The organism is Achromobacter marplatensis, from assembly GCF_049060505.1.
Taxonomy (GTDB): domain Bacteria; phylum Pseudomonadota; class Gammaproteobacteria; order Burkholderiales; family Burkholderiaceae_B; genus Achromobacter; species Achromobacter marplatensis_A.
Genome location: NZ_JBMGRB010000003.1, coordinates 168,395 through 283,023 on the forward strand (window position 1 = coordinate 168,395; position 114,629 = coordinate 283,023).

The 114,629-nt window shown below is 65.0% G+C and carries 100 protein-coding genes and 4 tRNA genes (2 of these 104 running past the window's edge); 52 read left to right on the plus strand and 52 right to left on the minus strand.

The genetic code is table 11. The annotated features are described in order from the left end of the window. From ACI0FO_RS08970 to ACI0FO_RS09020, 11 genes are all read right to left on the minus strand, one after another. Positions 1-519, minus strand: partial view of a type II secretion system F family protein gene (locus ACI0FO_RS08970; protein WP_416025940.1) — the 5' portion only. The gene continues 480 nt to the left of window position 1, outside the view; 519 of the gene's 999 nt are visible here — the first part of the coding sequence; it begins with the start codon at positions 517-519; the stop codon falls past the left edge of the window. A gap of 13 nt (positions 520-532) precedes the next feature. Next, a complete protein-coding gene (locus ACI0FO_RS08975; RefSeq protein WP_416025942.1) occupies positions 533-1,459 on the minus strand; it encodes a type II secretion system F family protein in 927 nt (308 codons plus the stop codon). Then, positions 1,459-2,814, minus strand: coding sequence for a CpaF family protein (locus tag ACI0FO_RS08980; RefSeq protein ID WP_416025944.1), 1,356 nt, complete (start codon positions 2,812-2,814; stop codon positions 1,459-1,461). The genes ACI0FO_RS08975 and ACI0FO_RS08980 overlap by 1 nt, the downstream gene beginning before the upstream one ends. Positions 2,815-2,847: 33 nt before the next feature. Further along, positions 2,848-4,191: a pilus assembly protein CpaE gene (locus tag ACI0FO_RS08985; RefSeq protein ID WP_416025946.1), complete on the minus strand. Its 1,344-nt coding sequence runs from the start codon at positions 4,189-4,191 to the stop codon at positions 2,848-2,850. Continuing rightward, positions 4,188-5,555 (minus strand): type II and III secretion system protein family protein, encoded by a 1,368-nt coding sequence (locus tag ACI0FO_RS08990; RefSeq protein ID WP_416026595.1) that lies wholly within the window; start codon positions 5,553-5,555, stop codon positions 4,188-4,190. Before ACI0FO_RS08990 ends, ACI0FO_RS08985 begins: the two co-directional genes overlap by 4 nt. A gap of 64 nt (positions 5,556-5,619) precedes the next feature. Next, positions 5,620-6,588, minus strand: a complete 969-nt coding sequence (gene cpaB, locus ACI0FO_RS08995) for a Flp pilus assembly protein CpaB (RefSeq protein ID WP_416025948.1) — start codon at positions 6,586-6,588, stop codon at positions 5,620-5,622. Beyond that, positions 6,585-7,076 (minus strand): TadE/TadG family type IV pilus assembly protein, encoded by a 492-nt coding sequence (locus tag ACI0FO_RS09000; protein ID WP_416025950.1) that lies wholly within the window; start codon positions 7,074-7,076, stop codon positions 6,585-6,587. Before ACI0FO_RS09000 ends, cpaB begins: the two co-directional genes overlap by 4 nt. 1 nt (position 7,077) lies before the next feature. Further along, positions 7,078-7,539 carry a TadE/TadG family type IV pilus assembly protein gene (locus ACI0FO_RS09005; RefSeq protein ID WP_416025952.1) on the minus strand — a complete coding sequence of 154 codons (462 nt, stop codon included), beginning with the start codon at positions 7,537-7,539 and terminating at the stop codon, positions 7,078-7,080. Further along, positions 7,476-7,997, minus strand: a complete 522-nt coding sequence (locus ACI0FO_RS09010) for a prepilin peptidase (RefSeq protein ID WP_416025953.1) — start codon at positions 7,995-7,997, stop codon at positions 7,476-7,478. Before ACI0FO_RS09010 ends, ACI0FO_RS09005 begins: the two co-directional genes overlap by 64 nt. 131 nt (positions 7,998-8,128) lie before the next feature. Further along, positions 8,129-8,311, minus strand: a complete 183-nt coding sequence (locus ACI0FO_RS09015) for a Flp family type IVb pilin (protein ID WP_105556585.1) — start codon at positions 8,309-8,311, stop codon at positions 8,129-8,131. Positions 8,312-8,431: 120 nt separating this feature from the next. After that, positions 8,432-9,262 carry an MHYT domain-containing protein gene (locus ACI0FO_RS09020; protein ID WP_416025955.1) on the minus strand — a complete coding sequence of 277 codons (831 nt, stop codon included), beginning with the start codon at positions 9,260-9,262 and terminating at the stop codon, positions 8,432-8,434. 489 nt (positions 9,263-9,751) lie between these two features. On the opposite strand from ACI0FO_RS09020, the gene ACI0FO_RS09025 reads away from it, so the two are divergent. From ACI0FO_RS09025 to ACI0FO_RS09035, 3 genes are all read left to right on the plus strand, one after another. Then, positions 9,752-11,461: a ShlB/FhaC/HecB family hemolysin secretion/activation protein gene (locus tag ACI0FO_RS09025; RefSeq protein WP_416025957.1), complete on the plus strand. Its 1,710-nt coding sequence runs from the start codon at positions 9,752-9,754 to the stop codon at positions 11,459-11,461. A 341-nt stretch (positions 11,462-11,802) separates the two neighbouring features. After that, positions 11,803-13,500 (plus strand): collagen-like triple helix repeat-containing protein, encoded by a 1,698-nt coding sequence (locus ACI0FO_RS09030; RefSeq protein WP_416025959.1) that lies wholly within the window; start codon positions 11,803-11,805, stop codon positions 13,498-13,500. Between the two features lie 28 nt (positions 13,501-13,528). After that, positions 13,529-14,077 carry a MarR family winged helix-turn-helix transcriptional regulator gene (locus ACI0FO_RS09035; protein ID WP_416025961.1) on the plus strand — a complete coding sequence of 183 codons (549 nt, stop codon included), beginning with the start codon at positions 13,529-13,531 and terminating at the stop codon, positions 14,075-14,077. Positions 14,078-14,148: 71 nt separating this feature from the next. On the opposite strand, the gene ACI0FO_RS09040 is transcribed toward ACI0FO_RS09035, so the two are convergent. The 7 genes from ACI0FO_RS09040 to ACI0FO_RS09070 form a co-directional block, all read right to left on the minus strand. Then, complete coding sequence (locus ACI0FO_RS09040) at positions 14,149-15,849, minus strand: ABC transporter ATP-binding protein (protein WP_416025963.1); 1,701 nt, start codon at positions 15,847-15,849, stop codon at positions 14,149-14,151. Continuing rightward, positions 15,846-17,354, minus strand: coding sequence for an ABC transporter permease (locus ACI0FO_RS09045; protein ID WP_416025965.1), 1,509 nt, complete (start codon positions 17,352-17,354; stop codon positions 15,846-15,848). The genes ACI0FO_RS09040 and ACI0FO_RS09045 overlap by 4 nt, the downstream gene beginning before the upstream one ends. Positions 17,355-17,359: 5 nt before the next feature. Further along, the gene (locus tag ACI0FO_RS09050; protein WP_416025967.1) at positions 17,360-18,337 is read right to left on the minus strand and encodes an ABC transporter permease; all 978 of its coding nucleotides are present in this window, start codon (positions 18,335-18,337) and stop codon (positions 17,360-17,362) included. After that, positions 18,334-20,568, minus strand: a complete 2,235-nt coding sequence (locus ACI0FO_RS09055; RefSeq protein ID WP_416025969.1) for an ABC transporter substrate-binding protein — start codon at positions 20,566-20,568, stop codon at positions 18,334-18,336. Before ACI0FO_RS09055 ends, ACI0FO_RS09050 begins: the two co-directional genes overlap by 4 nt. Positions 20,569-20,685: 117 nt before the next feature. Then, positions 20,686-21,387 carry a thermonuclease family protein gene (locus tag ACI0FO_RS09060; protein ID WP_416025971.1) on the minus strand — a complete coding sequence of 234 codons (702 nt, stop codon included), beginning with the start codon at positions 21,385-21,387 and terminating at the stop codon, positions 20,686-20,688. Positions 21,388-21,510: 123 nt separating this feature from the next. Continuing rightward, positions 21,511-22,539, minus strand: a complete 1,029-nt coding sequence (locus ACI0FO_RS09065; protein ID WP_416025973.1) for a magnesium and cobalt transport protein CorA — start codon at positions 22,537-22,539, stop codon at positions 21,511-21,513. Between the two features lie 65 nt (positions 22,540-22,604). Then, positions 22,605-24,710, minus strand: coding sequence for an ATP-dependent helicase (locus ACI0FO_RS09070; RefSeq protein WP_416025975.1), 2,106 nt, complete (start codon positions 24,708-24,710; stop codon positions 22,605-22,607). Between the two features lie 119 nt (positions 24,711-24,829). On the opposite strand from ACI0FO_RS09070, the gene ACI0FO_RS09075 reads away from it, so the two are divergent. Continuing rightward, positions 24,830-25,726 carry a DUF72 domain-containing protein gene (locus tag ACI0FO_RS09075; protein ID WP_416025976.1) on the plus strand — a complete coding sequence of 299 codons (897 nt, stop codon included), beginning with the start codon at positions 24,830-24,832 and terminating at the stop codon, positions 25,724-25,726. 4 nt (positions 25,727-25,730) lie between these two features. Here ACI0FO_RS09075 and ACI0FO_RS09080 read toward each other — a convergent pair whose 3' ends face one another. Continuing rightward, positions 25,731-27,224 (minus strand): PLP-dependent aminotransferase family protein, encoded by a 1,494-nt coding sequence (locus tag ACI0FO_RS09080; protein ID WP_416025978.1) that lies wholly within the window; start codon positions 27,222-27,224, stop codon positions 25,731-25,733. A 96-nt stretch (positions 27,225-27,320) separates the two neighbouring features. Here ACI0FO_RS09080 and ACI0FO_RS09085 point away from each other — a divergent pair, with 96 nt between their 5' ends. The 3 genes from ACI0FO_RS09085 (at position 27,321) to ACI0FO_RS09095 (ending at position 31,203) form a co-directional block, all read left to right on the plus strand. Next, on the plus strand, positions 27,321-28,583 hold the full coding sequence (locus tag ACI0FO_RS09085) for a 4-aminobutyrate--2-oxoglutarate transaminase (protein WP_105556598.1): 1,263 nt from the start codon (positions 27,321-27,323) through the stop codon (positions 28,581-28,583). 127 nt (positions 28,584-28,710) lie between these two features. After that, positions 28,711-30,177, plus strand: coding sequence for an NAD-dependent succinate-semialdehyde dehydrogenase (locus tag ACI0FO_RS09090; protein WP_416025979.1), 1,467 nt, complete (start codon positions 28,711-28,713; stop codon positions 30,175-30,177). 171 nt (positions 30,178-30,348) lie between these two features. Continuing rightward, complete coding sequence (locus ACI0FO_RS09095; RefSeq protein WP_416025980.1) at positions 30,349-31,203, plus strand: inositol monophosphatase family protein; 855 nt, start codon at positions 30,349-30,351, stop codon at positions 31,201-31,203. A 137-nt stretch (positions 31,204-31,340) separates the two neighbouring features. Here the strand turns inward: ACI0FO_RS09095 and ACI0FO_RS09100 are convergent, their stop codons facing one another. From ACI0FO_RS09100 to ACI0FO_RS09130, 7 genes are all read right to left on the minus strand, one after another. Next, positions 31,341-32,159, minus strand: coding sequence for an NAD-dependent protein deacetylase (locus ACI0FO_RS09100; protein WP_416025982.1), 819 nt, complete (start codon positions 32,157-32,159; stop codon positions 31,341-31,343). A gap of 58 nt (positions 32,160-32,217) precedes the next feature. Then, entirely contained in the window at positions 32,218-33,165 is a 948-nt protein-coding gene (epsC, locus tag ACI0FO_RS09105; protein WP_169273693.1) for a serine O-acetyltransferase EpsC, read from the minus strand. Between the two features lie 183 nt (positions 33,166-33,348). Beyond that, positions 33,349-34,470: a UDP-glucose 4-epimerase GalE gene (galE, locus tag ACI0FO_RS09110; RefSeq protein ID WP_416025984.1), complete on the minus strand. Its 1,122-nt coding sequence runs from the start codon at positions 34,468-34,470 to the stop codon at positions 33,349-33,351. Positions 34,471-34,482: 12 nt separating this feature from the next. Beyond that, positions 34,483-36,150 carry a glucose-6-phosphate isomerase gene (pgi, locus tag ACI0FO_RS09115; protein ID WP_416025986.1) on the minus strand — a complete coding sequence of 556 codons (1,668 nt, stop codon included), beginning with the start codon at positions 36,148-36,150 and terminating at the stop codon, positions 34,483-34,485. Positions 36,151-36,163: 13 nt separating this feature from the next. After that, positions 36,164-37,567, minus strand: coding sequence for a phosphomannomutase/phosphoglucomutase (locus ACI0FO_RS09120; RefSeq protein WP_416025988.1), 1,404 nt, complete (start codon positions 37,565-37,567; stop codon positions 36,164-36,166). A 20-nt stretch (positions 37,568-37,587) separates the two neighbouring features. Further along, positions 37,588-39,849, minus strand: coding sequence for a GNVR domain-containing protein (locus ACI0FO_RS09125; protein ID WP_416025990.1), 2,262 nt, complete (start codon positions 39,847-39,849; stop codon positions 37,588-37,590). Positions 39,850-39,932: 83 nt separating this feature from the next. Beyond that, positions 39,933-41,069 (minus strand): polysaccharide biosynthesis/export family protein, encoded by a 1,137-nt coding sequence (locus ACI0FO_RS09130; protein WP_416025992.1) that lies wholly within the window; start codon positions 41,067-41,069, stop codon positions 39,933-39,935. Positions 41,070-41,314: 245 nt separating this feature from the next. Here ACI0FO_RS09130 and ACI0FO_RS09135 point away from each other — a divergent pair, with 245 nt between their 5' ends. Genes ACI0FO_RS09135 through ACI0FO_RS09195 form a run of 13 tightly spaced genes read left to right on the plus strand, consistent with a single transcriptional unit; the run spans position 41,315 to position 54,585 of the window. After that, entirely contained in the window at positions 41,315-42,724 is a 1,410-nt protein-coding gene (locus tag ACI0FO_RS09135; RefSeq protein ID WP_416025994.1) for an undecaprenyl-phosphate glucose phosphotransferase, read from the plus strand. Between the two features lie 52 nt (positions 42,725-42,776). Continuing rightward, positions 42,777-43,229, plus strand: coding sequence for a GDP-mannose mannosyl hydrolase (locus ACI0FO_RS09140; protein WP_416026597.1), 453 nt, complete (start codon positions 42,777-42,779; stop codon positions 43,227-43,229). Between the two features lie 5 nt (positions 43,230-43,234). Beyond that, a complete protein-coding gene (locus ACI0FO_RS09145; protein ID WP_416025996.1) occupies positions 43,235-44,665 on the plus strand; it encodes a mannose-1-phosphate guanylyltransferase/mannose-6-phosphate isomerase in 1,431 nt (476 codons plus the stop codon). Beyond that, positions 44,652-45,062, plus strand: a complete 411-nt coding sequence (locus ACI0FO_RS09150) for a VanZ family protein (RefSeq protein WP_416025998.1) — start codon at positions 44,652-44,654, stop codon at positions 45,060-45,062. The genes ACI0FO_RS09145 and ACI0FO_RS09150 overlap by 14 nt, the downstream gene beginning before the upstream one ends. A 10-nt stretch (positions 45,063-45,072) precedes the next feature. Next, the gene (gmd, locus tag ACI0FO_RS09155) at positions 45,073-46,182 is read left to right on the plus strand and encodes a GDP-mannose 4,6-dehydratase (protein WP_416026000.1); all 1,110 of its coding nucleotides are present in this window, start codon (positions 45,073-45,075) and stop codon (positions 46,180-46,182) included. 6 nt (positions 46,183-46,188) lie between these two features. Then, positions 46,189-47,151, plus strand: coding sequence for a GDP-L-fucose synthase family protein (locus tag ACI0FO_RS09160; protein ID WP_416026002.1), 963 nt, complete (start codon positions 46,189-46,191; stop codon positions 47,149-47,151). Positions 47,152-47,183: 32 nt separating this feature from the next. Continuing rightward, positions 47,184-48,500, plus strand: a complete 1,317-nt coding sequence (locus tag ACI0FO_RS09165; protein WP_416026004.1) for a lipopolysaccharide biosynthesis protein — start codon at positions 47,184-47,186, stop codon at positions 48,498-48,500. A 22-nt stretch (positions 48,501-48,522) separates the two neighbouring features. Next, the gene (locus tag ACI0FO_RS09170) at positions 48,523-49,425 is read left to right on the plus strand and encodes a glycosyltransferase family 2 protein (RefSeq protein WP_416026006.1); all 903 of its coding nucleotides are present in this window, start codon (positions 48,523-48,525) and stop codon (positions 49,423-49,425) included. Positions 49,426-49,434: 9 nt separating this feature from the next. Next, positions 49,435-50,739 (plus strand): O-antigen ligase family protein, encoded by a 1,305-nt coding sequence (locus ACI0FO_RS09175; protein WP_416026008.1) that lies wholly within the window; start codon positions 49,435-49,437, stop codon positions 50,737-50,739. After that, positions 50,732-51,859 (plus strand): glycosyltransferase, encoded by a 1,128-nt coding sequence (locus ACI0FO_RS09180; RefSeq protein ID WP_416026010.1) that lies wholly within the window; start codon positions 50,732-50,734, stop codon positions 51,857-51,859. The genes ACI0FO_RS09175 and ACI0FO_RS09180 overlap by 8 nt, the downstream gene beginning before the upstream one ends. A gap of 13 nt (positions 51,860-51,872) precedes the next feature. Next, positions 51,873-52,760, plus strand: coding sequence for a glycosyltransferase family 2 protein (locus ACI0FO_RS09185; RefSeq protein WP_416026012.1), 888 nt, complete (start codon positions 51,873-51,875; stop codon positions 52,758-52,760). Further along, a complete protein-coding gene (locus ACI0FO_RS09190; RefSeq protein WP_169273705.1) occupies positions 52,757-53,317 on the plus strand; it encodes a putative colanic acid biosynthesis acetyltransferase in 561 nt (186 codons plus the stop codon). Before ACI0FO_RS09185 ends, ACI0FO_RS09190 begins: the two co-directional genes overlap by 4 nt. Beyond that, the gene (locus ACI0FO_RS09195; protein WP_416026014.1) at positions 53,314-54,585 is read left to right on the plus strand and encodes a glycosyltransferase WbuB; all 1,272 of its coding nucleotides are present in this window, start codon (positions 53,314-53,316) and stop codon (positions 54,583-54,585) included. The genes ACI0FO_RS09190 and ACI0FO_RS09195 overlap by 4 nt, the downstream gene beginning before the upstream one ends. Positions 54,586-54,887: 302 nt before the next feature. Here ACI0FO_RS09195 and ACI0FO_RS09200 read toward each other — a convergent pair whose 3' ends face one another. From ACI0FO_RS09200 to ACI0FO_RS09210, 3 genes are all read right to left on the minus strand, one after another. Beyond that, complete coding sequence (locus tag ACI0FO_RS09200) at positions 54,888-55,550, minus strand: DNA-binding response regulator (RefSeq protein WP_416026016.1); 663 nt, start codon at positions 55,548-55,550, stop codon at positions 54,888-54,890. 357 nt (positions 55,551-55,907) lie between these two features. Beyond that, positions 55,908-56,657, minus strand: coding sequence for a response regulator transcription factor (locus tag ACI0FO_RS09205; RefSeq protein WP_416026017.1), 750 nt, complete (start codon positions 56,655-56,657; stop codon positions 55,908-55,910). A 562-nt stretch (positions 56,658-57,219) separates the two neighbouring features. Next, on the minus strand, positions 57,220-58,821 hold the full coding sequence (locus ACI0FO_RS09210) for a glucosamine inositolphosphorylceramide transferase family protein (protein ID WP_416026019.1): 1,602 nt from the start codon (positions 58,819-58,821) through the stop codon (positions 57,220-57,222). A 387-nt stretch (positions 58,822-59,208) separates the two neighbouring features. Here ACI0FO_RS09210 and ACI0FO_RS09215 point away from each other — a divergent pair, with 387 nt between their 5' ends. The 10 genes from ACI0FO_RS09215 (at position 59,209) to ACI0FO_RS09260 (ending at position 73,612) form a co-directional block, all read left to right on the plus strand. Further along, the gene (locus tag ACI0FO_RS09215; RefSeq protein ID WP_416026021.1) at positions 59,209-59,880 is read left to right on the plus strand and encodes a TetR/AcrR family transcriptional regulator; all 672 of its coding nucleotides are present in this window, start codon (positions 59,209-59,211) and stop codon (positions 59,878-59,880) included. Positions 59,881-59,933: 53 nt separating this feature from the next. Further along, positions 59,934-62,282, plus strand: coding sequence for an acyl-CoA dehydrogenase (locus tag ACI0FO_RS09220; RefSeq protein WP_416026022.1), 2,349 nt, complete (start codon positions 59,934-59,936; stop codon positions 62,280-62,282). Between the two features lie 13 nt (positions 62,283-62,295). Beyond that, positions 62,296-63,591, plus strand: coding sequence for an acetyl-CoA C-acetyltransferase (locus ACI0FO_RS09225; RefSeq protein WP_416026024.1), 1,296 nt, complete (start codon positions 62,296-62,298; stop codon positions 63,589-63,591). Beyond that, positions 63,588-65,552 (plus strand): 3-hydroxyacyl-CoA dehydrogenase NAD-binding domain-containing protein, encoded by a 1,965-nt coding sequence (locus tag ACI0FO_RS09230; protein ID WP_416026026.1) that lies wholly within the window; start codon positions 63,588-63,590, stop codon positions 65,550-65,552. Before ACI0FO_RS09225 ends, ACI0FO_RS09230 begins: the two co-directional genes overlap by 4 nt. A 64-nt stretch (positions 65,553-65,616) precedes the next feature. Beyond that, positions 65,617-66,939: an OmpP1/FadL family transporter gene (locus ACI0FO_RS09235; protein ID WP_416026028.1), complete on the plus strand. Its 1,323-nt coding sequence runs from the start codon at positions 65,617-65,619 to the stop codon at positions 66,937-66,939. Positions 66,940-66,994: 55 nt separating this feature from the next. After that, a complete protein-coding gene (locus tag ACI0FO_RS09240) occupies positions 66,995-69,385 on the plus strand; it encodes a 3-hydroxyacyl-CoA dehydrogenase NAD-binding domain-containing protein (protein ID WP_416026029.1) in 2,391 nt (796 codons plus the stop codon). 164 nt (positions 69,386-69,549) lie between these two features. After that, positions 69,550-70,749 carry an acetyl-CoA C-acyltransferase gene (locus ACI0FO_RS09245; RefSeq protein ID WP_416026031.1) on the plus strand — a complete coding sequence of 400 codons (1,200 nt, stop codon included), beginning with the start codon at positions 69,550-69,552 and terminating at the stop codon, positions 70,747-70,749. Between the two features lie 46 nt (positions 70,750-70,795). Further along, on the plus strand, positions 70,796-71,341 hold the full coding sequence (locus tag ACI0FO_RS09250; protein WP_416026032.1) for a DUF4442 domain-containing protein: 546 nt from the start codon (positions 70,796-70,798) through the stop codon (positions 71,339-71,341). After that, the gene (locus ACI0FO_RS09255; RefSeq protein WP_416026034.1) at positions 71,305-71,895 is read left to right on the plus strand and encodes a chalcone isomerase family protein; all 591 of its coding nucleotides are present in this window, start codon (positions 71,305-71,307) and stop codon (positions 71,893-71,895) included. Before ACI0FO_RS09250 ends, ACI0FO_RS09255 begins: the two co-directional genes overlap by 37 nt. A gap of 16 nt (positions 71,896-71,911) precedes the next feature. Then, positions 71,912-73,612, plus strand: a complete 1,701-nt coding sequence (locus tag ACI0FO_RS09260; RefSeq protein WP_416026036.1) for an AMP-binding protein — start codon at positions 71,912-71,914, stop codon at positions 73,610-73,612. A gap of 19 nt (positions 73,613-73,631) precedes the next feature. On the opposite strand, the gene ACI0FO_RS09265 is transcribed toward ACI0FO_RS09260, so the two are convergent. Further along, on the minus strand, positions 73,632-75,200 hold the full coding sequence (locus ACI0FO_RS09265; RefSeq protein ID WP_416026038.1) for a sulfatase-like hydrolase/transferase: 1,569 nt from the start codon (positions 75,198-75,200) through the stop codon (positions 73,632-73,634). 11 nt (positions 75,201-75,211) lie between these two features. After that, positions 75,212-76,186: a Bug family tripartite tricarboxylate transporter substrate binding protein gene (locus ACI0FO_RS09270; protein ID WP_416026040.1), complete on the minus strand. Its 975-nt coding sequence runs from the start codon at positions 76,184-76,186 to the stop codon at positions 75,212-75,214. Positions 76,187-76,314: 128 nt separating this feature from the next. Between ACI0FO_RS09270 and ACI0FO_RS09275 the strand changes: the two genes are divergently transcribed. The 6 genes from ACI0FO_RS09275 to ACI0FO_RS09300 all read left to right on the plus strand — a co-directional run bounded on the left by ACI0FO_RS09275 (position 76,315) and on the right by ACI0FO_RS09300 (position 83,572). Next, the gene (locus ACI0FO_RS09275; RefSeq protein WP_416026042.1) at positions 76,315-76,848 is read left to right on the plus strand and encodes a MarR family winged helix-turn-helix transcriptional regulator; all 534 of its coding nucleotides are present in this window, start codon (positions 76,315-76,317) and stop codon (positions 76,846-76,848) included. Between the two features lie 207 nt (positions 76,849-77,055). Then, positions 77,056-79,227 carry a TonB-dependent siderophore receptor gene (locus ACI0FO_RS09280; RefSeq protein WP_416026044.1) on the plus strand — a complete coding sequence of 724 codons (2,172 nt, stop codon included), beginning with the start codon at positions 77,056-77,058 and terminating at the stop codon, positions 79,225-79,227. 139 nt (positions 79,228-79,366) lie between these two features. Continuing rightward, entirely contained in the window at positions 79,367-80,395 is a 1,029-nt protein-coding gene (locus ACI0FO_RS09285) for a 2-keto-3-deoxygluconate permease (RefSeq protein ID WP_416026046.1), read from the plus strand. Beyond that, positions 80,392-81,609 carry a D-threonate kinase gene (dtnK, locus tag ACI0FO_RS09290; protein ID WP_416026048.1) on the plus strand — a complete coding sequence of 406 codons (1,218 nt, stop codon included), beginning with the start codon at positions 80,392-80,394 and terminating at the stop codon, positions 81,607-81,609. The genes ACI0FO_RS09285 and dtnK overlap by 4 nt, the downstream gene beginning before the upstream one ends. After that, the gene (gene pdxA / locus ACI0FO_RS09295) at positions 81,606-82,658 is read left to right on the plus strand and encodes a 4-hydroxythreonine-4-phosphate dehydrogenase PdxA (RefSeq protein WP_416026050.1); all 1,053 of its coding nucleotides are present in this window, start codon (positions 81,606-81,608) and stop codon (positions 82,656-82,658) included. The genes dtnK and pdxA overlap by 4 nt, the downstream gene beginning before the upstream one ends. Before the next feature lie 5 nt (positions 82,659-82,663). After that, on the plus strand, positions 82,664-83,572 hold the full coding sequence (locus ACI0FO_RS09300) for a GntR family transcriptional regulator (RefSeq protein ID WP_416026052.1): 909 nt from the start codon (positions 82,664-82,666) through the stop codon (positions 83,570-83,572). A gap of 3 nt (positions 83,573-83,575) precedes the next feature. Here ACI0FO_RS09300 and ACI0FO_RS09305 read toward each other — a convergent pair whose 3' ends face one another. The 5 genes from ACI0FO_RS09305 to ACI0FO_RS09325 are packed head-to-tail and all read right to left on the minus strand — an operon-like array spanning position 83,576 to position 88,564. Continuing rightward, positions 83,576-85,075, minus strand: a complete 1,500-nt coding sequence (locus ACI0FO_RS09305) for a class I adenylate-forming enzyme family protein (RefSeq protein ID WP_416026054.1) — start codon at positions 85,073-85,075, stop codon at positions 83,576-83,578. Between the two features lie 9 nt (positions 85,076-85,084). Continuing rightward, complete coding sequence (locus ACI0FO_RS09310; protein ID WP_416026055.1) at positions 85,085-85,819, minus strand: CoA-transferase subunit beta; 735 nt, start codon at positions 85,817-85,819, stop codon at positions 85,085-85,087. After that, on the minus strand, positions 85,812-86,645 hold the full coding sequence (locus ACI0FO_RS09315) for a CoA transferase subunit A (RefSeq protein WP_416026056.1): 834 nt from the start codon (positions 86,643-86,645) through the stop codon (positions 85,812-85,814). Before ACI0FO_RS09315 ends, ACI0FO_RS09310 begins: the two co-directional genes overlap by 8 nt. 30 nt (positions 86,646-86,675) lie before the next feature. Further along, positions 86,676-87,398, minus strand: coding sequence for an enoyl-CoA hydratase/isomerase family protein (locus ACI0FO_RS09320; protein WP_416026058.1), 723 nt, complete (start codon positions 87,396-87,398; stop codon positions 86,676-86,678). Next, on the minus strand, positions 87,395-88,564 hold the full coding sequence (locus ACI0FO_RS09325; RefSeq protein WP_416026060.1) for a CaiB/BaiF CoA transferase family protein: 1,170 nt from the start codon (positions 88,562-88,564) through the stop codon (positions 87,395-87,397). Before ACI0FO_RS09325 ends, ACI0FO_RS09320 begins: the two co-directional genes overlap by 4 nt. 296 nt (positions 88,565-88,860) lie before the next feature. Between ACI0FO_RS09325 and ACI0FO_RS09330 the strand changes: the two genes are divergently transcribed. Next, positions 88,861-89,826 carry a tripartite tricarboxylate transporter substrate binding protein gene (locus tag ACI0FO_RS09330; RefSeq protein ID WP_416026062.1) on the plus strand — a complete coding sequence of 322 codons (966 nt, stop codon included), beginning with the start codon at positions 88,861-88,863 and terminating at the stop codon, positions 89,824-89,826. Beyond that, on the plus strand, positions 89,823-91,541 hold the full coding sequence (locus tag ACI0FO_RS09335) for an FAD/NAD(P)-binding protein (RefSeq protein WP_416026063.1): 1,719 nt from the start codon (positions 89,823-89,825) through the stop codon (positions 91,539-91,541). The genes ACI0FO_RS09330 and ACI0FO_RS09335 overlap by 4 nt, the downstream gene beginning before the upstream one ends. Here ACI0FO_RS09335 and ACI0FO_RS09340 read toward each other — a convergent pair. Together ACI0FO_RS09340 and ACI0FO_RS09345 are read right to left on the minus strand one after the other, a co-directional pair. Next, positions 91,450-92,214, minus strand: coding sequence for an IclR family transcriptional regulator (locus tag ACI0FO_RS09340; protein WP_416026064.1), 765 nt, complete (start codon positions 92,212-92,214; stop codon positions 91,450-91,452). The genes ACI0FO_RS09335 and ACI0FO_RS09340 overlap by 92 nt on opposite strands. A gap of 79 nt (positions 92,215-92,293) precedes the next feature. Continuing rightward, entirely contained in the window at positions 92,294-92,920 is a 627-nt protein-coding gene (locus ACI0FO_RS09345; RefSeq protein ID WP_416026065.1) for a cysteine dioxygenase, read from the minus strand. Between the two features lie 168 nt (positions 92,921-93,088). Between ACI0FO_RS09345 and ACI0FO_RS09350 the strand changes: the two genes are divergently transcribed. The 3 genes from ACI0FO_RS09350 (at position 93,089) to ACI0FO_RS09360 (ending at position 95,010) form a co-directional block, all read left to right on the plus strand. Continuing rightward, positions 93,089-93,874 carry an SIR2 family NAD-dependent protein deacylase gene (locus tag ACI0FO_RS09350; RefSeq protein ID WP_416026067.1) on the plus strand — a complete coding sequence of 262 codons (786 nt, stop codon included), beginning with the start codon at positions 93,089-93,091 and terminating at the stop codon, positions 93,872-93,874. 193 nt (positions 93,875-94,067) lie between these two features. After that, positions 94,068-94,667 (plus strand): helix-turn-helix domain-containing protein, encoded by a 600-nt coding sequence (locus ACI0FO_RS09355; RefSeq protein WP_416026599.1) that lies wholly within the window; start codon positions 94,068-94,070, stop codon positions 94,665-94,667. Positions 94,668-94,761: 94 nt separating this feature from the next. After that, positions 94,762-95,010: a hypothetical protein gene (locus ACI0FO_RS09360; RefSeq protein WP_199196815.1), complete on the plus strand. Its 249-nt coding sequence runs from the start codon at positions 94,762-94,764 to the stop codon at positions 95,008-95,010. Between the two features lie 10 nt (positions 95,011-95,020). Here ACI0FO_RS09360 and ACI0FO_RS09365 read toward each other — a convergent pair whose 3' ends face one another. After that, positions 95,021-95,905: a LysR family transcriptional regulator gene (locus ACI0FO_RS09365; protein WP_416026069.1), complete on the minus strand. Its 885-nt coding sequence runs from the start codon at positions 95,903-95,905 to the stop codon at positions 95,021-95,023. A 143-nt stretch (positions 95,906-96,048) separates the two neighbouring features. Between ACI0FO_RS09365 and ACI0FO_RS09370 the strand changes: the two genes are divergently transcribed. Further along, positions 96,049-96,645, plus strand: a complete 597-nt coding sequence (locus tag ACI0FO_RS09370; RefSeq protein ID WP_416026071.1) for a short chain dehydrogenase — start codon at positions 96,049-96,051, stop codon at positions 96,643-96,645. A gap of 121 nt (positions 96,646-96,766) precedes the next feature. Here the strand turns inward: ACI0FO_RS09370 and ACI0FO_RS09375 are convergent. Further along, positions 96,767-96,843 (minus strand) — tRNA-Arg (locus ACI0FO_RS09375). 340 nt (positions 96,844-97,183) lie between these two features. Here ACI0FO_RS09375 and ACI0FO_RS09380 point away from each other — a divergent pair. Then, complete coding sequence (locus tag ACI0FO_RS09380) at positions 97,184-97,411, plus strand: DUF3079 domain-containing protein (protein WP_416026073.1); 228 nt, start codon at positions 97,184-97,186, stop codon at positions 97,409-97,411. Between the two features lie 195 nt (positions 97,412-97,606). Here ACI0FO_RS09380 and ACI0FO_RS09385 read toward each other — a convergent pair. The 4 genes from ACI0FO_RS09385 to ACI0FO_RS09400 all read right to left on the minus strand — a co-directional run bounded on the left by ACI0FO_RS09385 (position 97,607) and on the right by ACI0FO_RS09400 (position 98,986). Beyond that, positions 97,607-97,683: transfer RNA gene (locus tag ACI0FO_RS09385), tRNA-Arg, on the minus strand. A 154-nt stretch (positions 97,684-97,837) separates the two neighbouring features. After that, positions 97,838-97,914 (minus strand) — tRNA-Arg (locus ACI0FO_RS09390). 103 nt (positions 97,915-98,017) lie between these two features. Further along, the gene (locus ACI0FO_RS09395) at positions 98,018-98,821 is read right to left on the minus strand and encodes an ankyrin repeat domain-containing protein (RefSeq protein WP_416026075.1); all 804 of its coding nucleotides are present in this window, start codon (positions 98,819-98,821) and stop codon (positions 98,018-98,020) included. Positions 98,822-98,836: 15 nt separating this feature from the next. After that, positions 98,837-98,986: a hypothetical protein gene (locus ACI0FO_RS09400; RefSeq protein WP_416026076.1), complete on the minus strand. Its 150-nt coding sequence runs from the start codon at positions 98,984-98,986 to the stop codon at positions 98,837-98,839. Between the two features lie 139 nt (positions 98,987-99,125). On the opposite strand from ACI0FO_RS09400, the gene mnmH reads away from it, so the two are divergent. The 6 genes from mnmH (at position 99,126) to ACI0FO_RS09430 (ending at position 103,645) form a co-directional block, all read left to right on the plus strand. After that, positions 99,126-100,172: a tRNA 2-selenouridine(34) synthase MnmH gene (gene mnmH / locus ACI0FO_RS09405; protein ID WP_416026078.1), complete on the plus strand. Its 1,047-nt coding sequence runs from the start codon at positions 99,126-99,128 to the stop codon at positions 100,170-100,172. A 118-nt stretch (positions 100,173-100,290) separates the two neighbouring features. Next, positions 100,291-100,857 (plus strand): RNA polymerase sigma factor, encoded by a 567-nt coding sequence (locus ACI0FO_RS09410; protein WP_416026079.1) that lies wholly within the window; start codon positions 100,291-100,293, stop codon positions 100,855-100,857. Positions 100,858-100,975: 118 nt separating this feature from the next. Continuing rightward, entirely contained in the window at positions 100,976-101,323 is a 348-nt protein-coding gene (locus tag ACI0FO_RS09415; RefSeq protein ID WP_416026080.1) for a DUF2282 domain-containing protein, read from the plus strand. Positions 101,324-101,393: 70 nt separating this feature from the next. Then, entirely contained in the window at positions 101,394-102,305 is a 912-nt protein-coding gene (locus ACI0FO_RS09420) for a DUF692 domain-containing protein (protein WP_416026081.1), read from the plus strand. After that, a complete protein-coding gene (locus ACI0FO_RS09425; protein ID WP_416026082.1) occupies positions 102,289-103,077 on the plus strand; it encodes a DNA-binding domain-containing protein in 789 nt (262 codons plus the stop codon). Before ACI0FO_RS09420 ends, ACI0FO_RS09425 begins: the two co-directional genes overlap by 17 nt. 79 nt (positions 103,078-103,156) lie before the next feature. Then, positions 103,157-103,645 carry a DoxX family protein gene (locus tag ACI0FO_RS09430; RefSeq protein WP_416026083.1) on the plus strand — a complete coding sequence of 163 codons (489 nt, stop codon included), beginning with the start codon at positions 103,157-103,159 and terminating at the stop codon, positions 103,643-103,645. Positions 103,646-103,691: 46 nt separating this feature from the next. Here the strand turns inward: ACI0FO_RS09430 and ACI0FO_RS09435 are convergent. The 6 genes from ACI0FO_RS09435 to cysS all read right to left on the minus strand — a co-directional run bounded on the left by ACI0FO_RS09435 (position 103,692) and on the right by cysS (position 109,554). Next, positions 103,692-103,784, minus strand: a tRNA-Ser gene (locus ACI0FO_RS09435). Positions 103,785-103,873: 89 nt separating this feature from the next. After that, positions 103,874-105,139, minus strand: coding sequence for an aspartate kinase (locus tag ACI0FO_RS09440; protein WP_105557499.1), 1,266 nt, complete (start codon positions 105,137-105,139; stop codon positions 103,874-103,876). A 146-nt stretch (positions 105,140-105,285) separates the two neighbouring features. Continuing rightward, complete coding sequence (gene tilS, locus ACI0FO_RS09445) at positions 105,286-106,260, minus strand: tRNA lysidine(34) synthetase TilS (RefSeq protein WP_416026601.1); 975 nt, start codon at positions 106,258-106,260, stop codon at positions 105,286-105,288. A gap of 172 nt (positions 106,261-106,432) precedes the next feature. After that, the gene (locus tag ACI0FO_RS09450) at positions 106,433-107,398 is read right to left on the minus strand and encodes an acetyl-CoA carboxylase carboxyltransferase subunit alpha (RefSeq protein ID WP_416026084.1); all 966 of its coding nucleotides are present in this window, start codon (positions 107,396-107,398) and stop codon (positions 106,433-106,435) included. A gap of 36 nt (positions 107,399-107,434) precedes the next feature. After that, positions 107,435-108,079 carry a DNA-3-methyladenine glycosylase family protein gene (locus tag ACI0FO_RS09455; RefSeq protein WP_006225511.1) on the minus strand — a complete coding sequence of 215 codons (645 nt, stop codon included), beginning with the start codon at positions 108,077-108,079 and terminating at the stop codon, positions 107,435-107,437. Between the two features lie 20 nt (positions 108,080-108,099). Beyond that, entirely contained in the window at positions 108,100-109,554 is a 1,455-nt protein-coding gene (gene cysS, locus ACI0FO_RS09460; RefSeq protein WP_416026085.1) for a cysteine--tRNA ligase, read from the minus strand. Positions 109,555-109,932: 378 nt separating this feature from the next. Between cysS and ACI0FO_RS09465 the strand changes: the two genes are divergently transcribed. From ACI0FO_RS09465 to ACI0FO_RS09475, 3 genes are all read left to right on the plus strand, one after another. After that, entirely contained in the window at positions 109,933-110,616 is a 684-nt protein-coding gene (locus ACI0FO_RS09465; protein WP_416026086.1) for a tetratricopeptide repeat protein, read from the plus strand. A gap of 134 nt (positions 110,617-110,750) precedes the next feature. Next, positions 110,751-111,260, plus strand: coding sequence for a peptidylprolyl isomerase (locus ACI0FO_RS09470; protein WP_416026087.1), 510 nt, complete (start codon positions 110,751-110,753; stop codon positions 111,258-111,260). Beyond that, positions 111,253-112,020 carry a UDP-2,3-diacylglucosamine diphosphatase gene (locus tag ACI0FO_RS09475; RefSeq protein ID WP_416026089.1) on the plus strand — a complete coding sequence of 256 codons (768 nt, stop codon included), beginning with the start codon at positions 111,253-111,255 and terminating at the stop codon, positions 112,018-112,020. The genes ACI0FO_RS09470 and ACI0FO_RS09475 overlap by 8 nt, the downstream gene beginning before the upstream one ends. Before the next feature lie 238 nt (positions 112,021-112,258). Here the strand turns inward: ACI0FO_RS09475 and ACI0FO_RS09480 are convergent, their stop codons facing one another. Together ACI0FO_RS09480 and ACI0FO_RS09485 are read right to left on the minus strand one after the other, a co-directional pair. After that, positions 112,259-113,122 carry an undecaprenyl-diphosphate phosphatase gene (locus ACI0FO_RS09480; RefSeq protein ID WP_416026091.1) on the minus strand — a complete coding sequence of 288 codons (864 nt, stop codon included), beginning with the start codon at positions 113,120-113,122 and terminating at the stop codon, positions 112,259-112,261. Between the two features lie 18 nt (positions 113,123-113,140). Beyond that, positions 113,141-114,629, minus strand: the 3' portion of a protein-coding gene (locus tag ACI0FO_RS09485; RefSeq protein WP_416026092.1) for a TerC family protein. Its footprint extends 98 nt past the window's final position; the window shows 1,489 of its 1,587 coding nt (coding positions 99-1,587); its start codon lies beyond the right edge, outside the window — the gene reads right to left on this strand; its stop codon occupies positions 113,141-113,143.

Sequence of the window (114,629 nt, forward strand, 5' to 3'; positions counted from 1 at the left end):
GGCCACGCGCCGCCGCACGAACCACTTGGGCAGCATGTATCCGACCGCAAAACCCAGAAAAGCCGCGACCAGCATTCCCGACAAGGATTCGACGTAGTGGTAACGGAGACCCAGCATCACCGCGGCGATGGGCAGCAGGATCGCCAAGCCGAACCGGAACGCGACGAACCTCGACCGTGCCGTCGCCGCATCGGCGTAACCGGCAATATCCACGAGCTTGCGGTCCTCGGCGGCCAACAAGGCTTCCGCGAATCGGCCCTCGCTCAGGCGCTTGCCGAACGAATCGGCCGCCCGCGTGGCGGCCGCGAATCTGCCCTGCCCGTCTTGCGCGGGCAACGCCGACGCCGCCACCCCGCCCATCTGGCGCGATGCCAACGCATGGTCCACCACCTGGCGGGTTCTGCTTTGGCCGCGCAGCCGGCGCACAAGTCCCACGCCCAGCACCAACATGGCCAACGCGATCAGCAACAACCCCATCGCCAGGACGGACGAGACGCTCCACGAGTTCAGAATATCCATCTCGCCGCTCCCATCAAATGGACTTGGCCATGCGGTACAGCCAATAACTGCCGACGATCTGCAGGAGAACCGCGGTCACCAGCATCTTGAATCCGGCCGGATCACGCCACAGATTCATGAAAAGATCGTTGTTGGTCAGCATGATGAAGCCGCCAATGCCCACCGGCAGCAGCGCCAGCACCCAGGCAGACAAGCGGATCTCGGCGGAACTTGCCGACAGTTCATTGCGTGCCTGCGCCACGTCGCGCATGAAGGCGGCCATGCGCTCAAGCACCTGGTCGCTGCGGCCGCCGAACCGCATTGCCAGCGACACCACGGCGGCAACCATGTACAGCTCTTTCAACCCATACAGGCGGGACACATGCACCAGGGCCGCGTCCAATTCCTTGGCGGAACGGCTGAGGCTGGCCGCCATTTCCACGACCTCGCGCAACGGTTCATCGGTCGTGGCCGACGCCGTCTGGAACGCGGCGCCCATGCTGTTGCCGATCGTGATCAGGCGGACGATGTTGTCCAGGAACGCCGGCAGTTGCGAGATCATCCGGCGCTGGCGCTTGTCGGCGCGTAGCCACAACAGGAAGTATTCCAGGATGGCCACGAGCAGCAGCGTCACGATGCCGGACAAGACGCCCAATGTCAGCCACGCCAGCACTGCCAGGCCCACTAGCGGCACCGTCAGCCGCACATAAAGCCCCGCGCTTTGGCGCACGCCCGCCAGCAGCAGCAAGCGATCCCATCCCGGAAGGCCGCTGCGCACCGCCCGCGCGCTTTCGAAAATCGGCACGGGCCTGGACGATGGGTCGCGCCCCCGGTTCAGCTGGTTTTCCAGGAAGGAGGAACTTGCCGCCCGGCGGGCGCCGCTGTCGGCATGACGCCACAGCAGTACCGCGCCGATCGCCAGCACCAAGGCCAGGCCTCCTAGCACCAGGGCTTGCATCATCAGCGCCTCCGGCTCCAGAATCCGCCGCCGTCGGTGTCGCCCGGCGCGGTATCGTTGGCGCGCGCTTCGGTACGCATCTTGGCAAGCTTGGGGGTGTGGGGGTGGATACCCAGCCACTGCCACCGGTCCTTCTCTTCGCCCTCGGGGGTCGTGAAGGTTTCGTGGCGATAAAGTTCCTGCGTGGAGATCACGCTATCGCCCATGCCGGTGACCTCGGTCACGGACAGCACGCGGCGCTTACCGTTGGACAGCCGTCCGATCTGCACGATGAAGTCCAGCGCGCTGGCGATCTGCCTGCGCAAGCTGTCCTCGCTTCCCTGAAACCCCGCGAAGCCGGCCAGCATCTCGATCCGATACAGGCATTCGCGCGGGGAGTTCGCGTGAATGGTCGCCATGGATCCTTCGTGGCCCGTGTTCATCGCCTGCAGCATGTCCATGACTTCGGCGCCGCGCACTTCGCCCACCACGACGCGATCGGGCCGCATCCGAAGACTATTGCGGATCAGCTCGCGAATACTGACCGCGCCGCTGCCGTCGAAACCGCCCTGGCGCGATTCCAGCCGCACCACGTGCGGATGGTTCAGCGACAGTTCCGCGGTGTCTTCCACGGTGACCACGCGTTCCGTTTCCGGAATGAAGAACGCCAGCGCATTGAGCAGCGACGTCTTGCCGGAGCTGGTGCCGCCTGACACCAGCACATTGCAGCGATTCTTGACCGCTTCATGCAGCAACCGGTAGATCTCTTCGTCGAATGACCCCAGGGTCAGCAGATCCGCGGGCTTGAGCGGGTCTTGGCGAAACTTGCGGATCGACACCATCGGGCCATCGACGGCCAGCGGCTCGATCACCACGTTCAAACGGCCGCCGTCGGGCAGCCGGGCATCCACCATGGGGCTGGATTCGTCCAGTCGGCGGCCGATCGGCGCCAGGATACGCCGCACGATGCGCAGCACATGCTGATTGTCGGTGAAGCGCAACGTCTCGCGGGCCAGCACGCCGCGGCGCGACACGAACACGTTGTCGTAACCGTTGATCAGAATGTCTTCGACCGCAGGATCGGCCAACAAGTCCTCCAGCGGCCCCAAGCCGGCCAACTCCTTGGTCAGGGCCGCCGCGATCTGCCGCATTTCGCTTTCGTTGATCGGCACCCTGCGCAGGCGCACAAAACTTGCGACCTCTATATCGACGAATTCCTGGATCGCGGACCGCGCCCACCGGCCGAACTCCGCGCCCAATTCCTCGATACGCGAGAGCAGGTGCTCGTATGCCGCCGTCTTCACTTCCTGGAAGCGGTTCGACGCCGAGAACCCCTTATCACCATCACCGCCAAACTCTATCGTCGCTGTCATGATCATGTCGGCTTCCGTTGCAGTCCTTGCGTCGTTCCGTTAACCGACGACCATACGGCGATGCACGCCGGGCAGCCAGGTGGCCAACCAACTTGCCCGCCCACCGGGCGCGCGCTCTTCCGCCCCCAGCTTTTCCACCAGCGCCTGCACCGCGCGCACATAGATATCGCGCTCGGCGTCCTCGTGCAGCAAATGACCCTGGTTCGTGCACACCATCAAGGCCAGCGTGCGGTCCGGCAAGGTGCCCACCAGCTCAAGCTGGAAGCGCTCGGCGATCTGCTGCGCGGTCATGCCATAGCGTTCGTCGTACCGGTTGACGATCAAGCCCAGGCTGCGGCGGTCCACATGCAGTTGCTCAAGCTCTTGCAGCAAGCCGGCCAGCGAAACCAGGGCGCCGACGCTTTGATCGGTCACGATCCAGTTCTGCTCCGACGCGCGCGCCAGGCCGGCCACGAATTCCGGATTCGTGAAGCCGCCCGAATCGGCGATCACAATGCCAAAATGCTGGCGCATGCGTTCGAACACCAGCAGCGAATCGGCTTGCGAGACATCGCGCATCAGGCCTAGATCGCGCGGCAGCGACAAGACGCTGAGGCCGTTGGCCGTATGCGGCATGGCCGAAGCCAGCAACGTGGGATCCAGACGGCGCAGGTTGCGCGCCGCCTCCGAAAAATCGAACTCCCCGCCGATGTTCAGGTACAGCTGGCAATCGCCCACGGGCCAGCCCAAATCCATCAGCGCGACGCGGCTGGACAGAGGCAGCGAAGCGCCCGGCTCGGCCGCTGCGGCCTTGGCGCCTTTCCCGCCATTGGCCATGGCCCGCGCCCCGTGCGCCTGTTTCAGCCGGTCTTGGGCCATATGGGCCAGATGCACGGCCAAGGTGCTGGCGCCCACCCCGGGGCGCGCGCCAAGCAGCAAGACGCTGCGCCGCGACCCGTCCGCGCGTCCGCCGTCCGCTTGCGCGTCCATCAGCCGCAGCACGATATCCTTGATTTCCTGCGGCGCGACCGTGGGGTCGACAAAATCGCTGACGCCCGCGCGAAGCGCGGCAATAGCGCCTTCAGGCTGACTCAACAGGCCCACCGCGACGCGTGGCAGCGTGGGGGCAATGCGCGCCAGCAGACGCGCCAACTCAGCGGACTTGAACAGCTTTCCGGGTTCGTCTTCGCTAAGCGTGAAATCCAGGAACACCACCTGCGGCGAAATTTCCGCCAGGCGTCGTGCCAGTTCTTCGGTGCTCGGAGACTCCTGGGTCAGCATTCCCATGTCGCCCAGCGCGTGCCCCAGTTGCACCGCGACATCGGCCCCCTTTGAACAGAACAAAAACCGCTTGCTGTTTTGCAGGCCTACCCACTCGCTTGCATGTGTCTTCATATTATTCACCGCGAAAAGCCCGGCATTTGCTGGCCGCTCAGGGGGCCCGTCAGGTAGTAACCCCAAGCGTTGAAGCCGGTATCGGCACGCTCTTGCTTTTCCCCCGGCAATGGCAGATTCACCCCGCGTGCGATGGGGCGAACCAGGCGCGGCGTCACGATGATGACCAATTCGGTTTCATCTTGCGAGTAGTCGACGCCACGGAAGAAGGCGCCGATGATCGGCAGGTCGCCCAGCAAGGGCACCTTGCTGACCATCGCCTTGGTCTGACGCGACACCAAGCCGCTGATCACGAAGCTCTCGCCATCGCCCAATTCGACGGTCGTGTCGGCGCGGCGCGTGCGCAACGCCGGGATGAACGAAACAACATCCGCGCCGTTGCTCAGACGGATGCCGTTGTTGTAGTCCAGTTCGCTGGCCTCGGGGGCCACCTTCAGCGAAATGCGGTCGCGCGACAGCACCGTGGGCGTGACGGTCAACCCGATGCCGAAAGGCTTGAACGTGACCGACACCGTCCCCAGCCCGCCGGCTTCGGGAATCGGCAGTTCACCGCCTGCCAAAAAGCTGGCGCTTTGCCCGGTCATGGCCACCAGCGTAGGTTCGGCCAGCACCCGCGCCATGCCATTGGTCTGCAGCAGGCGCAGATTGGCCGAGAAATTCTTGGTGTCGTAGAACAACGAGAAGCCCGATGCCACCGTGTCGATGGCCGACGGAATCAGGTTGCTACTCGCGCCCCACGGACCACTGCCGCCGGCGCTCCAGTTGATGCCGATATCTTTCATCACCGAACGCGACACCTCGACGACCTTGACCTCGACCTGCACAATGCCGCCCGTGCCGGCGGAAGACACGTCGACGACGTTCTTTTCCCCCCCCACCGCGGACGCCGCGATGGCGGCCGAGGCCACCTGCCCCATCGGGGTCTCGGCATGGCCGGACACGACGGCCCGGTCCCCCGCGATGTCCACATTGGCGCCGCCAGCGATGCCGCGCGTGGCCAGCGCGCTCTGGACGCTGCCGCCCACGCGCAGGTTCCACACCTGCGGAGCCGTGTTGTTGCCGCTCCATATCTGCAACTGGGTCGTGCCCGCCTTCTTGCCATAGATGAGTATGGAGCCCGCGCGCTTGCCCGAAGCCGGCAGCACTTTCACGTCAGCCACGTCAGGATCGCCGATCGCGATGCGAGACGGAGCGGCGCCGTCCAGCAGCAATGTCTGCTGTCCTTTAACCGACAAAGCAAGATCGCGCGCTGGCGCTGGCGCATTTGAACTGTTCGCGGGCGCCGAAGTTTGTGCCACGGCGGGATTGCCGCAGGACATCGCCGCTGCCGCCGACAGCACGCAGATCAGGGTGGTGCGCTGGTGTTTCGTCATTGTGCTGAAACTAGTCATAAGAAAAAGTCCGGTCACGCGCGGCATGACGCGGCGCGTGACCACATCAATACCGCACACGCTCGGATTTATCGCCGCGCAAGATCTCCACTGTCCTGCCGCCGCCCCCACTGGAAATCGCCCCGCGCACGGGTGCGGTGGGGGCACGCGCGGCAGTCGTCGTTCCATCAAGCTGAACCAGGCTTTCGCCGGCGAACGCGCGGTTCGGTCCCTGCTTGAGCGCTTCGCGCTGTTCCGGCGTCAAGTCCGCGCGCGTTGGCAACACCGTGCCGCGCTGCGCGAACAACTGCGTATCGGGCACGCTGTCGTCGTTCAACGGACGCAGCGCCAATTGCAGGCGGCCCGAACGGCTGGCCAGGATCAGTTCATTCACGTGCGCTATCGGCACGGCCAGCACGGCGGTCTTGGCGGGCTGGCCCGGCTGGGCCGGCGCGCCCAGCTGCGCCACCGCGTTTTTCTCGGGTCCGTCCACGGAATCCTTGCCATACGCCAACACGCGTACTCGGGCTTGCAGTAGCCGCGACTGGCCGCCAGGCACTTCCTGGCCCTTATCGATCATGAAAAACACGTCCACCCAATCACCAGGCGCGACACGGTTGCCGCCGCCGATCACTTCGTCCACCGCGATCGCCACGGCGCGCTCGCCCACCTTCAACTGGCGCGCAAGCCCCTGCGCCAGCAAGCTGGGCAGGATCGGGTCGCCCGCGGCGATATCGACCTTCGTGACGGCGCCTTCCAATGCGGCGACGGCGTTGTATCCGCCGGACAGCGGCGCTTGCCATTCGTCCACCCGCAACATGCCTTCGCTATTGATGCTGGATCCGGCCGGAATCGCCGCTTTGGCCACGACGACCGGATAGCGCTTGACCGGCGCGTCGGCCACCGGCGCGGAGGGCGCGGGCGCGACGCTTGCCGCCGGACTCGCGGGCGCGGACGCCAGCCGCCAAGCGACGAAGGCCAGGACGAGGCCCGCCACCAACAACACGCCTGCAAGGATTTTGCTCAAACTGCTCATGGTGTCCCCTGCGATATCTGAACAACGGCTTGCGAATGCAATCGGGTAGGAATCCAGTTCGGCCCCATTCCCGGCAAAGTGGTGATCAGGCGCTGCAGGGTGGCCAGCAACGGCCAGGATTGGGTGTTGTAGGTCAACCCGACGGTGGCGCAATTGGCTTGCTGCCCCCCGGAGCCGCTCCAGGCGCACGGTGTGCTGGTCGTCACGCAGACGACCGCGGAGCCCGAAGAAAATGCGCTCATCGCGGCCGAGCACGCTGCCGCCGACACATTCGGCTGACCGTTGAAGCGGGCGAACACCGCCGCGCGGGCGCCATCTGTGGCGGCCGACGCCAATTGCTGTTGCATCCAGAACAGCACCGCGAAGCTGAGCACGCCGCAGATGAACATCAGCAGCATGATCAAGGTCAACGAAAATTCCAGCGCCGCGATGCCACGCTGGCGGCGGCGTCGGGAGCCGCCGTCACGGTGCCGAAAGGTGGCGTCCATATCAGCGTTCCCCATTCAGATGCACCGTGGCGCGGGCGCTCAATACGCCGGAGGCCGGCATCAGCACCGCCTGCAGCAGCGGCAGCGCCGGAATCAGCGGATGGGCGCCGTAGGCGTAAGACACCGTGACTTCCACCTGCCCTTCTGCAAGCGCGCGGCCGCTGCAGGCTCCGCCTGCCGAGCTGCTCAGCGCGCCCGTGCTGCCGCAGACCGCCACCTGGACGCCGGCAGCCGACATGGAACTGATCCATTGCGCCTGATACAGGGCGGCATCGCGTCCGGCATTGGCTCGCAGGATCAACGATGACGGCACGCCCTCTTGCCACTGCAAGACCTTGCGCGCGCCTTCTTGCGCGGCAAGCGTCACGGATTGTTGTGCGGCCGCCACCAGCGAGTACGTCAGGATGGCGTAGAACACCAGGAAGAACACCACGAATACCAGGCCGAATTCAACGGCATACACGCCACGCTGAGCGCGGCGGCTCCCAGGTATGCGGCATAGGGAATTTGGCGCAGGCGCGGGCTCAGCGCCCGGTAGCGTGAAGCGATCAGATACAGCAGGCCGTGCAAGCCGGCCAGCAGGCTCGCCAGCCCCAGCACCAGGATCAGCGGCGCGAGTCCCAGCAGCAGTCCGATGATGGCGATGGCCTTGACGTCGCCCGCGCCCATGAGGCGCCGGCTCCACAAGAGCAGGAATGGAATTGCCGCCAGAAATCCGGCAAGCGCCATGAATCCGCCAGTCCATCTGGGCGGGTAGACCCAACCAGGAATTAGCCATGCGGCCGACAGCCAAAGCAACTGCGCCACGAACCCCGCAACGATTAACGCGTTGGGAACACGGCGATAGCGCAGATCGTTGTAGATCAGCACCAGATTCCAGCTTGCGAATAGCAGCCACCACAACACTTCCCCTGGATACAAGGCGGGACCTTCCGATTTCTCAAGAACCAGATTTCAACGTTTCGGCGAACAGCCGATGATGAACAAGACGAGCAGCCTGCCTGTCGGGATGGCCCGAAGGGCCACCACGACATGGACCGGCTTGCCGGGCGTTAAACGGCCCCGCCCTGGGAGGTAAGCTTGGCGCCCAAGTCTGTAAACAGACTGGTCAGGCCGCCGGTAAAGAAGCCGATTGCAGCAATGATCGCCACTGCCATCAGCCCGGCGATCAGCCCATATTCCAGGGCAGTGATGCCATCTTCGTCATTCCAGAACTGCGCAAGTTTCGCTTTCATGTCGAGCTCCTAACACTCGATTGATAATTGAGCTGCGCCGTTATGCGACACCAGCCCTCTATGCCCGGAACTGCTTGCTTTGCGGGAGCAATACCCATCCGCGAACAAACCGGGGTGCTGCTAACCCGGCCCCAGCGTGGACCCTGGCACCTTGCCAGGGTCCGACACTGGCGCCGATTCGATAAACGAGTCGATCCGTTGCGCCATGCGGGCACGAAAACGGGTCGATGCCCGCTGCAACTGCCAACGCATGATCAGCAGCGTGACGGCAGACAGCACAAAAGCGATATACGGCAACATGAGCCCGCCAATTTGCAGGCTGGAATAGTCACGAGGGGTTGTGCAGATAACCGTGCCGGCGGCCGCGCCGGTGTAATGCATGCCACACACGGCCAACGCCATCAAAATGGCGGCTCCGCCGCGCTGAAACTCATTCTGCGTATTGAAAGCCAGCCACAGCGCGGCTGATGCGGCAATTACCGCGATAAGCACCGATAAAACAACCATCGGGAAATTCCACAGCAATACGGCGGGCATGCGCATGGCGCCCATGCCCAGATAATGCATCGCCGCGACGCCCAGGCCGGCGGCAAGCCCGCCCACCAGACAACGCCCAAAAGTGAAACGGTCGCGGCCGACATACCAGAATGCCCAGCCGGAAAAACCGGCGGCCACGATGAAACTGAGTATGGTGAGGCCAAGTTGGTAGCCCACTTCAAAAGGCAGGTTCTGCGCCTGCATGCCAATGAAGTGCATGCTCCAGATACCTACCCCGCCCATAGCGACCGCGCCGATGAGGATGTAACCGATACGTATTTCGCCATCCTGGGTTTCAGTTCGGATGCCCGCTGCGGCAAGCAACGCCACATACGAGCCCAATACCGCAGTCAGGAACGACAGCGCGACCAGCCCGGCATGGAACGAAAGGGGAACGACGTCACCCGGGTTCATGAACGGCCCCAATGAAATTGGCTACAACCGTGGCGCTGCCCTGGCAGGCATTTCCGAGAAGTACTGCTGTCGCACGCGCCCATCTTGTGGACTCCCGATAGCCTGAAAACCGATGTGTTTTGACACGTTTATATAGTCTTATCTATTAACATTTAATACACATCAGGGTTTACACCTATATTCGCAATACTCAGGTCATGGACATGTAACGGATATCCCAAAATTCATATCAATCTTATTAAAAACCGCTAGTTAACCCTGATATTTCGTTTACGCATCGATTCCCAAGCATTTCGCAATGTTGTTATCTCGCCGTGTCCGATCGGTCACAATGAAATAAATTGTCATTATCGAGAGCCGCTGGCACCATACCGCTACGGCGTCTGGAAGCACTTTTTACTAATGTTATGTCCCTAGATACATTCGATATTTAATGGATATTGGATACAGGACAGGGCAACGCCAGCAGAAACGAGAGATATAAAAGGCATGAGACGTACGTACCCGGCAAGCCCGTTTACCCTCGCCCTAGTCTGCGCCCTTGCTTTCAGCGCGAATGCGCGCGCGGACGGCCCGCTGCGAGGAAACCCCGTTGACTCGCTTCCGCGGCTGGAAACACCACCCGGCGCGAAGCAGCCGCCCCCCGTCGTGGAAACGGCCACCCCCGAACAGTTGGCGTTGCAAGCCAGGCTGGCGCAACGCATCGTGCCGCTGAACTTCGATGTCAGCGGCGTCCACGCCATTCCGTTTGACGAGGTCTCGAGCATCCTCGCGCCCTTGTCAGGAAAAGAAATCAGCCTGGGCGAACTGGTGCAGCAGGTCGACAAAATTACCCAGCTATACCGCGACAAAGGCTACCCGCTGTCGTTCGCGTTGGTGCAGAACCAGACGTTCGCCAATGGACTGGTGGTCGTGACGGTGGTCGAGGGCTATATCGGAAACGTGCGGATCGAAGGCGATATCGGCAACGCGCTGGACCGTCTGGAAACGCTGGCCGATCCTTTGAAAGAAGACCGGCCCTTGCAGCAGGCCACGCTGGAACGCCAGTTGAATCTGATGCGCACCGTGCCCGGCGTGAAGTTCACGCCAAGCCTGGACCTGCCGCGCCGCGCCGATGGGGCGACAGAACTGGTGCTGAGCGCCACTCGCCAACCCGTTAGCGTGACGGCCGGCATCGCCGATCTTGGCACCGGCATGCAGCCGCTGGTCAATATGGGCGCCAATAGCCTGACACCGCTGGGTGAACAGGTGAAACTGACCGCGTCCGTCCCGATCAACACCGACGACGTCAAATATGTCATGGGCGAAGTTCGCGTGCCCATCGGCCCGGATGGGTTGGCGATCAAAGTCGACGGTTATCACTACGACGCCAAACCCCAGGACGATGCCATCGAATATCTGGGATTCGAGCGGCGCGTGAAAAACGACCGCATCGGCGTCGGCGTCAGTTACCCGTTCCTGCTGAACAACACGCGGTCCTTGACGGGCACGCTGGGCGTCTACGCGGCCAACTCCAAGGACCGGTACGATTCCCGAACCTCGGATCTGTGGCTGCAACAGGACGCAAGGGTCCGCGCCGCGAACATGGAGCTGCGTTATATCCAGGTGTCGGAAAGCAAGACCACGGACGTTACCGCAAGCGTGTCCAAAGGGTTTGACGCGGCGGGCGCCAAAAAGGACATTTCGACCAACTATGGATATTCGGCCACGCCGATCCTGGACCTGGATTTCACCCGATACAACCTGAATGCGAAACAAACGTTTGCGCTGCCCGCGCAGTTCGGATTGACGTTTTCGGGAGCCGCCCAATACTCCAGCAATATCTTGCCCTCGTCTGAGCAAGTCTCTTTCGGCAGTTGGAGATATGCCATGGGTTACGCGCAAGGCGAACAAAGCGGCGACAAGGGCGTAGGCGTGTCAGCCGAAGTCAACCGCCGGTTCGGCACAGGCTGGGAATACCTGTCCAGCGTGCAACCTTATGCCCTGATCGACTACGCGCGCACTTGGTACAACAACAAGGGCTTGCAGGAACTTAATCAACGGCACTTGTCTTCCGTTGCCTTGGGTCTGCGGTTCACGGACGATAAATACTATTTATTCGATTTCAACGTGGCCAAGCCGATCGGCTCCGCACCCGTCAGCGACGATCGGAACGTGCGTTTCAACGCCAACTATTCCCTGTTCTACGACGCCTTCTGACCCCGGGCCGCAAGCCTGCCTACCTGGCGCCTGTTTTTACAGGCGCTTTTTTTCGCCTATTCCACACGCCACGTTACGTAACGTGGGCCGTAACGTAACGGGCAATAACCCGCCATTCGTAACATTCGCAGGGTTTTCGTCGTCGCAAAAATGAGGGTTTAGCAAGATTGGTGTAAACCCTTTAATCGACCTCTATTTCTTTGATATTTAAGGACTTTTCAAGCGTAAAAAGACGACGCTGATGGCGACAAAGGCCCCTGGGAAAAATATTGGCACGGTTTATGCATGTAGAGACGTATCGGGCGGTTTCATTGCCTGACCTTCCAACCCAGGAGCTCGCCATGTATACCAAAGTCGAAGCAAAGCGCATTCAACGTATTTTGACCTCCACCATCATGGCCGCGGCGCTGATGAGCGCGTTGGCCGCGTGCGGAGGCGGCGGAGGCGGCAAGAAGTCCGCCGGTCTGCCGGGCACCGATATTCCGACCAATCCTGGCGGCACCCTTCCTGGCGGCACCACTCCCGGCGGCACCAACCCTGGTGGCACGGACCCGACGAATCCTGGCGGCACCGATCCGAACACGCCCGTCAACCCCGTGACGGCCGGCCTGCTGCAAACCACGCTGGGCAATACCGGCGGCGCCGTGGACAACACCCTGCCCTTGAATCTGAGCACGACATTGGGCGGCGTGGGCAAGGCGCTGGATCCCACCTTGGCGCCTGTCGTCAATACGGTCGTCGGGCTGACCCAGGAAGTGGGCGCCACGACCGGTCTGGGCCAACCCGTGGACGGCGTCACCAAACAAGTGGGCGGCCTGGTCAGCGACCTGGGCACCACCGTCACGGGCACCGGCCTGCCGGGCGGACTGAGCACCGGCCTGGGCGGCCTGGTCGATGGGTTGGGAAAGACGGTCGCCAGCACCGGCGGCCTGCTTAACGCGGACCCCTCGAATCCGCAACCCCTGACAACCATCCTCGGTAACGCCACGGGTGCCGTGGGCGCGTTGACCGCCGGCCTTTCTGGTCAGGGCGGCCTGTTGAATCCGGTGACCCAAGCCGTGGGCGGCATCACGGACGGCGTCCTTGGCGGCCCTTCCACGCCGATCCTGGAACCGGCGTTGGGCAACGTAGGCAAGACCGTGGACAACGTACTGCCCCTGGGACTGCAACCGACGCTGGCGGGCCTTGGCGCCGCGCTTGACCCCACCGCCAGCCCGCTGGCTGGCACGGTCACCGGCCTGACGCAACAACTGGGCGCAACGACCAAGCTGGGCGCGCCGGTCGCCGGCCTGCTGTCGAACCTGGGTGGCACGCTGGCCTCGGCCGGCGGATCGCTGCCGGGCAATACGGCGGGGCTGAACGGTGTGCTGCAAGGTCTGGGCGGCGCGGTCGCCAGCGCGGGCGGCTTGCTGAACGCCTCGCCGGCCAATTCGAACCCGCTGGGCGCGACGCTGGCCAACGCCACCGGCGCCGTCGCTTCGTTGACCGGCGGCCTGGGTCTGGGCGGCGTGACCGCCGGCCTGACGGGTGGCGCGGGCGGCACGGGTGGTTTGTTGAGCCCGATCACCGGCATCCTCGGTGGCGTGGGCGGCGTGGGCGGCACGCCGGCCGCGGGTGGCGTGGCCGGCCTGCTGGCACCCGTGACGGGCTTGCTGGGCGGCGTGACCGGCGCGGTCGGCGGCACGGCCGGCGGCACGGCAAACGGGGGGCTTCTGGGTGGCCTGCTGGCGGGCGCGACCGGCGGCACGACGGGGGGCACGACCGGTGGCACGACGGGCGGCGCCAGCAACGGCGGGCTGCTGGGCGGTTTGCTGGGCGGCGTGGCCGGCGGTGTCTCGGTCGGGGCAACGACCGGCACGGGCGCCAGTGCTGGCGCCAGCGCCGGCGGCGCGGCCGGTGCGGGCACAACCAACGGCGGCTTGCTGGGGGGCTTGCTGGGTGGCGTGACGAGCGGCGTGACCGGATCGTCAACCACCGGCGGCACGACGAACGGCGGCCTGTTGGGTGGCCTGCTGGGCGGCCTGACGGCCAAGAAATAAACCCACCCATCCGCAAGGGAGCGACATCATGCTGCAACAAGAAACCATCGTTCACCACGAGCATGTGACCGTGATGCCTGAATCTCGCACCAGTGACCTGCGCCCGGGAATGCTTGACGATATCGCCCTGATGCTGGGTCGGCAGTTTTCGGTGTACAACGCCGCGTGCCAGTCGGCGTTGGCTGAAAAGCTGGGTATGCCGCTGGCGGATCTGAAAGCGCTGGAACTGGTGATGGAGTTCGATGCCCTGCCCACCGGGCAGCTCGCCCAGTTGATGGGCATCAGCTCGGGCGGCGCGACCGCCTTGATCAACCGGCTGGAGGCGGCAGGCTACGTGCAGCGCGGCCGCCACCCGCTGGATCGCCGGATGATCGTGATCCGGCCGGTCGAGGAGCAATGCCAGCACGTTTCCCAGGAACGGCAGTGGATCGCCGACGCGGTGATGCTGATGGCGCGCCGCTACGACACCACCGAACTGGAAACGGTTCATGCCTTCCTGGCGCAATGCGTTCGCACCTTGAGGCACGACACGCTGGTTTGGCTGGAAACGCGCAGCGCGCATCACGACGATCACTGACCCCGATCCTCGCGCGGCACGCAGACCCGCACGCCCTGATCCCTTCGGACCAGGGCGTTTTTTCATGGGATTCAGCCAGGCAGCGAGCCAAACTGCAAGCGGGGAACCGCCGCCAGCAGCCGCCGCGTCAGGTCCTGGCGCGGCGCATGCAGCACGGCGTCGGCCTGCCCCAGTTCGATGATGCGGCCACCGTCCATGACGGCGATCCGGTCGGCCAGGTATTCGACGACGCCGAAGTTGTGCGTGATGAACAGGTAGGCGATGCCGAGTTCGTCCTGAAGCTCGCGCAGCAAGTCCAGAATCTGAGCCTGGACGGAAACGTCGAGCGCCGACGTGGGTTCGTCGCAGATCAGCACTTTGGGTTCAACCGCCAACGCCCGCGCAATCGCAATGCGCTGGCGCTGGCCGCCTGAAAATTCGTGCGGATAGCGCGTCAGCGTGTCGACCGGCAGCCCCACCCGCTCGATCAATTGCGCGGCGTGCGCCGCACGCGCTTCCTTGCCCATGCCGCGGCGCAGCGAGGCCAGGCCTTCGTCCAGGATGTCGCCCACCCGCATGCGCGGATCCAGCGACGCGTAGGGATCCTGGAACACAATCTGGATGTCCTGGCGCAAGTTGCGTAGCGTGCGGCGGTCGGCCGACAGCGCATCCTTGCCCAGCAACATCGCCCGTCCTGAAATCCGCGCCCCCTCGATCAGGCGCAGCAGCGCCTTGCCTGTCGTCGTTTTACCGCAACCGGATTCGCCCAGCAGCGCCAGCGTTTCGCCCGCCCGCAGAGAGAAGGTCACGCCGTCGACCGCCTTGACCCAGGACACGATCCGGCGCAACGGGCCTTTGCGTACGGGGTAATGGACTTTCAGGTCTTGAACGTCCAGCACGACCTCGCCGGCCTGGCGCGCCGCGCGCGGGCCTGCCGAGACGCCGGCTTCGCGCGCGACCGCCTCCCGGCGCTGAGCGGTCAGCGGAACGCCGCGCTTTTCAAATGTCGGAATGGCCTCGAACAACTGGCGGGCATAGGGATGCTTGGGCGCTCGGAAGAACTCCTCGGCGCTGGCGCTTTCAACGATTTCTCCGCCACGCATCAGCGCGACGTGATGCGCCACGTTCTTCACCACCGCCAGATCGTGCGTGATGAGCAGCACGGCCATGCCCATTTCCCGCTGGATGTCCGCCAGCAGATCCAGGACTTGCGCCTGCACGGTGACGTCAAGCGCGGTGGTGGGTTCGTCCGCGATCAGCAGCAGCGGCTCGGCCGCCAACGCAATGGCGATCATCACGCGCTGCTTCTGTCCGCCGGAAAATTGGAACGGGTAGTCGTCCACCCGCCGCTCGGGTTCGGGAATGCCCACCCGCCGCAGCCAATCCACCGCGCGGGCTCGGGCGGCGGCACCGCGCAAGGGCGTGTGCGCCGTCAGTGTTTCGATAATCTGGTCGCCGACCCGCATGACCGGGTTCAGGCTGGTGGACGGTTCCTGGAAGATAATGCCGATCCGCCCGCCCCGCACGCCGCGCATGGCGCTTTCCGGCAGTCGGTTGAGGTCTTCGCCGTCCAGCGCGATCTGCCCGCCGACAATACGGCCAGCGTCGGGCAGCAGGCGCAGCAACGCCAGCGCCGTCATGCTCTTGCCGCATCCGGATTCACCGACCAGCGCAAAGGTCTGCCGTTGGGAGATGGCCAACTGCAAGCGCTTGACCGCATGCGTCATGCCGCTTTCGCCAGCGATGTCCACATCGAGACCATGCACGTCCAGCAACGGCGTGTCGCGGCTCATGGCGCTTCTCCCGATTTGGAGGGACGCGGGCCCGCGGCCACCGCCGAACGGGGGCCCAGCAGACCGCCCAGGCGCGCCAGGCGGCTGGGCTTGTAGCGGCGCGTGCGCGGATCGAACGCGTCGCGCACGGCATCGGCGAACAGGTTGGCCGCCAGCACTAGCGCCAGCATGAAAATGAAAGCAGTCATCAGGCTCCACCAGATCATGGGATCGCGCGACATTTCCAGCCGGGCGCCATTGATCATGGAGCCAAAGGAATTCATGCTGGGGTCGACACCGATACCCAGGTAGGACAGCACGGCTTCATAGAGCACCAGGCCTGAAAATTCCAGCACCACAGTGATCAGCACCAGATGCGCCACGTTGGGCAGCAGGTGGCGCGTCATGATGCGCCAGTGCGATACGCCGAATGCGCGCGCCGCCTGCACGTATTCCAGTTCGCGCAGCTTGAGCGTTTCCGCGCGCAGCAGGCGGCACAAACCGGCCCAGCCGGTCAGGCCGAGGATCATGCAAAGCAGGAATAGCCGTAGATCCGCGCGGGCCACCGACGTGTCGAACAGGTCGGAGTGATTGTCGATGTAGACCTGCATCATCAGTGCGCAGGCCGCCACCAGCAGCACGCCGGGAATCGAGGTGATGGTGGTGTACAGATATTGGATCGCGTCGTCGACCTTGCCCTTGAAGTAACCCGCCGCGATGCCGAAAACGATGGCGGGCGGCAGCATGGCGATGGTGGTCAGGCTGCCGATCACCAGCGCGGTGCGGATGCTTTTTAGCGCCTGCCACAGCACGTCGTTGCCGATGCGGTCGGTGCCCAGCGCGTGATAACCGCTGGACAGACCGGCCAGCGCGCCAGCTGCCAGACACAGCAAGGTGAATGTGACCGTCATTGCGCGCCAGGGGATATCCGACTGGCCGCGCAGCAATTGGCCGGCCGCCTCGGATGCCGACCCGGTCTGCCGCGCCAGGCACGCGTACAGCATGGCCGCCGCCAGCACCGCCACGCCAAGTCCGGCGGCCAAACCGATTCCCAGACGCCGAAGGACATCGCCCGCGTGCTCTTTTTCGACATCGGCCAGATGGGTGGCGGCGCCACGCAAACGCGGGTAGTCGCGCACCGGCTTGCCGTCCACCACCATGGTTTCTTTCAGGAACAGGTTCGCCGCCAGCGGCTGCGAATAATTCTTCTCGGGGCGGGTCAACACCGTATCCGACAGCAGGCCGTCCAACGCCGATTTGACGACGGGCGCGTAGACCGGCGGCGCGTCGGCCGCAGCGCCCGGCACGGGCGGAAGCAGCGGACGGTAATGCACGGAGTCCAACAGGCCCACCAAGGTAAACGCGACCAGCACCACGGCCGAACACATGGCTGGCGTATCGCGCGCCACGCGGCCCCAGGTCGCGCGCAAGTTCGGGCTGCGGCGCACGCGCCATACGTAGGCCAGCGCGCAAAGCACCATCAGCCACAGCGCGACATCGGTCCACAAGAAGACGATCTTTGGCATGGCGGCTACTCGAAACGAACGCGGGGATCAGCCAGCGTGTAGGAAATATCGGCCAGGATCAGCCCCACGATATAGAGCGCGGCGCCCAGGAACACCATGGCGCGTACAACGGAAAAGTCCTGCGCATTGATGGCATCGATGGTGTAGCTGCCCAGGCCCGGAATGCCGAAGAACGATTCCGCGATCAGACTGCCCATGAACAGCAGCGGCAAGGCGGCGACCGTGCTGGTCAGGATGGGCAGCATGGCGTTGCGCAGCACGTGCCGGAACAGCACCACGCGTTCGGCCAGCCCCTTGGCGCGTGCGGTGCGCACGTAGTCTTTGCCGATTTCTTCCAGGAACAAGGTGCGGTAGAAGCGCGCCTCGGGTCCCAGCCGCGAGACAATCGCGACCAGCACCGGCAGCGCCAGGAATTTGACGACGTCGAGCCCTCCCGCAAAGCCCGAGAACGGCACCAGGCGCATGAGCTTGGCGAAGACCCATTGGCCCGCGATGATATAGAACAGGCTGGAAATCGATAGCAGCAGGACGCACACCACCACGCCCCAGAAATCCAGCCGGGTCGCGCGGAAATACACCAGCGTCAACGAGAAGACGATGCTGACGAAAAGCCCCAGGATGAAGGTGGGCACCGCCAGCGCCAGGCTGGGTCCCATCCGGGTCTTGATCTCGCGGCCGATATCGCGGCCGCTGTCGGACGCGCCGAACTCCATCGCCAGCAAGGGCACGGAGCGCTGGTAGAAGACGGTATCGGTCAGTTGGGCCGCCCCTTGCGCCCGGGCGTTGAAGAACAGCGGCTTGTCGTAGCCGCGCTCCACCTTCCATTTTTCTACCGCATCCTGGCTGGCGCGTTGCCCGCCGATGGCCAGGCGCGCCATGTCGTCGGGCGTGTTGACCGCGAAGAACAGGATGAAGGTGAAGAGGTTCACGCCGATCAGAATCAGCACGCCATACAGCAGCCGGCGGATCACATAGCCGATCATGATTGATGCTCCTTGCGGACGCCTGGTCCGAAGGCCGTCTGGCGCTCGCGGCGCTTGAGCGCGACATAGGACGGCCAGATCGCCAACGCCAGCAGCAGCACGAACAAGCCGATGGGCCACCAGCGGGGGAAGTTCCATTCGTCGATCTTCTGCTGCCGCAGTGCGGGGTCAAGCTTCAGGTATTGAAGCGTGTTGCGGACCATCTGCGTGGGCTTGGCGTTGCCGACCCATTGCTGGTAGGCGCCGCCCGACATCGGGAAGAAGCCGAACATCCAGGGCGCGTCGCGCTGCACGATCTCCACCATCCTGGCGATCAACTTTTCTTTTTCCGGCCCGTCATCCAGGAATTTCATCTGCTCGAACAACTTATTGAATTCAGGGCTGTCGTAGTTGGCCGCGTTTTCGCCGCCGCCCTTGGCCTTGGCATTGGGGCCGTACAGCAGGAACAGGAAATTCTCGGCGTCGGGATAGTCGGCGTTCCAACCCCACAGGAAGATCTGCGCCGCGCCGCGCGTCATCTTGTCCTGGAAGCGGTTGTAATCGGTCGAACGCAGGTCCAGTTGCACGCCGATCTTGTTCATCTGGCGGCGCATCCAGTCGAACTGCGGATTCGATCCGCCGCCCTGCATGGCATCGTAGTACAGCACCAGCGGCGCCCCCGTCTTGGCGTTGCGGCCATCGGGGTAGCCGGCTTCGGCCAACAAGCGACGGGCGACATCGACGGACTTGCGCACGGGCTTACCGTCGACCAGGTCATACACGACGGGGTTCACGCCTTCGGGCGGTTCGCGGTAACCCAGCACGCCGGGCGGCACCGGTCCTTGCGCCACCGATGCCTGGCTGTTCTCGAACACCGCCACGTATTCTTCCCAATCGAAGACGATGCTGATGGCTTGGCGCAACTTGCGGTTCTTCTCGGCCTGCTCGGGCGTATCGCCCTTGCCGACCACCGGATCCATCCAGTTGAACCCCATGTACCAGTTGGCGGTTTCGACGGTGGTGGGCAGCCGGATGCCGCGCTCGCGGTACTGCCTGGCCTTGTCCTGGCTGTCTCCGGCCGCGACCAGCATCGCCACGCCGTACTCGCCGCGCTCGATCTGCGGGGCGTCGTAATAGCCTTGCATGAACTTGCCGATCAGCGGGATGGCTTCCTTTTCCAGGCTGAACACGGCCCGATCGATGAAGGGGGTAGGCTTGCCGCAGTCGGCCAACAGGCCGGCCGCCTTGTCGCCCGCTTGGCCCTCGCAAGGATAGGGTTCGCCATGAAAATTGGGGTTTCGCACCAGCACGTGGCGGCGGTTCGGCAGCGATTCGGCCAACATGTAGGGGCCGGTGCCCACCGGCCAGGTGTTTAGCGACAGGTCGTGCGCGGCCATGCCGGGCTGATTGTAGAAACGGTCGGCCTCCCAGGGGATGGGCGCCGTGAAGGTCATGGCCAGCCAATACTTGAACTGGGGATACTTGCCCTTGACGCGGATGCGCAGCGTGTGCGGGTCGAGCGCCTGGACGCCAGTGAAGCCGTCGGCTTCGCGCAAGTCCAGCCAGGGCGGCGTGCTGCCGCCAGGCAGGTCGCGCCGCATATCGCGGTCGCGCTGGCGCAGGCGGTCGCCGTAGTCCTTCATGCCTTGAATGTGGTCGGCCATGACCGAATAGATCGGCGACACCACGCGCGGGCTGGCCAGCCGGCGGAACGCGTAGACGTAATCGTCGGCGGTGAGTTCACGCGTGCCGGTGCGCGGAAAGTCCGGAATATAGAACTTGTCGTCGAGCTCGCCGGCAGCCAGCGGGAAATAGTCATAGCTGCCGTCGGTCTTGCGGGCAAAGGCCGGATGCGGCTGGAAACGCACGCCAGGACGGATCTTGATGTCGTAGACGCTTTCGGCGATCTGTTCGCCCGGCGCATCGGCGGGCAGCGTGTTTCCCTGGGCGTCCAGGTAGACCGGCGGCGCGATGGATTCGGCCGAACGCGGCACCAGCTCGTAAGGCCGCTTCAAGTAGTGATAGCCGTACAACGTCTCATAGATGTTGTAGGTATAAGGCGTTTCGTCGACGGAATATGAGCTGGCCGGGTCCAGGTACTTCGGCGAACGCTGCGTGAACGCCGAGTAGAACGTGTTCTGGCCTTCCGCGCCGGACGGATAGGGGCTGTTGATGGGGCTTTCTTGCGAGCAACCCGTCACTGCCAGCAACAGCAGCGTGGCCGTCGCCCAGAGCCGCTTCAATGCACGCATGGAAACCTTCCCTTCAAATCGTTGCGACAGAGGATAGCAAACGCGGGACGGAGCCAATACCCAGGCATCCCCCTAGCGGCGCCCGACGGGCCGCCGCCCGACGGATCGCCGCCCGACTCAGCCGCACTGGCGCTGGCGCCAGCAGTCGTAACGCCATTTCCAGGGTTGCATGGCGCCCTGCTGCACCCACAGGCCGCGGCCGGCGGCCTTGGCCTGGCGTTGCAGGTCGGGCATGGCCTTGTCGCGCAGGTAGTCGCCTTTTCTGGCGGTGTAGGCCCAGGCATAGCCGGATTCCACTTGCACGCGGTTGGCCGAACGGCCGTCTTCCAGGATCAGGGCGCACACGTCGCGGCCGTACTGGTCGCTCTCGTAGCACTGGGCCGTCAGGGTCTTGCCCGCCACCAGACTGGCCAGGTGCTTGCGCGATGCCTCGGCATAGGGCTGCCCCGGCTGCTCGGTGCCATGGCCCTCTTCCGGCGCGTCGATGCTATCCATGCGGATGCGCCGCTGGCCATCCGAGGCGCGCAGCGTGACGGTATCGCCATCGGCCACGTTAACGACGGTGCCGGTCAGCGTGTAGCTGCCTTGGGGCACGCCGCCCGCCAGCGCAGGGCCGGACGGCGTCCGCGCCGGAGCCTGAGTTTGGGTTTGGGTTTGGGTTTGGCCGGAAGCCGTCGATGCGCCGGATGCGGGCGCACGGGATTCGTCGCGCCCGGAAGGTTGCAGCCAGTTGACGATGGCGCCTGCCGCCGCGAGGATCAGGGCGACGATCAGGGCGGTCAGCTTGCTGCCGCCGCGAAAGGTAGGTTTGCCGCGCACTGGCCAGGCTCCGGATTGAAAACGCAGGAAGTGTGCCATACCCCGGACGGCTCCGGCCGTCCGGAGTGCGGAAAACAACCGCCCGCCTTATCGCCTATCGCCTATCGCCTATCCCGTATCGCCTTATAGCCAGCCCGATTTGCGGAAGCGCCAATACAGGATGGAACAGACCGACACGATGACGCCCAGGGTGACGGGATAGCCCCAAGGCGACTTCAGTTCGGGCATGAACTCGAAGTTCATGCCGTAGATACCGGCGATCGCCGTGGGCACGGCCAGGATGGCGGCCCAGGACGCCAGTTTGCGGGTGGTGTCGTTTTGCGCGGCTTGGCCGATCATCAAGCTGGCTTCAAACGCAAAGGCCAGCGACTCGCGCAAGGCGTTGAACAGTTCGTCCACACGCAGCACCCGGTCGGCCACTTCGCCGAAATAAGGGCGCGCGTGTTCGTCCACGGCCGACATCTCGACCCGGGCCAGACGGCGGCAGATCTCGGCCAACGGCGACACCACGGTGTGAATGCGCAGCAGGTCGCGCCGCTGCCGGTACAGCCGGCGAATATCGGAATCTTTCGCGCCGCGGATCAGCAGTTTCTGCTCGGCCCCTTCCACCACGCTTTCGATCTTTCCCGCGGCGGCCACATAGCGGTCGACCATCCAGTCCAGCACCTCGGAGGCCACGTAATCGCTGCCGCGCTTGAGCAGGTCGGGCGAAGCCTCCAGCCGTTCCCGCAAGGGGCTATGGGCCGCCGTGGCGCCACGGCGCACCGTGACCAGGAAGCCGTCGCCGATCAAGAGCTGGGTTTCGCCGAAGATCGGGCGTTCAGCTTCGACTTCGACGGTGATGGTCACGATAAGGACCATGTTGCCGTAGTCGATGATCTTCGGGCGGCGATGCGGTTCCAGCATCTCTTCCTGGTTCTTGCCACAGGCGCCAAGTTCGCCCGTGACCCGCGCCAGCAGTTCCGGCGTGGGATTGCGCAGGCCGATCCACAGCATGCCGGGCGGCTGGCCCTGGGGCTGGCTGTTGTATCGGCTGATGTACTTCGCCACCTCGTCGATGGGCACTTCACGGTCGCGCCGCCCGTTCACATACGCAATCGACGCAACCACCTCGCCCTTGTGGGCGTCGGCGAAATTCTCTTCAGCAGACATGGACAACCTCTGGCAATGCGCCCCCAACCGGACAACTCATAGGCATCGGCCGATGATAGCCCAGCCTAGGAGAACAGGCTTCGTACCCGTTTGGTCACGTCGATGCTGGGCGCCTGCGGTTCCTTGGGTGCGGCGTCGCCCGCCAGGCCCGGCAGCGCAGGCGGCTTGGGCAGGTGGTCGAACAGCGGCAACATCGCATTCGTGATGTAGCGCGTGCGCGAACCATAGACGTGGCGGTCGCCCATGCCCGTCTGCTGGTGCACGTAGAAGCGTTGCGGCACGATCAGTTGCAGACGTTCCTTGGCGCGGGTCATGGCCACATACAGCAGCCGGCGCTCTTCTTCGATTTCTTCGGCCGTGCCCGTGCTCATGTCGGACGGGATGCAGCCGTCCACGACGTTCAGCACATAAACGGCCTTCCATTCCTGCCCCTTGGCGGAATGGATGGTGGACAGGATCATGTAGTCTTCGTCGCGCGAAGGGGCGCCGGATTCGTCGCTGGTGGCGTCGGGCGGGTCCAGCGTCAGTTCCGTCAGGAAGCGCTCGCGCGACGGGTAGCCCGCCGCCAGCCGCACCAATTGGTCCAGATCGGTTTTACGCACCCGCGCGTCGTCGTACAGGCGTTCCAGTTGCCCGGCGTACCAGCGCAGCGCCAGGTCGACATCGGCCGGCCAGCGCAGGCCAGGGTCGCACAACGCCGCATAGGTATCGGCAAACGCGCCCCACTCTTCCTGCGCCGCGGCCCCGGACTTGAATTCGCGCAACGCGCGCAACGGTTCGGCGGACGCGGACATGGCGTCCATCAACTTGCCCGCCGTAGCCGGGCCGATGCCCGGCATCAGTTGAGCCACCCGGAACCCTGCCATGCGGCCTCGCGGGTTTTCCGCCCACCGCAGCAGGGACAGCAGGTCTTTCACGTGCGCGGCTTCCAGAAAGCGCAAGCCGCCGAACTTCACGAAGGGGATATTGCGGCGGGTCAGTTCCAGTTCAAGCGCGGCGCTGTGGCTGGCCGTGCGGAACAGCGCCGCCTGCGATTTCAGCGTGGCGCCGCCTTCGCGCTGCGCCAGCACCTGGTCGGCCACCCAGCGCGCCTGCCCGGCTTCATCGCTGACCGTCACCAATTCGGGTAATTGCGACGAAGCGCGGTCGGTCCAGAGGTCTTTGGCGAAACGTTCCGTCGCCAGGCCAATCACCGCGTTGGACGCGTTCAGGATGGGTTGGGTCGAGCGGTAGTTGCGGTCCAGCGTAATGACGCGCGCGGGCTGGGGAAACTGGCCGGGGAAGTCCAGAATGTTGCGGACCGTGGCGGCGCGGAAAGAATAGATGGACTGAGCGTCGTCGCCCACCACCGTCAGCCCGCGGCCGTCGGGCTTCATGGCCAGCAGGATGGCCGACTGCAACCGATTGGTGTCCTGGTATTCGTCGACCAGCACATGGTCGAAACGCGCGCCCACGTCGGCGGCGATGCCGGGGTCGGACATCATTTCGGCCCAATACAGCAGCAGGTCGTCGTAATCCAGCACCTGCTGATCCTGTTTGGCGGCCACATAGCCGCGGAACAGGTTCTTCAATTCGTCTTCCCATTGGGCGCACCAGGGGAAAGACGTCTTCAGCACGTCGGCTACCGGCGTCTGGCTGTTGACCACGCGCGAGTAGATGGCCAGGCACGTGCCCTTGAGCGGAAAGCGCGACTTGGTGGACGACAGGCCCTGTTCGTGCCGGACCATGCCCATAAGGTCTTCGGCGTCGCCACGATCATGGATGGTGAAGGCTTCTGACAACCCGATGCGCAGCGCGCAATCGCGCAGCAGCCGCGCGCCGATGGCGTGAAAGGTGCCGGCCCACGGCAACGACGGCGCTTGCTGCGAGCCGCGCAGGTTCATGACCCGCTGCAGCACGGACCCCACGCGACGGTCCATTTCCTGGGCCGCGCGGCGCGAAAAGGTCAGCAACAGCATGCGCTGCGGGTCGGCGCCGTTCAGGATCAGGTGGGCCACCCGGTGAGCCAAGGTGTTGGTTTTGCCCGACCCGGCCCCGGCGATGACCAGCAAGGGGCCGCCGTCGCCCGACGCGCCGCCGATGCCGAATTCGGCGGCTTCGCGCTGGGCAGGATTCAGGTCGGCCAGGGGGTCGGGGCGGCTATTGGATGGGGCGGGATTCTGATCGGGCATAACGCGTGGGAAGGGCCGCATGGAGCACAATGGCGGGCCAAATGACTGGCTATATATCCAGCTATCATAGCAGCGTGGCCGTCCGTGGCCGCCCCCGTACTCACCCGACCCTTTGCTCCATGCCCATCCTGACCGGCACCGCCTCCTGGACCGATCCCACGTTGTTGGCCTGCGGACGGTTTTACCCGCCCGGCATGCGCAGCGCCGAAGCCCGGCTGCGGTTCTACGCATCGCGCTTTCCCATGGCCGAAGTGGATTCCAGCTACTACGCCCTGCCATCGGCCGAAAACGCCTACCTGTGGGCGCAGCGCACGCCGGACGATTTTGTCTTCAATATCAAAGCCTTCCGGCTGTTCACCGGCCACCAGACGCCACTTGCCGCGTTGCCCGCGGATATCGGCCGCGAGCTGGCCGGCTGGCCGGCCCCGGTCATCTATCACGACCAGATGCCCGACGATCTGCGCGACGAGCTCTGGCGCCGGTACCAACTGGCGCTGGAGCCGCTGCGGATGCCGGGCAAACTGGGCGCGGTGCATTTCCAGTTTCCGTCCTGGATTCGGCGCGACGCGCGTGGCCGGGCGCGCGTGGCCGATTGCGCGCGCCGCATGGAAGAACACCTGATTTCGGTAGAGTTCCGGCACCGCAGCTGGTTCGAGAGCCCCGCCGCCACCGCGGACACGCTGGCGTTCGAACGCGACCTGGGCGTGGTGCACACCGTGGTGGACGCCCCCCAGGGCTTTGACAACACCGTGCCCGCCGTCTGGGAAAGCACCCACCCCGATCTGACGCTGCTACGCCTGCACGGCCGCAATGCCGCTGCATGGAACGTGTCCGGCACGGCCTCGTCGGGGCGTTTCCAATATGAATACACGGAACAGGAACTGGCCGAACTGGCCGAGCGGTTTTCGCGCCTGGCCACGCAAAGCGCGCAGGCCCACGCCGTGTTCAACACCAACTTCGAAGACCAGGGCATGCGCAACGCCGCCGCATTCGCATCCGCGCTGCTGCCATTCTGAGGAATCAGGCCGCCGCAGGCTTACGAGCCACTTCCGCCAGGCTCTCCAAGAGCACTTCGAACTTGCGCGCGATGTCGTGTTCGGGCACACAGGCATAGCCCAGCAACAGGCCCGGCCGGCGCGCTTGCGCATCGACGTAGTACCGCGACAGCGCGCGCGTCAGCACGCCTTTGCTGCGCGCCACGTCCACCACGCGCAGATCGTCCATATCCGTCGGCAGGGTCAGCACCAGATGCAGACCCGCCATGCTGGCGTCGCGGTGCAGCCATTCCGGCCCCAGCCGACGTTCGATCAGGTTCACCAGCATGGCGCGGCGTCGGCCGTACAGCATGCGCATCCGGCGGATGTGGGCCGCGTAATGGCCTTCGGCGATGAACGTCGCCAGCGCCCCGTGCGTCATCAGGTGGCCTTCGCGGTATAGCTCCGCGTGCGCCGCCTGGAAAGCCGCCGTAAGCGGCTTGGGCAGCACCAGGTAACCCACGCGCAGGCCCGGGTACAAGGTCTTGCTGAAGGTGCCCATGTAGATGACGGGCGCATCCGGCTCCAGGCCCAGCAGCGACGCGATGGGACGGCCCGAAAAACGGAATTCGCTGTCGTAGTCGTCTTCGATGATCCAGCTGCCGCATTGGCGCGCGACCGCTAACAGTTGGCGGCGTCGGGTCAGCGACATGACGGGACCGAGCGGATACTGATGCGAGGGCGTGACGAAGATGAAACGCGGCGGCGTGTCCACGGCATCCGGCAGCCGCATGCCCTCTTCGTCCACCGGCAGGTGCACCGTGCGCAGGCCGTTGACTTGCAGGATGGTGCGCGCCCCCCAATAACCCGGGTCTTCCACCCAGGCGGTTTCGCCGGCTTCGCCCAGGATGCGGGTCGTCAGGTCGATGGCCTGATGGGACCCTTCCGTGATGATGATCTGTTCGGGATCGCAATCGATGGAGCGTGTCAGCGCCAGATGCTGGGCCAGCGCCTCGCGCAGCGCCGGCAAGCCGCCGCCGTAGGCATAAGTCAGCAGATCAGGAGACGGGTTGCGCCACAGGTTGCTTACGATGCGGCCGAACTTCTTGTGCGGGAATTCCGTCAGGTCGGGCACGCCAGGCATGAAGGCGCCCCACTGATAGGGCGAGGCCGATACGCCGTCGACGATGGCCGCGCCGCGCGGCGACAGCGCCGGCCCCGGCTGCGACGCCAGCGGCTGGCGCAGCCGGCGGCCGCTGGCCAGGTAGGAATCCGGCACCGACGCGTTGACGAACGTACCGTTGCCCTGGCGGCTGCGCGTATAGCCCTCGGCCAGCAGCTGGCTGTAGACGTGAACGACGGTATTGCGGGCGATGCCCAGCTCGGCGGCCAGGTCGCGTGACGCGGGCAGGCGCGAGTCCGCCGCGATGGCCCCGTCAAGGATCGCTTCACGGATGCCGCGATACAGCCGCTTGTTCATGGGCTCGCTGGATCCGTCGGCCAAGCGCAGCAGCAGCAAGTCACCTACAATGGACCGCAATTGGTTCTACCTGTTTTATTAAAGTGGTTCCCACAAATGGGGCCATCGTAGCATTAAATAAGGTTTTTCCCGCCCACCACGTTCCCCGAGGCAGAGATGAAGAATCAGGACCTGAATACCCGCCGTTCCTTGGCCACGCCGCGTGGCGTTGGCGTCATGTGCGACTTCTACGCGGTGCGCGCCGAAAACGCGACGCTGTGGGACGCCAATGGCAAGGAATACATCGATTTCGCGGGCGGCATCGCCGTGCTGAACACGGGCCACCTGCACCCCAAGGTCAAGGCCGCCGTGTCCGCCCAGCTGGACAATTTCACGCACACGGCCTACCAGATCGTGCCGTATGAAGGCTATATCTCGCTGGCAGAGCGCATCAACCGCCTGGCCCCCATCGACGGCCTGAAGAAAACCGCCTTCTTCACGACCGGCGTCGAAGCCGTTGAAAACGCCGTCAAGATCGCACGCTCGGCCACCGGCCGTTCGGGCGTCATCGCCTTTTCGGGTTCGTTCCATGGCCGCACGATGCTGGGCATGGCGCTGACCGGCAAGGTTGCCCCCTACAAGCTGTCGTTCGGCCCCATGCCGGGCGACATCTATCACGTGCCGTTCCCCAACGGCACGCAGTCCATCACCGTCGCGGATTCGCTCAAGGCGCTGGACCTGCTGTTCAAGTGCGACATCGACCCGAAGCGCGTTGCAGCGATCATCATTGAACCGGTGCAAGGCGAAGGCGGCTTCAACATCACCCCGCCCGAACTGATGAGCGCGCTGCGCAAGGTCTGCGACGAACACGGCATCTTGCTGATCGCCGACGAAGTGCAGACCGGCTTCGGCCGCACCGGCAAGCTGTTCGCGATGGAACACCACGCGGTACAGGCCGACCTGATCACGATGGCCAAGAGCCTGGGCGGCGGCTTCCCGATCTCGGGCGTGGTCGGCCGCGCCGACGTCATGGATGGCCCGGCCGCGGGCGGCTTGGGCGGCACCTACGCCGGCAACCCGCTGGCGGTCGCCGCCGCGCATGCCGTACTGGACGTGATCGCCGAAGAAAAGCTGTGTGAACGCGCCACGGTGCTGGGCGACAAGCTGCGCGCCCACCTGGAAGGCCTGCGCGCCAAGGTGCCCGCCATCGCCGACGTGCGCGGCCTGGGCTCGATGGTGGCGGTGGAATTGAACGACGCCAGCGGCAAGCCGGACGCCGAAGCCGTCAAGCGCGTGCAAGCCCGCGCGCTGGAACAAGGCCTGATTCTGCTGAGCTGCGGCGTGTACGGCAACGTGCTTCGCTTCCTGTATCCGCTGACCATCCCCGACGCGCAGTTCGATCGCGCGCTGGTCATTCTGTCCGAAGCGCTGGCCGCTTGATGTTCAGGGCCTGAAAGCCCGATCTTCGATCAGGCAGGCATGGCAATTGCGGGCGTGCTGCGGATTACCGCCACGCCCGCAGCCGTTTCCTGCCCTTTTTCGCATTTCATTCACGGAGACTTCGATAATGACCGCATTGACCCATCCCCTGTCGCGTCCTGACCTGTTGCGCGACGCCTGCTACATCGACGGCAAGTGGGTAGGCGCCGGCAGCGGCGCATCGATCCCGGTGGACAATCCCTCCACCGGCAAGACCATCGTGTCCGTGCCCAAGCTGGGCCGCAAGGAAACGGAACAAGCCATCGCCAGCGCGCAGGCCGCCCTGCCCGCCTGGAGCGCCAAGACCGGCAAGGAGCGCGCCGCGATCCTGCTGAAGTGGGCCCAGCTGATGATGCAGAACCAGCAAGACCTGGCCGCCATCATGACGTCGGAACAAGGCAAGCCCGTCACTGAGGCTGCCGGCGAAATCGCCTATGCCGCCTCGTTCCTGGAGTGGTTCGCCGAAGAAGCCAAGCGCATCGACGGCGACGTGCTGCAAAGCCCGAAAGCCGGCCAGCGCCTGTTGGCGTTGAAGCAGCCCATCGGCGTCACCGCCGCCATCACGCCGTGGAATTTCCCGGCCGCCATGATCACCCGCAAGGTCGGCCCGGCCCTGGCTGCCGGCTGCACCATGGTCGTCAAACCCGCCCAGCAGACGCCGCTGACGGCACTGGCGCTGGCCGTGCTGGCCGAGGAAGCCGGCGTGCCGGCTGGCGTGTTCCACGTCATCACGGGCAGCTCGCGCGACATCGGCGCGGCCCTGTGCGAAAGCGAAGTGGTGCGCAAACTGAGCTTCACCGGATCCACTGAAGTCGGCCGCACGCTGATGGAACAATGCGCGCCCACCATCAAGAAGCTGTCGCTGGAATTGGGTGGCAACGCGCCCTTCATCGTGTTCGACGACGCCGACCTGGACCGCGCCGTGGACGGCATCCTGGCGTCGAAGTACCGCAACGCCGGCCAGACCTGCGTGTGCGCCAACCGCATCTACGTGCAAGCCGGCGTGTACGAGGAAATCGCCAAGCGCCTGGTGGCTAAGGTCAACGCCATGAAGGTGGGCGACGGCTTCGCCGACGGCGTGACGCAAGGCCCGCTGATCGACGCCAGCGCCGTCGAAAAGGTGCAGGAGCACATTGCGGACGCCACGTCGCACGGCGCCCGCGTGATCGCTGGCGGCAAGCCGCATGCGCTGGGCGGCACGTTCTTCGAGCCGACCGTGGTGCGCGACGTCACGCAATCCATGCGCTTCGCGACCGAAGAAACCTTCGGCCCGGTGGCGCCGCTGTTCCGCTTTGAAACGGAAGAAGAAGTCATCGGGATGGCCAACGACACCATCTTCGGCCTGGCCGCCTATTTCTTCACCCGCGACTACGCCCGCATCTGGCGCGTGTCGGAATCGCTGGAATACGGCATCGTCGGCATCAACACCGGCTTGATCTCGAACGAAGTGGGTCCGTTCGGCGGTGTGAAGCAATCCGGCCTGGGCCGCGAAGGTTCCAAGTACGGTATCGAGGAATACCTCGAGATCAAGTATCTGTGCGTCGACTTGGGCTAAATCCGTCCTCGGGGATAGGCGGGATTGCCCCGCTTATCCCCAGCAACTGTGGACAACCCGGCAGATAACTTCTGCACAGCCCGAAAAAGTCCTTTCGTTCCAGTGACTTGCGAAACGCGATCAAATGCCGCTCAGGCATGATAGATTTGCGCGTTCCCTGGACGAGTCAGTATGAGCAGAACGTTTACCCGCGAGGACACCCGCAAGCTTGCCGCCGTGCTGGCCGAAACCGCCCTGGCGGAGGTCATGCCACGCTACCGCAACCTGCCGGACGGGTCGGTCCGCAGCAAGAGTTCACCGCGCGACCTGGTGACCGACGCGGACGAGGCGGCCGAACGCCTCATCGCCGCCCGGTTGACCAAGCTGCACCCCGGCGCCGTGCTGATCGGCGAAGAAGCCTCCGCGCGCAATCCCGCCCTGCTGAACATGCTGGTGGACGCCGATCTGGCCTTCCTGATCGACCCCATCGATGGCACCCGCAACTATGTCGCCGGCCTGCCGCTGTTCGGCATGATGATCGCGGCGTGCCACCGCGGCGATGTGATCGCCGGCGTCATCTATGATCCGGTCAACCGCGACAGCGCGCTGGCCGTGCGCGGCGAAGGCGCCTGGATGGAATATGAAAACGGCCGGCAAGCGCCGCTGACCGTCGCCAGCCCCGCGCGCCCCGAGGACATGGACGGCCTGATCGCCACCGGCGCCCTGCCCGAGCCGCTGCGCACCCTGGTCAACGGTAATCTGTCGCGCCTGGGCAGCACCGCGTCGCTGCGCTGCGCCGCGCATGAATACCGGATGCTGGCAGCGGGCCATTGCCATGTGGCGCTCTACAACCAATTGACGGCCTGGGACCACGCGGCAGGCTGGCTGCTGCACCGGGAAGCCGGGGGCTACGCCGCCCGCTTCGATGGATCGCCGTACAAGCCCACGCACCGCACGGGCGGACTGCTTTACGCGCCCGACGCCGGCAGTTGGCATGCCGCCCGCAAAGCGTTGCTGGGCGACGGCATCGAGGCCGACGAAACCTGAACGACGGGGGTTATCCCTAGGAATTATCCACAGTTCCTGTGGACAACCCTATGGAAAGGTCTGTAACAGCGCGAAAAATCCCTTACAGGGCAAGCACTTGCTTAGACCGGTCAAAAACCGGCCGGCAAAAACCGTGCCTAGAGGGCGTCCAGCGCCACCGCGCAAGGCTGTTCCACCTTCAAGGTAAGTAGCGGATCCGCCCGGGTACGACCCAGATTGATGGCGGCGATCGGCATGCCGTTGCGGGAGGCCGCCGTAACGAAGCGGTAGCCCGAATACACCATCAGCGATGACCCGACCACCAGCACCGCGTCGGCGCTCATCAGGCCGGCATTGGCCCGGTCGACGCGGTCGCGGGGTACGGTTTCACCGAAAAAAACCACGTCCGGCTTGACGACGCCGCCGCAGCGCGGACAGGGCGGGACCGTGAACCGCGAGAAATCCTCGCCGTCCAGATCCGCGTCGCCGTCGGGCGCATCGGTGGCATCCAACGAAGTCCATTCCGGATTGCCGTGCTGCAGTTCATCTTGCCAAGCCTGACGGCCGCCGCGCCAATCGCAATTCATGCAGCGCACCTCGTCCAGCCGGCCATGCAGGTCCACGACTTCGCGGCTGCCTGCGGCTTCATGCAGCCCATCGACATTCTGCGTGACTAGCACGGTGACGTGGCCGTGCGATTCCAGACGTGCCAGCGCGCGGTGCGAATCATTGGGCTTGACGCTGCCGAAGCGCCGCCACCCGACCATGCTGCGGGCCCAGTAGCGCGCCCGCGCAAGGTCGTCGCCCATGAACGTCTGCAGGGTCATGGGCGGCTTGCGCTTCCATTCGCCTTCGGTGTCGCGGTAGTCGGGGATGCCCGAGTCGGTGCTGACACCCGCCCCCGTCAGGACGAACAGCCGCGGGTGGCGGTCGATAAAGCCGCGCAGCGCGGCCAGATCCGAGACTCGTGTATCCATCCTGACTCCTCTGTTCTGGCCGTCCGCCCCGGCGGCGCCACGCGCGTGAAGGCGGCGTTCAGCCGCCCAGGCCGCAATCCGGCATGTCGCTGACCAGGCTGGCCTGCGTGACGTTGCTGCCCGGCGCCACGCTGCGCGTCAGCCAGACATTGCCGCCGATGGTCGACCCCTTGCCGATCGTGACGCGGCCCAGGATCGTGGCGCCAGCGTAGATCACGACATCATCTTCAATCAACGGGTGGCGCGGCAGGCCCTTTTTGAGCTCGCCGTTTTCGCCGGGCGGGAAGCGCTTGGCGCCCAGCGTCACCATCTGGTAGAGCCGCACGCGGTCACCGATGATGGCGGTTTCGCCGATGACGACGCCCGTGCCGTGGTCGATGAAGAAGCTGCGGCCGATGGTGGCGCCGGGATGGATATCGATGCCGGTATCGGCATGCGCGATCTCGGCCACGATGCGGGCCAGCATCGGCACGTTCAGGCGATACAGGACGTTGGCCAGGCGGTGATGGATCATCGCCGCCACGCCGGGATAGCACAGCAGCACTTCGTCCACGCTGTGCGCGGCCGGATCGCCTTGATAGGCCGCCGTCACGTCCAGGTCGAGCGCGGCGCGCACGCGTGGCAGCTCGGCGCCGAACTGGCGCACGATCTCGATGGCGCGCCGCTGGGTCTCGGCCGGGTCCACGTGTTCATGGCGGCCGACGTACTGCAGTTCCAGACAGACCTGATGCAGCAACGCATCCAGCGCGGCGCCGATGGTGTGCCCGACATAGAAGTCTTCGACTTCTTCGCGCAAGTCGATCGGCCCCAGGCGCATCGGGAACAAGGCGCCACAGAGGTCTTTGATGATCTGGCGCAGGCTTTCCTGCGACGGGAATTCGCGCAAGCCCGAATCTTCACGCAGGCGGCCGCGCGGGCCGCGCCACGCGACACGCGCTTCGCGCAGGCCGGACACGATGCTGTCCAGGTTCCAGTGGGCCGGCGGCAAATAGGACGGCCCGCTCATTGCCGCGGCTCCGGCAAGGCGCCGCTAGGCCCGGCATACGAATGGAATTCAAACATGGGAGTGCCTCACTGACGGTGCAGGGCCCGGCCGGCCAGGCCGCCGGGCCATGTTGCTACGCAATAATCCCGTCAACTGTAACCGCTCACGCCCTTTTTCCGTAACCCTTCCGACATGGCATTGGGGTTATGCGGCGGCCTTCCCGCGCCCTGGCGGTTCATAAGCGGGTTGCGCCTGGGCGGGCCGTTCGCCGGCTGGCCGCGCATCGCCGGGCGCCTCGTAGCCTTGCGGATTGCCTTGCTGCCAGCGCCAACCGTCCGCGCACATGGCGGCCACGTCGTGCGTGCTGCGCCAGCCCAGCAGGGACGCCGCCAACGCCGGGTCGGCCCACATCCGCTCGATGTCGCCAGGCCGCCGCGCCTGTGCGCGCACGGGGATGCGGCAGCCATTGACCTGTTCGAAGGTCCGTACCAGCTCCAGCACGCTGGTGCCCTGCCCGGTTCCCAGATTCACCGCGACAAAGCCCGGATGCCCCTCGGAATACGCCAGGGCCTGGACATGGCCCTGCGCCAGGTCCATCACATGCAGATAGTCGCGCACACCCGTGCCGTCGGCCGTCGCGTAGTCGTCTCCGAACACGCGCAGGAACGGCTGCCGGCCCACCGCCACCTGGGTGATGAAGGGAAACAGGTTGTTGGGCAGGTCACGCGGGCTCTCGCCGATCACGCCGCTGGGGTGCGCGCCGATGGGATTGAAGTAGCGCAGCGTGACCGCGCTGAAGGCGGGGTCCGCCGTGCAGACATCGCGCAGCATCTCTTCCACCATCCATTTCGTGCGGCCATAGGGGTTGGTGGGCGCCAGCGGGTGCGTCTCGGTAAAGGGCAAGTAGCGCGGTTCGCCATAGACGGTGGCCGACGAACTGAACACCATCCGCGCGACGCCGGTGTCGCGCATGGCGCGCAGCAGGGCCAACGATCCCGCCACATTGTTGTCGTAGTACTTCAGCGGGTCCGCCACCGATTCCCCGACCGCCTTGCAGCCCGCCAAGTGCAACACCGCGTGCACCGGTTCGCCCCGTGCCGCGGCCCCGGCCAGCACCGATTCCATCAGGCCAGGGGTGCGGATATCGCCCTCTATCAACGGGATCGGGACGCCGCACAGGCGTTCGACACGGCGCACGGCCTCGCGGCTGCCGTTGCTGAAATTATCCAGCACCTGCGGCCGCTGGCCCGCCGCCAGCATCGCGACCAGCGTGTGCGTGCCGATGTAGCCCGCACCGCCCGTCACCAGCACATTCAGCTCTGGCATGCCCGCCCCCCGTCAAAGATGTGCCGCCATGCCCGGCACCCACGCATGCCGCGAACGCGGCGCCTGCGCATGGCCGCGATAGCGGTCGATCCAGTACGACGTGGACGCGTCATGGCCCCAATCCACCACCCCGGCCGACACCGGAACCGCCAGTTCTCGTTCGATACCGGTGGCCAGGCGCTTGCCCAGTTCCACGCCCCATTGGTCGAAGGGATTGATGCCCCACACCACGCTTTGCACGAACACCTTGTGTTCGTAGAGGGCCAGCAGCGCGCCCAGCCCGCGCGGGTCCAGCTGGCGCAGGACGATCAAGGTCGACGGCCGCCCGCCCGGATGCACCATGTGCTGTGCGAGGCTTAGCGCGCGTTCCTGGTCATCGATATGCGCCACGTCCAGCAACGCCTCTTCGAGGCACTTGCCGCGTAGCAGCGCCTGCCGCTGCGCCAGGCAATTTGCCAGCAGCATGCGATGCGCATCGGGGCTGTCGGCATGGCCTTGCAGGCTGGCGATGAAGTCGACCGGCGCGCCATCCTCGCTCTGGTGCAACCATTGGAAGAACGTATGCTGCCCGTCGGTGCCGGGCATGCCCCAGATGATGGGCGCCGTGGGCACGCCGACGGCCGCGCCGTCGCCCGCCACGCGCTTGCCCAGCGACTCCATTTCCAGCTGCTGCAAGTACGTCACCAGATGCAGCAACCGCGCGCTGTACGCGGCGATGTTCAACGAGTTGTGGCCCAGCACGCTGCAATTCACCAGACCGGCCAACGCCAGTTGAATCGGCGCATTGGAGGCGAACGGCGCCTGCTGGAAATGCTGGTCCATGGCTTCGGCGCCCGCCCGCATGCCGATCAGCACATCGGCGCCCACCGTCAACGCGATCGACAGCCCGGCGACCGACCAGACGGAATAGCGTCCGCCGACCCAGTCGCACATCCTGAACACCTGGCAGGCCGGCACGCCCAGGGCCCGCGCGGCGGGCGCATTCGCGGTGACCGCGGCCAGGTGTTCGGACACGTCCGTCACGCCGCCTTGCTTTAGCCAGGCAATGGCGGCCCGCGCGTTATGCAGGGTCTCGGATGTCGTGAAGGATTTTGACGACACCACGACCAGGCAGCGGCGCGGGTCCAGCCCCGCCACGGCGTCATGAAACGCATGGCCGTCGATGTTGGACACGAAACGGATCTGACGCCGTTGCGACGGGCCGCCGAACGCCTGAATGGCCAACCGGGGGCCCCAGTCGCTGCCGCCGATGCCGATATGCAGCACCGTGGAAAAATCCGCGGTCTGGTCCACCTTGCGGACGAAATCGGTCATGCGTGAGTACTCGCAGACGGAATCCGCATCCTGGCCGTCCGGCTGCTCGCGGGTGCGGCCGGCGCGCAACGCCGTATGCCACGCCGGTTTGCCTTCAGTCCAGTTGACCGGGTCACCCGAGAACAGGGCGTGGCGCGCGTCCGCCAACCCGCGCGCCTGCAGCAGGTTCAGCGCCGCCGCTTCCAAAGCCGGGGACTGCCGCTGCATGGTCAAGTCCACGCACAATCCCGCCGCCTCGATCACTTTCAACGTGCCGGCATCCAATCCGGCGCTTTGCGCGGCTTGCGCGAATGCCAGCCACTCCGGGCTGTGCGCCAAGCCGGAGTTCGCCCTTAACGCCTCAATCGCATAGTTGGCCTTACCCATCGCGTGATGCTCCTTAGAACGGTAAACGAACGTGAGGTGCAATGCGCCGGAACGCTTTGCGGAAGTCCTCCTCGATACGGGCCAATGCGGCCACGGTGTCTCCTTCAAAACGCAAAACCACCGTCGGCGTGGTGTTGGACGGACGCGCCAGGCCGAAGCCGTCGGCATAATCCACCCGGACGCCATCCAGGTCGTTGATGGAGATAGCGCCAGGGAATTCCCCCTGTGCGCGCAACGTCTCCACCAGTTCGAACTGTTCGCCTTCGGCGGTGTCCAGCTTGATCTCAGGGGTGGCGCAGGATTGCGGCAGGCTTTCCAGCAAAGCCGACGGGTCCGGCGCCGATGACAGGATTTCCAACAGCCGGGCGGCGGCATAGATGCCGTCGTCAAAGCCATACCAGCGCTCTTTGAAGAACATGTGGCCGCTCATTTCTCCGGCAAGCAGGGCCCCCGTCTCGCGCATCTTGGCCTTGATCAGCGAATGGCCGGTCTTCCACATGGTGGCCCGCCCCCCCGCCTCGACGATGGCGCGCGCCACATGCCGGCTGCACTTGACGTCGTAGATGATTTCGGCGCCCGGATTGCGCTCCAGCACATCACGCGCGAAAAGGATCAGTTGACGATCCGGCCAGATGATCTGGCCCGACTTCGTCACCACGCCCAGCCGGTCGCCGTCGCCGTCGAACGCCAGACCCACTTCGCAGTCGGAATAGCGCAGGCAATAGATCAGATCCTGCAGGTTTTGCGGATCGGCCGGGTCGGGATGATGGCCGGGGAACGAGCCGTCCACTTCGCAAAACAGTTCTGTCACTTCGCAGCCCAACGCGCGGAACAACGCCGGCGCCACCGCGCCCGCGACCCCGCTGCCGCAGTCGATGGCGATCTTCATCGGGCGCGCCATGCGGATGTCGCCCAGCAGGCGGGCCGCGTAACAAGGCTGGATCTGCATTTGCGTGCGCCCGCCCGACACGGCCGCGGATTCGATCGGTTGCCGCATCGCGTCGCGCAGGGCCGTGATGCCTTCGCCGTACAGCGAAGCGCCTTCCAGCACAATCTTGAAGCCGTTGTGCGCCGGCGGGTTGTGGCTGCCCGTCACGGCGATGCCGGCGCCCGTGTCCATCAGGCGCGTGGCGAAATACACCATCGGCGTGGTGGCCATGCCGATGTCGATGACGTGCATGCCCGCCGAGCGCAGCCCCGCTTGCAGCGCGGCCGCCAGCTCCACGCTGCTGATCCGGCCATCGCGGCCCACCACGATCGACCGCGCGCCCTGCTGCCGCGCCTGCGTCCCCGCCGCCATGCCCAAGCTGTGGGCGAAGCGCGCATCAATTTCGTCCGGCACCGTGCCGCGTATGTCGTAAGCCTTGAAAACCGCATCCAGAATTTGCGGGGTGTCCCAGCCAAAAGTTCCGTGCATGCCAGTTTCTCCGGGTGGCGTTACTTGGGACCGTTCTGTTTGAAATCGCCGTAATACGCCGCACGGGAATACCGATAGTTCCCATACTTGGATCTAAAGCCGAAACGCTCAGGCATCAGCTTGAGCCCGTTGAACAACACGCCATCCACCGGCGCACCCGCCTGGATCAACCGTTTGGCCGTTTCGCGGATCTCGCCCACCGTGTTCATCCCGGAACGCACGACCACCATGACCGCCGCCGCGTGCGTGCCCACCACCGCCGCGTCAGGCGACGACAGCACGGGCGCCGTATCCAGAATCACCATGTCGTACTGCGACGCCAGTTCGCGCAGGGTCGCGCCGAACACCGGCGACGCCAACAGCTCTGAAGGATCGAAAGTCACCGCGCCGGTGGCGATGAAATCCACCCCTTCGGACACGCTGTGCTTTCTGACCCGCGTCAGCGGAATCGTGCCCGAGAGCACTTCGAACAAGCCGTCTTCCTTGGGTACGCCGAAGTAGCGGTTGAGCTGGCCCTTGCGGAAGTCGGCGTCGATCAACAGCACGCGCTTGCCCACGCCGCCCTGGATGAAGGCGAAGTTGGCCGACAGGAACGACTTGCCCACGCCCGCCACCGGGCCGGTGAACATGACCATGTTGTTGGCGGACTGGCGCAGCGACGCCTGCAGCACATTGCGGAAGGAACGCAGGCTTTCGATGGGCGGCGCGTTGCCCTGGCTTTGCGCCAGCAGCGCAGGCACCGTTGCGTTCTTGCGGCGGCTGCGGCGCCACAATTTGTCCTGCATGTCGCTGTACGGAATGGCCGCCAGCACAGGCAGCCCCGTATAACGCTCGACATCATCGGGTTCCGACAGCCCGCCGAACAGCGCGTTGCGGACGAACGCGCACAGCATGCCGAAGATCAGGCCGATGACCGTAGCCACGCCGAGGATGATCGCGGCCTTGGGGCGCACGGGGCGGTCGGGTTGCACGGCCGCGTCCAGGATGCGCACGTTGCCCACCTTGCCCGCGCGGATCAGGCGCAGCTGCTGGGCGTTATTCAACAAGCCGGTGTAGAGCTCGGTGTTGACGCGCACGTCGCGCACCAGCCGCACGACGTCCTGCTCCAGATCGGGCAACTGTTTGATGTTGTTGCCGATGCGGCTGACGTCGCCGGACAGCGAGGTGATCTGGCGGTCAATGGCCACGATGCTGGGATGGGTCGGCGCAAAGCGCGTGATCAGCTCCTGCCGCTTGGAGCGCAGTTCCATCACCTTGGTCTGCGCATCCACCGATTGCGCCAGGATCAACTTGGCCTCTTCGCTCAGGTCGATCGTGCCGCGCTTGTTGCGCAAGGTGTTGTACTTGGTCTCGGCCGCGTCCAGTTCTCCCTTCAAGATAGGCAGCTGCTGCTCCAGGAACGTCAGCGACTTCTCGGCCTGGGCCGACTTGCGGTTCACGTTCTGCTGCACGTATTCCTGGCCAATCTGGTTCAGCACCGCGGTCGTCAGCGCAGGATCGTTTCCTTCCAGCGTGACGCCGATCACGCCGGAGGCGCGGCCGCGCTCGAAGATGCCCAGATGCGACTGCACGTCTTCGATGGCCGCCAGGCGCGAACTGCGCGACACCGTGAATTCGGTGCCGGGACGGCCGGACAATGCGTCGATATGCACGTCCATCGCGCCGCCGCCGGGCAACATGAAATGCTCGGGCTTGCCGACCGTGCCGTTGAACGTGGCGCCCGTGAACTTGTCTGCCAGCGTGTAGCGGCCTTCGCCCAGCGTGGTCACGCGAAAGGGCTTGCCCAGCCATTCGTTGGGCACGTCCAACTGCGAGATCGCGATGGACTCCCCGCCCCACGCGTATCCACCGCGCGGCAAGATGGACGGATACGGCAAGGCTTCATAGCGCTGCGCCAACCATTCGCCCACGACGGGGAAATAGCGCGGCTTCGCATGGATGTAGAGCAGGAACTTGTCGACCGCCGGGCCCACAACCATGCGCGAACGCAACACTTCCATTTCACCGGAGGTTTCGGCCTTGGTGTCGAACATGGCCGATACATCGCCCAGCAGGCTGCGCGCCTGGCCATTGGGCATTTCCTCTTCGACCTGGACGATGATGTCGGCTGAATAGACCGACGGGGTCACCATCACATAGGCCAGCGCGCCGACGAAGGCGAGCAACGTGATCGCGATGATCATCCACCGGTTCGACACGATGGCGTCCACATGCGAGGACAGCGGGGTTTCCTGCTGGCGAGCCGGGACGTTCGGCTCGAATGATTCGATGGGCAACGACATGCAGCTCTCCAGACGTGGGCGCCGCCGCGGTTGCGGCGCCCCCAAAGGCGTTGATTTAGGGCCTGACGACCCCGAAAGGCGGACTAGTCGATCGATTTCACGGTCTGTACCGTTTGCGCGCTCGGGAACAGGTTGCTGATAAAGCGGTTCCACCGCACCAGCGATGCCGTATCCACGAACACGACGTCTTTGGGTTCCAACTCGAACTTCGCTCCTACGGCCAGAGCTTGCGGCGACTTGGCGTTCAGGTGGAACACCTGCGGCGTCGCTTGCTCGGTACTGCGGACCACAAACACTTGCGACGCGTCAGCCGTGAGCTGGTTCGGACCTCCCGCCATGCCCAGCGCCTCGGTCAACGACATGCGTCCGTCGCGCATCACTACCGTGGTGGGCAGGAACACTTCACCCATCACGAACACCTTGCTGTCGTCGCGCGGCGTCACACGCACGATGTCGCCCGACTTCAGCATGACCTGATTCAAGTCCTGGCCTCGTTCGATCAGCGCAGGCAGGTTCACGCGGGTACGGCGGCCTTCACGAATCACATAGACAGCGCTGCGGTCGGCGGTAGGCAGCAAGCCTCCCGCGCGGTTGACCGCTTCAAGCAGGGTCATTGGAATGTCGTTGATCGCCACCGTGCCCGGCAACTTGACCTCGCCCTCGACGTAGACGCGCTTGCTGCGATAGCCAAGCACGCGTACCGTGATCTGGGGATCCTGGATGTACTTGCCGGAACTATTGACTATGAGATTGCGCGCCTGAAGTTCCGTCAACCCCGCCACTTTCAGCAATCCCGTATAGGGAAATTGGATATATCCCGTGGATGACACCGTATAGCCCGGAATGCCCGAGGCGGTATCCCCCATGACTAGTTCGGTCACCCCTGTCCCGATGGCGTAGGTTTGCGTCGGAAGGACGAGCTCGGGGTGATCCCACACCACGATGGAGAGGATGTCTCCGGGACCGATACGGTAGGGCTCGACGCTGCCGACCAGACGGTTCACGCCGTCGTTGTCGATCAATGCCTGGCGTGCGCGCAGGTCGTCCACGACCAGCGACGGCGTGATCTCCTTGATGGGCGCTACAGAGTTCGGATCCAGGGGATCTACGAGGTGGCCGGCATTGAAGGTCATACCGGGTGACAGGGCGCAAGCGCCTAGCGAAGACACGAGCGCGATAGCGGCGATGGCTCGGCTCAACGTTCCGAAAAATGTCGTCATGGCAAATCCACTGTGAATGACTTCGTTGCTTGGAATGGAGCCCGATGCGTAACGGGTTGCGACATTCCACTCTCTTTTCGAAGCCCCGCACATTCGACGGATGCCCTAAGCCTTCTCCTACATCGTTTGGAGGTTTCGGGTACGCCTTGCACTCAATAAGATTTCGTCGGTAGCCCCATGTTTTGCGGCACTGCATCGTTTTTTTCGGCCGCAAGAAGAAGACTCCCCACGAACAGGAGTGCGCGATGGACCCGTCCAACACGGACACGTCGGCAAGATTCAGCGGGGCAAGCTATCTGTACCGCTTGCTCGACGCCGCGATCGTCATCACCTGCGGCCTGACTGCCACCGGCTTGAAATTCTCGGACGATGCTCTGGCGGAGCCCCCGCAGATCCATCTGTTCCTGATCTATTTGTGCGGCCTGGGCGTCATCGCCCTCTTCCCGGCGTTCCGCCTGTATGTGTCTTGGCGGGGCCGCCTGCTGACGGATCTGGTGGTGCGCAGCCTGATGGCCTGGGCCACCGTGTTCGCCCTGGGCATTCTTGTCAGTTTTCTCATGCACCAGACCGCCGCGATATCGCGCATATGGGCGGCTACCTGGTTCGGCATGACCGCGCTGACGCTGGCGGGAGTACGCATCGCCGTATATGCGGCGCTTGGGGCGGCGCGCGACCGCGGCCTGAACAAGAAAAATGTCTTGCTGGTGGGATTCGGCGCACTGGGCCATGACCTGTGGCGCCGCGTCGAACGGTATCGGGGCGCGGGCTACAACGTGGCGGGCATCTACGCCGAGCCGCATGAGAGCCTGCCGCCGCAAGTGCGCCGCCTGCATGACCTGGATAACCTGCACGCCTTCGTCCACGAGTACAACGTGCGGGAAATCTGGATCGTCCTTCCGATGGAGGCGGGCCAGGAATTGCGTGAAGTGCTCTACCACCTGCGCAACGACTTGGTGGATATCCGCTGGATCCCCGACGTGATGTCGATCCAGCTGCTGGGCCACCGCATCGGCGAATTCCTGGGGCTGCCCGCCATCCAGCTCAACAGCCTGCCGGCCGCCGGCGTGCGCGGCTGGGCCAAAGAGGTCTTCGACCGCGGATTCGCCTTGTGCGCGCTGATCGGGCTGTCGCCGTTGATGATCAGCATCGCCCTGATGGTGAAGCTGACGTCCCGTGGCCCCGTTTTCTTCACCCAGCCACGGCTGGGCGTGGATGGCAAAGTGTTCCACGTCTACAAGTTCCGCACCATGACCGTGCACCAAGAGCATGGCACGGTGACGCAGGCGACGCGCAACGATTCCCGCATCACTCGTATTGGCGGGTTTCTGCGGCGTACCAGCCTGGATGAGCTGCCCCAGTTCCTGAACGTGCTGATGGGCGACATGTCCGTCGTCGGGCCTCGTCCGCACGCGCTGGAGCACAACGAAATGTACAAGGACCTGGTGCAGCGCTACATGATGCGCCATCGGGTCAAGCCGGGCATCACGGGCTGGGCCCAGGTCAATGGGTTCCGCGGCCAGACGGACACCCTGCGCAAGATGAGCGACCGCGTCGAGCACGACATCTATTACATCCAGCACTGGACGTTCCGGATGGACCTGCTGATCATCGCCCGCACGGCCGTGTCGGGATGGACGGGCCGCAATGTCTACTAAGCCTTTGGGATGGCCCGGGCACGGCGCCCGGGCGGAGGCGGCCCCGGACGGCATGCTGGCGCAGGCCGACTTCCGCCAGGCGGTCGAGATGCTGCCGCTGGTGTCCATCGATCTGCTGCTGCGTGACGCCAACGGCCGTTACCTGACGGGCCTGCGGACCAATCCGCCCGCCCAGGGCGCCTGGTTCGTGCCCGGCGGCCGCATCCGCAAGAACGAATCGCTGCGCAGTGCGCTGCGCCGCATCGCCCGCGACGAACTTGGCTTGCCCATCGCAGCCGAGGTCTGGACCCCGCGCGGCGTGTACGAACACTTCTATGGCACCAATTTCGCGGGTGAAGCCGGGCGCTCCACCCATTACGTCGTCCTCGCCTATGAGGCCGAACTGTCGTTGAACGCCGCAAGCCTTCCCCAGGCCCAGCACCAGCGTTACCGCTGGCTGCCTGCGGAAGAGATCGCCGCCGACCCCGGCGTGCATCCGTACACCCAGGCCTACTTCAAGGAGTGAGCGCCATGACGAATCCCCCTCCCCCCTACCGGGCTGTCATTCTTTGCGGCGGGTCCGGCTCGCGCCTGTGGCCGTTGTCGCGCGAACTGCTGCCGAAGCAGTTCATCCGTTTGACCGATGCCCGCAGCCTGTTGCAGAACACGCTGCTGCGCTTGGGGTCGGCGGGCGCCCAGGTCAAGCCGATGCTGGTCTGCAACGACGCCCACCAGTACATTGCCGCCGAACAGGCGCTAGAGCTGGGCATCAAGGACGCCGAGGTGATCCTGGAGCCCTTCGCGCGCAATACCGCGCCGGCGATCGCCGCGGCTACGCTGCGCGCCATGCGTGACGGCGAAGACCCGATCATGTTGATCATGCCGTCCGACCACGTCCTGGAAGACGGCGAGGTGCTCAGCGCCGCCTTCGCCGCCGCCTACGAGGCCGCGCGCCAAGGCGCGCTGGTGACGTTCGGAATCACCCCCACCGCGCCGCTTAGCGGCTACGGCTATATCCAGGCGGAAGAGCCCGGCGTGATGGCGCCGGCGCGGCGCGTGCGCCGTTTCGTGGAAAAACCGTCGCCAGAAGTCGCGCAACGCTTCATCGAAGACGGCGGCTACTACTGGAACAGCGGCATGTTCGCCTTCCAGGCTTCGGTTTTCCTGGCTGAAATGGCGCGCCTGGCGCCGAAGATGCTGGAACAGGTGCAGGCCGCCGTCGCCACCGGCCACGGGGAAAGCACGCTGTTCCACCTGGACGGACCGTCATTCGAGGCTTGCCCCAGCGATTCCATGGACTACGCCATCATGGAACGGACGGACAGCGCCGTCGTCATCCCGCTGGCCGCGTCGTGGAGCGACGTCGGGGCCTGGGACGCCGTCTGGGGCATCGCCCAGAAGACGGTGGAGGGCAACTCCACCACCGGCGACGTCATGGTGGAGGATTCGCGCAACTGCCTGATCCACTCCACCAGCCGGCTGGTCGCTTCGGTGGGCCTGGACGACATCGTGGTGATCGAAACGGCCGACGCCGTGCTGGTGGCCCATAAATCCCGGTCGCAGGACGTCAAGCGCCTGGTCGAGATCTTCAAGACGCAGCACCGGTCCGAACTGAACCACCACCGCGAGGTGCAGCGCCCATGGGGGTCATACGACTCGGTGGGCCACGGGCCGCGCTACCAGGTCAAGCGCATCACGGTGAAACCGGGTGCGCGCCTGTCGTCCCAGATGCACCACCATCGGGCCGAACACTGGATCGTGGTGTCCGGCACCGCTCGTATCTACAACGGCGACAAGCAGTACCTGCTGACCGAGAACCAGTCGACCTACATCCCGCTGGGCGAAACCCATAGTCTGGAAAACCCCGGAAAGATCCCGCTGGAGATTATCGAGGTGCAGTCGGGCGCGTATCTCGGCGAAGACGACATTGTGCGCTTCCAGGACATGTATGGAAGAGTCTGAAACGGTGTCGGCCGCTTCGTTCTGGCGGGCCGGGGTGGCGCGGGCTTGCTTGCCTCTGGCGGCCGTGTTCTTCGCGGTGCTGGTGACCGTGGGCAATTTGCCTGGCCTGGCGGCCGACATGTCCGACGCTTTCGGCGACAAGCGCCTGCATCTTGTGGCCTACGCCTTCCTGGCCGCGTTGATTTACCTGTCGGTCAACCGGCGCCCGGCCCTGGTGGCCATGCTGGCCATCACGGCGTTAGGTGCGCTGGATGAATCAATCCAGTCCCTTTTTCCCTATCGACAGGCTGAACTCTTAGACCTTTTGGCCGATATCTTGGCGGCTGGTGCAACAGTAATCTCATTGCACATCGGTTCCGCAGCCTTCGGCTCCTTTCGTGAAGTCACTAAGTCTTAAGGATACAACCATGCCAAAACGGGCACTGATTACCGGCGTTACCGGCCAAGACGGGGCCTATCTGGCGGAGTTCCTGCTGGCCAAGGGCTATGAGGTCCACGGCATCAAGCGGCGTGCTTCGCTGTTCAATACCGCGCGCATCGACCACCTGTACCAGGACCCCCACGACCAGCCGCGCAACTTCGTGCTGCATCACGGCGACATGACCGATTCGTGCAGCCTGATCCGCATCGTGCAATCGGTGCAGCCCGACGAGATCTACAACCTGGCCGCGCAGAGCCATGTGGGCGTCTCGTTCGAAGAGCCCGAATACACCGCCAACGCAGACGGTCTGGGAACCTTGCGCCTGCTGGAAGCCATCCGCATCCTGAAGCTGGAGGAAAAGGCGCGCTTCTACCAAGCCTCTACCTCGGAACTGTACGGCCTGGTGCAGGAAACGCCGCAGAAGGAAACCACGCCCTTCTACCCGCGCAGCCCCTATGCCGCGGCAAAGCTATACGCCTATTGGATTAGCGTGAACTACCGCGAAGCGTATGGGATGTACGCCTGCAACGGCATTTTGTTCAATCACGAATCGCCCAAGCGCGGCGAGACCTTCGTCACCCGCAAGATCACCCGCGGCCTGGCGCGCATCGTGCTGGGCCTGCAGGAATGCCTGTACCTGGGCAACTTGTCGGCGCTGCGTGATTGGGGCCATGCCCGCGACTACGTCGAAATGCAGTGGTTGATGCTGCAGCAGGACACCCCCGAAGACTACGTCATCGCCACGGGCATGCAATACAGCGTGCGCGAATTCATCAATACGGCGGCGCGCGAGCTGGGCATCCTGCTGGCCTGGGAAGGCGAAGGGCTGCAAGAGACGGCCACCGTGCTGTTCTCGCCGGTCCATGACATCAAGCCCGGCCAAGTAATCGTGCGCGTGGATCCCCGGTACTTCCGCCCGACCGAAGTGGAAACCCTGCTGGGCGACCCCACCAAGGCGCGGGAAAAGCTGGGCTGGTCGCCGCGCACCACGTTTGCGCAGCTGGTCAAGGAAATGGTGGAAAGCGACCTGAAGGATGCGCGCCGAGACGCCCTGGTCGAACAGAACGGCTACGAAATCTACGCCTACAAGGAGTAGCCCGACATGACGAACCTGGACCAACGCGTGTTTGTCGCCGGTCATCGCGGCATGGTGGGCGCCGCGATCACCCGCGAACTACAGCGTCGCGGCTACCCCCACGTGCTGACCCGCAGCCGCACCGAGCTGGACCTGGAAAACCAAAACCAGGTGCATCGCTTCTTCTCGACCACGCCGGTCGATGTAGTGTACCTGGCCGCCGCCCGCGTGGGCGGCATCCTGGCCAACCAGAATCATCCGGTCGACTTCCTGTACAAGAACCTGATGATCCAGTGCAACGTGATCCGCGCCGCCTATGCGGCCGGTGTGCGCAAGCTGCTGTTCCTGGGTTCGTCGTGCATCTACCCCCGCGAGGCCCCGCAGCCGATCCGCGAAGACGCCTTGCTGACCGGCCCGTTGGAAGCCACCAACGAGCCCTACGCCATCGCCAAGATCGCGGGCCTGAAACTGTGCGAGGCATATCAACGGGAATACGGTGCGCGCTTCATTTGCGCCATGCCGACCAACCTGTACGGCCCGCACGACAACTACGACCTGCACAGCAGCCATGTGCTGCCCGCGCTGATCCGCAAGTTTCACGAAGGCCGCGAAGCGGGCCAGGAAAGCGTCACGATCTGGGGCACGGGCACGCCGCTGCGCGAGTTCCTGTACGTGGACGACCTGGCCCAGGCCTGCGTGACCCTGATGGAGCATCCCGACGCCGAAGGCATCTACAACATCGGCGCGGGCAAGGACATTTCCATTGCCGACCTGGCCGCGCTGGTAGCGCGCGTCGTGGGCTACCACGGGCGCATCGTGTACGACACCAGCAAGCCGGACGGCACGCCGCGCAAGCTGATGGATTCGTCTCGCGTGCAGGCGCTGGGCTGGCAGCCCGGCATCTCGCTCGTCGACGGCATCACGCTGGCCTACGGACATTTCCTGCGTGAACGCGTCGAACAACCCCGACAGGCGCTGCCCGTGGCCTGACGGCCGCGCCAGCATGGAACACAGGCTACCCGATGCTTGGATTCGTCAGGAAACACATCGCCGGCAACGCGTCCTTCTGGGGGCTGGTGGAGTACGGCATCGGCCCGGTCGCGGCGCTGGTGGCCCTGCCCATCCTGTTCCGTCAGTTGGGCACGGTGGGCTTCGGCCAGTACTCGATGATCATCGCGCTGGCGGGCTTTGGCAATGCCGCCAACCTGGGCGCGGCCGTGACCGCGACCAAGCTCGTGTCCGAGCGGATGCACGAACCGGGCGGCGCCTACCGCGCGGCGGGCGTCAGCATGTCGCTGATCGGCTGCGCGCTGGGCGTGGTCACGTTGGCCGCCCTGCTGCTGTGGGCGGTGGTCGGCCTGGCCTGGCCGGCCGCGACCTTCGGCGGCGTGGCGGTGACGCTGCTGGCCATGCCGGCGCTGGCCATCTATCTGACTCAGCAGTATGACCAGCTATTTTCCGGTTGCCTGAAAGGGCGCGAGGACTTCCGCGCCACGGCGCTTTGCGAAGTGTTCAGCCGTTCCGGCACGATGGCGCTGGCCTGCGCCACGGCCTGGCTGACGGCGTCACCCACCTGGACGGGCGTGGCCCAGGCTTTCGGGCTGCTGATCGCCGGCACCGTGAAGATGCGCGTGTTCGCGCGCGCCTACGGACGGGTGCTGGTGCGCCCGGTGCGCGACCGCGCCGCAATGATGGACGCATTCAAGTTTTCCCGCTGGTCCTGGCTGAACAGCCTGAGCGCACTGGCCTTCGGCTCGGTGGACCGCGTGCTGGTGGGCAGCCTGATGGGGCCGGCCGCGTTGGCGATCTATACGGTGGGCGTCCAGGTCGGACAGATCATCCATACCGCCGCGGTAGCGATCTTCCAGAAGGCCATGCCGCGCGTCAGCCGCCTGTCGGTGTCGCCGCCCTATGCCGGCGCCGCCGAACGCGAGATCCGCCGCATGATGCTGTGGAACCTGGGGCTGTCGGCCAGCGCCACGCTGGCGGTGCTGGCCGTGAGTCAGCCGCTTCTGAACCTGCTGCTGGGCGACAACGTGGCCATTGGCCATCTTGACACCTTCCGGCTACTGATCGTGGCATCGGGGCTGTTGTCCCTGAATGCGGCGGCGCACTTCTCGCTGCTCGGTCTGGGAAATTCCCGCGCGGTCGCCATCCTGAACGGTCTGGGCGGGCTGGCGATGCTGTGCGTCATGGCGGGATTGGTACACGCGGCGGGTGAGCACGCCGCGGCTTGGGGCCGCATGGCCTACGCGGCGATCACGCTGGCCGGCGTCGCTCTCGCCATCCGTCAATCCCGCCCCGACTTCCCGGGCGCATTGCCAGCGGCCACCCGTTAACCCCAACATGTTGAGGTCTTACATGCGCAAGCGTCATAACGAGTATTCACGTCAGCTCATCGACTTCGTCCGCGAACTCCGTCCGCCCGCGCCGATCGCCGGCGGCCTGCTGCCCAAGCTGACCATCGTGACCCCCTCGTTCAACCAGGCCAAATTCCTGGAACGCACCATACTTTCCGTGCTGAACCAGGGCTACCCGCGGCTGGAGTACATCATCATCGATGGCGGGTCGACCGACGGCAGCGTGGACATCATCCGCAAGTACGAGCGCTACCTGACGTACTGGGAAAGCACCCCGGACCGCGGCCAGTCCCATGCCATCAACAAGGGGTTCGAACGCGCCACCGGCGATTACGTCGGCTGGCAGAATTCCGACGACCTGTATTTTCCGGGCGCGCTGCGCAAGCTGGGCACGGCCGCGGCGCGAGGCCGCGCGCCAATCGTCAGCGGCAACCTGTTCGTGGCCGACGCCAACAACCAGATCTTCCGCAAGATCCACTACACCCCCGTCAACCGCGGCACGCTGACGGTGGTGAAGGCGTCGATTCCCAACCAGTCGGCCATTTTCCGCCGCGACCTGCTGCGCAAATACGGGCTGCTGCAGGAAAGCATGCGCTATTGCATGGACCTGGAGCTGTGGAGCCGGCTGCTGCGCGAAGGCAAGAACCTGATCGTGCCGGACGCGCTGGGCGTCTATACGGCGCATGACGAAACCAAGACGGCCCTGATGCAGGACGTGCTGCTGGAAGAGCGCGAACAGATCGTGACCCGCATCCGGCGCACCGAACCGGGACTGGGCCGGCTGTTCGAACTGTCCTGCCGCGCATCGAAGGTGGCCGCGCATGCCCGCCAGGGAGACCTATCCTACCTGTTCGAAAAGCTCACCACCAAGATCTTCAGACGCGACGACTGGGCCGCGCACTAGGACACCGACATGAGCCCGCACCGCCGCCTATCCACCCTGCACCTGCTGGGGCTGTTCGCGTTCACCGCCCTGGCCCTGAACGACGACCGCTTCATCCTGGGCGTCGGCAGCTTCAAGCTGTCGCCTTTCGACGTGCTGTTCGTCGCCATGCTGGCCGTCAAGGCGCTGCGGCTGGCCGAGCCCAGCGCCTACGCCTTGCCGCGCGGCATGCTGGGCGCGCTGCTGGGCCTGCAGGCGATGTCGGTGATCTATCTGTTGCTGGTGTCGATCCATCACCCCGGCATCGAAACCGGCGACGTGGCGCGCGACCTGCGCATCGTGTTCTATTTCCTGTGCACGCCATTCCTTTGCTACAAGGACATCGACAGCCCCGCGGCCTACGCCGTGCTGCAGAAGTACATCGTGGCGGCATGCCTGGCGGTGGCCACGCTGATGCTGCTGGAACAGTTGCAAGGGTTCAGCGTGTCCAACCCGCTGCGCAACGTGCGGCTGGGCGTGTGGGCGATCCCGTTCGGCGTGGTGTCATTGTTGACCTTCCGGCGCACGCTGAACGTGTCCGGCCCCAAAGCCTACGCGCTGACGCTGTACATGCTGCTGGCCCTGGTGTTCTCGCTGAACCGCAGCCAATACCTGCAACTGGCGGTGTCGGTGGTGATTGCGGTGCTGCTGGGCACAGGCCCCGAAATCCGCCGTCGCGCGGTGCTGATCTTTGCCCCGGCCGCCGTCGCGGGCGTGCTGGTGTTTGCCAGCATCGGCTACCTGGACGTGCTGGCAAACCGCATCTTCAGCGTTGAAAAACTGGACGAAGACTCCAGCTACGGCGCGCGCATCCAGGAAATGCAGGGGCAGATGGACTCCTTCGCCGAAAGCCCCGTATTCGGCAAGGGCGCGGGGTTTCGCAGTTGGGTGATGGGCGAAAACGGCTTCGAACTAAGCACCTTCGCGCACAATTCCTGGGCTTTTTATCTGATGAAGTTCGGCGTCGTCGGCACCATCATGATCATGTTGCCGCCCCTCTTGATATTGCTGCTGACGCTGCTCAGGCGCTACCACCACCCCGGGCTGGAAATGCACCGGCGCTACTTGTTGGCGACCGCCCCCATCTACATCTTCATCGATTCGCTGTCAGGCGGCCTGGCCTATGCGCCCAAGACTGCATTCACCGGATTCCTGCTGTGTTATTGCCTGTCGCTGATGCGCAATGCGCAGATCATGCCCGTGCCTCGGTCGGACACGCCCGCAGCGCCGTTCACCCCCAGCCACCGTCCGGACGCCGCGCGCCGGGCGCTACCGAGAGTGATTCCCCATGCCTGATGTCTTGTTTGTCGCGCCGGACTTGCACGGCGGCGTCGGAAGGTGCGTCGCCTTCATCGTGGACGCCTTGCCGGAACAGGGCGTCGATTCCGCCCTGTTCCTGCTGCGTTCGCGCAATCGCGAGTATCCGATCGGCAACCCAAAGGTCACCCGTGCGCTGCCCGTCATTGAATCGCCCACCAAGCTGCGGTTGATGCTGCCACTGGCGTTCATGCGCCTGGTGGCCCAGATCCGGCGCGACAAACCCGCCATCGTGTGCTCGCACGGCCTGTTGTGCAACATGCTCGTTGTATTGGCCAGGAAGGTCCTGGGCGGCACCTTCCGGACGGTCGCGTTCGAGCACAGCAGTCCGGCGATCCATTACGGCGCGTCGCGGATGCGGCGCCTGAAGTGCTGGCTGGTCAGCCAGACCTACCGCCGTCACGACGCCGTCGTGGGGGTGTCGCGTGGCGTGAAGGAAGACCTGGTCAGCATGTTTCCGCCGCTGCGCGGCAAGGTTCACACCATCTATAACGGCGTGCCGCTCGACAACGTGCGCAGACAAGGCGCCCAGCGTCCGGAAGGCGGCGCCACAACGCCCTATCACGTCGTGGCGGTCGGCCGGCTGGAAGCCGTGAAGGACTACGCCACCCTGATCGACGCCGCCGCGCTGCTGGACGATCCCGGCATCGCCTTCACCATTCTGGGAGAAGGCTCCGAACATGCGGCGCTGCAAAAGCGCATCGACGAGCGTCCGTCCCGCACGCCCGTGACGCTGGCCGGCCACATCGACAACCCGTTCCCCGTGATCGCCGGCGCGGGCGCCTTCGCGCTGACGTCCATCCGCGAGAGCTTCGGCAACGTGCTCGTCGAAGCGCTGTGCCTGGGTGTGCCGGTCATCTCCACCGACTGTCCCCATGGGCCGGCGGAAATACTGGACGCCGGCCGCTACGGCCTGTTGGTGCCGGTGGGCGACGCGGCAGCGCTGGCCGACGCCGTGCGCCGCCTGGCCTACGACGGCAGCATCCGCGAGCAACTGGCCGCCCAAGGCCCCGAGCGCGCCGACGCCTTTTCCCTCGAGCGGCATTGCCGCAACGTCATCGCGCTATTCCAGCCGCTGATGCAGCGCGGCACGCCCTGAACAGGACAGCATCATGCAGAAAATACCGGTTTCCGTAGTGGTCATGACGAAGAACGAGGAACGCAACATCACCAAGTGCTTGAAAGCGCTGGCGGAGTTCGACGAGGTGTTCGTGGTGGACTCCAACAGCACCGACGCCACCTGCGCGATGGCCACGGCGCTGGGTGCGCGCGTCTCGAACTTCCAGTGGAACGGCAAGTACCCGAAGAAGAAGCAATGGTGCCTGGAGCAGCTGCCGTTCTCGCACCCGGTCGTGCTGTACGTGGACGCCGATGAGGAAATGACGCCCGCGCTGGCCGCCGAGATCCGCGATGCGTTGCCGCGCTTCGCCGCGGGCGCGGGCGGGGCTTTCGTGCCGTTTGACTACGTGTTCTGCGGCAAGAAACTGGTGCATGGCCACCGCGTCTATAAACTGGCGCTGCTGGCGCGCGATCAATCCCGCTTCCTGGACTACGACGATCTGGACGTGGCCCACATGTGGGAAGTCGAAGGCCACTACCAGCCGCAAGTCCAGGGCGAGACCTTCGCGCTGCGCCAGCGCATGGTGCACAACGACCACGATTCGCTCTTCCATTATTTCGACAAGCACAACCGCTATTCGGACTGGGAGGCCAACCTGCGCACCAAGGGCTTGATGAACGATCCGCGCGAAGCCAATGTGGGCGCGCGCGCGCTGCTCAAGCGCATCTTCCAGGCCATGCCCTTCAAGGCGCCGATTTCCTTCCTGCATTCCTACGTTTTCCGTCTGGGCTTCCTGGACGGCAAGGCCGGCTACGACTACGCGGTGGCGCGTGCCATGTATTACTGGCAGATCCGCATCAAGACCGAAGAGCTTCAAAAGGCCCGGCAGGCGCGCGCCAGCGACGCGCAGGCGGATGCCGTGGCGGGGGCCGCCAAATGAGCGCGCTTCAGCAACTGGACCGCTTTGCGCTGGCGCCGGGCCAACGCGGCCGCTCCGCGTTGACGGTACAGCTGTGGTGGATGGTGCAAGGGACGGTGTTCCGATGGTCACCGCAGGTGGCCTATGGTTTTCGCCGCTGGCTGCTGCGCTGTTTCGGGGCGCAGGTGGGCCGCAAGGTGCTGATCCGGCCGACCGCCACGGTGACCTATCCGTGGAAGGTCCAGATCGGTGACTACGCATGGATCGGCGACGACGCCGTGATCTATAGCCTGGGACCCATCCATATCGGCGCGCACGCCGTGGTGTCGCAACGCAGCTACCTATGCGCCGCCGATCATGATGCGGGCCAGCCCGATTTCCCTTTGCGCGAGCGCGCCGTGCGCGTCGAGGACGGCGCGTGGGTGGCGACAGACGTGTTCGTCGGCCCCGGCGTGACGATTGGCCGCGAAGCCGTGGTCGGGGCGCGCAGCTCGGTATTCCGCAACATGCCGGCCGCGATGGTGTGCCACGGCAACCCTTGCCGGCCCGTCCGCCCCCGCCTGCCCACGCCGCCATGAAGATACTGATCTATGGAATCAACTACGCGCCGGAATTGACCGGTATCGGCAAGTACAGCGCCGAATTGGCCGAATGGCTGGCCGCGCAAGGCCACCAGGTGGACGTCGTGACCGCCCCGCCCTATTACCCTCAATGGCAGGTCCACGAGGGCTACCGCGCCGGCCGCTACCGCAAGGAAACGCAGGCCGGCGTCACCGTGCGCCGCGCGCCGCTGTGGGTGCCCGCACGCCCCGGTGGCCTCAAGCGCCTGATCCATCTGGCAAGCTTCGCCGTGTCCAGCGTGCCGTCGCTGCTGCGCGCGGCCGTCCGCCGGCCGGACCTTATCCTGGTGGTGGAGCCAGCGCTGTTCTGCGCGCCTGGCGCCTGGCTGACGGCGCGATTGTGCGGCGCGCGGGCGTGGCTGCACATCCAGGATTACGAAGTCGATGCGGCATTCGAGCTGGGCCTGCTGAAGGGCGCCCGGCTGCGGGCGCTGGTCAAGCGGGCGGAAGGTTGGCTGATGCGCCGCTTCGACCGCGTGTCGACGATATCGCACCGCATGCTGGACCTGGCGCTGGCAAAAGGCGTGGCGCCCGAGCGCGCCGTGCTGCTGCCCAACTGGATCGACGTCAACGCCATCGCGCCGCGTGCGGACGGCGGCGATTACCGCGCCGAACTGGGCATCCCCGCGGACGCCATCGTCGCGCTGTATTCGGGCAACATGGGCGGCAAGCAAGGGCTGCAGACGCTGGCCGACGTAGCGCGGCAGCTGGCCGACGACGCGCGACTATGGTTTGTGTTCTGCGGGCAGGGACCAGAGCGCGCGCCGCTGCAAGCGCGTTGCGAAGGACTGTCGCGCGTCGTGTTCCTGGACTTGCAACCGGCGGCGCGGCTGGGCGCGCTGCTCAATACCGCCGACATTCATCTGTTGCCGCAACGCGCCGGCGCGGCCGACCTGGTCATGCCATCCAAGCTGACGGGCATGCTGGCCAGCGGCCGTCCCGTCGTCTGCGGCGCCGCGCCCGGCACGGAGCTTGCCGCCGTCGTCGCGCATTGCGGCCTGCTCGCTCCGCCGGAGGACGCCGAAGCCATGGCCCAGGCCGTCCGCACCCTAAGCGACGACGCGCAGACCCGGCAAGCCCTGGGCGCGTCCGCCCGCCACTATGCGCTGACCCATCTGCACGTCGACGCAGTACTGGCCGCAGCGGAACGCGAGTTCGCGGCAGTGGTCGGCGCCAAGGCCAAACCCACCGCCCTGAAAGGCCGCACGCGCGAAAGCGACACGTAGGATGGGTGGAGCGCGAGAGTTCTTAAGCAAGGACGCTGGCGTTCAGCGCGCGTAACCCATCGAGCAGATGGGTGCGTTGTAGGTGAAGCCGCTAAGATCTCGCCGTTGCTTGATGGGTTACGCGCGTTGGAGACCAGCGTCCTTGCATTGGAACTCTCGCGCTCCACCCATCCTACGTATGCGTTCGTGGCAGCAGCGCACGAATGCCTCCACCTCGCGACATCGAGCGCGAATACCTCAGCCTCCCAACATCAAGCGCGATGCGCCCTTGCCGTTCGGCATTCGCGCCCCCACATGCTTCGCTATTTGCCGTCGGCCTTGACGGGCGCTAGCGTGCTCGTGCTTCTGACCAGCCCCATCTGCACCGCGATATAGGCCGCTTCGGCCTGGTTGCGGGCGTTCAGCTTCCAGTACAGCGTGCGCGCGTGGCTCTTCACCGTGGCGACCGAGATGCCGACCTGCTGGCCGATCTCGCGCATCGTCTTGCCTTGCACCAGCAGCTGCAGTATTTCTTCCTGCCGCTGCGTCAGTTCGCGCAATTCCTGCACCGGCGCGTGCGAGACGCTCTGGGGCCGGCCGGCCGGTTGGGGATAGCACTCGCCGCCCGCCATCACCAGGCTCACTGCCGCCGCCAGCGCGTCGGGATTGGACGCCTTGGGCAGATATCCCGCGACGCCGCTGCGCGCGCACACGCCCATGACGGACGTGTCCAGCACGGAATACAGCACCAATACCAGGCGCGGCATGAAGAAAGCCATCGACTGTGAGATAAGCCCGATGTCCTGCTCGGCCATGCCGCTGCAACCGACCACCAGCAATTCCACGGGACGGTTGATCGAACTGGACATGTTGAGTAGGTGGGCTGGCGAAATAGCCAGGATGTCGTCGGCGTTCCGGACACGTTCCAGCACATGCTGAATTGCGACGCGAAGCAGAGCGTAGTCTTCGATCAGTACGGTTGTCATCCCGGGAGGAACCTTGTGACGCATGGCCCATACACGGTTCCCGCCACACCGACGCACCACGCTGCCAAAGCAGGTTTCGGGTGATGCGCCGGCATGACGGGAATCTCGTCCGCGCTACTGGATCACTATCGCGAGATGGGGTGATTCGCGCTCTTAATCCAGGCTTGCGGACACAACCCATGCTATCAGCGGCTACGTTCGCTGAATCTCGTTCAGGAGGATGATTGGTGGTGGAAAGGCGTACCGCAAGGCACGCCGGACTCTGCTATGTACGCCTTAGCCAGGATGGCTATACGGACCCCGGCAGCAACGGAACCTGTGCGTTCCAGGCTGCCGGGCAGGCAGCGCAACCTGCAGCTACCCCAGCTTGCGCCCGTAGATCTGCCCGGCGTCCGTCTCCCTGCCATTGGGGTCGTGCCATTCCAAGGTCGCCCCGCGTTGCAACGCTGCGTAGACGGCTTCTCCCTTGTTCTTCACATGCAGGCGCTGGTACAGCGTGCAAGCATGCGTCTTGGCGGTGGCGACAGAAATATTGAGCATCCGGCTGACCGTCTTGATCGGATAGCCCCTGGCCAACAGCACCAGGACTTCGTACTGACGCGGCGTGATCTGAAGCAACTGTGCGCCGGCGCTGACCGGCATCGAGCCCTTTCCAGATGCGTCCTCGCCATCGCGAGACGGCAAGGCGCAGACCGTCGCCGCAGGCGTTTGCAATGCCTGCTCGCTAGGAAAGCACTGTCCGCCAGCCATGACCAGGCGTATCGCGGCTTCCAGGATTTCGACCGAGGCGGTCTTCATCAGGCAACCATATACGCTTGCGCCCGGCAAGCCCTGCACCGGCATGGGCAACGGCATCACGTCCGTCAGAAGCAGAATCCGCTTGGGGGTAAGCACACGCTGTATCTCGTGCAATGCGCTCCATGCCTCGTCGGTATCCACCGGCAACCCGTAGATCAGGAGATCGGCGCCCGCGTGCGCGCCGTCGGCCTTGGATAAATCCGCCAGGCCCATCCCCTCGATTTCCCACACATCGTCCAACTTGCTAAGTATCTGCCACAACCCCAACCGCAGTAGCGGATGGGCTTCAATCAGGACCATCTTGGCCATGGTGTCCTCCCGGTTTTTCGACGGGCCTAGAAGGGATCTTCGCTGTGCTGAAGACTATTTTTTTTCCAACCCCGCGGTGGGTGGTCCGCACTATCCCGGAATATCTAATGAAGCTGGACCGGGGCGTTTGGGCTGGGCAACTTTGGTAGCCAACATAACGGATGGCATGAACCCATCTTATGGTTCGAAACCTTCAAAATCAAGACGTTTCAGGGCGATATAATCCGACAAAAACAGAAATCATTCGTTAGCCTTAATCACTATCGTAAATAGGGATGAGATGATCTTCTCCCTCTTTTTGACGCTAGGGTTTTCACCAGCCTTCCAAGCCTGCCAAAGGCATTCCCCGTCACGCGCCCTTCACGGAGGCGCAATAGGGACGGGGCATCAGCGCGGGCGGCACAAAAAATGCCGCGATGGGGCGCACCCCCCTGTCGCAGCACGGAAGACCGGTTTTGGATGGAAAGGCTGTCGATATGTTTCCACGGACACATCGCGCCCGTGCAAGCATCTTTCAATCGAAATATAGGTAACATTTTTATTTTTGTGCCGGATGCGACATTTACTCCATATAGGCGAAGTCAAATACCGTAAGCCCGCCTTGATGATGCCAATGGTGCATTGAAGCATGGCGCTTCCGCAAAAAGCTTGCATAGTGGATTTCGCCATCGGTTTCCACATAGCTCGTCGGAGACAGTTCCTCGATGCGGTTCAGGGAAACGCCCTTCCCGTAGTGGCAGAAGCCCTGGTACTGCGCGCAGCGGATGACGTCTCCGCCAGGCGCCACAACGATTCCAGCGTTTCGGGCCCGCATCGGGTTCCGCACGATCGGGTTGCACGCGTGCGGTGTCCAGACCGTGGAACGCGGTGAATCCGAGAAGAACGCGAACAACTCGTCGCAATGGCTTTGTCCATCAGTTCGGTCAATATTCGTTAATAGCCACCAGTATTTTCCGTGTTTAAAAATAATCGTGTCGACGGCGGAAATATTAGTCATCAAGGTGACGTCCAGCTCCCATTTCAGCGGAAATTCAGTGCATCGCCATAGCTCGATACTGCGATTTCCGCACGTTTCCGGGACCATGTACGTCACGCCATCGTGTTCGAATATGTAGGGAAAAGATAGGTGATAAGGCAGGTTCAGCGCCGTGCCAAGCAGCCGGAAAGCCCCGTCAGAGTAGGTCGCGACCGAAATCGTGCCTTTCCTCGAAGTGAAGTCGTAATCTTCAAAAAATATATAAGGTTTTTTATCGTGGGTATATACGAAAGGGTCCGCGAAAAATCGCCCCTTCGGAGGTTGCAGCACCATCGCGTCCGATACCACAACCTGTTGCCGGGCCGATGGGAACATACCTATCCGCCATCGAACATTGCGCTTCATGATGCGCTGCACAATTAAATCAGACATTAACCATGCCTGGCGCGCAATATAAGCAGCGCTGTCCCACTCCTTCGGATCCGGCCGGCGCGGCCCGCTCATGATCTGCATTTGAGGCGTTGCCAACGCTTGCCTGGCGTGGGCCAGCGCCTGCAAGGCGTCGTACACCATGAAATTTCCCAGGCTGAAGGCGCGCGCCTGATTCTTCAACCAGAACACTTCCGTGTTGAAACTGCGCTGGTCCAGGAGTTCGTCCTGGTCCGCGTCCGGACCGACGCGCCAGAGTTTCACCGTGGTGTGATCCTCGCGCTGATAAACCTCCCAAAACCCGGCATATCGGCTGGTCGACACCGCGATATCCGAATAGCTCAATTGCCAAACGCCCAGGCGCGCCCACCCCATCATTTGCGCCCGCGTCGCCAGCGACGCACCCAGCGTGATCACCAGGTCCAGGCCTAGCGCGGCGACTGCATCGTCGCCTTGCACGGCCTCTTCGGGCACCAACGGCATCACCGGCACGCCAGGCGGCATGCTCTGCCGCATGTCGCGGCAGTTCGCCAGCATCTGGCGCTGTTTGACCGGCAGCAGCCGGGCCTCCAGGCGTGACAGCGTGCCGAACAGGGCCTTCACCCCGAAGCGCGGAGTTCGGGCAGCGCCTTCGGGCGATATCACCAGCAGAGCGGACATGTCGAAATCCTGACTATGGATCAGCCACTCCGCCATCTCATGCATCCAGCCGGGTTGCTCATACCCATCAACCAGCAGTCCCACTCGGTAGGTCTTCATTTGTCCTGCTCCTGTGTCAGGGCGCGCGGGTAACCGCAGCGGTCTCGCCAACGGGCCCGCATCACTTACGGCCGGCGCAATGCGTTCAAGTCCTCGCGCTGATACTGCGGCGTTTTGCACGCCGCTTCCAGACCACATTCATCCTAGGGCTGGCGTCCGAGGGCGAATGGCTAAGGCCACCGCCTTCGGCCGATGCGCGCGTCCTCCGACTGCGCGACCCCTCTCATCCATCTGGTCTAGCTGAGCCGGTGTCTTCATACCTGAATGGCGCAGGTCAACCGGTACAGATGCGCCATCACGGGTAAACCCTATTGGGGATTGCCGAGGCTCGCTTACTGCACTTCCCTACCGCATAATGTTTTTAAACGAACGTTTGAATTCAACCATATGCAAGAAATCAGAACCTCCAACACTCGCGAATCCATCCTGGACACGGCCGAAGCGCTGTTTGCGCAACAAGGCCATGACGGAACATCGATGCGGCAGATCACCGGCGCGGCCGGCGTCAATCTGGCATCGGTGAACTATCACTTCGGCTCCAAAGAGTCCCTCGTTCAAGCGGTGCTGAAACGCCGCCTGGAAGTCCTGAATCGCGAGCGTCTGCGCCTGTTGGACGAACTGGAGTCGCAATCCGGCGGTAAGCCACTGAAGCCCTCTCTGATCGTGGACGCCTTCTTCGGCACCCTGCTGCGTCTGGCCGCCGATCCCGCCCAGGCGGGCAGCACGTTCCTGCCGTTGCTTGAACGAACCATGACCGACCCGTCCGACTTCATCCGCGCGCTGTTCGCCGAGGAATACGCCGACGTGCTTGACCGCTACCGCAATGCCCTGTTCGCCGCGCTGCCCGACGTGCCCAAAGCTGAAATCGTGTGGCGCTTCCAATTCATGCTCGGCGCCACGTCCTACGCCATCATCGGCACCGACCTGCTGCGTTCCGTCACGGGATGGACCCTGGACGAAGCCGAGCAACCCGATAACCCCGACCTGCTGCTGCCCCGGCTGATGAGCTTCCTGCTGGGCGGCTTGCGCGCACCGCTACCTCCCGTGGCCGGCACGTAGCCGCCCCGACCGCGTACCGGCCGCTAGAACAGAACACATACGGAGACAACGAAATGACCGCAGTCCTCATCGCGCTGGCCGCCATCGCGCTTCTTGCCGCCGTTTTGCTGGGCGTGCGCCCCCTGCGGCGCGCGCTGCTGTCGGCGCCGATCTTCAACCTGTACCGCAAGGTCCTGCCGCAGATGTCGGACACCGAGCGCGATGCGCTGGAAGCCGGCACGGTATGGTGGGAAGGCGAACTGTTCCGCGGCCGGCCCGATTGGAGCCGCCTGCTGGCCTATCCGCGCCCGCGCCTGACCGACGATGAACAACACTTCCTGGACAACCAGGCGGAAACGGCCTGCCGCATGGTCAATGACTGGAGCGTCACCCAGGAACGCTACGATCTGCCCGCCGATGTCTGGAATTACCTGAAGTCCCAGGGTTTCCTGGGCATGATCATCCCCAAGGAATATGGCGGCCTGGCCTTCTCGGCCTATGCGCATTCCGAAATCGTCACCAAGCTGTCCACGCGCTCGTCCGCATTGGCGGTGTCGGTCATGGTGCCCAATTCGCTCGGCCCCGCCGAATTGCTGCTGCACTACGGCACCGACGAACAGAAGAACCACTACCTGCCCCGCCTTGCCCGTGGCGAAGACGTGCCCGCTTTCGCGCTGACCAGCCCCTGGGCCGGATCCGACGCCGCGGCCATTCCCGACAGCGGCATCGTCTGCAAAGGCGAATGGCAGGGCCGCGAAGTGATCGGCATGCGCGTCACCTGGGACAAGCGCTACATCACGCTGGCGCCCGTCTGCACCTTGCTGGGTCTGGCGTTCCGCCTGTATGACCCCGACGGCCTGCTGGGCGGCAAGCGCGACCTTGGCATCACGTGCGCGCTGGTGCCGCACGACCACCCCGGCGTCGACACCGGCCGCCGCCACTTCCCGCTGAATGCGATGTTCATGAACGGGCCCACCCGCGGCACCGACGTCTTCATGCCGTTGGACTTCATCATCGGCGGCCCCGCCATGGCGGGCCAAGGCTGGCGCATGCTGATGGAATGCCTGGCCGCGGGCCGTTCGATTTCGCTGCCCTCGTCCAACACCGGCATGTCCAAGCTGACGGCCCGCGCCGTGGGCGGCTATGCGCGCGTGCGCAGCCAGTTCCGCACACCGGTCGGCAAGTTCGAAGGCGTCGAAGAAGCGCTGGCGCGCATTGGCGGCCATACCTACATGATGGATGCGGCGCGCAGCATGACGGCGGGCGCCGTGGATTTGGGCGAAAAACCTTCGGTCGTGTCGGCCATCGTCAAATACCACGTGACCGAACGCGCCCGCCAGGTCGTCAACGACGGCATGGACGTGATCGGCGGCAAGGGCATCTGCCTGGGCCCCAGCAACTTCCTGGGCCGGGCGTACCAGCAGATTCCAATCGGCATCACCGTGGAAGGCGCCAACATCCTGACGCGCAGCTTGATCATCTTCGGTCAGGGCGCGATCCGCTGCCACCCGTATGTGCTGGCCGAAATGCAGGCCGCCCAATCGCCGGACGGCAAGCAGGGCCTGATCGACTTCGATCGGGCGTTCTGGGGCCATGTCGGCTTTGTCGCCCGCAACAAATTACGCGCGCTGGGCACCGCGCTGACGGGCGCCCGCTACGTCGGCGTGAACGCCGATGTCGCGCCGGACATGTTGCGCTACTACCAGCTGCTTAGCCGCTACTCCGCCGCCTTCGCCTTGCTGGCAGACACCTCGATGCTGGTGCTGGGCGGTAGCCTGAAGCGCCGCGAACGCCTGTCGGCAAGGCTGGGCGACGTGCTGTCGCAGATGTACCTGGTCAGCGCGACGCTCAAGCGCTTCGAAGACGAAGGCCGCCAGGCCGCCGATGCGCCGCTTGCGCATTGGTCCATCCAGGACGCGCTGTTCAAGCTGCAGGAAGCGATCGACGGCGTGCTGGCCAACTATCCCAACCGCTTCGTCGCCTGGAGCCTGGCGCGCATCATCTTCCCGTGGGGCCGGACGCAATCGCTGCCCTCCGACCAATTGGGCCAGGACGTTGCGCGGCTGCTGATCAATCCCGGCGCCACGCGCGACCGGCTGACCGCGGGCTGCCACCTGCCCGCCACCGCCGACGAACCGGTAGGCGCCATCGAACAGGCCCTGGCCGCCACGCTGGAGGCCGAACCCATCGAGGCCAAGATCCGCGAACTGGAAAAGCGCGGCGCGCTGGAAGGCAACCCGCAAGCCAACGTCCGCGACATCGCCGACGCCGCATACGCCGCCGGCGGCATCACCGCGGAAGAATATGCCGTGGTGAAACGCCGCAACAGCTTGCGCGATACCGTCGTGAAAGTGGATGATTTCCCCTTCGACCTCGGCGCATCCGACGCGGCCAGGCCCGCCGCCGAACGCAAGGTCGCCTAAGAGGAGGGAACCGATGGCATTCAAACCGGTTTACGTCGTCGACGGCGCCCGCACGCCCTTCCTGAAAGCGCGCACCGGGCCCGGCCCCTTCTCGGCGGGTGACCTTGCCGTGCAGGCCGGCCGCGGCCTGCTGCTGCGCCAGCCCTTCGCGCCCACCGACCTGGACGAAGTCATCGTGGGCTGCGCCGCGCCCTCTCCCGATGAAGTGAACATCGGCCGCGTCATCGCGCTGCGCCTGGGCTGCGGCAACAAGGTGCCCGGCTGGACGGTGATGCGCAACTGCGCGTCAGGCATGCAGGCACTGGACTCGGCCATCGCCAACATCCAGTGCGGCCGCTCGGCGCTGGTGCTGGCGGGCGGCACGGACGCCCTTTCGCGCGCCCCGCTGTTGTTCTCGGACGACATGGTGCGCTGGCTTGCAGGTTGGTACGCGGCCCGCGGCATCGGCGCCAAACTGGCCGCCCTGCGCCGCTTCAGGCTGAAGCAACTTGCGCCGGTCATCGGTCTGTTGAAAGGCCTGACAGACCCGGTCGTAGGCCTGTCGATGGGCCAGACCGCCGAAAACGTCGCCACCCGGTTCGGTATCGACCGCGCGGCCATGGACGCCTATTCGGCGGGCAGCCACCAGCGCGCCTTGGCGGCCCGCGCCGCCGGCGCCATGACCGAGATCACGCCGTTGATCGATACGCAGGGCAAGCTGTATCCCGACGACGACGGCGTGCGCGAAGATTCCACGCCAGAGAAACTGGCCAGGCTCAGGCCCGTGTTCGACAAACCCTGGGGCAACATCACCGCCGGCAACAGCTCTCAGGTGACCGACGGCGCCGCCATGCTGGTGCTGGCGTCGGAAGAAGCCGTCGCCCAATGGAACCTGCGCCCGCTAGGCCGCATCGTCGACAGCCAGTGGGCGGGGCTGGATCCGGCCCAGATGGGCCTGGGGCCTGTGCATGCGGCCACGCCGATCCTGCAACGCCACGGCCTGGGCTTGAATGACCTGGATTTGTGGGAGATCAACGAGGCCTTCGCCGCCCAAGTGCTAGGCTGCCTGGCCGCCTGGCGTGACGATGCCTATTGCCAAGCGCACTTCGGTACGCCAGCATGGGGGTCGCTTGACCCCGGCAAACTCAACGTGGATGGCGGCGCCATCGCGATCGGGCATCCGGTGGGCGCCTCCGGCGCCCGCATCGTGCTCCATCTGCTTGACGCCCTGAAGCGCCGCGGCGCCAAACGCGGCATGGCGGCCATCTGCATCGGCGGCGGTCAAGGCGGCGCAATGCTGGTTGAAACCCTGGACGAGGACCGCGCATGACGACACTGGACTCGCTATCCCACTGGCGCCTGGAGCGCGATGCCGATGACGTCGCCTGGCTGACGTTCGATCGCGCGGGCAGCGCCGTGAACGCGCTGTCGGCGGACACCATGGCCGAGTTTGCCGTGGTGCTGGACGCGCTGGATGCCGCGCCCCCCAAGGGTCTGATCATCCAGTCCGGCAAGGCCACGGGCTTTATCGTGGGCGCCGACGTCAATGAATTCGCCAGCCTGGACACGCCTGAACAAGGGCGCGCGCTGGTGGCGCGCGGATGGAACTTGTTCAACCGCCTGGCCGCCGTGCGCTATCCCACGCTGGCCCTGATCCAGGGCCATTGCCTGGGCGGCGGGCTGGAACTGGCGCTGGCCTGCCGCTACCGGCTGGTCGCCGACGAACCTGGCACGTCGCTGGCGCTGCCCGAAGTCATGCTGGGCATCTTCCCTGGCTGGGGCGGGATGCTGCGCTTGCCGCAGGTGATCGGCGCGCCGGCCGCGCTGGACATGATGCTGACCGGCCGCAGCGCGGATGCCCGCCGGGCCGCCGCGCTGGGCCTGGCCGACGCCCGCGTGCCGATCCGCCTGCTGCGGGCCGCCGCCCGCCAGACGGTGCTGTCGAACAAGCCTGCGCGCCGCGCCCGCGGCCTGGGTGGGTGGGCCAACCGCTGGCCGCTGAAGTCCGTAGTCGCCAATCGGGCCCGCAAGCAGATTGCCGCCAAGGATCCGCAGGGCCACTACCCCGCCGCCCCCGCCATCGTGACGTTGTGGGAAAAGCACGGCGGCAACGCCCTGCAGGCGCCGGGCCTGATCGACGGCATCATTGCATCGGACACCGCGCGCAATCTTCTGCGCGTGTTCCGACTGCAGGAACGCCTGAAGGCCAACGGCAAGCAGACCGGCGTCACGCCCGCCCGCCATGTCCACGTCGTGGGCGCGGGCGTCATGGGCGGCGACATCGCGGCCTGGTGCGCGCTCAAGGGCATGACCGTTACTTTGCAAGACCAGGACATGGCCCGCATCGCCCCCGCGATCCAGCGCGCCGCGGCGCTCTACTCGCGCCGCTTGAAAGACCCGCGGCTGGCGCGGGCGGCGTTCGACCGCTTGATTCCCGACCCGGCAGGCGGCGGCGTGCCGCTGGCCGACGTCGTCATCGAAGCCATCAGCGAACAGCCGGAAGCCAAGCGCGCGCTGTACCGCTCGCTGGAACCCCGCATGAAGCCGGGCGCGCTGCTGGCCACCAACACCTCCAGCCTGTCGCTTGAGACCCTGCGCGCCGGCTTGGCGAACCCCGAGCGGCTGATCGGCATCCACTTCTTCAACCCCGTCGCCAAGATGCCGCTCGTGGAAGTCGTGCATGCCGACGGCGACGCCGGCGACGCCCTGGCGCGGGCCTGCGCCTTCGTCGGCCAGATCGACAAGCTGGCGTTACCCGTCAAGAGCGCGCCCGGCTTCCTGGTCAACGCCGTGCTGGCGCCCTACATGTTGCAAGCGATGCGCAGCGTGGACGACGGCGCCGCGCCTGAAACGGTCGATGCCGCCATGGTGGCGTTCGGCATGCCGATGGGGCCGCTGGAACTTGCCGACACCGTGGGCCTGGACATCGCGCGCGCCGCGGGCGAAGAACTGGCCGGCGGGGCCGAGCCCCCGCGCTGCCTGGCCGAACGGCTGGCGCGCGGCGATCTCGGCAAGAAAAGCGGCAAAGGCTTCTACACCTGGCGCGACGGCAAGCCCGTTAAGCAAACCGGAGCCGCCCCCGCCGCCGCCCCGGCGGACCTGGCGCAACGCCTGATCCAGCCGCTTGTGGACGCTACCCGGCAGCGCGTGGAGGCCGGCGTCGTCGCCGATGCCGACCTGGCCGACGCCGGCGTGATTTTCGGAACCGGATTCGCCCCCTTCACGGGCGGACCGTTGCATTACCAACGCAGCACCCCTTGGCACAGCAGTAAAACGGCTCACGCCGATTAGACCGGATCGACAAGAAAACCGGCAGTGGAATAGAGACATACATCCAACTCGAGGAGGCAGTACCATGCGCAGACGTTCATTGTCCCTGAGCACCTTGTCGGCCCTAGTGGTCGGCCTGGGCGCATCCGCAACGTCCTATGCCGCCGGTTTTCAGCTCTTGGAGCAGAACGCCAGCGGCTTGGGCAACGCGTACGCAGGCTCGGCGGCAAATCCGGAAAACGCCAGCATCATCTACTACAACCCGGCAGGCATGACGTATCTGCCTGGCATCAACTTTTCGGGCGGGGTCAACTTGATCAAGCCTTCGTTCAAATTTTCGGACAATGGCAACAGCCGCAATCCCAGCGTGCCAGGCATTCCCGGATCAGGCTTGAACGGGTCGGTGCCCACCGGCGGCAATGGCGGCGACGCCGGCAACCTGGGAATCGTCCCCAACCTGTACGCCTCCTGGCAACTGAACGAGCAGTGGTACATCGGCCTGGGCGTCGGCGCCCCGTTCGGGCTGATGACCGAATACGACGACGGATGGGTCGGCCAATATCACTCCAACAAGTTCGAAATCAAGACCATCAACGTGAACCCGTCGATTGCCTACAAGGTCAACGACAAGTTCTCGATGGGCTTCGGCGTGAACTGGCAGCACATCGACGCCAACTACAAGAAAAAGACCGTCGTGCCGATCGCTGGCCTGCCGGTCGCCACCAATGGCGACGCCGACCTGAACCTGAAGGGCGACGCGTGGGGCTGGAACATCGGCTTCATGCTGCAACCGACGGAAGACACCCGCATCGGCCTGTCGTACCGCTCTAAGATCAAGCACACGGCCAAGGGCGATACCGACATCACCAGCATCGGCCCCAGCAAGCAGTCGGTGTCCTTCGACGCCAAGGCCTCGGTGGACTTGCCCGATACGCTTATCTTGAGCGGCACGCATCAGCTCAATGAACGCTGGGAACTGCTGGGCGATGTGTCGTGGACGGGCTGGAGCAGCATCCCCGAACTGAAGATCCGCAACTCGGGCGCCGGCGCGCGCGACGACGAACTGCCACTGAATTTCCGCGATACGTGGCGCGTCGCCGTGGGCGCGAACTATAAGTTCGCCCCCGCATGGAAGTGGAAGTTCGGCCTGGCCTACGACCAGTCGCCGGTCCACAATGAAGCCGACCGCCCGACCTCGCTGCCCGACAACGACCGTTACTGGTTCTCGACGGGCGTGCAGTGGCAAGCCACCAAGAGCACCACGCTGGATCTGGGCTACACCTATCTGTACCTGCGCAAGACGGACATTGACACGACGTCCGGCAGCCAGCTATCCAAGGGCCGCGTCGCGGGCACCTATGACAGCAGCGGCCACATCTTCGGCCTGCAGCTGTCGTCCCGCTTCTAGCCTTGCACGGGCGGGCCGGCCGCAAGCCGCCCGCCCGCTTTTCCAGGAGAATCCCTTGAGCAAGTTCGTCGTCAAACACGTCGCCGTCCTGGGTGCCGGCGTCATGGGCGCGCAGATCGCCGCCCACCTGGCCAATGCCGGCGTGCCCGTCACACTGTTCGACCTGGCGGCCGCCGAAGGCGACCGCAACGGCATCGTCAACAAGGCCCTGGCCGGCCTGAAAAAGCTGGAGCCCGCGCCGCTGGCCGGCGCGGCGCGCATTGCCCTGATCACCCCCGCGAACTATGACGACCATCTGGACGCGCTGCGCAGCTGCGACCTGGTCATCGAAGCCATCGCCGAACGCATGGACTGGAAGACGGCGCTGTACGAGCGCATCGCCCCGCATGTGTCGCCCGACGCCATCATCGCCTCGAACACGTCCGGCCTGTCGATCGACGCGCTGGCAAACGCACTGCCCGCGAGCCTGCGTGACCGCTTCTGCGGCATCCATTTCTTCAATCCGCCCCGCTACATGCGGCTGGTGGAGATCATCGCCACGTCCCACACGCAGCCGGCCGTGCTGGACCAGCTGGAAACCTGGCTCACGTCCACGTTGGGCAAGGGCGTGGTCCGCGCGCTGGACACGCCCAACTTCGTGGCCAACCGCATCGGCGTGTTCTCCATCCTGGCCGCCATGCACCACACCGCGCGCCTGGGGCTGGGCTTTGACGAAGTCGATGCGCTGACCGGCCCCAAGATCGGCCGTCCCAAGAGCGCCACCTATCGCACGGCCGATGTGGTCGGCCTGGATACGCTGGCCCACGTGGTCGGCACCATGGAAAAGAACTTGCCGGACGACCCCTGGCATCGTTATTTCGCGCTGCCCCAGTGGCTGTCCGCCTTGATCCAGAAGGGCGCGCTGGGCCAGAAGACCGGCGCCGGCGTCTACCGCAAACAGGGCCGCGACATCCTGGTGCTGGACCTGAAGGCGCAAGATTACGTGCCCAGCGCCGGCAAGCTGTCCGACGAGGTCGCCGCGCTGCTGAAGGAACGCAACCCCGCCAAGCGCTTCGCCGCGCTGCGCGCAAGCGAGCACCCCCAGGCGCAATTCCTGTGGAGCCTGTTCCGCGACATCTTCCACTACAGCGCGGTGCAGCTTGAGCATGTAGCCGACAACGCGCGCGACCTGGACCTGGCCATGCGCTGGGGCTTCGGCTGGGGCCAGGGCCCATTCGAAACCTGGCAGGCCGCCGGCTGGCAAGCGATCGCGTCCGCGGTGGCCGAGGACATCGCTGCCGGCCGCGCCATGAGCAACGCCCCGCTGCCCGCCTGGGCGCTGGAACCCGACCGCCAGGGCGTGCACGCGCCGCAAGGTTCGTATTCGGCGCGCACCGGGAAGCTGCATCCACGTTCGGCGCTGCCCGTGTACCGGCGCCAGTTGTTCCCGGAACGCGTGTTCGGCGAAGGGCCGGATGACCGCAGCGTCACCGTATGGGAAAACGAAGGCGTGCGGTTGTGGAACCTGCCCGACGTGGACGCCGGTATCGGCATCCTGTCCGTCACGTCCAAGAACCACACGCTGGGCGGCGAAGTGCTGGAAGGCGTGCTGCAGGCCGTCGCCCGCGCCGAGCGCGAGTTCGACGGCCTGGTGATCTGGCACGAGCCGCCCTTCGCGGTGGGCGCCAACCTGCAACAGGTGGTTGAAGCCTGCGCCGCCGGCCAATTCGACATGCTGGAAGCCATGGTCGAGAAGTTCCAACGCGCCTCCCAGTCGTTCAAGTACGCACAGATTCCCACCGTCGCGGCGGTGCAAGGCATGGCGCTGGGCGGAGGCTGCGAATTCCTGATGCACGCCTCGCATCGCGTCCTGGCGCTGGAAAGCTACATCGGCCTGGTGGAAGCGGGCGTCGGCCTGATTCCGGCGGGCGGCGGCAGCAAGGAATTCGCCGGCCGCGCGGCCGTCCTGGCCGCCAAGACCGCCACGCCGGGCGAAGTCTTCCCCTACCTGCAACCCATCTTCCAGACCATCGCCACGGCACAGGTCGCCAAAAGCGCGCGGGAAGCCATCGACACCGGTTTCGCCCGCGAGCACGACATCGTGCTGTTCCACCCCGACGAGCTGCTGTTCGTGGCCATCGGGCAGGCCCGCGCCGCGGCCCAGGCTGGCTACACGCCCCCGCCCCGCCTGGCGAACATCCCGGTCGCAGGCCGCAACGGCATCGCCAACTTCGAGATGGTGCTGGTCAACATGCGCGAAGGCGGCATGATCAGCGCGCATGACTATCGCGTGGCCCGCAGCGCCGCCGTGGCCCTGTGCGGCGGCGAGGTCGAAACCGGCACGAAGGTGGACGAAGAATGGCTGCTGGCGGTGGAACGCCGAGAATTCGTCGCGCTCCTGCGCACGCCTGAAACCCAGGCCCGCATCCGCCACACGCTGGAAACCGGCAAGCCATTGCGGAATTAGTCCCCCCCGCAGCGCCCGTGGCGCTTCCCCCCAGGGGCGCCGGCTGCGGACCGGCGGAGCCGGATCCGCGCGGCCTCGCTTGTGGCAGATGGTTGTGCTTTGGGAAGCGGGGTTTATGGGTTTCGCTGTTGATTGTCTCGTTGTAGAGATATGAGGAATTGAACATGAGCAAGCAGATTCAGGACGCTTACATCGTCGCCGCCACGCGCTTGCCGGTGGGCAAGCGCAACGGCGCCTACATCACCACTCGTCCCGACGATATGCTGGCCGCCGCGCTGAACGGCGCGTTGGCGCAGGTGCCGGGGCTGGACACGGCCCGCATCGAGGACGTGATCGCCGGCTGCGCCATGCCCGAGGCCGAGCAAGGCATGAACGTGGCCCGCATCGGGCTGTTGCTGGCGGGGCTGCCGCAAAGCGTGGCCGGCGTCACGGTCAATCGCTTCTGCGCGTCGGGCCTGCAAGCCGTGGCGGACGCCGCCGCCCGCATCCGCATGGGCGAGGCCGACATCATGATCGGCGCCGGCACCGAATCCATGAGCGCGATGCCGCAGATCATGGGCAACAAGGTCTCGATGAACCCGGCCATCTTCGCCCACGAAGAGAACATCGGCATGGCCTTCGGCATGGGCTTGACCGGTGAAAAAGTCGCGGAACGCTGGAAGGTCTCGCGCGAGGATCAGGACGCTTTTGCGCTGGCCTCGCACCAGAAAGCCTGCGCCGCCATCGCCGCCGGCCATTTCCGCGCTGAAACCACGCCGTTCGAAGTGGTGTCGCACCTGCCGGATGGCGCCAGCGGCGCCGTCCGCGTGGTTCGCCGCCTGGTCGAGGTGGACGAAGGCCCCCGCCCCGACAGCAGCCCGGAAGCACTGGCGCGCCTGCGTCCCGTGTTCGCCGCGCGCGGCAGCGTCACTGCGGGCAACAGTTCGCAGATGTCGGACGGCGCGGCCGCGGTAGTCCTGGTTTCCGACCGCATCCTGCGCGAATTCAACCTGAGCCCGCTGGCGCGTTTTGTCAGCTTTTCGGTGGCGGGCGTGCCGCCCGAAGTCATGGGCATCGGCCCCATCGCCGCCATCCCCAAGGTACTTCAGCGCGCCGGCATTACGCAGGACGCGCTGGACTGGATCGAATTGAACGAAGCCTTCGCCGCGCAGTCGCTGGCCGTGATCCGCGAACTGAAGCTGGACCCGGCCAAGGTCAACCCCTTGGGCGGCGCCATTGCGCTGGGCCATCCACTGGGCGCAACCGGCGCGATCCGCACGGCCACGATCACGCATGGCCTGCGGCGCACGGGCGGCAAGTACGGGCTGGTCACCATGTGCATCGGCACCGGCATGGGTGCGGCCGGTCTGTTCGAAACGATGTGATGCGGACGCTTTAACCTCAGCCGCCAACACAAAGGCCCGACGAAACGTGAAGCCCTATTGGTTCAAGAGCCTGTCGCCGAAATGGCGCGCGCGCCTGATGCGGGTGGGCTTCAACCTGCACCCGGCGTTCCGCGCCACCGGCGGCCGTGTATTGCACGTGTCGCCGGATTTCCAGCACATCCGCATCAAGCTTCCCTTGCTGCGGCGCACGCGCAACATCGTCGGCTCGATGTACGGCGGATCGCTGTTTGCGGTGACGGACGGCGCGCACCCCACGATGCTGATGTCCGCGCTGGGCGCGGACCACATCGTCTGGGACAAGGCGGCGTCTATCCGCTACCGCAAGCCCGCCTACACGACGCTGTACGTGGATTTCCGGTTGCCCCCGGGGGAGATCGCCGAGATCCGCCGCATCCTCGCGCACGACCACGAGACCACCCGGACCTACACGGTGGAATTGAAGGACAAGGACGGCGTCGTCTATGCCGTCGTGGAACGCACGATCTATATCGCCGACAAAAAGTTCTACAAGCGAAAGAACACAGGAGGAGACCCATGCATCCCATCTCTGGAAGGCGATCCGCCGCCCTGAGTTTCATGCTTGCCGCCAGCTTGGCTGGCGCGCCCGCCTTTGCCGCCGACATGGAGGTCGCGGGCGTGCGCGTGCCGCAACAGCTGTCTGAAGGCGCGCGCGCACTCGTGCTCAACGGCGCGGGCGTGCGCACCAAGTTCGTCGTGAAGGTCTACGTCGCCGCGCTGTACACCGTTGCCAAGAGCAGTGATGCCCAGGCGTTGATCCACAGCGCCGAGCCGCGCCGCATCCGGCTGCAGTTGCTGCGCGACGTAGACAGCAAAAGCCTGGATGACGCGTTGCAGGAGGGACTGCGCGACAATACGCCCAAGCAGGAGCTTGCCGCGCTGAAAGAGCCGGCGGACCGCTTGTCCCGCCTGATGGCCGACATCGGCACGGCCAAGACGGGCGACGTGGTCGATCTGGACTTCGACGCCCGCGGCGTCACGCTCATCGCCAACGGCAAGCAGCGGGGCAGGCTCGACAACCCCGACTTCGCGCGCGCGTTGTTGCGCGTCTGGCTGGGCGACAATCCCGCGCAGGCCTCCCTGAAGAAAGCCCTCTTGGGCAATTAGGCGGAATCCCACGACGATGGAACGAATCTGGCACAAGAGCTACCCCTCTGGCGTACCCGCAGAGATTGAAATGGACGGCGTGACGACGCTGGTCTCGGTCGTGCGGGACAGTTGCCGCCGCTATGCGGACAAAACCGCGTACCTCAGCATGGGCAAGTCGATCCGCTACGCCGAGCTGGACGCGCTGACCCGCGACTTCGCCGCATGGCTGCACGCCAACGGCCTGGGCAAAGGCGACCGTGTCGCGCTGATGATGCCCAATCTGCTGCAATATCCGGTCTGCCTGTTCGGCGCGTTGCGCGCGGGCTGCATCGTCGTCAACTGCAATCCGCTCTATACCGCGCACGAACTCGAACACCAGTTGGCGGACTCGGGCGCGCGCGCCATCGTGGTCGCGGACAACTTCGCGGCGACCTTGCAGAAAGCCCTGCCCCAGACCGCGATCGAACGCGTGCTGGTGACCTCCATCGGCGAAATGCTGGGCCCCCTCAAGGGCCGGCTGGTGGACTTCGTGATCCGCCGCGTCAAGCGTATGGTGCCGGCCTGGTCGCTGCCGGGCGCCGTCCGTCTGGGCGAGGCCTTGCGGGCTGGCCGCAACACGCCTTTCACGGAGGTGCCGCTGGACCAGCGCGACCTGGCCTGCCTGCAGTACACGGGCGGCACGACAGGCGTGGCCAAGGCCGCAATGCTGACGCACGGCAACCTGGTTGCTAACCTGAACCAGGCCCACGCCTGGATCAAACCGCTGGTGAAAGACGGCGAAGAGTGCATCGTGACGGCCCTGCCGCTCTACCATATCTTCGCGTTGACGGCGAACTGCCTGACCTTCATGAAGATCGGCGCCAGCAACCTGCTGATCATCAATCCTCGCGATATCCCCGGCCTGATCAAAGAAATGGGCAAGGTGCCGTTTTCCGCCTTCACCGGGGTCAATACGCTATTCAACGCGCTGCTTAACCATCCGGATTTCGCCAAGCTGGACTTCTCGCGCCTGCGCCTGACGATGGGCGGCGGCATGGCGGTGCAACGCGCGGTAGCCGACCGCTGGCGCGCCGTCACGGGGAAATCGCTGGCGCAGGCCTACGGCCTGACCGAGACCTCGCCTGCCGTCACCGTCAATCCGTTGGACGTCAAGGTCTTCACCGGCTCGATCGGCCTGCCGGTGCCGTCCACCGAGATATCTATCCGCAACGATGACGGAGAAGAACAAGGCATCGGCGTAAGCGGCGAGATCTGCGTGCGCGGCCCCCAGGTCACGCAAGGCTATTGGAACCGGCCCGATGAGACGGCGCTGGTGATGTACCCGGACGGCTTTCTGCGCACGGGCGACATCGGCTACGTCGATGAAGACGGCTACGTGTTCCTGATCGACCGCAAGAAAGACATGATTCTGGTGTCCGGATTCAACGTGTACCCCAACGAGGTCGAAGACGCGGCCGCGCTGCATCCCGGCGTGCGCGAAGTCGCCGCCGTCGGCGTGCCGGACGAACGCTCGGGCGAAGCGGTGAAGCTGTACGTGATCCGCAAGGATCCAGGCTTGGACGCGGAAACGCTGATTGCCCATTGCCGCACGCAACTCACGGGCTATAAGGTGCCGCGCTACGTGGAGTTCCGCGACGATCTGCCACGCACCAACGTCGGCAAGATCCTGCGGCGCGAGTTAAAGCCAGAGGCGCAGCAGGCGGCGGCTTCGCCGCAAACCCAAGCCGCCCTCTAGCAGATCCGGCCCGCCGCCCTTACCACTGCCCGAAAAACACACCCGCCCGCTTATGCGCGTTGGTGGCTTTTTCCACGGCCTCGTCGCTGATCGTGGTGCGGCGTTTGCCGCGCAGCATCCAGTCCAGCAGGCGTTCGCGCAGTTCCGCGCGCACGCCTGCATGCGCGCTGCTGGTGCCCAGGTCCTGGAATTCATCCGGGTCGGCGTGCAGATCGAAGAGCTGCTCCGGCTCATCCAGCCAGTGTACGTAGCGCCAGCGGCCGGTCCGAACCGACCAGGCGCGCGCGTTCTGCGGCGTCTTGCCGCGCAGCACGCGCGCTTGGCGAAAGCTGTAGTCCAGCTCGGAAAACACACAATCCCGCCAGGGCGTGGCGGCGTCGCGGCCATGCAGCAGTGTCTGCAATTCGCGGCCTTCCAGCCGATGGCCGGGTCCCGGCGTGCCCAATGCCCGCAGCACGGTCGGCACCACGTCCACGCTCTCGACCATGTCCGTCAGCACGCGGCCGCGCGTGGCGTCGGCCGCGCCCGATGGGTCCATCACGATGAAGGGGACCCGCTGCACGGTGTCGTAGAACAGCTCTTTCTCGCCCAGCCAATGGTCGCCCAGGAAGTCGCCGTGATCCGCCGTGAATACGATCAGCGTGTTCTTCATCAGCCCCGCGCTTTCCATGTAGTCGAACAGCCGGCCCAGGTGGTCGTCCAGCTGCCGGATCAGGCCTTGATAGGCGGGCCGGACCACGCGCACGCATTCGTCCGTGGAAAAGCTGACGCTTTCTTCCTGCTGGCGGTACGCGGCCACGACCGGGTGCGCATCCACCAGCTCTTCGCGATTGCGCCGCACCGGCAGGCATTGATCGGCGGTATAGCGATTGTGGTAGGGCGCTGGCGCCATGTAGGGCCAGTGCGGTTTGACGTAGCTTAGGTGCAGCACCCAGGGCTGGCTGCCGCGCCGCTTCATGAAGTCCAGCGCCTGGTCCGTCATGAACGCGGTCTCGGAATGGGGTTCGGCCACGCGCGACGGCAGATGCACGTTGCGCATGTTCCATCCGCTGACCACTTGGCCGCTGGCATCCACGCCCGCGATCACGTAATCGGTCCACGGGTCTGCGCTGTCGTAGCCGTGGCGGCGCAGGAAGGCGGGATAACCGCTTTCCTTGCCAGGTGTGTGGTGACCGTCGTAGCGGTCCAGCTCCGTGAAGCCGCCGCGGCTCAGCAGCACGCCCAGTTCCGAGGCGCCGTCGATGGCCAGCCGCTCCATGCCGGCCTTATCCGGAATGATGTGGGTCTTGCCCGCCAGCGCCAGCTCGCGCCCCTGCCCCGCCAGGTACTCGCCCAGCGTGATCTCGTTGACCGACAGCGGCACGCGGTTCCAGGTGGCGCCATGGCGCGACGGGTAGCGCCCCGTGTAATAGCTCATGCGCGAAGGGCCGCAGACGCCCGAGTTCACGAAGGCCCGGTCGAAACGCGCGCCGCGCGCGGCCAGCGCATCCAGGCTGGGCGTTTGCAAATAGGGGTGGCCATAGCAGCTTAGATGATCGGCCCGAAGCTGGTCGGCCATGATGAACAGTACATTCTGCACGGGGCTCATTACCGTCTCCGTCATTGCGTGGCCGTGAAGCCAGAGGCCCGCACCACGGGCTCCCACTGTTTGCGATAGGCGGTCAGCGCGGCGGCGGTGCCCGCGGCGTCCATCGAAACCGGCTCCAGGAACGCGCCGCGCACGGCTTCCTGCATGGCGGGTTCGCGCAAAACAGCGGCGATGTCCGCGCCCAACCGGTCGATCTTGGTCTGCGGCATCGACGCCGGCGCGAAAAAGGCGTTCCAGCCGTCCGCCGCCAGGTCCACGCCGCTTTCCTTGAAGGTGGGCACGTCCTTCAAGTCGGCGTCGCGTGTGTCTCCGGAGGTGGCCAGGATGCGGATCTTGCCGGCCCGGTGCTGCGGCAACAGGGTGTCCAGCGTATCGACGCCTTGCGGCAGGATGCCGCCGATCAGTTCAGAGATCAGCGGCGCCGACCCCCGGTATCCGACCACTTCCGGCTCCTGCTTGATCTCGCGGCCCAGCATCAATGCAAAAAAGTGCGGCAAGCTGCCCGTGGCCGGCACGCCCACCGTGAACTGCTTGGGATTCGCGCGCAGCCACTGGCGCAATGCCGCCACGTCCTTGATTGGTGAACTGGCCGGCACCGCCAGGGCGAATTTGTAGCGGCTGGCCAGCGACACGGGCTTGAAGTCCTGCTGGGCGTCGTACCCAGGCTGGGCATAGACCAGCGGCGCCACCACCATGACCGCCGGGTTGGCCAGCATCAGCACGTTCTGGCTGGCAGGGGCCGCGCGCAACCCCTGCGCCGCGATGCGGCCACCGGCGCCGGTCTTGTTCTCGACCACCACCGACACGCCTACCCGGTCCTTTAAGCGGTCCGCCACCAGGCGCGCGATGCGGTCCGAACTGCCGCCCGGCGGATAGCCGACCACGATGGTCAGCGGGCCGTCCAAGGGCGCCTGCTGCGCACAGGCCAGCGAGGCCGCCCCCGTCAACGCCGTCGCCACGAGGGCGCCCGTCATCCATTTACGCATTGTCTTCTCCTGGAGACAGTGGCCCGCTGTCGGTTATGGTTATTCATGCCTGGCCGATACCCGAATGAGTGAATGGACTGTAGCAACGCGGCCGTTGGTTGATCTAATCCAGGACTTTCCATAAAGATATGCGCGCCACGCCATCCCCGCCCCCGTCCGACCCGCCCCATCTGGCGGACATGCTGATGTACCGGCTGTATCAGGCCTGGTCCCAGTCCAACCCGGTCTTTGTGCGGATGTGCGAGGGCCGCTTCGGCATCACGCGCCGCGAATGGCGCATCCTGGCCTGCGCCGTGGAGGGCGGCATCATGAACTCGGCCGAATTGGCGGCGGCGGCCAAGCTGGACCTGGCCCGCACCTCTCGCACCCTTGGGGCGCTGTGCGAAAAGGGCTGGCTGCGCAGGCTTCACGACAGCGCCGACCGCCGGGTCGTCCGCGTGGAAGCCACCCCCGAAGGCATTACCCGCTACCAGGCCCTGCTACCCGAGGTCTCGCGGCTGAACGACCTGCTGGTGCAAGACCTGAGCGATAGCGAAGTCGCGCTGCTGCGCGACTTCCTTGCCCGCATCGAACAGCGCGGGCGCCGCATGGCGGAAGACAACATCGTCACGGAAAAAGCCAGCCGCCGCGACGGCGGCACGCGGCGCGCGCGTTACGCCTGACGCCCCGTTGTCGCGTTGCCCCAACATTCCCGGTAGCCCGGCATGCGCGCCGCGTGGGGCCGCAACCGGCTGATAGTGCGGGGCTTTTTCGCCGGCGCCCGTGCCGGCGGAACCCTTTTGCAGGGCTTTTTTACATCTGGGATCAGCGGCAGCCCTGGCCGTCGGCAGCGCCTACATTAATAATAATAATCGTTGTCATTCTTATACATGATCGGCTGCCAAGCAGCCGCCGGGGAGCTTTTCTTGAAACGCCATCGTTATCCGACCGCGCACCGGGCGCGGCCGCAGACCCTCTTGCCCGCCACCGCCTTGCTTGCCGCCTGCCTGGGCGCCGCGGCGCAGGCGCAGCCCGCCCAGACCGGCGCGGCCGCCGACGCCCCCACCGTGCTGCCTGCCGTGCAGGTCACCGGCACGGGCGAAACCGCGACCGGCCCCGTCGACGGCTACGTAGCGACGCGCAGCGCCACCGGCACCAAAACCGATACCGCGCTGTCCGAGACGCCGCAAGCCATCACGGTGATCCCGCGCGGACAAATCGTCGACCAGGGGTCGCAAAACGTGCAGGACGCCATGAATTACGCGGCCGGCGTCCGGCCCAACGCCTATGGCGTGGACAACCGCGGCGATTACGTGCGGATCCGCGGGGTGGAACCTGCCCAATACCTGGACGGCCTGCGCCAGTTCTTCAACTACAACAACCCGCGCACGGAAATCTACGGCATGGAACGCGTCGAGGTGCTGCGCGGCCCGTCGTCCATGCTGTACGGCCAAGGCAGCACGGGCGGTATCGTCAACCTGGTCAGCAAACGTCCGCAAGCCGAAGCGCAACGCGAGATCGGCGTGGTGTTGGGCAACGACAATCGACGCGAGATCCAGGCCGACTTGACCGGTCCCGTGACCGAAGACGGCCAATGGCTGTACCGCGTCGTGGCGGTGGGCCGCGACAGCGACACACAGGTGCAGCACGCGCCCGATGACCGCCTGATGCTGGCGCCCTCCTTGACGTGGCAACCCAGCGCCGCCACCTCGTTGACCTTGCAGGCCCTGTGGCAAAAGGACAAGTCCGGCACCACGCAATCGTTCCTGCCCTGGAGCGGATCGGTGCAAGAGAACCCGAACGGCCGCATCCCGACCCGGCGCTTCGTCAGCGAGCCGGGTTTCGACGCCTACGATACCGAGCAGTTCAGCGTGGGCTGGCTGTTTGAACATCAGTTCAACGACACGTGGAAATTCCGCCAGAACTTCCGCAACACGGTCAGCCGGGTCGATTACCAGTCGCTGTATCCCAACGTCTACGGCGACCGGCGCGGCGATTCGTACATCGATGACGCCCAGACCACCACTGACCGCTTTTTCTACATCAACAAGCCGCGCATGCGCACGCTGCTGGCCGACCAGAACATCGAAGGCAAGTTGAACTGGGGCCGCACGGAACACACCGTCATCCTCGGGATGGATTATTCGCATTACCGCGAGACCAGCCAGACGGCTACCGGCCTGGGCGCGCCGCTGAATCTGTACCACCCGGTGTACGGCAACCTGCCCGAGTACGAGCTGTCCGACACGCCAAAGCAGAAGCAGCAGCAACTGGGCTTCTATGCGCAGGACCAGATCAAATTCGACAAGAACTGGATTTTCCTGGCCGGTATCCGGCGCGACCGCGCCGACAACCGCATCGACGGGCAAGACAAGGAAACCGACTACGCCACGACCAAGCGCTTCGGCCTGATGTATGCCGCCGACAACGGCTGGTCGCCCTATCTGAGCTACAGCGAATCGTTCACGCCGATCGCGGGTTCCGATTTCTACGACCAGCGCTGGAAGCCGATGCGCGGCAAGCAGGTCGAAGCCGGCATCAAGTACATGCCGAAAGACGCCGACATCGAGTTCACGGCCGCCGCCTACGACCTGCGGGAAAAGAACCGCCAGACCAATGACCCGAACAATCCCAACAACCAGATCCAGGCGGGGAAGACACGCACGCGCGGCGTGGAATTGGAACTGCGCGGCCGGGCCACCAAAGACATCGACGTGATCGCCAACTACATCTACACCGATGTCGACCCTCAGTTGGAAGGCCTGCCCAAACATATGGCGTCCCTGTGGGGCAAATACCGCTTTGCCCTGGCCGGCCAACCCGGCTTCGCGGTGGGCGCCGGCGTGCGCTACCTGAGCGCGTTCCGCGATGGCGGCGCCCCCCAGACGCCTGCCGTGACCTTGTTCGACGCCATGGTCAGCTACGACAATGGCCCGTGGCGCTACGCGCTGAACATCAACAACATCGCGGACCGCACCTATGAGGTCGTCTGCCTGGACCGGGGCGACTGCTTCTATGGCGCGCGCCGCACGGTCATGCTGAGCGGGGCATACCGCTTCTAAGCGACGGATCGGCCTCCGGGACGGGAAAACCTGTACGTACTAGCTGTACGTACAGGTGTACACTTACGGTTTTCAACCCGTGACAGACGCATCAACGAACGTCTGCAACCCACCAGAACCTTCCTGGAGACTCAAGCAAGTGTCGACCGCAACTTCCCGTTCGCCTTTTTTTGGCACCATGCAGAAGATCCCTGGCGGATTGATGCTTGTGCCGCTGATCCTCGGCTCCCTGATCGGCACCTTCGCCCCTGACGCCCTGGCCATCGGCGGCTTCACCACCGCGCTCTTCAAGAACAGCGCCCTGCCCCTGATCGCGCTGCTGATCTTCGCAACCGGCACGCAAGTCAACGCCCGCACCGGCGGCCCCATCCTGGCTACCGCCGGCACCATCCTGCTGATGAAGACGCTGGTGCCCGCCACCCTCATCATCATCCTGGGCAGCTATGTCGGCCTGGACGGCGTGCTGGGCGTGTCCATCCTGGCCTTGCTGGCCGCCTTCGACAACAGCAACGGCGGCTTGTGGCTGGCCTACACCGGCCAGTACGGCGATGCCCGCGACCGTGGCGCCTATGTCGCCAGCGCGGTCAACGACGGCCCCTTCTTCAGCCTGCTGTTCCTGGGCGCCTCGGGCCTGGCCGACATTCCGATGATCGCCCTGGTGGCGGCGCTGGTGCCGTTCCTGCTGGGTGTCGTGGTCGGCAACCTGGACCCCAAGTGGCGCGACGTGCTCAAGCCCGTGCCCAACATCGTCATCCCGTTCTTCGCTTTCGCGCTGGGCACCGGCATCAATCTGGGCGCCGTCGTCAGCGGCGGCATCAGCGGCCTGATCCTGGGCCTGATCATCAGCCCGATCACGGGCGGCCTGGTCTATCTGGGCTATCGTCTGATCCTGCGCCGCGGCGGCAAGAGCGGTCTGGGCTTCGCCGCGGGCACCACCGCTGGCAATGCCATCGCCACGCCCGCCGTGGTGGCCGCCGCCGACCCGAACTTCCAGCAGTACGTGTCCACCGCCACCGCGCAAGTGGCCGCGTGCGTGTTGATCAGTTCGATCCTGGCGCCGATCCTGGCCTCGTACTTCCTCAAGCGGGCCGGTGAATTGAAATCCGAGGATGCGGAAACGACTAGCGGCACGCCGATGTTGGGCGAGGCCCGCGGAGAGGCTCTTTGAATCCCACTATCGCCATCGTCGCCGATGACCTGACCGGTTCCGGCGACACCGCGGTGCAATTCGTCCGCGCCGGCTGGAGCACCCACCTGTCCATCGGCGGCGCCGAGGAGGCGCTGTCCGGCCCGGCCACGGCCGGCGTCGAAGTGCTGGCCGTGACGACCCACAGCCGGGCCCTGCCCGCCGCCGACGCGGCCCGCGTCATCGACCAAAACGTGCGGCAACTGCGCGCGGCCGGCGTATCGCGCCTGTACAAGAAGGTGGATTCCACCTTGCGTGGCGCGTTCAAGGCCGAGATCGACGCGGCACGCGATGCCTGGGGCCCGGACACGGTGGCGGTGATCTGCCCCGCCTTCCCAGCCACCGGCCGCACCGTGGAACAGGGCGTACTGATGGTGAACGGCAAGCCGGTCACCGCAACCTCCGCCGCGACGGACCCGGTCACCCCGGTGACCGAAAGCCATATCCCCACGCTGCTGGGCTGCGCCCACGTCGCGGCGCAAGACGGCGACACGCCCGAAGCGCTGGCCGCCCGCATCCGCCAGGCGGGGCACACCGTGGTGGTGGACGCCGCCACGGACGCCGACCTGGAACGCCTGGCGCGCGCCATCGGTTTGCTGGGCGAACATGCCCTGCCCGTGGGCGCCGGCGGTCTTGCCGTGCCATTGGCCCGCGTGTGGGCCGGCGCGGACCAGACGGCGCCCGTCGTCGTCGTAGTCACGTCGCAGCACAGCGCCGCGCGCGCGCAAGCGGCAGCCTTGAAGGCTTCCGGCGCCGACACCTGGACGCCCACCTTGGCCCAATTGGCCGACGACGCCGCGTGGCAGGCATGGACCCAACCGCTGTTGCAGGCCCACGCCAAGGCCCCGGCCGAAGCGGGCACCGTGCTGCTGCTGGCGCCCGAAGGGCAGCTTGATGGCCTGGATTCTGAAAAAGTCGCCGACCGGCTGGGCAGCCTGGCGGCGCAATTGATCACCACCTCGCGGGCGGCGGGCGTTGTCGCCACCGGCGGCGACGGCGCGCGCAGCGTGCTGGTGGCACTGGCCGCGCGCGGCATCGCGCTGGTGGATGAAGTGATGGGCGGCGTGCCTCTTGGCACGTTGACCGGGGGCACGGCCGCAGGCCTGCCCGTGGTGACCAAGGCCGGCGGCTTTGGCACCGAAGACGTACTGGTTCGCGCCGTGCGCGCGATCCGCGACAGGAGATTCAAGCGATGACACAACCCCAACCGAACAAGCTGCCGCTGCTGGCCGTCACCCTGGGTGACGTGGCCGGCATCGGGCCGGAGATCACGGCCAAGATGCTGATGGGCCATGACGAACTGCGCCAAAAGGCCCGCCTGCTGGTGGTCGGCGACGTCGACGTGATGGTCAACGCCGTACGCGGCCTGGGCGGCGACCCCGCCATCGTGCGCAAGCTGGACCGCGCGACCGACTGCACCAACACCCCCGGCACGATCGAAGTGCTGCAAGCCGGCCCGTCGCTGGCTCACGTCAAACTCGGCGAAATCAGCGCCGACGCGGGCGATGGTTCCGTGCGCTTCGTCACCACGGCCTGCGCCCTGGCGCGCGCCGGCGAGGTCGACGGCATTGTCACCGCACCGCTGAACAAAGCCGCCATGCACGCCGCCGGCCACAAATGGCCCGGCCACACCGAACTGCTGGCGCACGAGTTCGGCGTTAAGACGTTTTCGCTGGTGCTGTCGGCCGGCGACCTCTACATCTTCCACGCCACGACGCACGTGTCGCTGCGCCAGGCCATCGAAGACCTGACGCCCGCGCGCATGCGCGCCGTGCTGCGCCTGGCGGGCTCGTTCGCCAAGGCCCTGGGCCGCGGCGACCAGCCGGTCGCCGTGTCGGGCCTGAACCCGCACGCGGGTGAAAACGGCATCTTCGGTAGCGAAGACGCCGACATCCTGGCGCCCGCCGTGGCCGAGGCCAACGCCGCCGGCATCCTGGCCGCCGGCCCGATCCCGGCCGACGCCCTGTTCCCGCAAGCCGTGCGCGGCAAGTGGCAGTTCGTGATTGCCTGTTACCACGACCAGGGCCATGCGCCCTTCAAGGCCGTGTATGGCGATGACGGCGTCAACATCACCGTCGGCCTGCCCGTCGTGCGGGTTTCCGTCGACCACGGCACTGCCTTCGACATCGCAGGCAAGGGCATCGCCCGCGAAGACAGCTTGATCCTGGCCGCCGAGCGCGCCGCGCATCTGGCCCCGGGCTGGACGCATGTATGGGAAACTGCGCGGGCACAAACCGGAGGTTGATTCCCATGGCGCCCGCCACGCACGACGCATTGCCCATCCTTGACCGCTCTGGCGATATCCCGCTGCACGCGCAGGTGGCGGCCCTGCTGCGGGGATACATCCGGACGAACAAGCTTGCGGCCGGCGCCGTGCTGCCCAGCGAAGCCGCGCTGTGCGACCGCTTTGGCGTGGCGCGCAGCGTGGTGCGGCAGGCCTTGGCCGCGCTGGCCACCGAAGGCCTGATTCAACGCGAAACCGGACGCCCGGCGACTGTCGCGGCACCCCAGGAGCACCGTCGGCTGGTGCAGCGCTCCACGGGCCTGTACGAACAGTTCGCCCAATCTGGCGTGGCCTTGCAGACCCGCGTGCTGGCCTTCGCCCGGGCCGAACCGCCCGAAGACGTAGCGGCCTTCTTCGGCACGCCGCAATTGCTGATGCTGGAACGGCTACGCCACGTGGCCGATGCGCCGCTGGCCTATGTGCGCACCTGGCTGCCCGCCGACGCCGTGCCCGGCCTGCGTGCCGAAGATCTTGCCGACGCTTCCCTGCATGGCGTGCTGACCCGCCGCTTTGGCCTGCGTCCCGGCGCGGGGCGCAACCAGATCCGCGCCGTCGCCGCCGACGCCACGCTGGCAACGTTGCTGGACACGCAAGCCGGCACCCCGTTGCTGATGCTGCAAGGCCAGGGCATGGACCAGCACGGCCGGCCGCTGGAATGGTTCACGACGTGGCACCGTGCCGAACAGTTGGTTTTTGATGTGGACGTCAGCGTGGGCCACGAAAGCGTGCATCCCCGGCTGCAAGACGCCCCGGTGCAGGCCGCCCTCGAACCCGTCGATACCGTCGCCCCGCCGGGGCAGGATCCGCTGGCGCGCGCGCAGGCACTGGTGGCCGAACTGTCGGCCGAACTGGCCCGGCTGCGCGGCCAGCCCTGACCGTCAGGCGCTTTCGGCCTGATCGGCGGTTGCCGCCACCTGGCGGGCCAGCGCTTTGCGATCCACCTTGCCCACGGCGTTTTCCGGCAGGCGCTCGATCCACCGAACATCCCTGGGCACATAGATGCGGCCCAGGCGCGCCAACACCTCTGCCTGAATTGCCGCCGCGTCGACCGATGCGCCATCGCGCTGCACGAAGACCACGGGCACTTCGCCCAGGTCCTCGTCCGGCGCGCCCACGACGCAGCACGCGGCCACGCCAGGCAAGCCCGTCACCACGCCTTCGATCAGCGCGGGGGAAATGTTCTCGCCGCCACGGATGATCACGTCCTTGATGCGGCCCGTGATGCTCAAGTAACCCTGCCCATCGAAACGGCCCAGATCGCCGGTGCGCAACAGCGCCGGCGCGCCGCCATCCGCATCGCCCACGCCCAGATACCCGAGCATCAAGCTATCGCCTTCGATGCAGATTTCGCCTTCGCCGCCTGGCGCGGCCTCGGATCCGTCCGGCAGCCGCAGCGTCACGCGCTGGCCGGCCAGCACCGTGCCCACCGATCCCACGCGCCGCGCCGCCGGCGGGTTCATCGTGGACGTGCAGGTCGCTTCCGACAAGCCATAGGACACCACCAGCGGGCAGCCCAGGAAGGCCTCGATGCGCCGATGCAGCGCTTCGGTGATCGGCGCCGATCCGCAACGCGCAAAGCGCAGGCGCGCCAGGCTTTGCGGATCGAATTCCAATTCCAGCATGCGGGCGTACATGGTGGGCACGCCCGTAATGATGGTGGGCTGGAACGCGCGTAGCAGATCCGGCATGTCATCCGCGCGGAAGCGGCCGGCCAGCGCCACGCTGGCACCCGCCAGCAGAGGCGTGAATATCTGGTTGTTCAGCGCGTTGGTGTGGTGCAGCGGCATGACGTGCAGCAGGCGGTCGTCCGGCGTCAGGCCCGTGTGCGCCAACACACCGCGCGCATTGTTCGCCAGGCCCCGGTGGCTAAGCAGCACCCCCTTGGGATTGCCCGTGCTGCCGGACGTGAACAGCAGCAGGCCGGGGTCCGCGGCGGACAGATCGCCAGCCGTCCAGTCTTCCGGCCCCTGCGCGACATTGGCGGCGGCCAGCAAGCGCGACGGGGGCAAGCCGCAAGCTTGCGCCACGGCAGCATTGGCGTCATCGTGCAGCATCCATTCCAGCCCTACGGCCGACACACGGCGCGCGGTTTCCTCGGCCGACAGGCGAGGCTCCAGCGGGCAGGGGCACGCTCCCGCCGCCATGACGCCCAGAATGGCCAGCACCTGCTCCAACGAGCGTTCCATCGCCACGGCCACGAAGCCGCCACGCGGCACCCCGGCGGCGCGCAGGCCGCCCGCCACTTGCCCGACACGGCGACGCAACGCCGCATAACTTAGCGTTTCTTCGGCCGTCACGATGGCGGGACGCGCCGCCCATTCGGGCTGACGCCACGCGCGTTCGCATGCCGCCACCAGCGTGGCCTCGGCGATCGTCATGGCGGTCTCCTAGCGCAGCGCGACGGCGGCGTCGCGTTCGAATTGGCCGTCCGCGTCCAGCTCGCGCAGCGCGCGGGCTTCGGCGGCCGTCGGCGGTTCCGACGGCGTGGCCCCCGTCGCATCGAACTCGAAGCCCGTGCGTTCGCGCACTTCGGACAGGCTGGATTCCGGATGCCACGACTGCAACGCCAGCTTGCCGTCGCGCTTCACGAACACGGCGATGGGCGTGACCACGCCGTGGAACCCGCCCCAGGACGTCATGAAGTCCAGCTTCTGCACGAAGGTGCGGCGCGAGTGTTCCGTGCGCCATGTGCACGCGCGGCGGGCAGTGGGCAGCATCACCGCCCCGCCGCCGCCACCGGGCAGACGGACCTTCGGTTCGTGCCAATCGCCAATGCAGGAATTGTTGGCGCAGCCCGCGCCGTCGATCTGCGCCGCGCCCAGAAAAGTCAGGTCCATGCGGCCGCGCGTGCAAAGATCGTAGAAATCCTCGTTCGAGAAGATCGACGCCGTATGCTCGGCCAACACCGGATCAGAGCTGGATATCGGAATATGCGACGGCCGCGGGTTCACGCCGCCCGCCACGTTGATGTAGACGAAATCCCAGTCGTAAGCGCGCTTGGCCAGCAGGCACGCCAACATCGGCATCGTGGAATTGACGCCGCTGAACGTGATTTCGTCGGGGCGGATGAAACGCGCCAGATTCGTGACGATGTACGAAAAGCCCGACCATTGCTCAGCCATGATTTCCCCCTTGCGCTTCGGGCGCCGCGGCCAGGTGCGCTTGCAGATCGCTGTTCTTGTCCATGTACGCCTCCACCGCCGGATAGTCGATGGCATAGTCCGGCCAGCACGATCCGGGCCAGGCGCTGCCCGGCGCCACTGCGTAGGCCTGCACCATGAAATACGGCACCAACGTGGATTCCGGTTGCGCTTCGAACACTGCGCTGTCCACCACTTTCTCGGCCACGACCAGCACGCTTCCTGCGGCCCGCGACATGATGCGGTCCCAGTGCGCCGTGCCGTGCACGCGCACGTTGCCCAGCGTATCCACTTCGGATGCCTGGATCACGGCGAAATCCGGACGAATCGCGGGCACGACGTAGGTCTTCTGGCCGCTGCCGTAGGGGTCGTCCAGACACGCCCAGCCGTTAAGCGCCGGCAGCCCGCTGCCGTGCAGGCCGCCGCAGGGCTGGAACGGCACGCCGAACGCCGCCGCCCGCAGTCCGGCCGTCAGGCTGGCGCAGGCATGTTCCTCCAGTTCGATCTCGCGCCGTTCCACGGCACGCCGGTACCATGGCGCCAGGCCGAAGTTGCCCTCCATCGCCACGATGCCCGCGCGCACGCGGCGCAGCACGCCGGCGCGGCACAGGATGTCCACGTCGTATCCGGGCGATTGCTTGATCAGTTCCAGATCCCGCTTGCCCTGGCGGATCAGTTCGCGCACGAACGCGAACGGCCCTCGGTGCAGAAAGCTGCCGCCCAGCGCGATGGACGCACCGTTCGGCACCAGCGCCGCCAACTCCGCCACCGAGCACTGCTTGTTCTTTTGGTTGAAACCCGAAGCCATTGTCTTCCTCCCTGCTGATTCTTCGTGCCGCTAGCGCGCTTGCAGATAGGCGGCGATGCGGTCCTTCAATCCGGGCGCGGCGGCCGAGCGCACCAAGCGCGCCAGGTCGGCGTCCGGCGTCTCAAGCGACAGCGCCGCATACAGCTGGATACGGCTGGCGTCCGTCAACGCACCGGCCGCGTCCACCGCCTGCTGCTCGACCTGGGGCCATTCCGGCACCGGGGCAAGCCGGCTGGCGAAACCATCGCGCAACGCCTCTTCCGCACTGAACGTCGCGGCCTGCTCCAGCACCGCGCGGGCACGCTCGGCGCCCACCAGCGCGGCGAAGCGGCGCGTGCCCAGCACCAGGCCGAACTTCAGGCCCGGCATGCGGAACGTAGCGTCCGGTGCGCTGATGCGCCATTTGCAAGCGCCGAACAGGTCGACGCCCGCGCCGAAATTGCGCCCGTGCGCCAACGCCATCGTCAGGCACGGGGATGCCGCCAGCCGTTGCAGCAAGGTCTCGATGCGCACGAAGCGCAGCAACAGGTCGCCCTCGCTTTGCGCTTGCCAATCGCCGAAGTCGAATCCGGCGCTGAAATTCTTTCCCTCGCCCTTCAGCACGATCAACGTGGCGCCTTGCGACTCTGCCTGGTCCAGCGCGGCGATCAGCGCGTCCACCAATTCGGCGGACAGCGCATTCATCTTCTCGGCGCGCGTCAGCGTCAACACATGGCACGCGCCCTGCTTGTCGATACGGAGGACGCCGCTCATGCCGCCACTCCCTTCTTGGCGGCGCGCAGGGCGCCCAGCACCTCATCGTTGTGCTCGCCCAGCGCAGGCGGGCGCAGACGCAACGCCGTGGTCTGCCCGTCAAACCGCACCGGCAGGCCAAAGGTGCGCGTCTGCACGCCGTTGGGCAATTCCACCGGTTGCACCCAACCCATGTGCTCCACTTGCGGGTCCGCCAGCACTTCGGAATACGTATTGATCGGGGCGCAAGGCACGCCGGCGGCGCGGAACCGGCTCAGCCAGGTCTGCGCGTCGTCGGTGGCGAAGATGGCTTCCAGAATCTCGCGCAGCGCGGTCTGGTTGCGAGCGCGGGCGCTGGTATCGGTAAAGCGCGGATCGGCCAGCAGGTCTTCGCGCCCCACGGTCGCGCACACGCTCTTCCACAATGCCTGGTTGCCCGCGGCCATGCCAAAGTAGCCGCCCTGGCAGCGGAACGCCTGGTATGGCGCGTTGCGCGGATGTGCCGACCCCAGCTTGACGGGGTCTTTGCCGCTACCGAAAAATTCCGATGTCTGCAAGGCCGCGATGCCCAGCGTGGCGCCCAGCATCGGCACGTCGATATGCGTGCCTTGCCCGCTGGCTTGCGCCGCGCGCAATGCCGAAGCGATGGCGAAGGCGCCATACAGGCCCGCCGAAAAGTCCGCCACCGGCACGCCGCATTTCACGGGCTCGCCGCCCGCTTCACCGGTCACGCTCATGATGCCGCTCATGGCCTGGATGGTCAGGTCGAAGCCGCCTTCCTGCGAACGCGGACCCGATTGGCCGTAGGCCGAGATCGAGCAATAGACCAGCTTGGGATTGGCCTCGCGCAGCTGCGCATAGCCCAGGCCCAGGCGGTCCATCACGCCCGGCCGATTGTTTTCGATCAGCACGTCGACGGTCAGCGCCAACTCGCGCGCCAAGGCCAGGTCGGCGGGGTCTTTCAGGTTCAGCGTCACGGATTTCTTGTTGCGGTTCAACGACGCGAAATTCTCGCTGTAGCCGTCGGAAATCGGCGGCCAGCTGCGCAGCGTGTCGCCGCCTTCGGGGTTCTCGACCTTGATGACGTCGGCGCCCATATCCGCCAACAACATGCCGCAAAACGGTCCCGCCGCAACATTGCAAATTTCCAGCACCGTGATGCCGGCAAGTGCCGAACTGGGTGTCATGTCTGACCTCTCGTTATGAAAATTCAATATTTAGGATGCAGAAAATATTATAAGAGCGCGCCTTTCCGGATGGCATCATGCCGGACGGATGCGCAGCACCCGCTCATTTTTCCTAGTGCAATCCCTAGGACAGCCGCTTAATTGTTGACCAGCATATCACCGTGTGGAATTCTACGTAAGCCATTTATTGGAATACGAGTCCTATATTTTAGGATTTATAGAACAGGGTCGCAGCACCGAAAGCCACCGCAACCGCGGGCGCCCGTGCATGACGACCCGCCACCAAGGAGACTCCCATGAAGCAAACGTGGCGCATTGCCCTTGCCGGCGCTGTCCTGGCCCTGGCCGCCAGCCCCGCCCCCGCTCAGACCTGGCCGTCGAAACCCGTGCGCATGGTCGTGCCGTTTCCGCCTGGCGGCGCCACGGATGCCGCCGCGCGCATCTATGCGCAACACCTGGGGGACTTCCTGGGACAAGGCGTGGTGGTTGAAAACAAGGCGGGCGCGGGCGGCGAGATCGGCGCGGAATACGTCGCCAAATCTCCCCCCGACGGCTACACGCTATTGATGGGCGCCGTGGGCAGCCACGCCATCCACGCCGCCATGCCGGACAAGCCGGGCTATGACTTCGCCACGGCCTTCATCGGCGTATCGATGGCCACCAGCATGCCGATGGCGGTCGCCGTGAACAGCAAGGTGCCCGCCACGACGGTGCAAGAGCTGATCGCGTTGGCCAAAAGCAAGCCCGGCACCATCACCTTTGGCTCGGCCGGCCCCGGCACGTCGCAACACATGGCCGGCGAACTGTTCCAGGTGGTGACCGGTACGCGTCTGATGCATGTGCCCTATCGCGGCAGCGGCCCGGCCATCACCGACTTGCTGGGCGGCCAGATCGACATGGTCATCGAAACCCTGCCGGCCCTATTGCCGCAAGTCGCCAGCGGCAAGATCCGGCTGCTGGGGGTGACCACGTCCACGCGAGCCACCGCCCTGCCCGATCTGCCCACGTTGATGGAGCAAGGCGTGAAGGACTATTCGGTGGCCACCACCTATGCGTTGCTGGCGCCCGCCGGCACGCCGCCCGCCGTCGTCGACAAGTTATCGGCGGGCATGCAGAAAGCCGCTGCGATGGCCTCGGTGCAACAAGCCGCGCTGAAGCTGGGCGCCGATGCCGTGGCGACCTCGCCGGCGGATACCAGCCGCGTGCTGAAGCAGGAAGTGGCCCGTTGGGCGGATGTGGTGCGCATGTCGGCCGCCAAATGACATCGGCCGGCCCTTTCCCCCAACCGTTGGCCGCGGACCTTGCCATCGTGGGCGGCGGCTCGGTCGCGGTCAGTCTCTTGTACCAGTTCCTGCTGGCGCTGCAAGGTGACGGCGCCAGGCTTGCCGATCGCCCGCTACGCGTCGTGCTCTTCGAACCGCAAGCCGAACTCGGCCCAGGCGGGGCCTATCAGGAAGACCTGCCCAGCAACCTGCTCAATATTCCGGCCGGCAACATGTCGGCGCGGGCCGATCAGCGGATGGACTTCGTCGACTGGCTGCGCGGACAAGATCCCGCCTGGCTACGCGCGTATGGCGTCGACGCTGTCGCCCCCTCGGACTTTCTTCCGCGTCCTTTATTCGGTGCTTACCTGCGCGCCGTGCACGCGCGTTGCCGCGAGCTGGCGTCATCGCTGGGCGTCACGCTCACGCACGTGCAAAGCCGGGCGCAAAGCGTGACACCGGTGGACGATGGCGCCGCGCGCGTAGACGATGTGCGGTTAGACGACCGCCGCGTCGGCGCCGGCGCAGGCCCCGTGCGCGTGGCGCCCGAGCACGGCGCGCCATGGCTGGCACGCCATGTGGTGCTGTGCAACGGCAACCTGCCGTCACAAGCCTTTCCGCACCTGGAGGACGCGCCGGGGTACTTCAACAGCCCCTACCCGGTCTCCGCGCTGACGGGCGCAATCGCCCGGGACGCTTCGGTGTGCGTCGTGGGCACCAGTCTCAGCGCCGTGGATGCCATCGCCGCCCTGCAGCAGTCCGGCCACCGCGGCCCCATCCTCTGCGTGTCCCGTAACGGTCGCCTGCCCGCCGTGCGCAGCCCCCACAACCAGCCGCCGGCGGCGCTGCGCCACCTGAGCCGTGAAGGCGCCTTGCAACTGGCCGCGCGCCACGGCGGCACGCTGTCGGTGGCGGTGATCGCTCAAGCGTTGAAAGACGAGGTGCGGGCCGCAGGCGGCGCCTTGGACACAGACGATGTGCTGGGCCTGGAAGCGGATGCGCAAACCGCGCTGGACGAAGAGATACGCCGTTCATCACAAGCGGCCCGCCCCTGGCAGGCCGTGGCGGCTGCCACCAATGCGGCAGTGGACCAGATCTGGCACCTGATGCCCGACGCGGAACGCAGCCGCTTCCAATCGCAATGGCGCTCGCTGTGGATGGCGCGGCGCGCCACCTTCCCCATGCGCAACGCGCTGAAGCTGCAAGCGTTGTTCCAAAGCGGGCAGCTGCAAGTGCGCGCGGGTTATGTGGACAGCCGCCACGATCCGGCGGACCAGTTGTTCCACACGCGCTTGCGGGGCGCAGCGGGCATCGCCACGCATTCCAGCCGCTATCTGATCAACGCCACGAGTTTTTCGGTGGATGCCGGAGCCACGCGCGATCCACTGGTGGCGGCGTTGTTGCGCGACGGCCATGCCCGGCCCGATCCGTTTGGCGGGCTGGCGCTGGACTTCGCAACCGGCTGCCTGAGAAACGCGCAGGACGCGCTGCTGCCACGGATATCCGTGCTGGGCAGCCTGGCGGGCGGCACGTATTTCTGGACCACATCCATGGACGTAAACGCGCGGCTGGCGCGCGATCAAGCGCAGCGCCTCGCGGCCGCGTTGACGTGCCAGCCGCCCCTTATTGGTCCAGAAAGCCCCGCCGATAGCCCATCCCCTGCGAGATGGCCTGCGCGCACGCCGACACATCCGGCGCCAACTGCTTCATCCTAGCGGCGCTCAGGCGGTCCAGCGGGCCCGAGATACCGACGGCCGCCACGGGCTGATCCAGGCTGTTGAACAGCGTCACGGCCAGCCCGCCCACCCCTTCCCGCCATTCACCGCGATTCACGGCATAGCCGGCGCGGGCGATCTTGCGCAGCTCGTCTTTCAGCAGCGCCATGGACACGATGGTCGATGGCGTATGCCGCACCAGCTTTTCAGCATAACGCTCGACATAACCATCGGGCTGGTAGGCAAGCAAGGCCTTGCCGGTCGCCACGGCATAGGCGGGCGCCCGCCCGCCTACCATCGAATAGGCGCGGATGGGCTGCGGGCTGTCGATCTTGTCGACATAGACCACGTCAAACCCGTCCAAGACGGACAGGTGAACGGTTTCACCCGTTTGGTCGGCCAGCGTGCGCATGAACGGCGCAGCCAGTTTGCGCACGTCCAATTGCGCAAGTTGGCGGGCGGCCAATTCGAACAGGCGCACCGCGCCGCGGTATCCCCCACCGTCATCGTCCTTGATGACGTAGCCGGCGTGGATCAACGTTTGCAACGTGCGGTGCGTATTGCTGCGGGTGAGACCGACGCGCGCGGCCAGCGCATCGATCGTGCGCGGCGGATTGTCCACATCGGTCACCGCCTCCAACACCATCAGCCCCTTCAGCAGCGTCTTGTCCATGTTGTTTTTTCCTAATATTTAGGACGGGAACATAGCATGAGACGCCGCGCGCGAACAGCGCCTTACCGGATGGCGGCGGTCAGCCCGTCAAGCCAGGGATGGCGGCGCGCACGGCCGCTGAACGGTCCCACAGGTTGGGCAGGCTGGGCGACGAATAGCCGGACACGAACGGTTTGGACTGCCCGGTGACGGGGTCATAGACGTGCCGCGACACTGCGCCGATGTTGCCGCCATACAGGTGCACGCTGATCGACACGCGATCCGCGAAGGCGTTGGACACACGATGGATATCGCCCTCTTCCGGCGACAAGCGCTCCACGTCGCCGGGACGCAAGGTGGTGGCTTCGCCCGCGGGCGTCAGGCGGCCGTCCGGCTGGCGCGCGTAGCGCTGATTGATCTCGGCGCCGCGCAGCATGCCTACATAGCCCCAGACCTCGTGGTCGTGCACGGGCGTGAACTGTCCCGGTCCCCAGACAAAGCTGACGAGTGAAAACCGCTCAAGCGGATCACAATGCAGCAGGAATTGTTGGTAGTACTGCGGATGCGGCGTGGTACAGGCCTCGGGCAGCCAATCGTCGTGGCGCACCAGATCGGCAAAGGCTACCTGCAAGGCCGGCGTCTGCGCCAGCGCGTCCGGGGCGGCCAGCCGCGTCGCGGTGGCGATGAAGCGGCGAAGCCGGTCCAGGCCGGGGGAAGCGTCAGGCATTGCGTATCTCCGTTGGTCAGGAATATCCCAGATGAGAAAACCAGTATCCATCATTCGGGAAGCTTGCGCACGCTTACCCCTGCCGCCATCACGGCCGCCGGTTGCAAGCCGCGCTTGACAGGCGTGCGCCTGAGCGCGCAGCGTAGCGGATTATCTTCCGGGCTGAAAATGACGAGTCCTCATCTAGATATTCCGCCAGCGCTGGTGGAAACGCTACGCGGGGCGCAACGCGTCGTGGTCTTCACCGGGGCCGGAGTTTCCGCCGAAAGCGGCATCGCCACCTTCCGGGATGCGTTGACAGGCTTGTGGTCGCGCTTCGACGCCCAGGCGCTGGCGACACCCGAAGCGTTCCGCGCGCATCCCGATATCGTCTGGGGCTGGTATGAATGGCGTCGCGCGCAAGCCCTGCGCGCCGAGCCAAATGCCGCGCATCGCGCCATTGCGGCGTTGGCGCATCACGTACCCGAATTGATTGTGGTCACGCAGAATGTGGACGACCTGCATGAACGCGCCGGCAGCCCCCGGGTGGCCCATTTGCATGGCAGCCTGCACGCGCCGCGCTGTTCGGCCTGCGCCGCGCCCTACACGCTATCGGGCGGCGCGCCCGACGAACCCGACGAAGGACGCCGCATCGCGCCCCCCGCCTGCTCCGCGTGCGGGGCGCCGGTACGGCCCGGCGTCGTGTGGTTCGGTGAAAGCCTCCCTGCCGACGCGTGGAGCGACGCGCTGCGTGCGGCCGAACAATGCGACCTGCTGCTCAGCATCGGGACTTCGGCGCTGGTCTACCCGGCCGCCGAATTGCCGCAACGCGCGCTGGCCGCGGGCGCGTCCGTGATCCAGATCAACCCCACGGTGACGCCGCTGGACCGGCAAGCGCACTGCAATCTGCATGGCGCGGCAGCCCACGTGATGCCCCGGCTGCTGGCGGCGGCGTTTGGCGCAAGCACGCCCTGATTTCCCACGCAATATGCAAGCCATAACCCGTTTACAACGGGCGACGCGGGGATGACGGCGTCAGGGCTGGTGAAGATTTGTGAAGATCTTTCGAGCGATGTGGAGTAGAAAAGAGCTTGCTGCACCTGTCGAGGGGAAACCCCAAATCTCACCGTTGCGCCGCCGCATTACAGTGGCGCAAGCTGTTTCGGCCGTGGAGAGCATCATCCCATTTTCCTGGAGACTTCCCGATGTGTTCGTGCGCTCATCAGACGGTGTCTTGCATCGTGTGGTGCGGCACGCTACGACCACCGAAACCATCGCCAAACTTGAGAGCATTCCCAGCAATTACCACCTGGATTGCGAATGCATGCTCGACAACGGCGAAACGCTTTCCTGGATAGGAAATAACCAGTATCGTCAGACCCAAGGCGGTGCGATTTACACCGCCGAATCCGATGTCACAACGCCCCGTGGCGAGTTCCGCAAAAGCGGCGCCGCGAAGCGTAATACGCCGGATGCACACAGGGCCGCCCCGCACAAGAAACTGACCGCCGGACACGCCCCTTTACCACTAGCTGTCGTCAATCTGAAAACCGGCAACGATTGGAGCTTGATACGCGCCTGGCGCGAGCACCTCAATATCAGCACTGCGGATATGGCGGCCCGGCTCGGCGTGGACCACTCCATCTACATTGAATTGGAACGGCCGCGTCCACGGCCACGCCAGGTCATCCTGGATCGCGTTTCGCAAGCATTGGGCGTGTCACCCGACCAACTCGATGATTCATTGTTAGGAGGGCGTTTTCAGTAGCGCCGCGCGCGGCCCTTCCGCCCGCCCGCGCATCTTGAAACCCCCAACGTGACTTTGGCGCCGCATGAACGACGGCCCGCGCAGGAGGTAATGTATGCTCGGCACCGCAAGACGATTGACGGATGTGCTTGCCACGTCCCCCGATGGCACCCTGTATCGCATTGAACGTTTCGTGGCCGACCTGGACGCGTATACCGCGCTGGGGACTTCGCGCTTCGATCCCAAAATGCACTGCATCTGCCGTACCAGCTCGGGCGAAAAAGTCACCTGGCTGGGCGGGCAGGCCTATGAAATGCTGAAAAACGGCATCTCGCTGACGGCGGTCGACCGACGACGGCGGTGAGCCGCGCACGCTACCTTGTAAACCGGTCCACCAGAAAGTCCACGAAGGTCGTGAGCTTCGGCAACGCCTGCCTGTCTTTCGGATACAGCAACGTGATGGGCCGCGCGGCGGGCCAGTAGGGCTGCAGAATCGGCACAAGGCGGCCTGCGCGCACGTCTTCGCCCAGCAGCAGCTCGGGTTGCAGCACGACGCCAAAGCCCGCCAGCGCCGCCTGCCGCAGCGCCTGGCCGTTGTTCGACAGGAAGCGGCCCGATGGATAACCCACCTGATTGCCATCGCCGCTATTCAGTTGCCAACCGGTGCGGCGGCTCCAATACGAAAAATCCAGGCATTGATGCCGCACCAGGTCGTCCGGCGTGGCGGGCGTCCCGTAACGCTCCAGATAGGCAGGCGCGGCGCAGACAATCATTTGATAGCGCCCGATGGCGCGCGCGACCAGGCTTGAGTCTGCCGGTTCGCCGATACGCACCGCCAGGTCGTAGCGAGCGGCCACGATGTCTTCCACGGCATCGCCAAGCACTAGCTCAACGCTGACATCGGGATAGACGGAAAGGTAGTCGGCAATAGCCGGCGTCAGCGCGAATGAACCGAAGGTCACCGTCGACGTGATGCGCAGATGGCCCCTGGGCGTCAGCCGCAGCGCCTCGGCGCCCTGCTCCGCGTCGCGGATCTCGGCCAGGATGGCCTTGCAACGCGCGAAATAGGCCTGGCCCGCCTCGGTCAGGCTTTGCCGCCGGGTGGTGCGGTTCATCAGACGCACGCCCAACCGCGCCTCCAATCCCTTGACATGCTTGGCCGCCATGGCGGGCGACATCTCGTGGCGCGTCGCCGCAGCGGTCAGGCTGCCCAGCTCCACGACCGCCACGAATACTTCCATGCTAAGCAACCGGTCCATGAATTGCGCACCCCGAGTGTGAAGTGTTTCCACTATTCCTGGATTTTTCCATGGAAATCGAACGGCGAGAATGGCTACATGCACTGGCGCTGGGCCAGTTTGCGACACATCGAGCAGATTTCGGGCAAGCCCCGGGAGACCCTATGAAAATCATCCTAATCGGCGCCACCGGCACCATCGGCCGCGCGGTCGCTGCAGAACTCGGCCAACACCACGACATCATCGCCGTGGGCAAAACCAACGGCCAACATCAGGTCGACGTGACCCGCAGCGACAGCATCCGCCAGTTGTTTGAACGCGTGGGCAAGGTGGACGCCATCGTCTCCACGACCGGCAGCCTGCACTTCGGCCCTCTCTCCGACATGACGGCGGAGCAGTTCAAGATCGGCCTGCACGATAAATTGCTGGGGCAGGTGGACTTGGCGCTGATCGGGCAACACTACGTCAACGCAGGCGGCTCCATCACGCTTACCAGCGGTATCGTCAGCGACGAACCCATCCGCTTCGGCGCCAATGCGTCGGCGGTCAATTCCGCCATTGACGGCTTCGTGCGCGGCGCCGCGATCGAGCTGCAAGGCATCCGCATCAACTCGGTCAGCCCGACCGTGCTGCAAGAGTCGATGGCAAGCTATGGCCCCTACTTCCCGGGCTTCGAAGCCGCGCCCGCCAGCCGCGTCGCGCTGGCCTACCGCCGAAGCGTGGAAGGCGCGCAGACGGGCCGCGTCATCCGGGTCTGGTGATCCCAGGCAAAAGAAAAGCGGCTTGATGGGTGACCATCAAGCCGCTTCGTCTTTATTGCTGTATTGCTTTTGCCTTTCGGCAGAACCGCGGCATCGTTGATACCGCGTGTTCTAAATAAGTTGGTGCGCCCGGCAGGATTCGAACCTACGACCCCCTGGTTCGTAGCCAGGTACTCTATCCAGCTGAGCTACGGGCGCTCCGAAAGAGGCGTGTTTATAACATGAAAAAATACTATCGCGCAAATCGGCAGGAAAACTGCGCTACTTTCAGCCGCTACTTTCAGCCGCTACTTTCAGCCGCTACTTCTGACCACTACGGCTGGCCGCTACGTTAAGCCACTGCGTTCTGCCGCCACTTTCAGCTCCCATTTCCAGCCGCGCTATTCGGCCATTGTTCAGACCACCGTATTCCGCCGCAGCCTTCGGTGATGGTCCGCAGTGCTTGCGACAGATCAAAGAGGCGCCGCCTCGGTACGCAGTACGCTGGACATGCCGCCACGCACGATCCAGCCCTACCCTGCCCGCCCCCAGACAGACCATGGTCAAGAAATTTCCGATGCACCCGAAACACCCCGAACGCATATGCTGGGGCTGCGACCGCTATTGCCCGACAGACGCCATGAGTTGCGGCAACGGCTCCGACCGCACGATGCATCCCATCGAACTTCTGGGCGATGACTGGGCTAGCGTGGGCAATTGGGGATTCGAAGCGACAGACGAAAAGGGACAAACCGCGGACCAACCTTCGCCCGCCGCAGCCACATAGACGCGGCCGCTGGAAAATTCGCAGCGGAACATCCACTGCCCGAAAATCCCTGGCGCCTCTTTCCTGACGCCTCTTTCCTGCCGCCCTTTCCTGCCAGCGGCACCTTTTCGCGGTAGCAAAACAAAAAGGCCTTCGATACGAGATCAAAGGCCTTTCTATTTTCTTTCTTCGTTTTCTTTCTTCGTTTTCTTTCTTTGGTGCGCCCGGCAGGATTCGAACCTACGACCCCCTGGTTCGTAGCCAGGTACTCTATCCAGCTGAGCTACGGGCGCTCCGACAAAGAGGCAAAATTATATCAGAATAATTAAGCCGTTGGGGCTGCTGCTACCCCTATTTGCTTTTTTTTTTACGTTTTCACGTTCCTTGTTTTTTGCATTCCGGGTTCGCGGTGAATGTTTCCACGTTGACCTAGAACACTAAAAAACATGGTGCGCCCGGCAGGATTCGAACCTACGACCCCCTGGTTCGTAGCCAGGTACTCTATCCAGCTGAGCTACGGGCGCATCAAAAAGCAAGCCTTGAATAATAGCGTTGTTTCAGAAATCGTGCAAGTCGGAGCGGGAAAAATCCACCATGCATCCCCGCCGCGCATCATCGCCGCGCAAGCTAGTACAGCGTCAGCGTGGGCCGTCGCGCGGCGCTTCCGTTCCACACGACGGGCAAGCCAGCCGCTTCGGCCGCGCGCACGATCAGTCCGCCAACGCGCAGCATGTCGGCGTCCGCGCCTTCGGGCGCGCCCCAGAACGCCAGATCCAATCGCCCTTCCTTCTTTGCGCGGTTGCGGTCCTGGCGGGTATAGAAACAGAACCCTTGCAGCCCGGCCGCCACGCCACCGCGTTCATCGAAAACTTCCGAGCAATCGTCAAAACCGTCAGACTGCGTCGTGCCCACATCCTGCATGGCCACCAGGCCCGCCTGCGTCAGTGCTTCGAACATCGAATCCAGCCGGGCTTGCGCCTGGCGCCATTGCGCCGCACTGAGCTTGACCGGGTCGGGCTCCGGCTCCGGTTCTTCAAGCGCCACACCGGTCAGCGCGGACAGCAGTTCCTGCACCTCGGGCATCATCGCATTCACAGTGATGTGGTTGCCGTGGTCATCGCTGATGTCCGCGCGGGCACCCGCATCGATCAGCATCTGCACGGCGTCCGTGCTGGGCGCGAACTCGGCCGCAAGATACAGCGCGGTGCGCCCCTCGCGCTGGAATTCCAGGGGACTGCCGGCGTCGATCAACGCCCTCAGCACGGCCAGGTTCTCCGCAATCTCGGTGTCATTCGCCCCCATCGCGGCGCACTGCAACGCGGTGAATCCCTGCGCGTTCACCGCCGCCGGGTCCGCGCCCGCCTCCAGGCACGCACGCACGCCTTTCACATCGCCGCTACGGGCGGCATCGAAAATCTTGCTGGGATTCAAGGGCAGCTCCTGGGTTTACGCCACGCCGGCGCCATGCATAAGCATCGCGTAGATCTCCGCGACCCGTTCGACCGTCACGCGCTCGCGTTGCTGGACGGCAAGCGGATGACGGGTCGCCTTCAATTCGATGAACGGCCGGATGCCGCCGTCACACAGGTGGCGCATTTAAAAGAGAATTCCATATTCCGGGCTGGCAGGGAAGATGGAGGATGATAGCAACCCGTGCGCCAAGCCCCCGCCGCCGGAAAGCTCTATCCTAGTGGCGGCTTTCCGCCCCCCTCCGATCAACGCAACGGCCTTTAACGTGAAACACCTGCTCGCCAACCTAGACAAGCTGGATGATTTCGACGAAATCATTGATGTGCGCTCGCCGCTCGAATACGCCGACGACCACATTCCCGGCGCCATCAACGCGCCCGTGCTCAGCAACGAAGAACGCGTGCAGGTCGGCACCTTGTACCGCCAGGTATCCCCCTTCGAAGCCTCGCGCACCGGCGCCGCCATCGTCGCCCGCAACATCGCGCGGCACCTGGAAACCACCTTCGCGGACCGCCCGCAAGGCTGGCGGCCGTTGGTGTACTGCTGGCGCGGCGGCAAGCGCTCCGGTTCGATGACGGTGATGTTCAACATGATCGGCTGGCGCGCGCGCCAACTTGACGGCGGCTACAAGCGCTACCGCGGCGCCACCCTCGAGGCGTTGGACACGCTGCCTGCAGCCTTGCATTATGTCGTGCTGGTCGGTCCCACTGGCAGCGGCAAGACCCGCCTGCTGAACGCGCTGGACCAGGCGGGCGCGCAGACCCTGGACCTGGAACAACTGGCATCGCATCGGGGATCGCTATTAGGCGCGCTGCCCGGCGTTGCCCAACCGTCGCAGAAGCGATTCGACACGCTGCTGGCCACTCGCCTGCGCGAACTCGACGCCAGCCGGCCGGTCTACGTGGAATCAGAAAGCCGCAAGATCGGGTCGGTCGCCCTGCCGCCCGCGCTGCTGCAAGCAATGCACCAGGGCGCCTGCATCGAAGTCGTCTCCACGCGCGAAGACCGCGCCGCCTTCCTGCAACAGGATTACGCGGAACTGTTCGCAGACCCTGACTGGTTGAAGGCCCAGCTGCAACGCCTGCTGGGCTTGCACAGCCGCGAGGTGATCAACAACTGGCTGCAGATGGTGGACGAAGGCCGCCGCATCGACTTGGCGCGCGAGCTGATCGACCGCCACTACGACCCCGCCTACACCCGCAGCAGCCACGCGCACTACACGCAATTGCCGCAGGCCACACGGATGGATTTCCGGCCGAATGACGCCGACGTGGTGAATCAAGCCCGGGCGTTGCTGGCAGCCTTGGCATGATTTTTTCACCCAGACCGAACCGTTTTCGTCGTTCGCCGCCTCTATAGGGGCACGGCGTGCTGTTCGCGCCACCCTGCCCCGGCAAACCGGGGCGCCACTCACGGGAAGCGCAAACACCATGAACCGCCCCGATTTCCTGAAGCACCGCGACACCCTCATCCTGGCTGCGCAGACAGGCGATGAAACCGCCATTTCCCGTCTGCTGGCCGTGTGCCAAGCCGACGCACGCCGCTACGCGTACAAGCACTGCCATGCCAGTGACGTCGACGACGCAGTCCAGGAATCCCTGTTGATCGTTTCCCGCAAGGTCGGCGGCCTGAAAGCGGCCGCCGCGTTCTCTTCCTGGCTCTTCACCGTGATCAAGCGGGAATGCCGCAAACTTGCGCGGGCAATGTTCAAGCTTGATCCCCTTCCCGATGAACTGGCCGAAGAGCAATTGCTGCAGCGGCCGAATGACGACCTGCGGATCGACCTTGCCCATGCGCTGGAATCGTTGCCGGCCCATTATCTTGAAGTCGTGCTTCTGCGCGATTTCGAAGAGCTGACCATCGCTGAAATCGCTGAGCGGCTGGGTGAACCGTCCGGCGCCGTCAAGAGCCGGCTGCATCGCGCGCGCGAGCTGGTGCGCGAATACATGCTAAGCACGGAACCCGCCCCCAAGGCGCGGACGCCCGCGAATCCCTGACCTAGGTTCAGATCTTGCGAACCGTTTGACCGGGTCGCCGCCTCTTAGAAGACAAGACTGGCTGTCGCTGGTCGATGGGGCGGCCGCTTCCGGCTGCCTCCTTCACAAGGAGATCCAAATGTCTAACCGCATGCTGTCCACCGCCGTCGCCACGGCTTTCGCCGCCATGATTGGCGCCCTGGCCGCGCCTGCCTTTTCCCAAGGCGCGGCGGGTGCCAACATGGAAAACAAGATGAAGGAAAACCAGGCCAAAGGCATGGAAATGATGAAGACCGGCAAGTTCGAGAAATGCTATGGCGTCGCGCTGAAAGGACAAAACGACTGCTTCGCCGGCGCCGGCACCAGCTGCGCCGGCAGCAGCACCACCGACTATCAAGGCAATGCCTGGAAACTCGTTGCCAAAGGCACATGCACGACGATAGCGACGCCCGCCGGACACGGCAGCCTGACCGCCAAATCTTCTTGATATCGGCATAGGCCGCCACGGGCTGGCGGCAACCCGCCATGCCCGCCGGTCCACTTAAGCGAGGTTCCACATGAGTACTTACCCGCCGGGGCGACCCGCTGGGCCGGATATTCCCGCCCGCGCCGGGGTTGGCCTGAAGGCTGCGCACTGCCGCAGCATCATCGAGACGTGGCCGGACATCGGCTTCTTCGAGGTCCACGCCGAAGACTACATGGGCGCCGGCGGACCGCCCCACCGCTATCTGACTTCGATCCGCGAGCGCTACCCCGTGTCGCTGCACGGCGTGGGCTTGTCGATCGCCGCCGACAGGCCGCTAGACCCCGACCATCTGAAACGCCTGAAGGCGCTGCTTGACCGCTACCAGCCCGGCCTATTCTCCGAGCATCTGGCCTGGTCTTCGCATCAGGGCGCGTACTTGGGCGATCTGCTTCCCGCGCCCTATACCGACGAAACGCTGCAGCTTGTCTGCCGGCACATTGATGAAGCGCAGACGTTCCTGGGCCGGCAGATGCTGCTGGAAAACCCCGCGACCTACATCTGGTTCCGGGAAAGCACCTGGAGCGAGCCTGCGTTCATCCGCGAGATGGTCCGCAGAACGGGATGCGGGCTGCTCCTGGACCTGAACAACGTCCAGGTGGCATGCACGAACCAGCAATGGAGCGCACACGACTACCTGGCTGATTTTCCCTTGCTGTCGGTACAGAAAATCCACCTGGCCGGCCATACACGCCGCCTCGACGACCTGGCGCGCCCGCTCCTGATCGACTCGCATGACCGCGCCGTCGACAATTCCGTCTGGCGTCTGTTTCGCAACGTGATCGCGTGCACGGGCGCCCTGCCGACGCTGATCGAGTGGGATACCAATGTGCCTGACTGGCACGAGCTTCATGTCCAAGCGGCGATGGCGGAGAGTGTGATGCGGGATAGCGTGATGACGGCTTCGCAGCCGACGAAGGAGCCCAGCCATGCCCGCGCTACATAAATGCCAACAGACATTCGCGCAAGCCTTGCTTGATGTCCGCCACGGCGTGCCAGAAGGTGTGGTGGACCCGGAGGGCCAGCAAACCCACCATCGCTTTTCGGTCTGTCGGAACAACGTCTTCACCAGCTTGATCGACGCGCTGCGGGCAGGTTTTCCATGTGTAGAGAAACTGGTCGGTAGCGAATTCTTCGGAGCCATGGCGCGCATTTTCGTCACCCTCTCTCCGCCGCGATCGCCGGTTCTTCTGCATTACGGCGCTGAATTTCCCGATTTCATCGCCACGTTTCGTCCTGCGGCATCGCTGCCCTACTTGGCGGACGTCGCTCGCATCGAACGCGCGGGAACAGAGGCCTATCACGCCCCTGACGCGCCAGCATTGGCGCCCTCCGCGCTTGCCGCCGTACCGATAGGAGAATCGCCCGCGTTGCGCCTCCGGCTCCATCCCTCGGTCCGGCTGCTGCGCTCTTCCTTTCCCGCCTGCACGATCTGGCGGATGAACGCCCCCGGCGGACACCCCAAGCCGGTCGACCTATCCGACGGCGAGGCCACCCTTGTCCTGAGGCCCGAGGCAGAGGTGCAAGTCCGCCAGGTGGCGCTGGCGACCCATCACTTCATAGCGGCGCTGGGACAAGACCTCACGCTATCGCAGGCGGCCGCGATCGCCATCGCCGAAGATCCTCAATTCGATCTTGCCGCGCCCCTTCAGGCGTTGGTTGAAATAGGCGCCTTTGCCGGGTTTGCCCCGAACATAAGCGAGGACCGCCATGCGTGACGGACACATTGACCGGGCACGGAACCGGCTTGCGCATGCGGGTCGTTCAATACCCGCGGTAGATTCGGCGCTTGAACGGATGGCTGCAGTGGCCCGCATCGTCGCCCCGGTTTCACTACGCATCGCCCTCGCGCTTCCGTTCTTCAAATCCGGATTAACCAAATGGGACGGCTTCATGTCGTTGGCCCCGACGACAAGCTTCCTCTTCGCCCAGGAATTCAAGCTGCACATTGTCGGCCACGTCTACGACCTGCCCGCCTCAGACCTGCTCGCCTTGGCGACAGCCACCGCCGAGATCATCCTGCCGATACTGCTGATCGTGGGCCTTGCCACGCGCTTCAGCGCGCTGTCGCTGCTTGGCATGACGGGAGTGATCCAACTCATCGTGCCCGATGGTTGGGCCAACTTTCATCTGCCCTGGGCAACCATGGCGATCGCGCTAATCGCCATCGGACCAGGGCGAGCATCGCTGGATCATTTGCTTCGGAAGCGCTTCAAGTCCCAGCCGGCGGCGCGCGTCATGGCGCCGCGAACGGCAAGCACAAATGAAAAACCCGCAGAGCGTTAGCTTCTGCGGGTTTTAAGACATCGCGGTTTAACGCGGTATCTGTATTTGGCGGAGACGGTGGGATTCGAACCCACGATGCAGTTTTTAGCCACATACTCCCTTAGCAGGGGAGCCCCTTCAGCCTCTCGGGCACGTCTCCGAAAAGAGAACGAGATTCTAGCACGTTTTTTTTGAGTCTTGCCCGCAAACGGGGCCATCAATCAAAAAAACGTGCCAGAGCCGTTGCCTTTATTCCTTGGCGCCCGGCGTCTGGTCCAGGCCGAAGGCCTTGTGCAGCGCGCGCACGCCCAATTCCATGTACTTGTCGTCGATGATGACGGACGTCTTGATTTCGCTGGTGCTGATCATCTGGATGTTGATGCCTTCTTGCGAAAGCGTCTGGAACATCAGGCTGGCCACGCCCACGTGCGAACGCATGCCGATGCCCACGATCGAGACCTTGGCGACCTTTTCGTCGGTGGACAGTTCGCCCGCGCCCACGGCGGGGATGACTTCGCGCTTGAGCAGATCGACGGCGCGCGCGAACTCGTTGCGGTTCACGGTGAACGAGAAGTCGGTCGTGCCAGCCACGGACTGGTTCTGCACGATCATGTCGACGTCGATGTTGGCGGCGGCGACAGGACCCAGGATGGAGAAAGCGATGCCCGGTTTGTCGGGCACGGCCAGCAAGGTGATTTTGGCTTCGTCGCGGCTGAAGGCGATGCCGGAGACAACGGCGGCTTCCATTTTTTCGTCTTCCTCAAAAGTAATCAGCGTGCCCGAGACCATTTCTTCGTCGAGCGGGATGAGCGGGTCGGTCAGCGAGGACAGGACCCGGACCGGTACACGATATTTGCCGGCGAATTCAACCGAGCGGATCTGCAGGACCTTGGAACCCAGCGACGCCATTTCCAGCATTTCCTCGAAGGAAACGACGGCCATGCGGCGCGCTTCGGGCACCACGCGCGGATCGGTCGTGTAAACGCCGTCCACGTCGGTGTAGATCAGGCATTCGTCGGCCTTGATGGCCGCCGCCACGGCCACGGCCGAGGTGTCCGAACCGCCACGGCCCAACGTCGTGATGTGGCCCTCCGGGTCGATGCCCTGGAAGCCCGTCACGATGACCACGCGGCCGGCGTCGAGGTCGGCGCGGATGCGCGCGTCGTCGATGGAGCTGATGCGCGCCTTCGTGAAGGACGAGTCCGTGCGTACAGGCACTTGCCAACCGGCATAGCTACGCGCCGGCACGCCTTCGGCCTGCAGCGCGATGGCCAGCAAGCCGCTGCTGGCCTGCTCGCCGGTGGCGGCGATCATATCGAGCTCGCGGCCATCGGGCTGGGGCGAAATTTCGCGCGCCAGACCAAGCAGGCGATTGGTTTCGCCCGCCATTGCCGACGGCACAACAACAACCTGGTGGCCTGCGGCATGCCACTTCGCGACGCGACGCGCCACGTTCCTGATGCGCTCGACCGAGCCCATCGAAGTACCGCCATATTTGTGAACGATCAGGGACATCTCGTACTCTGGCTGGGAACCCGCCGCAAAGTGGTGGCGGGCAAAACCATATATTCTAGCGCGGCGGTAAAAATTTGCTCAGTTTGAGGAAATTTATGTTCATTACGCGGCTATTTTTCTGCGGATTCTTTCCAAAGCAGCCGTTTTTATCCCCTGGGTTCTACCCAGACCCGTCCCCGATGGCAGCGGATGACGTGCCCCGCCTGTTCCACCCGCAACTGGCGGTCATGGCCTAGGCTGTGTAGTTCGCGTAGCTGGCGCAAAAGATCGCGCAAGCGCGCGTCGCTGGGCATTCGGGCGCCGTTCCGCGCCAGCCAATGGCGCAGCACTTGCGACTGGCGCGCCGCCGACAATCCGCGCCACGCTTGCAGCGAAAAACTGGCGCCGTCCGGACTGGGATCCAACCGCGCGAAATCCTCGCGCGCTACCTCATCAAGAATCTGGGCGGCCTCGGCCATGTGCGCCGCATGCCGGGCGACGATGCCCCGCCACGCGGGCCAGCGGCGGTCCAGCACCGGCGCCAGCAGTTCACGCACCGCGGCGCGCGTGTAGCGGGGATCGGCATTGGTCGGATCTTGCACCGGTTGCCAGCCGCAGGCGGCCTCGACCGATGCCGCCGCCTGCAGGATGGTGGCGCGGTCCTGGCCTAGCCAGGGGCGCAGATACCAGACGCCGTCGCGTAGCGCCGCCGGCGACATGGCCGCCATCCCGGCCAGCCCCGTGCCACGCAACAGGCGCAGCAGCACGGTTTCCGCCTGATCGTTGCGGTGATGCGCCAGCAGCACATGCCGTATTCCGTGGGCGTGAGCCAACTCGGCCAGCGCCGCATAACGCGCGTCGCGGGCAGCCGCTTCGATGCCTTTGCCGCCCGCTTGCTCGACCTGGACGCGGGCCTCGGCCACCGGCGCGTCCAACAAGCCGCCCAGCGCATGCACTTGGCGCCCCCAGGCATCGGCGGCCGCCTGCAGGCCGTGATGCACATGAAACAGCGTCAGCCCCATGCCGAGTTCACGGCATACGGCCGCCGCATGCACGGCCAGCATGGCCGAGTCCGCGCCGCCGCTGACGGCGACCGCGATGCGCGCGGGGCGCTCGGGCAACGCCACCAGCGCCTGCCGCAACGGGGCGGCCAGCTCGGGATAGGCGGAGGGCAGAGGGAAGGCCGAGGGCGTGCCGGAATGCGCAACGCCCGACTCGGCCGCTTGGGGCGTGTCGGGCGTTGGCCGGACGTTCATGGGGATGGCGCGGGTAGCGCGGTCGCGGCGCTGGCGGTGTGCCGGCGCCCTGCCCGCCTTACGCGCGCACTTCCTGAAAAGCGCCGTAGGACAGCAGGCGTTGCACGCGCTGTTCCACAAGCTGTTCGGGCGTCATGCCCTGAAGCTGGCGCAGGGCGTCGCCCAGCGCGCGGCGCAGCAGGCGCGCCATGACGCGGGGGTCGCGGTGCGCGCCGCCCACGGGTTCGTTGACCACCCGATCCACCAGGCCCAGGTCTTTCAGGCGCGGGGCGATGATGGCCAGCGCTTCGGCGGCGTCGGGCGCCTTGTCGGCGCTGCGCCACAGGATCGACGCGCAGCCTTCCGGCGAAATCACGGCATAGGTGGCGTATTGCAGCATCAGCACGGCGTTGCCCACGGCAATCGCCAGCGCGCCGCCCGAACCGCCTTCGCCGATGATCGTGCAGATCACGGGGACCTTGAGTTCGGCCATGGCGTACAGGTTGTGGCCGATGGCTTCGGACTGGCCGCGCTCTTCGGCGCCAATGCCGGGATAAGCGCCCGGGGTATCCACGAACGTGAACACGGGGATGCCGAACTTTTCAGCCAGGCGCATCAGGCGCAGGGCCTTGCGGTAGCCTTCGGGACGCGGCATGCCGAAGTTGCGGGCAGCGCGTTCCTTGGTGTCACGGCCCTTTTGATGGCCGATGACCATGCAGGGGGTGCCGTTAAAGCGCGCAAGACCGCCAATGATGGATTGGTCGTCGGCGTACATGCGGTCGCCGTGCAGTTCATGGAAGTCGGTGAACATTTCGCGCACGTAGTCCAGCGTGTAGGGACGCTGGGGGTGGCGGGCGACAAGGGCCGTCTGCCACGGCGTGAGCTTGGCGTAGATTTCCTTGGCCAAGGTCTGGCTCTTCTGCTGCAGACGCCCGATCTCGTCGGAGATGTCTACCGCTGAATCGGCCTGCACGTAGCGCAGCTGTTCGATCTTGTTTTCAAGTTCGGCCAGCGGCTGTTCAAATTCCAGAAATGTATTGCGCATGTAGTGTGGTTCCGTAGATGGGCTGCCTGGTGTGCATCAGTATTGAACCGGTGTCGGTTCCAGACTGCGCCATAAGTACCAGGTTGCCACGGTACGCCAGGGCTGCCACGCCAGCGAGACTTCGCGAGCCTCGAAGCGCGAGACAGGCTCGCCACTGAAATAGTGTAGCGAGATTGCCTTGAGCAACCCGGGATCATCCAGCGGCAGGACGTCAGGCCGCTGTAGATTGAAAATCAAAAACATCTCCGCCGTCCAGCGTCCGATGCCGCGAATGGCGACCAACTCCGAAATAACGGCCTCGTCGTCCATGGCCGCCCACTTTTCGGGGTGGACGCGGCGTTCGCCGAAATGCACCGCCAGGTCAAGCACGTATTCGGCCTTGCGCTGGGACAAGCCCGCCTTGCGCAGCCCGTCCACGCCGACGCGCAGTACGGCGACCGGCGTGGGGCGCTTACCGACGGCGTCGATGAACTTGGTCCAGACGGCGTCGGCGGCCTTGGTGGAGATCTGTTGGCCGATGATCGCCCGCGCCAGCGTCACGAACGGCGTGCCGCGCGAGGTCAGCCAGACCTCGGGATGCTGGGGGATGACTTTTTTCAGGATCCGGTCGCGCCGCATCAGGTGGGCGACGGCGGCCTCCCAATACTCGGGCTTGGGGATGTCGAGATCGGCGGTGGACATATCGGGCGTATCCACTGGGCTCAGGCCCGGCGCCATTGCGTCAAGCCACCCGGCTTGTCGTCGAGTTCGATCCCGGCATCGCGTAATTCCGCGCGGATGCGGTCCGCTTCGGCGAAATTACGGGCGGCCTTGGCGGCTGCGCGGGCGTCGATCAGCGATTGGATCGCGTCGGCGTCCAGCGTGGCGCGCGGGCCTTGCTCGATCGCTGCGGCGGAATAGCGGGTGGGCGACTGGAAATACGTGGCGGGGTCTTGTTGCAGCAGGCCCAGCAGTGACGCCAGCGCCTTCAATTGGCCGGCGCTGCGTGCGCTTTTGCCGCGGTTGGCCTCGGAGGCCAGTTCGAACAAGGCCGCAATCGCGCCGGAACTGTTGAAATCGTCGTCCATGGCGGCCTTGAAGGCTTGCGCCTGCGGCTCGGTCCAGTCGACGCCTTGATCGTCGGCCGGCACGTTCTGCAGCGCCTGGTACAGGCGGTCCAGTGCGTTCTGCGCGTCGATCAGATTGTCAGGCGTGTAGTTCTGCGAGCTGCGGTAATGGTTGCGAACGATGAAGAAGCGCACCATTTCGGCTTCGCGCGGGTTGACGCGGTAGGTCGCTTCATCCGTGGCCGGGTCGCCCTGGGCGACCGTTTGGCGGATGGTGCGGAAATTGCCCAGGGACTTGGACATCTTGTCCGAATCGACCATGAGCGGGCCGCAGTGCATCCAGATGTTGGCCAGCGTGCCGCCGAAGGCGCCTTCGGTCTGGGCGATCTCGTTTTCGTGGTGCGGGAACTTCAGGTCCGGACCGCCGCCGTGGATGTCCAGAGGCAGCCCCAGCAGGGACTTGCTCATGGCCGAGCACTCGATGTGCCAGCCCGGACGGCCCAAGCCGTAAGGCGACTCCCATTTGGTGTCGGCGGGCTCGTCGGCCTTGGCCGATTTCCACAGCACGAAATCCAGCGGGTCGCGCTTGGCCGAACCCACGGCCACGCGTTCGCCGGCGCGCAGGTCGTCCAGCGTCTTGCCGGACAGCTTGCCGTAACCGGCGAAGCCGCGAACGGCGTAGTTCACGTCGCCATCGTCGGCCTGGTAGGCCAGGCCGTTTTTCTCGAGCTTGCCGATGATGTCGAGCATATCGCCCACGTACTGGGTGGCGCGCGGCTCGCGGTCGGGCGATTCGACGCCCAATGCCCGCTCGTCCGCGTGCATGGCGGCGATGTAGAACTCGGTGACTTCGCCGATGCGGCGGCCGGTTTCCACGGCGCGGCGAATGATCTTGTCGTCGATGTCCGTGATGTTGCGCACGTAGTCGACCGCCAACCCGCTGGCGCGCAGCCAACGCTGCACGATGTCGAACGAGACCAGCATGCGGGCATGGCCAAGGTGGCAGAAGTCGTACACGGTCATGCCACACACGTACATGCGCACCTGACCAGCCTGGGCCGGTTTGAACGGTTCTTTGGTACGCGATAACGTGTTGTAGATTTGCAGCATGGCGCTTTAGGATTCGTCTAATTGCTTCCGGGGCGGATTCGGAAAGTTGCTTGCGAAGGACAATACCTTCGCAGCCTGCCGCCAACACCCACATCATCGAATACCGACGACGGGTCTTGCCAAACCCCGGCCTCGGGCCGATTCATTGGCCGGTTCATTGGCCGGTTCATTGGCCGATTCATTGGCCGGTTCATTGGCCAATTTTCCGGCCGGTTCATTGACCGATTCAGTGACCAATTCTCCGGGTCAGCCCCTGGCCCGACACCCGATGTCGAACCAAAAACCCAACCAGGGCTAAAATGGCGGTCGTCAAGTATAGCAAGCGGCCCGGTCGCGCGCGTAAGTGCGAGCCGGCCACGACTTTTAACGGATACCCACGTGACTATCAAGCCGCGTTTTTGTGTCGCCCTGCTCGCCCTGGCGGTTGCTGGCGCGCCGGTTGGAACCGCCCTTGCCCAGTCGATGGCTGGCGGCGGCGGGACCAATCCCAATGCCACCCGCACCACGCTGGATCCGATTCCGCCCGAAGGCGGCTGGGACGGTTTGGCCAAGCTGCTGGAAGCGGCCAAGCCCGGCGTCGACACGCGGCTTGCCCCCTCGCCTTCGCAGGTCACCACGCGCATCGAAATGCTGCTGAACCGTGGCGACACGGACGAAGCACTGGCGTTGATCGAAAAGCGCGAAGCCGAGATCAAGGACCAGCGCGGCACCGACGTGCAGTTGATGTTCCAGCACGCACGCGCCCTGGCTGCCTTGAACCGCACGAACGAGGCCATCGACATCTACACCGACATGACCACGCGTTTCCCGGAGCTGCCGGAACCTTGGAACAACCTGGCCGCTCTATATGCCAGCCGCGGTGAACTTGAAAAAGCGCAAGATGCCCTGCAAATGGCATTGCGCGCCGACCCCGGCTATGCGGCCGCCCGGGCCAATCTGGGCGACCTGCAACTGCTGCAGGCCCTGCAGACTTACAAAAAAGCCGCCCGCGATGGCGTGCCCGGCATGCAGGACAAAGCCCGCGAAGTCGAAACCATGCTGAAGGATAAACAAGGCAAATGATGTCCCGTTACTCCCCCTTCCACCTGTTGCGCCTGACGGCGTGCTCGTTCGCGCTGGCCGCATTTGCCCCAGCCCTCGTCAGCGCCGCCCCCGCGGCCACTTCTTCCACCTCCACTTCTGAAGGCACAAAAGCCATGAGCACCAATCCCCGCGTCAAGCTCGTCACGAACCAAGGCGACATGGTCATTACCCTGGACGCCGCCAAGGCGCCCAAGACCGTCGAAAACTTCCTGACCTACGTCAAGGAAGGCTTCTACAACGGCACCGTGTTCCATCGCGTGATCGACGGCTTCATGATTCAAGGCGGCGGTTTCGAACCCGGCATGAAGCAAAAGCAAGCCCATGCCCCGATCGAGAACGAAGCCAACAACGGCCTGAAGAACGACAAGTACACCCTGGCGATGGCCCGCACCAGCGACCCGCACTCGGCAACGGCCCAGTTCTTCATCAACGTGTCGAACAACGATTTCCTGAACTTCACGTCGCCCACGCCGAATGGCTGGGGCTACGCCGTATTCGGCACCATCACCGAAGGCACGGACGTGGTCGAAAAGATCAAGGGCGTGAAGACCGGCAACAAGGGCTTCCACCAGAACGTGCCGAACGAAGACGTGATCATCGAGAAGGCCGAAATTCTTGAATAAGATTGCCTTGTCCGGCCCGATCTGGCTGGCATCCGACTTGCATCTGGGGCCGGCCACGCCGGCTACCTCCGAGGCCTTCCTGGCCTTTTTGCAAGCCGCGCAAGAAGACGCTGCCGCCCTGCTGCTGCCGGGCGACATCTTCGATGCCTGGATCGGCGACGACGTGATCCGCGCCGCACCGCCGTGGCTGTCCACGGTGCTGTCGGCGCTGCGTGAAACGGCCGGGCGCATCCCGGTGTGGCTGGGCCGCGGCAACCGCGACTTCCTGATCGGGGAAGAACTGGCCAACGCCGTGGGCGCCAAGCTGCTGCCCGAACCTGCCCTGCTGGAAACGGATTTCGGCCAGGTGCTGTTGACCCATGGCGACGAGTTCTGTACGGACGACGCCGCGTATCAGCAGTTCCGCAAGATGGTCCGCGACCCGCGATGGCAGGCCGAGTTCCTGGGCAAGACCATTCCCGAACGCCTGGCGATGGCCCAACAGGCCCGTGGCGAGAGCCAAGCGGCCAACCAGACAAAATCCATGGAGATCATGGACGTCAACGGCGCCGCCATTCAGTCCATTTTCCAAGAGACGGGCGTGCGCGTGCTGGTGCATGGCCACACGCATCGCCCCGCCCGCCACGTGCTGGAAGTGGACGGCAAGAAGCGCGAGCGCTGGGTGCTGCCCGACTGGGATTGCGACCACGTGTCGCCCGCCCGGGGCGGCTGGCTGGTCATCGACCGCGACGGCCTGGAGTTCTACGATCTGGAAACGTAGGATGGGTGAAGCGCGCGAGTTCGTACGCAAGAACTTTGCCGCCCAGCGCGCGTAACCCATCAAGCGGCGATTGCATTGTGGCTAAAGTTGCCAAGAAATCATCGCTGCTTGATGGGTTGCGCGCGCTCGAGGCCGGTGTTCTTGCGTGCGAACTCGCGCGCTCCACCCATCCTACGATGCAAAAAAAAGGGCCTCGCATTGCTTGCTAGGCCCTTTTTTTATCCTGCCGCCGGCAGGCTTAGCGAGTGAAAACCCACGCAGCCACCACCGCGCCGAACACGATGCGGTACCAGGCGAACACGCGGTAGGTGTGATTGGCCACGAAGCGCAACACCGCGCGCACCACCACCATCGCGCTCAAGAACGCCGCGATGAAGCCCACGGCGATGCCGGACAGGTCGTGCTGGGTCAACACGCCGAAGTTCTTGTACATGTCGAACACCGCCGCGCCCAGCATCGTGGGCATGGCCAGGAAGAACGAGAACTCGGTTGCCGTCTTGCGCTGGATGCCGGCGATCATGCCGCCAATGATGGTGGCGCCCGAACGCGACGTGCCGGGGATCATGGCGAAGCACTGGGCCACGCCCACGCCCAGGGCCTGCTTCCAGGTGATCTGCTCTAGCGTATGCGCCGAAGCGCGCTCGTCGGAGGCCGTATCGTCGGCCGCCCCCGGAACATCGCCCGGCGTGTGGTGCGTCTTGCGCTCGACGTACAGCATGATCAGGCCGCCCACCACCAGCGTCACCACCACCACGCCCGGGTGGTAGAACACCGACTTGATCGCCTTGATGAAGATCGCACCAATGACGGCTGCGGGCAGGAAGGCGATGATCAGGTTGCGGGCGAAGGCGACCTCGCTGGGCACCCCCGTCAGGGCGCCGCGGACCAGCTTGAGCAGCCGCGCACGGAACACCCACATCACGGCCAGGATCGAACCCAGCTGGATCACCACCTCGAACACTTTTGCGTCGCTGGATTGGAAATTGATCCAGTCGCCCACCAGGATGAGGTGGCCGGTACTGGATACGGGGATGAATTCCGTCAGGCCTTCAAGAATGCCAAGGATGAAAGCCTTGACCAGATAGAGCGTGTTTTCAGTCACGATAGGTAGGATTTCCGGTTAATCGTTGGCAAGCGATGCTTCATCGGAGAGCATTTCCTGGGGCCGCCTTTCCACGCGCACCAGCGCGATCCGGCGGCCATCCATTTCCAGCACTTCAAAGCGAAAGCGCTGATGATGGATTTCGTGTTCGCAGGCATCTCCCGGCTTGGGCAGATGCCCGAAGCGCGACAGCAGATAGCCCGCCAGGGTGGAAAAGTCCTGGGCTTCGTCGACCAGGCCTTCGGTTTCCAGTACCTGTTCAACATGGTGCAGATCGGCGGCGCCGTCGATCTTCCAGGTGTTGTCGCCGTCGGCCACGATGTCGGGCAGTTCGTCTTCGTCGGGGAATTCGCCGGCAATGGCCTCGAAGACGTCGATGGGCGTGACCAGCCCTTCGATGGCGCCGAACTCGTCGGCCACCAGCACCAGTTGGCCACGCGACCGCTTCAGGGTGTCCATCAGGCGCAGGATGCCGATGGCCTCGTGCACGATGATGGGGTCGCGCAGGCGATTGCGGCGCACCCGGCCTTCGGTGATCAGGTCAGCCACCAGATCCTTGGCGCGCGCAATGCCCAGCACCTCGTCCAGCGAACCGCGGCAAACAGGGAAGAAGCTGTGCGGCGCTTCGGTCAGTTGGCGGCGGATCAGTTCGGGATCATCGTCGATGTTGATCCAGGACACATCCGTGCGCGGCGTCATGATCGACCGGATGGACCGCTCGGCCAGTGTCAGCACGCCGCTGACCATATTGCGCTCTTCGACGCCAAAGGCGGGCATGGCCGGGCCGTCGGCGTTGGGCAGGTCGGGCTCGTCGCTGGCGGGCGGGCGCTTGCCCAGCATGCGCAGCACGGCCGACGCCGTGCGTTCGCGCATCGGGCGGCGGGCGTCCAGCTTCAGCAGGTTGCGGCGCGCCACCTGGTTAAGCGCTTCGATGGCCACCGAGAAGCCAATGGCGGCATACAGGTAGCCCTTGGGCACCTTGAAGCCGAAGGCCTCGGCCAGTAGCGAAAAGCCGATCATCAGCAGGAAGCCCAGACACAGGACCACCACGGTCGGGTGCGCGTTGACAAAGCGCGTCAGCGGCTTGGAGGCCAGCAGCATGATGCCGATGGCGATGATGACGGCGATCATCATGATGGCCAGATGGTCCACCATGCCCACGGCGGTGATCACGGAGTCCAGCGAGAACACCGCGTCCAGCACCACGATCTGCGTCACGATGACCCAGAAGCTTGCGTACACGCGCGGCCCGGACGAGCCGACGTGCAGCCCGCCTTCCAGGCGTTCATGCAGTTCCATCGTGCCTTTGAACAGCAGAAACAGGCCGCCTACCATCAGGATCAGGTCGCGCCCCGAGGGCGACAGCGGACCGACCGAGAACAAGGGCGTGGTCAAGGTGACCAGCCACGACATGACGGACAGGAGGCCAAGCCGCATGATCAGGGCCAGGCTCAGCCCCATGATGCGCGCGCGGTCACGCTGCGCGGGGGGCAATTTGTCCGCCAGG

What these genes read in the sequence shown, in the direction of transcription:
- ACI0FO_RS09455 (WP_006225511.1), bottom strand. Translation starts at nt 108,079, where the DNA reads ATGTCCACCGCCGATCTCGACATCCCCAAGCCCGAGTATTGGGAGGCC.
- ACI0FO_RS09140 (WP_416026597.1), top strand. Translation starts at nt 42,777, where the DNA reads ATGCTGGCGCAGGCCGACTTCCGCCAGGCGGTCGAGATGCTGCCGCTG.
- ACI0FO_RS08990 (WP_416026595.1), bottom strand. Translation starts at nt 5,555, where the DNA reads ATGACGAAACACCAGCGCACCACCCTGATCTGCGTGCTGTCGGCGGCA.
- ACI0FO_RS09065 (WP_416025973.1), bottom strand. Translation starts at nt 22,539, where the DNA reads ATGTCTGCTGAAGAGAATTTCGCCGACGCCCACAAGGGCGAGGTGGTT.
- ACI0FO_RS09195 (WP_416026014.1), top strand. Translation starts at nt 53,314, where the DNA reads ATGAAGATACTGATCTATGGAATCAACTACGCGCCGGAATTGACCGGT.
- ACI0FO_RS09205 (WP_416026017.1), bottom strand. Translation starts at nt 56,657, where the DNA reads ATGGCCAAGATGGTCCTGATTGAAGCCCATCCGCTACTGCGGTTGGGG.
- ACI0FO_RS09470 (WP_416026087.1), top strand. Translation starts at nt 110,751, where the DNA reads ATGAGCACCAATCCCCGCGTCAAGCTCGTCACGAACCAAGGCGACATG.
- ACI0FO_RS09055 (WP_416025969.1), bottom strand. Translation starts at nt 20,568, where the DNA reads ATGCGTGCATTGAAGCGGCTCTGGGCGACGGCCACGCTGCTGTTGCTG.
- ACI0FO_RS09125 (WP_416025990.1), bottom strand. Translation starts at nt 39,849, where the DNA reads ATGTCGTTGCCCATCGAATCATTCGAGCCGAACGTCCCGGCTCGCCAG.
- ACI0FO_RS09305 (WP_416026054.1), bottom strand. Translation starts at nt 85,075, where the DNA reads ATGACGATCGCCGAGGCCACGCTGGTGGCGGCATGCGAACGCGCGTGG.
- ACI0FO_RS09330 (WP_416026062.1), top strand. Translation starts at nt 88,861, where the DNA reads ATGAAGCAAACGTGGCGCATTGCCCTTGCCGGCGCTGTCCTGGCCCTG.
- ACI0FO_RS09400 (WP_416026076.1), bottom strand. Translation starts at nt 98,986, where the DNA reads ATGCGCCACCTGTGTGACGGCGGCATCCGGCCGTTCATCGAATTGAAG.
- ACI0FO_RS09095 (WP_416025980.1), top strand. Translation starts at nt 30,349, where the DNA reads ATGAGCAGAACGTTTACCCGCGAGGACACCCGCAAGCTTGCCGCCGTG.
- ACI0FO_RS09030 (WP_416025959.1), top strand. Translation starts at nt 11,803, where the DNA reads ATGTATACCAAAGTCGAAGCAAAGCGCATTCAACGTATTTTGACCTCC.
- ACI0FO_RS09425 (WP_416026082.1), top strand. Translation starts at nt 102,289, where the DNA reads ATGCCCGCGCTACATAAATGCCAACAGACATTCGCGCAAGCCTTGCTT.
- ACI0FO_RS09345 (WP_416026065.1), bottom strand. Translation starts at nt 92,920, where the DNA reads ATGCCTGACGCTTCCCCCGGCCTGGACCGGCTTCGCCGCTTCATCGCC.
- ACI0FO_RS09210 (WP_416026019.1), bottom strand. Translation starts at nt 58,821, where the DNA reads ATGAAGACCTACCGAGTGGGACTGCTGGTTGATGGGTATGAGCAACCC.
- ACI0FO_RS09120 (WP_416025988.1), bottom strand. Translation starts at nt 37,567, where the DNA reads ATGCACGGAACTTTTGGCTGGGACACCCCGCAAATTCTGGATGCGGTT.
- pgi (WP_416025986.1), bottom strand. Translation starts at nt 36,150, where the DNA reads ATGGGTAAGGCCAACTATGCGATTGAGGCGTTAAGGGCGAACTCCGGC.
- ACI0FO_RS09175 (WP_416026008.1), top strand. Translation starts at nt 49,435, where the DNA reads ATGAGCCCGCACCGCCGCCTATCCACCCTGCACCTGCTGGGGCTGTTC.
- ACI0FO_RS09235 (WP_416026028.1), top strand. Translation starts at nt 65,617, where the DNA reads ATGCGCAGACGTTCATTGTCCCTGAGCACCTTGTCGGCCCTAGTGGTC.
- ACI0FO_RS09280 (WP_416026044.1), top strand. Translation starts at nt 77,056, where the DNA reads ATGATCGGCTGCCAAGCAGCCGCCGGGGAGCTTTTCTTGAAACGCCAT.
- ACI0FO_RS09265 (WP_416026038.1), bottom strand. Translation starts at nt 75,200, where the DNA reads ATGAGCCCCGTGCAGAATGTACTGTTCATCATGGCCGACCAGCTTCGG.
- ACI0FO_RS09025 (WP_416025957.1), top strand. Translation starts at nt 9,752, where the DNA reads ATGAGACGTACGTACCCGGCAAGCCCGTTTACCCTCGCCCTAGTCTGC.
- ACI0FO_RS09325 (WP_416026060.1), bottom strand. Translation starts at nt 88,564, where the DNA reads ATGACACCCAGTTCGGCACTTGCCGGCATCACGGTGCTGGAAATTTGC.
- ACI0FO_RS09315 (WP_416026056.1), bottom strand. Translation starts at nt 86,645, where the DNA reads ATGGCTTCGGGTTTCAACCAAAAGAACAAGCAGTGCTCGGTGGCGGAG.
- ACI0FO_RS09135 (WP_416025994.1), top strand. Translation starts at nt 41,315, where the DNA reads ATGGACCCGTCCAACACGGACACGTCGGCAAGATTCAGCGGGGCAAGC.
- ACI0FO_RS09335 (WP_416026063.1), top strand. Translation starts at nt 89,823, where the DNA reads ATGACATCGGCCGGCCCTTTCCCCCAACCGTTGGCCGCGGACCTTGCC.
- ACI0FO_RS09370 (WP_416026071.1), top strand. Translation starts at nt 96,049, where the DNA reads ATGAAAATCATCCTAATCGGCGCCACCGGCACCATCGGCCGCGCGGTC.
- ACI0FO_RS09190 (WP_169273705.1), top strand. Translation starts at nt 52,757, where the DNA reads ATGAGCGCGCTTCAGCAACTGGACCGCTTTGCGCTGGCGCCGGGCCAA.
- ACI0FO_RS09300 (WP_416026052.1), top strand. Translation starts at nt 82,664, where the DNA reads ATGGCGCCCGCCACGCACGACGCATTGCCCATCCTTGACCGCTCTGGC.
- ACI0FO_RS09350 (WP_416026067.1), top strand. Translation starts at nt 93,089, where the DNA reads ATGACGAGTCCTCATCTAGATATTCCGCCAGCGCTGGTGGAAACGCTA.
- ACI0FO_RS09360 (WP_199196815.1), top strand. Translation starts at nt 94,762, where the DNA reads ATGCTCGGCACCGCAAGACGATTGACGGATGTGCTTGCCACGTCCCCC.
- gmd (WP_416026000.1), top strand. Translation starts at nt 45,073, where the DNA reads ATGCCAAAACGGGCACTGATTACCGGCGTTACCGGCCAAGACGGGGCC.
- ACI0FO_RS09270 (WP_416026040.1), bottom strand. Translation starts at nt 76,186, where the DNA reads ATGCGTAAATGGATGACGGGCGCCCTCGTGGCGACGGCGTTGACGGGG.
- ACI0FO_RS09015 (WP_105556585.1), bottom strand. Translation starts at nt 8,311, where the DNA reads ATGAAAGCGAAACTTGCGCAGTTCTGGAATGACGAAGATGGCATCACT.
- ACI0FO_RS09085 (WP_105556598.1), top strand. Translation starts at nt 27,321, where the DNA reads ATGAAGAATCAGGACCTGAATACCCGCCGTTCCTTGGCCACGCCGCGT.
- ACI0FO_RS09275 (WP_416026042.1), top strand. Translation starts at nt 76,315, where the DNA reads ATGCGCGCCACGCCATCCCCGCCCCCGTCCGACCCGCCCCATCTGGCG.
- ACI0FO_RS09255 (WP_416026034.1), top strand. Translation starts at nt 71,305, where the DNA reads ATGCATCCCATCTCTGGAAGGCGATCCGCCGCCCTGAGTTTCATGCTT.
- ACI0FO_RS09420 (WP_416026081.1), top strand. Translation starts at nt 101,394, where the DNA reads ATGAGTACTTACCCGCCGGGGCGACCCGCTGGGCCGGATATTCCCGCC.
- ACI0FO_RS09180 (WP_416026010.1), top strand. Translation starts at nt 50,732, where the DNA reads ATGCCTGATGTCTTGTTTGTCGCGCCGGACTTGCACGGCGGCGTCGGA.
- ACI0FO_RS09045 (WP_416025965.1), bottom strand. Translation starts at nt 17,354, where the DNA reads ATGCCAAAGATCGTCTTCTTGTGGACCGATGTCGCGCTGTGGCTGATG.
- ACI0FO_RS09410 (WP_416026079.1), top strand. Translation starts at nt 100,291, where the DNA reads ATGAACCGCCCCGATTTCCTGAAGCACCGCGACACCCTCATCCTGGCT.
- ACI0FO_RS09130 (WP_416025992.1), bottom strand. Translation starts at nt 41,069, where the DNA reads ATGACGACATTTTTCGGAACGTTGAGCCGAGCCATCGCCGCTATCGCG.
- ACI0FO_RS09070 (WP_416025975.1), bottom strand. Translation starts at nt 24,710, where the DNA reads ATGCCCGATCAGAATCCCGCCCCATCCAATAGCCGCCCCGACCCCCTG.
- ACI0FO_RS09000 (WP_416025950.1), bottom strand. Translation starts at nt 7,076, where the DNA reads ATGGACGCCACCTTTCGGCACCGTGACGGCGGCTCCCGACGCCGCCGC.
- ACI0FO_RS09220 (WP_416026022.1), top strand. Translation starts at nt 59,934, where the DNA reads ATGACCGCAGTCCTCATCGCGCTGGCCGCCATCGCGCTTCTTGCCGCC.
- ACI0FO_RS09430 (WP_416026083.1), top strand. Translation starts at nt 103,157, where the DNA reads ATGGCTGCAGTGGCCCGCATCGTCGCCCCGGTTTCACTACGCATCGCC.
- epsC (WP_169273693.1), bottom strand. Translation starts at nt 33,165, where the DNA reads ATGAGCGGGCCGTCCTATTTGCCGCCGGCCCACTGGAACCTGGACAGC.
- ACI0FO_RS09185 (WP_416026012.1), top strand. Translation starts at nt 51,873, where the DNA reads ATGCAGAAAATACCGGTTTCCGTAGTGGTCATGACGAAGAACGAGGAA.
- cysS (WP_416026085.1), bottom strand. Translation starts at nt 109,554, where the DNA reads ATGCTGCAAATCTACAACACGTTATCGCGTACCAAAGAACCGTTCAAA.
- ACI0FO_RS09090 (WP_416025979.1), top strand. Translation starts at nt 28,711, where the DNA reads ATGACCGCATTGACCCATCCCCTGTCGCGTCCTGACCTGTTGCGCGAC.
- ACI0FO_RS09260 (WP_416026036.1), top strand. Translation starts at nt 71,912, where the DNA reads ATGGAACGAATCTGGCACAAGAGCTACCCCTCTGGCGTACCCGCAGAG.
- ACI0FO_RS09165 (WP_416026004.1), top strand. Translation starts at nt 47,184, where the DNA reads ATGCTTGGATTCGTCAGGAAACACATCGCCGGCAACGCGTCCTTCTGG.
- cpaB (WP_416025948.1), bottom strand. Translation starts at nt 6,588, where the DNA reads ATGAGCAGTTTGAGCAAAATCCTTGCAGGCGTGTTGTTGGTGGCGGGC.
- ACI0FO_RS09040 (WP_416025963.1), bottom strand. Translation starts at nt 15,849, where the DNA reads ATGAGCCGCGACACGCCGTTGCTGGACGTGCATGGTCTCGATGTGGAC.
- ACI0FO_RS09230 (WP_416026026.1), top strand. Translation starts at nt 63,588, where the DNA reads ATGACGACACTGGACTCGCTATCCCACTGGCGCCTGGAGCGCGATGCC.
- ACI0FO_RS09075 (WP_416025976.1), top strand. Translation starts at nt 24,830, where the DNA reads ATGCCCATCCTGACCGGCACCGCCTCCTGGACCGATCCCACGTTGTTG.
- ACI0FO_RS09145 (WP_416025996.1), top strand. Translation starts at nt 43,235, where the DNA reads ATGACGAATCCCCCTCCCCCCTACCGGGCTGTCATTCTTTGCGGCGGG.
- ACI0FO_RS09340 (WP_416026064.1), bottom strand. Translation starts at nt 92,214, where the DNA reads ATGGACAAGACGCTGCTGAAGGGGCTGATGGTGTTGGAGGCGGTGACC.
- ACI0FO_RS09215 (WP_416026021.1), top strand. Translation starts at nt 59,209, where the DNA reads ATGCAAGAAATCAGAACCTCCAACACTCGCGAATCCATCCTGGACACG.
- ACI0FO_RS09160 (WP_416026002.1), top strand. Translation starts at nt 46,189, where the DNA reads ATGACGAACCTGGACCAACGCGTGTTTGTCGCCGGTCATCGCGGCATG.
- ACI0FO_RS09415 (WP_416026080.1), top strand. Translation starts at nt 100,976, where the DNA reads ATGTCTAACCGCATGCTGTCCACCGCCGTCGCCACGGCTTTCGCCGCC.
- ACI0FO_RS09020 (WP_416025955.1), bottom strand. Translation starts at nt 9,262, where the DNA reads ATGAACCCGGGTGACGTCGTTCCCCTTTCGTTCCATGCCGGGCTGGTC.
- ACI0FO_RS09380 (WP_416026073.1), top strand. Translation starts at nt 97,184, where the DNA reads ATGGTCAAGAAATTTCCGATGCACCCGAAACACCCCGAACGCATATGC.
- ACI0FO_RS09170 (WP_416026006.1), top strand. Translation starts at nt 48,523, where the DNA reads ATGCGCAAGCGTCATAACGAGTATTCACGTCAGCTCATCGACTTCGTC.
- ACI0FO_RS09310 (WP_416026055.1), bottom strand. Translation starts at nt 85,819, where the DNA reads ATGGCTGAGCAATGGTCGGGCTTTTCGTACATCGTCACGAATCTGGCG.
- ACI0FO_RS09450 (WP_416026084.1), bottom strand. Translation starts at nt 107,398, where the DNA reads ATGCGCAATACATTTCTGGAATTTGAACAGCCGCTGGCCGAACTTGAA.
- ACI0FO_RS08980 (WP_416025944.1), bottom strand. Translation starts at nt 2,814, where the DNA reads ATGATCATGACAGCGACGATAGAGTTTGGCGGTGATGGTGATAAGGGG.
- ACI0FO_RS09100 (WP_416025982.1), bottom strand. Translation starts at nt 32,159, where the DNA reads ATGGATACACGAGTCTCGGATCTGGCCGCGCTGCGCGGCTTTATCGAC.
- ACI0FO_RS09365 (WP_416026069.1), bottom strand. Translation starts at nt 95,905, where the DNA reads ATGGACCGGTTGCTTAGCATGGAAGTATTCGTGGCGGTCGTGGAGCTG.
- ACI0FO_RS09050 (WP_416025967.1), bottom strand. Translation starts at nt 18,337, where the DNA reads ATGATCGGCTATGTGATCCGCCGGCTGCTGTATGGCGTGCTGATTCTG.
- ACI0FO_RS09245 (WP_416026031.1), top strand. Translation starts at nt 69,550, where the DNA reads ATGAGCAAGCAGATTCAGGACGCTTACATCGTCGCCGCCACGCGCTTG.
- ACI0FO_RS09320 (WP_416026058.1), bottom strand. Translation starts at nt 87,398, where the DNA reads ATGAGCGGCGTCCTCCGTATCGACAAGCAGGGCGCGTGCCATGTGTTG.
- ACI0FO_RS09150 (WP_416025998.1), top strand. Translation starts at nt 44,652, where the DNA reads ATGGAAGAGTCTGAAACGGTGTCGGCCGCTTCGTTCTGGCGGGCCGGG.
- ACI0FO_RS09200 (WP_416026016.1), bottom strand. Translation starts at nt 55,550, where the DNA reads ATGACAACCGTACTGATCGAAGACTACGCTCTGCTTCGCGTCGCAATT.
- ACI0FO_RS08975 (WP_416025942.1), bottom strand. Translation starts at nt 1,459, where the DNA reads ATGATGCAAGCCCTGGTGCTAGGAGGCCTGGCCTTGGTGCTGGCGATC.
- galE (WP_416025984.1), bottom strand. Translation starts at nt 34,470, where the DNA reads ATGCCAGAGCTGAATGTGCTGGTGACGGGCGGTGCGGGCTACATCGGC.
- ACI0FO_RS09225 (WP_416026024.1), top strand. Translation starts at nt 62,296, where the DNA reads ATGGCATTCAAACCGGTTTACGTCGTCGACGGCGCCCGCACGCCCTTC.
- pdxA (WP_416026050.1), top strand. Translation starts at nt 81,606, where the DNA reads ATGACACAACCCCAACCGAACAAGCTGCCGCTGCTGGCCGTCACCCTG.
- ACI0FO_RS09035 (WP_416025961.1), top strand. Translation starts at nt 13,529, where the DNA reads ATGCTGCAACAAGAAACCATCGTTCACCACGAGCATGTGACCGTGATG.
- ACI0FO_RS09440 (WP_105557499.1), bottom strand. Translation starts at nt 105,139, where the DNA reads ATGTCCCTGATCGTTCACAAATATGGCGGTACTTCGATGGGCTCGGTC.